Origin of the sequence: Hymenobacter rigui (genome assembly GCF_003944715.1) — a bacterium.
GTDB classification, from domain to species: domain Bacteria; phylum Bacteroidota; class Bacteroidia; order Cytophagales; family Hymenobacteraceae; genus Hymenobacter; species Hymenobacter rigui.
Genome location: NZ_RWIT01000001.1, coordinates 169,440 through 283,387 on the forward strand (window position 1 = coordinate 169,440; position 113,948 = coordinate 283,387).

Here is a 113,948-nt window from a genome sequence, read left to right on the forward strand (position 1 = left end):
GACAGTACCGTGGCCGTGTACAACCTTACCAGCAAGCAGGGCAAAGCCTACCGCAACGGCCGGGATATTTCGGCCACGCCCGACGGGCAGAAGCTGCTGGGTAAGATGTATCCCGTGTGGGTAAATAACTCGTGGTGGCTGCTGATGCCCTTTAAGCTGAAGGATTCCGGCGTCACGCTCACCTACAAAGGCACCGGCAAGCTGATGGATGGCACGCCTGCCGAGGTACTGAACATGACCTTCAAAAACGTGGGCGTGACCCCGGACAACAAGTACGAGGTGTACGTCAACCCGAAAACCAACCTGATGGAGGAGTGGGCGTATTTCCCTAAGGCGACAGACGCGCAGCCCGCCTTCCGTCGCCGTTGGGCCGGGTATCAGCAGTACAACGGCATCCTGCTGGCCGCTGACCGCACCGATGGTAAAGACGGCCGCAAGCTGGGCCACATTTCGGCTTTCAGCAATGTGCCGGCCGGCGTTATGCAAGCGCCCAAACCCATAGAAAAGCTGTAGCCTGTTGCCACCGGTCAGGCCGACACCAAAAGGACCTTCCCACGCCAGCGCAAATCGTTCTGTCGGGGGAAGGTCCTTGCCGGTTTCAGGAGCAGGGTGACGATTCGGCCGCTAGCCTTTCGCCAGCTCCCAGCGCAGGGTTTCGATAGGGGCCTCGCGCAGTTCCTGAGCCAATTCGGCGTCGTTGCTGAATTGTAGCTGGTGCAGCACCGATGCCTCCACGCTCACCCCAAACTGCGGCTCCGCAAATGGCCAGGGCTGCACCTGCACGGGGCCGTCCTCGGTGGGGCGCAGCACGTGGTGGGTGCGGCCGTCGGGGCCGTGGTAGATTTCCAGAGCGCGGCCCATTTCGGGCAGCTCGCGGCGGCAGAGAATGAGGCTGAGCCGGTCGCACCAGTGGAGCAAAGTATAGGCCTGCTCGGCTTCGGCTTTTTTGATTTTCAACTCCCGCCGCCACCGTTGCTGAGAGGCCCGCTGCTCATCCAGAAACGCATCAATTTCCGCCTTCTGCCCCCGCAAACTCTCATAGAGCGTACTCAGGTGCAGACTGGTGAGCAGACTGCGCCAACGGCCCTGGAAGCGCGCCGCGTGCATCAGACGGGTGGCTTGCTCCAGCGAGAATTCCTTCATGGTGAAGTTGGCCGGAGCCCCGGCGGGCGTGAGGCCGTAGTGCCCGGTCCAGTCGGCCTGCTCGTCGTCGTGCTGGGCGGCGGCGGCCAGCAGGCCTACCCACTGGTCGGTGGGCAGAAACGGGGGCCACTGGTGCAGCAGCTGAGCCGCCAGCAGCGCGTGGGCCTGCTGGTAGATAATCTGCCAGCCGGCGGGCGTGTGGTTGACAATCATTTTGGGGCAGTGAGGTTCGCTAAGAGGAACGCACTAGCGCCACGCAGGTTTTCGACATCGGCAAGTAACCAAAACGCCCCACCGGATGAGGTGAGGCGTCAAAGAAAAGGTTAACAAGCAGTCTACTTCAGTACCACCGCTTCCTTCAGGTGCAGCAGCATGTCGTCGGTCATCTTGTCCAGCGTGAACTGGGGCTGCCAGTTCCAGTCGTGGCGGGCTTTGCTGTCATCGATGCTGGCGGGCCAGGAGTCGGCAATCTGCTGGCGCTGGTCAGGCTGGTAGGTTACCTGGAAATCGGGGTAGTGGCGTTGGATGCTGGCCGTAATTTCCTTCGGGCTGAAGCTCATGGCCCCCAGGTTGTAGCTGCTGCGCACTTTGATGTTCTCGGCCGGGGCGTGCATCAGGTCCAGCGTGGCCTTCAGCGCGTCGGGCATGTACATCATGGGCAGGTAGGTGTCTTCTTTCAGGAAGCACTCGTAATTCTCGCCGGCCACGGCTTTGTGGTAGATGTCCACGGCGTAATCGGTGGTGCCGCCGCCGGGCAGGCTCTTGTAGCCGATGAGGCCCGGGTAGCGCAAGCTACGCACATCCAGGCCGTGCTTGCGGAAGTACCACTCGCACCACTGCTCCCCGGCCAGCTTGCTGATGCCGTACACCGTGTTGGGGTTCATGATGGTGAGCTGGGGCGTGTTGTCGCGCGGGGTATCGGGCCCGAATACGGCAATGCTGCTGGGCCAGTATACCTGCTTTACGCCCAGATCCACGGCCGCATCCAGCACGTGAAACAGGCCGTCCATGTTCAACTGCCAGCCAAACTTGGGATTCTTCTCAGCCGTGGCCGACAGTAGTGCCGCCAAGTGATACACCTGCTTGGGCTTGTACTGGCGAATAACTTCTTCCAGGCGGTTTTTATCCAGCACATCCAGCTGCTCGAAGGGGCCGGCCTGCGCGGTTTCAGCATCTTTGGGGGCGCGCACGTCGGCGGCTACTACATTGGATGCCCCATACAACTGGCGCAGCTCGTGGGTAAGCTCCAGGCCCAGCTGTCCGCCGGCGCCAATAACGAGGATGGTGTCGCCGGGGGTAGCGGCGGAGGTGCTGGATGTAGCCATTCGGGAGGGTGGTGAAGAGAAATGGGTGGTAGAGGAATGCAAAGATACGGGGCCGACGGGCTTTCGGTAGTCAGGTAGGATGAAGCACAAACACAACGGCCTCGGTATCTTTGGGCTCTACTCTGTGTCATCTACCCCGCGAGGCTATGCGCTACTGGTTTCTCCTGTTATTGAGTGTTCTACCATTACTAAACGGTAGGGTCATTGCCCAATCTTCAACCGCCCGGCCCATGTACCGCAACCTGGTAATGGAAGGCGGCGGCATCCGGGGAGTGGCGTATGGCGGGGCGCTGGAGGAGCTGGAGCAGCAGGGCGTGCTGGCGGGCCTGCAGCGGGTGGGCGGCACCTCGGCCGGAGCCATTCAGGCGGCGCTGCTGGCCGTGGGGTTTTCGCCCCGGGAGATTATCGAGGTAGTGAATAACACGCCCATCCAGCGCTTCAACGACGGGCGGTTTATGTTTATCGGGGGCAGCCACCGCCTCACCAAGCAGTTTGGCTGGTACCGCGGCGACGCCCTCACCGAGCACATGCGGCAACTGGTAGCCCGCAAAACCAATAAGCCCGACCTCACGCTGCTGGAGCTGCACCAGCTGGCTCAGCAGCAGCCCGGCCGCTTCCTGGACCTGTACACCACCGGCACCAACCTCACCCAGCAGCGCATCCAGGTATTCAGCTACGAAACCAGCCCCACCATGCGCGTGGCCGATGCCGTGCGCATCAGCATGAGCATTCCGCTCTACTTCCGGGCCGTGCTGCTCGATGCCCGCGGTAACGTCATCCACGGTAAGCCCCAAAAGGGCCAGCCCGTGCAGGTGCTGGTTGATGGAGGCCTGCTGGCCAACTACCCCGTGGAGCTGTTCGACCACCCGCGCTACCTGCCGGCCCAGCTTTCGGCCTCCACCAAGCCCGATGCCGAGGGCCGCGTGTATAACCCCGAAACCCTGGGCCTGCGCCTGGATAGGGCCGAGCAGATTGCCTGTGATACGCTGCCCACCGGCCGCCAGCAGCTGGCTCCCTACGATATCAACGGTTTCGGCAGCTACATAGCGGCGCTGTACAACCTCACCGAGGAAACCCTCAACCCCACCCGCGCCCAGGACTGGGCCCGCACCATCAGCATCAATACCGAAGGCTTCGCCCCCAAAATCAAGCGCATGCCCGACGCCGACAAGCAGCGCCTGATGGCCAGCGGCCGAAAGGGTGTACAGGCGTTTTTCGGGCGGTGACCCCACCCCCGGCCCCTCTCCCGGAGGGGAGGGGCTGGGGGTGGGGTGAAACGGTTTACCTTTGCCTGACCTCCCACTCACCAAGTCACTCATTCATCATCTCACCGCATGTACACCACCCTTCAGCCCGACCTCGAAAAGCAGCTTCAGGAAATCAAAGATGCCGGCCTTTACAAAAAGGAGCGGGTGATTACCTCGCCCCAGGGCGCCGAAATTGAAACCGCCGAGGCGGGTGAGGTGCTGAACTTCTGCGCCAACAACTACCTGGGCCTGTCGTCGCACCCCGAGGTGATTAAAGCGGCCAAAGAAGCCATTGATACGCACGGCTACGGCATGTCGTCGGTGCGCTTCATCTGCGGCACCCAGGATATCCACAAGCAGTTGGAAGCCAAGCTGGCTGAGTTTTTGGGTACCGAGGACACCATCCTGTACGCGGCGGCTTTTGATGCCAACGGCGGCGTATTCGAGCCCCTGTTCAACGAGCAGGACGCCATTATTTCGGATGCTCTGAACCACGCCTCCATTATTGATGGTGTGCGCCTGTGCAAAGCCCAGCGCTACCGCTACGAGCACAACAACATGGAGGACCTGGAAAAGCAGCTCCAGGACGCCGTAGCCAAAGGGACCCGTCACCGTATCATCGTAACGGACGGCTCGTTCTCAATGGACGGCACCATTGCCCAGCTCGATAAAATCTGTGACCTGGCCGACAAGTACGAGGCGCTGGTGATGATTGACGAGTGCCACTCGATGGGCTTCCTGGGCAAAACCGGCCGGGGCACCCACGAGTACCGCAACGTGCTGGGCCGCGTGGATATCATCACCGGCACGCTGGGCAAAGCCCTGGGCGGGGCTATGGGCGGCTTCACCTCGGGCCGCAAGGAAATTATTGATATGCTGCGTCAGCGCAGCCGGCCCTATCTGTTCAGCAATACCCTGGCACCCGCCATTGTGGGGGCCAGCCTGCGCGTGCTGGAGCTGCTCACCGAAAGCACCCAGCTCCGCGACCAGCTGGAGGAAAACACGAAATACTTCCGCGAGAAGATGACGGCCGCCGGCTTCGACATCAAGCCCGGGGAGCACCCCATCGTGCCCGTTATGCTCTACGATGCCAAGCTGAGCCAGGAGTTTGCGGCCCGCATGCTGGAAAAGGGCATCTACGTGGTGGGTTTCTACTTCCCCGTAGTGCCCAAGGGTCAGGCCCGCATCCGGGTGCAGCTCTCAGCCGCCCATACCCGTGCTCATCTGGACAAAGCCATTGCCGCCTTCATTGAGGTAGGTAAGGAGCTGGAAGTGCTGAAGTAATTGCCCCCGTCCAGACGGAGTAAATCTAGTTCTGCCTGAGCTCAATAAAGCGTCATGCGCTCTGTCGGTTTGTCGGCAGAGCGCATGACGCTTTACGCGTAGATAAAGGAATTATTTATTGCCGGTAAAACTGTACCGAACAATGCAGATGCCGGTTTCGGCTTTGGGGGCCAGATTAACCTTACCAGTCAATTTGCCATTCGCATTAATTGTAAAAACTACTTGCCTTGCTGGTTCAGTATCGGTGCCAGACGAAAATCGGTTGAAATAAAACTGGCCATCCTTAAGGTTTCCTTTTAGATCAACCATGCCCGGTACAGATAAGGTGTATACTTCCTTCTCCTGAGAAATAGTCCAAACCTGTTTCTCCGGTTTGCCTGTTGGGAATTCCTGGATGCCCGATGGTCCACTGCAATAATTCTCAGTGCTGACAAGTGTAATCTGCCATTTGCCAACTATATCGGAGGTTGGCTTTGATTGAGAAAAACTGCTAATCACGCAGAATAGAATTGGCACCAGAGAGAGAATAACCCTTTTTATCATGGGAGTAAAGATAGTTCTTGTCGGGTTCCTTACGCCGCCACCTCCGCTGCCGGGCTGGCCGACGCCGCCGGTTTGGGAGCCATATCGAACAGGAACTCGTTGAGGCGGGCGCGCAGGTCGGCGGGGGCCAGGTTGCGGAATACCTCCCCGCCGCGCACCAGGGAAATCTGGCTGGTTTCCTCGCTCACTACCAGCACCACGGCGTCGGTTACCTCCGTGAGGCCGATGGCGGCACGGTGGCGCAGACCCAGGGCGGCCGGTACGTCGGGATTTTCGCTGACGGGCAGAATGCAGCGCGCCGCCTTAATGCGGCCGTTGCTGATGATGACGGCCCCATCGTGCAAAGGGCTGGTTTTGTTGAAGATGCTCATCAGCAGGCGCTTGCTCACGGTGGCGTCGAGCAGGTCGCCAGAGTCGGCGAAGAACTTCAGGTCGGAGGCCATGCTGAAGGCAATGAGGGCCCCGGTTTGCTTGCTGGCCAGGCTTTTGGCGGCCTCAATGAACGGGGTAATGTTCATGCGCTCCGGTTGGGTGTCGCGCCGCCACGAGAACATGCGCAGCCGGTTGCTGAAGCTGGTAGCCTTGCCCACGTTCAGCAGAAACCGTCGGATTTCCTGCTGAAACAGAATGATGCCCGCCAGCACGCCCACGCTCATAAACTGCCCCAGAATGCTGGTGAGTAGTTCCATGCCGGCCGCCTTCACCACCAGGTAGAAGAGGTACAACGACATGAAGCCCAGAAACACCTTTAGCGCCACACTTCCCGTCAGCAGCTTGTAGAGCTGATAGAACAATACCGTGACCAGCAGCACGTCCACGACGTCTACCCAGCCAATGCGCAGGAAGCCGATGCCGAAGGAGCCTATCACGGGGAAAGATTTGGGAAAGTGTTGAGTACCAACTGAATGGTTTGGGTTGCCTCCGCTACATCGTGTACGCGCAGCAGCCGGGCACCGTTGAGTACCGCCAGGGTGTTGACGCTGACCGTACCCGCCAGGGCTGCATCGGGGGTGAGGCCGAGCGGTTTGTACACCATGCTTTTGCGCGACAGGCCCGCCAGAATAGGCAAGCCCAGCACGTGCAACTCCCGTAGTCGGCGCAGCAGCTCGTGGCCCTGGGCGGGCGTTTTGGCAAACCCAAACCCGGGGTCCAGCACCACATCCGTTACGCCGTGCTGGCGCAGCTCGGCCAGCTTGTCGCGGAAGTAGCGCACCAGCTCCAGCACCAGGTCGCCCTCGTATTGGGTGAGTTGGGTCATGGTCTGGGGCGTGCCGCGCATGTGCATCAGAATGTAGGGCACGCCCAGGCGGCCGGCCGTGGGTAGCATGTCGGCATCCAACTGGCCCCCGCTCACGTCGTTCAGGATGTCGGCCCCGGCGGCTACGGCCTCAGCCGCCACCTCGGCCCGGAAGGTATCCACGGAAATAAACGCCTCCGGAAACGCCCGGCGCACGGCGGCCACGGCGGGCAGCAGGCGGCGCTTTTCCTCCTCCGGACTGATATCCTCGGCCCCGGGGCGGGTGGAGTAGCCGCCCAAATCCAGTACGGCGGCCCCGGCTTGCAGCATCTGCTCGGCCCGGCGCAGCAGGTCGTCCTCGGCGGCCACGCGGCTGTCCTGGTAGAAGGAATCGGGCGTCAGGTTGAGGATGCCCATCACCTGCGGACGGCGCAAATCCAGCACCCGGCCGCCGGGGCAGCGCAGCGTCAGCCTCGGGGAAAAGCACGTATCTTGCGGGGCCTGGAACATGGATTTTTGGGTAGTTTTTACGCTGTCATCCTTCGTCCTCGATTGATACGCGACATGCTTAGGATGGCAGGCCATAAAGGCGAATAGCAACAAAATAGCCGCAAAAACTTGGAGAATCAAACTCAGCTTGAATATGACCGGGTGCTGACCCGGTGCCGGACGCTGTTTCTGGCTAAAACCCACGACTATGGCACGGCTTGGCGAATTTTGCGGCTGCCCAGCGTTACGGACCAGATTTACATTAAAGCCCAGCGCATCCGCAGCATTCAGGAGAAGGGCACGCAGCTGGTAGCCGATGGGGTGGAGGAGGAGTTTGTGGCCATCATCAACTACTGCCTCATTGCCCTGATGCAGCTGCGCCTGCCCGCCGATGCCCCCCTGGACCTGGACCCCGCCGCCGTGGCCCGCGCCTACGACGAGGAAACCGAGGCCAACCGCCAGCTGCTCTTCGCCAAAAACCACGACTACGGCGAGGCGTGGCGGCAGATGCGCATTGAGAGCATCACGGACATCATTCTGATGAAGCTGCACCGCACCAAGCAGATTGAGGACCTGGGCGGTCTGACCCGCGTATCGGAAGGCGTGGACGCCAACTACCGGGACATGCTGAACTACGCCGTGTTTGTGCTGATTAAAATGGGCTACGGGGAGCAGCAGTAACCTGCCGTCCTGTGCCTGCTGAGGACCTTATCACTGTGGGGCAACTGTTTCGGCAATGGTGAGTATTATTTCCACGTGATAAAGTCCTGCACAAGCTCCCAATGACCAGTACCTTTAGCTCTCAAGCGCCAAGCGCCCCTGTTCCCAAGCCTCCCTTTATGAAACAACTGACCCGCATCTGCTGGCTGCTGCTGGGCACTGTGTTTATCTTCTCGGGCCTCGTGAAGCTGAATGACCCTATTGGCACGGCCCTGAAGCTGGAAGAATACTTTGAAGTATTTGCCAAGGATTTCGGCTCGTTCTTCACCTTCTTCATTCCGCATTCCCGCACGCTGAGCATCTTCCTGAGCTCCCTGGAAGTGGTACTGGGTGTGGCCCTGCTGCTGCGCTGGATGCTGCGCCAGACGCTGTGGGTACTGCTGGGGCTGCTGGTATTTTTCGGGTTCCTGACGTTTTACTCGGCCGCCTTCAATAAGGTAACCGACTGCGGCTGCTTCGGCGACTTCCTCAAGCTCACACCCTGGGTTTCGTTTGCCAAGGACACGTTCCTGCTGGGCCTGTGGCTGGTGGTGTTCCTGAACCAGCGCTACCTGCGCCGTGTGTTTGCCAAAGGCACTACGGGTGTCATGTACATTACCCTCGCCTCGGCCGTGGCGGTGGGCGTGGGCGTGAGGGCGCTGGGCCACTTGCCCTACTTCGATTTCCTGCCTTATAAAATCGGGAACAACATTCCGCAGCTGATGAAGCCCCGGGAGCAGGCCAAGTACCAGTACGTGATGGAGCGCAACGGCGAAACCAAAACCTTCACGGAATACCCCACCGACTCCACCTGGAAGTACAAGAGCATGGAGGTACTGAATCCCGAGGCCAGCAAGCCTGTCATCACCGACTTCTCCATCTTCGACGCCGAGCAGCAGAATCATACCGACGAGGTACTGAAGGGCAACAAGCTGCTGCTCATCATCCAGAACGTGCAGGACGCCGACCGGGACCGGTTCAAGGACATCAACAAGCTGATGGAAGCCACGGCCAAGTCGCGTAAGCAGATTCAGCCGCTCATCATCACCAGCAGCAGCCCTCAGGAGTTCGATGCCTTCCGCCACGACGTGAACCTGCCCGGCACTTACTACTTCGCCGATGCCACGGTGCTCAAATCCATGATTCGCTCCAACCCCGGCTTTATTCTGCTGCAGGATGGCGTGGTGAAAGGCAAGTACCACTACCACGACATCCCCGACGCCAGCAAGCTGGAAGACCTTTTATAGTGCTTAGTTATTAGTGCCTGGTGCTTAGGCTGGTTAATCAGAATCCAAACACCAAGCACTAATATCTAAGCACCAAGCACTAACAAATGATTGGTTTTATTCTGACCCGGTTGTGGCAGGGCGTACTGGTGCTGCTGGGCGTAGCCCTCACCGTGTTTTTCCTGTTTCAGGTGCTGCCCGGCGACCCGGTGGCCCTGCTGGCCGGCCAACGCTCCGACGCCGCCACCCGCGCCGCCATTGCGCAGGACCTGGGCCTCGACCAGCCCCTGCCCGTGCAGCTGCTGGGGTACCTCAATGATGTGTCGCCGGTGGGCGTGCACCCGCGCGACTCGGCGGGCGTGGCCAAGTACGGCGGCGTGCAGTTGCTGCCGTTGGGCGCGGAGAAGGCGCTGGTGCTGAAAACGCCCTACCTGCGCCGTTCTTTCCAAAGCAATAAAGAAGTGCTGAGCATCCTGCTCGACCACTTTACTGGCACCATGTGGCTGGCTTTGGCGGCTATGCTGCTGGCGGCAGTGGTTGGTATTGGGCTGGGCGTGGTAGCAGCCCTGCGTCCCCATTCCTGGCTGGATCGGGTGCTGGTGTCTACCTCGGTGCTGGGTATTTCGGTGCCATCGTTTGTGGCAGCTATTCTCATTGCCATTACGTTCGGGTTCTACTGGAGCCGCTGGACGGGCCTGAACCTCACCGGGCAGCTCTTCGAAACCGACCCTTTCACCGGCCGCCACCTGGTGCTAAAAAATCTGCTGCTGCCGGCCATTGCTCTGGGCGTGCGGCCCCTGGCGGTTATTGTGCAGCTCACCCGCTCCTCCATGCTCGATGTGATGAGCCAGGACTACATCCGCACGGCCCGGGCCAAGGGGCTTTCGGGCTACCGCATGGTGGTGGGGCATGCTCTTAAAAATGCCCTGAACCCGGTTATTACGGCCGTATCGGGCTGGCTGGCTTCGCTGATGGCGGGTGCTTTCTTTATTGAGTACATCTTCAACTGGAAAGGCCTAGGAACCGTAACGCTCCGTGCCGTGGAAAACCTCGATTTTCCGGTGGTCATGGGGGCCACTATTTTCATTGCGGCACTGTTTGTAGTGGTGAACATCGTGGTAGATGTCCTCTACGCCGTGTTCGACCCCCGCGTGAAGCTGGGGTAACTTCACTTTCCTCACATTTCACACCATGCGCCTTTACCTGATTGGCATGCCCGGCGCGGGCAAAACTACCCTGGGTCGGGCGCTGGCCGTAGCATATCAGCTGCCATTTCTGGATCTGGATGAGGAAATTGTGCGTCGGGAGCAGCGGAGCGTGTCGGAGATATTCGCTCAGGACGGGGAGGAGTATTTTCGGCAGCGGGAGGCTGATGTGCTACGCAGCCTCATTGCTGAACACCCGCAGATAGTACTGGCCACCGGTGGCGGCACGCCCTGCTTCCACCATAACCTGGAGTTGCTGCTCGAAACCGGCTTGGCGCTGTATCTGGCGGTGCCGATAGAAGAGCTGGTGCGCCGGCTGTTGGCCGTGGCCGCCACGCGCCCTCTGTTGGCCTCTTTGCCCGATGCCGCCGGCCTGGAAACCCGCTTGCGTGAAACCTTGGCGGCCCGGCAGCAGTTTTATGAACGTGCACCGCTGCGCTGCACGGCCCCTACCTGCTCCGTAGATGCTGTGCAACAACTGCTGGCCCGCTACTCCGCCACGGCATAATAACCTGAGTGAGTGGCCCGGCATTTGCGCAAGCATGCGTATTTTTGCGCCTTCATCATTCCTGTATTGGTATGAATACCACTTCCGAAGCTCCGGAAACCGTTGCTCCCGTTACGCCCGCCAAACCCGCCGAAGCTATTAAGCCCAAGCACAAAGGCTCGGCCCGCCTGTTTGAGAATCCGGTACTGGAGCGCCTGACCCATACGCACATTGCCGGTCCGCTCACCATTTTTTTCGCCGTAGCGGCCGTAAGCCTATACTATAGCCTCAGTCAGGGCCTGCTCACGGGGCTGTCGGCCTTCGGGCTGTTTCTGGGAGGCTGGTTCCTGTTCACGCTGGCTGAGTACCTGATGCACCGCTTCCTGTACCACATGAAGACGGATACGCCCGGTAAGGCCAAATTTCAGTACACCATGCACGGCGTACACCATGAGTTTCCGAAGGATAAGACCCGCCTGGCCATGCCCCCCATCCTGACGGTGTTCGTGGCTTCCCTGCTGTTCTTCATATTCCGGTTCACGTTCGGCAATGCCGGCTTTGGTATCCTGGCGGGGTTCGTGTTTGGCTATGCGCTGTACCTGTTTGTGCATTATGCCATTCACATGTATTCGCCCCCGAAAAACTTCCTGAAATTCTGGTGGCATCATCATGCGCAACACCACTACCGGCAGGATGAAATTGCCTTTGGCGTGAGCACCACCCTCTGGGACCACATTGTGGGTACTATGCCTAAGAACAAGAAGTAGCAACCGACAAAAGCTCATCAGCCACAGCGCCCCGCCCACAATAGTGTGAGCGGGGCGCTGTGGCATACGGGTCGCTAAGCAGACATAGAAACGGCTAACGGGGTGCTGGCAGAAAAATATTGGGTGTGAGTTCTCAGGTAGCGAAGGGAATACCTACCTTGCGCGGTAAAGCAAGTTAGTAAGACGGTGTGTACAAGTGTATTGACGCGTTTTGATGCACACGTGTACCTGCCCTGGAACTTAGCACTCTCCGATTACCGGTAACCCTCGATTTTCTTACCTACTCTTCCCTATGAACAAACTTTACCTTGTTGCTCTCGGCTTGCTGCTGGGAACTTCGGTCGCGCAGGCCCAATACGTTTTCACGGATACTAACCTGGGGCCGTACACGCAGGATTTCAATACGCTGACTGGCAACCAGACCTTCACGAATGGCACAACGCTACCGGGCGTATACGCCACCTTCACGTTTGATACCGCGCCTACGGTTGAACAGGCAGCCTCTGCGTTCGGGCCTATTCCAGCCAACGACGGTAGCAACACCGCAGCCTTCTGGTATCACTTCGGCTATGCTGGCAGCACCGATCGGGCGCTGGGAGGTATTGCTTCCACCACCGTTGCCAACGGTATCGGCTACATTGGTATTCGGCTGAAAAACAGCAGCTCGAAGGTTATCAAGAACCTGGAAGTGCAGTACGCCATGGAGCAATGGTACAACTCCGGAAACAACGGCGCTGCCATGGTGAAATTCCACTACCAGCGGTCTGCCAGTGCCATAACGTCAAATATCACCGGAACCTGGACGCCGCTGACGACGCTGGACGTGCAGGCTCCTTCAACCACTACCGTTATTGCGCCGCGTGACGGCAATTCCTCCACCAACCGGCGGGTAATGAAAGCTACGCTGCAGGATATTAACCTGGCGGTAGGTGAAGAGATTATGCTACGGTGGTCGTACACGTTCAATACCGGCACCAATGGCAACGGGCTAAGTATGGATGATGTGGTCATTTCTCCCCAGACGAACGTATTTTACTCTGCCACCAGCGGGGATTTGGACAAAAACAACAGCTGGGGTACTTCCACCGATGGTTCCGGAACCAGGCCCTCGGATTTCACCTCCGCAAACCAGACGTTTTATGTACAGGGCACTGCCACCGCCAACCGTGTACAGCAGGGCAATGCCTGGATTGTAAGTGGCGCCAACTCCAAAATTATAGTGGGTAACGGCGTTACGCCTTCCCGCCTGCTGATTGATAATTCCAACAAAACAGTTGAAGGTATAATTGAGGTAGCCGCCGGCTCAACACTGGAAATTCAGCGCACGGACCTGAAGAATGTTAAACTGGGTTACCTGGACCCCACCAGCACGGTCATCTTCAGCGGTAATGGCCTGGCGCACACCATTCCGGCCACCAGCTACGGCAACCTAACGCTGGCCGATGGCGGCGCTAAAACGCTGGGAGGCGCAGTGCTGGTAAGTGGGCAGGTTAACCTGAACTCTAATACCAATCTTACTCTGGGTAATTACGATGCCACCATTCTGCGGGGCGGCGGGCTGAGCAATTACGGCAGCTCTGCCTTTGTGGTTACGAATGGTACCGGCCGCCTGCGCCAGGCCGTGCAGAACAGTGGCGTTGATGTGGTATACCCCGTGGGTAGCTCAGCCACCAGCTACACGCCTGCTTACCTGCAACAGCCCAATAGTACTACTGCCCGCAACGAGGATGTGTTCGGAGTACGCGTGCAGAACGGCATCTATAGCCGCTACGATGCCAATGACAACGCGCAGGGCACGGCCATATCGGCTAGCCAGGGCGTAGATAAAACCTGGCTGATAAGTGAGGAGGTGAAAGGTAATGCCAACGTGACGATGGGCCTGCAATGGAATACTGCCGATGAAGCTACTGGCTCTCCCGCCTTCGACCGCACCAAAGCCTACGTGGGGCACTATCTCACCTCACCACAACCGTATTTCGACCGGGTCGCTGCGACGGCCGCTACGGCGGGCTCTATTACCGGCAGCTACCGCATGAGCCGCTCCGGCATTACCAGCTTCTCGCCCTTCGTAGTTTCTTCCCGCAATGGCGGGCCGCTACCGGTGCAGCTGGTAAGCTTCTCGGCGCAACGGAGCGGCACGGGCGTAGTGAGTAGCTGGGAAACGGCTCAGGAACTTAATAACCGTCACTTCGTGGTAGAGCGCAGCCGCACCGGCCAGGATTTTGAGGCCATTGGTACGGTAGCCGGCCACGGTACCAGCAACAATGCCCACCGCTACCAGTACACGGATACACAGGCTCCCGCCGCCGTAACCTATTACCGGCTGCGGCAGGTGGATACCGACGGAGCGGAGGCGTTTTCAGCGGTGGTGGCAGTAAATGGTACGGGAGAGGCCGCGCTGGCCTGGGTACAGCCCAACCCCGGAACCGGCCTCTATCAGCTGGTAGTTCAGCAACCGGGCAGTGTGATACAGGCCGAGGTGCTCAGCGTGATAGGCTCCCGCGTGCAAACTGTGGGGGCCGATGGCCGCATCGACCTGCAGCAGCAGCCTAGCGGTATATACCTAGTACGCTACCGCACGGCACAGGGCCCCAAAACGCTTCGCCTACTCAAGGAATAACCGCATTCCGGTACTAATACAAAACGGCCCCGCACCAGTTGGTGAGGGGCCGTTTTGTATTATGAGGGGTAGCTTGTACGTGCCAGATTACGGACGGCGGAAGCGGCTTACAACAAACCAGATTAGCAGTACTATCAGGAACACACCTACAATGCCCGTCCAGGCACCGGCTTTAAAAACAGTGGCAATGGCGTCGCAGCTGCTTAGGCTGAAGGTGAGCAGAACCAGCAAGGCAGCAATAGTTGGGAAGCGGAAGGTGTTCATGGCGGAGAGAGTAAAAACGGTGGGCCGGACTATCCGGGGGATGCTGTTGTGTACTCTGCTTCCCTGTAAAAGGTTGATGCCATCATCTCAGGCCTGTTCAGCCAGCTATTCCGCACTGGCTAACCAGAGGTGCAACTATTCAACCAAGGCCCACCGCTTTGCCCGGTAGGTGGTTATGGGATGTCAGAAGGGAGAAATGTCCATTCCCAGTTGAAGCAGAAGAGGGGCGGTATACTCCGATCTTCCTTTTACGTGGTAACTCGCCGTAAGCATGCCACAATTTCACGCTGAATTTAGTTGCACCGGCAACTGGCAACAGAAGTTTTTTGTACAAAGAATCAGAAAAATCTCCGGCTACAGGAGCACCTATTGAACAGCGTTCCGCCAACTGCACTACAGAAAAAGAAAAACCCTACGACAAGCTGATAGTCAGCTCGTCGTAGGGTTTCTTAGCGCTCCCTCCTGGGCTCGAACCAGGGACCCTCTGATTAACAGTCAGATGCTCTAACCGGCTGAGCTAAGGAAGCGGTTATGGCGGCGGTGTTTTGCCGTTGCTGGTGCAATATTAGGGCAAACTTTCGGAAGCTGCAAACATGTGTTTTGAAATTTTTTTAACAATTTCTCTAGTTCGTGATTGTCAAAGTGTTGCCGGAAAGATAAGCGGCATATTGGCGAAGCGGCCGGGTAGCGGGGCCACTTTGTGGCTGCCCCTGTAGGCTGAACTGGGAATTGCAACAGGGGTCGTACAGGCGCAGAAATGGGTCAATCTTCACCCGGGCACAGGTATCGAGAGGTTGGTAGGGGCAATTCCGCTCGAAAGCCAAGTAGGAGCTGGCATTCTGCCGGACTACTATAATGCCTCGCACGCCGCCCTTGATATACACCGCGCCATTGTCGAAGCGCAGGTTGCTGTTCTGTTGATCAGTCAAGAACAGCACCTCATTCACCGCGGCCAACGGAATCTGCGGTTGGGTATCGTTGGTTGATGAGCAGGCGCTGACAACGAGCGTAGCACCCCCCAAAACAAGTAACCAGAGTCCGATACGAGAAAAGAATAAGCCCATTGCAGCAGAAGAGTAAGGTAAATGGGAAACGAACTGCACGTGCAGAAAGTGCGCGAGGAGTTACCACAATATGCTAAGCAGGCCGCTTTCCAGAACGGGATTCTGAAGAGCGGCCTGCTTAGTTACGTAACTCAGGGGTTTACTGTACGCCTTCGAACTGACGCAGGAAGCGGGTATCGTTTTCGGTGAAGAGACGCAGGTCCTTGATCTGGTACTTGAGCATGGTGATGCGCTCAATACCCATGCCCCAGGCGTAGCCCGAGTACCGTTCCGGGTCGATGCCGGATTGCTCCAGCACGGCGGGGTCTACCATGCCGCAACCCCCGATTTCAACCCAGCCGGTGCCTTTGCAGATGTTGCAGCCCTTGCCTTTGCAGATCAGGCAGGTAATGTCAATTTCGGCAGAGGGCTCGGTGAAGGGAAAGAACGACGGACGAAACCGCACCTGCATATCGTTGCCGAACAGCTCCTGTACAAAGTAATACACCGTCTGTTTGAGGTCGGCGAAGCTCACGTTTTCATCCACGAACAGGGCTTCAACCTGATGAAACATCATGTGGGCGCGGGCCGAAATGGCTTCGTTGCGGTACACGCGGCCCGGCATAATGCTCCGGATGGGCGGCTGCTGCGACTTCATCACCCGCACCTGCACGGGGCTGGTGTGCGTGCGCAGCACCCACTCGGCCTCGCCCGGCTCCCGGCGCACGAAAAACGTGTCCTGCATGTCGCGGGCGGGGTGGTTTTCGGGGAAGTTGAGGGCGGTGAAGTTGTGCCAGTCGTCCTCGATTTCGGGTCCTTCGGCCACGTTAAACCCGATACGGGCCAGAATCCGCACAATTTCCTCGCGCACCAGGCTCAGCGGGTGACGGGTGCCCAGGGCCTGTGGCACGGTGGGCAGGGTGTAGTCGAAGGTGGGGTCGGCGGGGGCGTTGGCGCTGGCGGCCTCCAGTTCCTGCTGGCGCTCCTCGAAACGGGCCTGCGCCAGCTGCTTGAGCTGATTGAGCTCCTGCCCTACGGCGCGACGCTCTTCCTGCGGTACCGTTTTGAGCTGGTCGAAGAGGTCGGCCAGTTGGCCTTTGCGGCCGGTGTAGGCAATACGAAACTGGTCGAGCTGTTCGGCCGTGGTGAGGTCGTAGGCGGCAATTTCTGCCCGCACGCGGGCAATAGTATCCTGCATCATACCACAAAGGTAGGCCGATTACGGATTGTTGATAAATGATTACGCACGGCAGAGTATTTCGGGAGTGAAAAACACGGTTTCCGGCAGTTGTTGAGTGGTTTATATCCGCGGCAACGGGCCGTTAAGAAAATTGGTACGGTTGCTGCAATGGACGAGAACAGAAGCGGCATACAGCACTGTACGTGGGGCGCCACCCGTCAGTAATTCCCGGCAATCAGCCGGGTCGCCGCGGGCTCAGTATCCACTTTTCGACCTGCCTTCCGATGAAACGGTTTCTCTTCGCCGCAGCTGTTGCTGCCGCCTTCTTCAGTGCGCCCCAGGCTCAGGCCCAGACGATCAAAAAAGCCGCCCCTAAAAAAGCGGTAAACACCAGTGTAGCCCCTGCCAGCCGGCCTGCCGATGCTGACTGGGGTTGGGGTGATAATGCGCCCGCCGAGCCGGTTTCGGGCTGGGATGTACCCGGTGCCGAAACGCCGGTGGCTACTACCGCTGATACTGCTGTTGACCCCATGATGCAGTCCTCGGGGGTGCTGGTAGCGCCGGGCATGAGTTCCTCGCCCTACCGGGGCACCAGCACCGACTACAATGGCCGACCCGTGGCAAAAGCAAAATCCAAACGTCCGCGCTCCGTGGAAGTAGCCCAGGATGACCCCATGATGCAGTCGTCGGGCGTAATGCTGGCCCCCGGCATGAACACCGCACCTTACCGTACTGTGAGCACTGACTACAATGGCCGCCCGCTACGCAAACCAGCGGCCACTGCTACTGTAGCCGCCCAATCAGCGTCAGACAACACCACCGTAGCGTCTGGTTGGTAAGCGGCGTCAGTTGAAGAAATAAAATAACTGCCCGTCCGGTACAGCCGTGGCCGGGCAGTTGTCGTATGTAGCAGAAGCAAGGTCGTATGGTTGAACCACTTAGCGCATCTGCTCATGAAAACCCGTTTATTTATACTGGTGTTGCCCGCGCTGCTCTGGCTTGGTGCTGCGGATGCGGCCCGGCAAACCAAACCTGCGGCTCGCACCAAGGCTGCCTACCATAGTACCAGCAACCCGCGCACAAAGGCTCGTGCCGGAGCCTATGCGCGCCACGACCGGAGCAACCGCCGCGACGAGGAAAACCTGAGGCTGGCACCCGGTCTGCGGCTCAATATGCCCAGTCCTCCCACCACCGATTATATGGGCCGGCCGCTGAAGAAAAAACCTGCCAAAACTACCAGCGCCACTACCATGTCGGCGAGTGATGCGGCAAGTGCCGGTAAAACGGCGCGTCGGCCGTAAAAATGCAATAAAAAAGCCGGTGCCGACGTTACGCATTCTGGGCCTGTAACTAGCAGATTATGTTTGGGTTGCCTGATTCGACGGCGCAGGGGGAACTTACTGACTGTGGCTGCGTTTGGGCAAAAAGTATTGCGGGGGTTTTAGGCCCGCGCGGGGTGCCGTACCTTTGCGGTAAGAAGCTGCTTATTATTCTGTTCCAATGACTCGACAAATCCTCCCGCTGCTGCTCCTGGGTGGCGTACTGATAGCTGCTCCTGCGGCAGCACAGAAGAAAAAGGCCGATGATGGCTGGGGCTCATCGGACGGCTGGGGTGCCCCGGCTGCCAAGCCTGCAGCCAAAAAGGCCACTACCACTGCTACCAAAGCTGCAGCCCCCAAAACGGCCGTAGCTCCCACTACTGCGCCAACTGCTCCTGCCGCAGCCCCTGCCGCCGCTCCCGCTGGTGGTGAGTGGGGTGCCAGTGGCGCTGCCGCCGGCGGTGGTGCCGCCGCTGCATCTGCGCCAGTTGCGCAGGAACAGCCCATCGGAGCCAGTCTGGCTCCTGGTTTCACGGCCGCGCCTTCGCGCCGGGTAACCACTGACTACCGTGGCCGCCCGTTGGCACCGTACATCCGGCGCTCGGTGCGAGCTTCCGACCCAGTGCCGCCAACTCCGGCACCTGCTCCCATTGTGGCACCTGAGCCCGAGCCCGCCCCGGTGGCCGCTGAGCCGGTAGCCGCTCCGAAAGCCTCCGGTGCCGCCGGTGCTTCGGCTGGCACGAAGGCTGGCGGGGCTACGGCTACCAAAAAAGCAACGGCTGCTCCGGTAAAGAAAGCCGCGCCTAAGAAAACAGCCGATGATGGCTGGGGCAGCGGCGGCAGCGGCTGGTAAGTTTTCCTCCGCGCTTCTTGACGCTTAGTTATAAGAAAGCCCGTCCGGTATTCCGGACGGGCTTTTCTGTGTTTTATGTGGTCTTGCTGTTACGCTGGTTCCACTTCGGCGACTACAGATTCCGTTACGGGTTCCGCCCGATAATACAGGGTGCTGCAGTTGGTTGGGCGCAGAATATCCTGAGCTGCGGCCAGCACCTGCGCGGGCGTTACGGCCTGCACCTTAGCACTTTCCTGATTCACCAGGTTGGCGTCGCCGAGGAGTTTGCTGAAGGCCAGGTTCATGGCCCGGTTCAGCAGTTCAATCTCGCTGAACACGATGCTGACTTCAGCCTGATTCTTCACTTTCTCCAGTTCCTCCGCCGGAATTTCGGTGGTGCTGATGTCGGCCAATACGGCCTCAACGGCGGCATCGGCCTCTTCCAGCGTTACGCCCGCGTTCAGCTTGCCGCTGACCACCAGCAGACCCGGCTCGAACGACCCCATCACGGAAGCCGACAGCGAGTTGAACAACGGCCGCTCCTTCACCAACTGCTGGTAGAGGCGGCTCGATTTGCCCCGGCCTAGCACGTCCGACAGCAAATCGGCGGCATGGTAGGCGGCTTCGCCCCGGCCGGGCATGTGGTACACTTTGTAGAGGGCCGACATGGGTACGTCGGCTGTTACTTCGAGGCGGCGGGCTTCCTGCTGGCGGGGCTCCGGCGTGAGGTTCCGCTCGTAGCGGGTGCCACCGGGAATGGGGCCGAACCACTTCTCGGCCAGCCGTTGGGCTTCAGCTACGGTCACGTCGCCGGCCACTACCAGAATGGCGTTGGCGGGCGAGTAGTGCTTGCTGAAAAAGTCGCGCACCTGCTGCATAGTGGCGTCTTCAATATGCGCTACCTCCTTGCCGATGGTGGCCCACTGGTAGGGGTGGTGCTGGTAGGCCAAAGGGCGCAGCTTCAGCCACACGTCGCCGTAGGGCTGGTTCAGGTAGTTCTGCTTGAACTCCTCTACCACCACCTTGCGCTGCACTTCCAGCCCGTTCTCGGAGAAGGCCAGGTTCAGCATCCGATCCGATTCCAGCCAGAAACCCGTTTCCAGGTTGGCCGCCGGTAGGGTGAGGTAATAATTGGTGATGTCGGGGGAGGTGAAGGCATTGTTCTCGCCGCCCACCAGCTGCAGCGGCTCGTCGTAGCTCGGGATGTTCACGGAGCCCGAAAACATCAGGTGCTCGAACAGGTGGGCAAAGCCGGTGTGGGCCGGGTCTTCGTCGCGCGAGCCTACGTTATAAAGCACATTGAGCACCGCCATGGGCGTGCTGTGGTCTTCGTGCACAATGCAGCGCAGGCCATTGGCAAGTGTGAATTCTTCGAAGTGAATCATGCGGGGAAAATCGGGAAGGGAACGGCCGAACGGGTCGGCAAAGTACACAACCGGCCGCCTAAAACAGAAGTTTCCGGCCACCGGCAGCCGCTATACGCAGGCCCGGCTACAAGGTGGCCCGCACGCCCACCAGAAACGTGCGCGCCACCGGATACGCCCCAGCATCCAAGCCGGCCTGTTGGTTGTCGGAGCCGGCGGAGCTGACGTTGGGGTCGTAGCCCCAGTACTTGGAGAGCACCAGCAGGTTCAGGCCGCTGGTCCAGAGTTGCACGTTGCGAGCTTCCTTCTCCCATACCCGGTAGCTGACGGTGAGGGCCGATAGCCGCACGTGGTTGCCCGACTGCAGCGTATAGCTGCTGAATACCGGCAGATTGGTACCGGCCACCGGCACCTCGGTTGCGGTATTGGCGGGCGTCCAGCGGCTGAGTACCCGGCTGGACGAGTTGGTGAAGCCACCGGTGGCATCCAGCGCCTGCAAAGACGTGTTGTACACCTGGTACCCGAACATGCCATCGGCCTGCAGCTGGGCCTCAAACCGGCCCAGCGTGAGTTGCTGACTGAAGCTTAGTAGCTGCCGGGGCAGGCCGCTACCCAACGGCTGCTGATCCAGGAAATTAAACTGGCCGTCTCCATTTACATCCTGATAGCGCAGGTTGCCGGTGGCGTCGAGGCCCTGATTCCGAAGCCCGTAAAAGGTGCCTATCGGCTGTCCGTCGAGGGTGCGGTGGTAGGGAGAGGAGTAGAAGATGGTTGTATTCGACTCGTACCGGTTGCGGTTGAGTGCGGCGGCCAGCTGGCTGCTGCCTTGCAGCTTACCGGCCTGCCAGCTGCTCCGGGCGGTAAGCTCCAGGCCCCGGTTGCGCAGGTAAGTATCCTGGGTGGTGCCTGCGGCGGGCAGGGTGCTGCTGGGCACGTAAAAGGTGCTGGTGGTGCGGCGGGCATAGGCCTGCGCCGTGAGGGTAAGATGATTGTTGAACAAATCCGCCTCTACCCCCGCATCCAACTGCTGCGTCAGCTCGGGCAGAAATATGGGTAGCGTCTGGCCCACTCCCGCCCCAGTCGGGACGGGCAGTTGCAGGAAATTACGCCCCTGGTTGCCCGCTCCTGAGGTGCGGCCCCAGCCTACCCACGCATCCAGCCGGGCCGGAGCCGTGTTCCAGAAGTTTTCTTTGGCGGCATGCCACAGCACCTGGGCGCCGGGCAGCCAGCTCCATCGGTCCTGTGAGGTAAAGGTGCTCGACCCGTCGCGGCGCAGGGAGCCGCGCACCTGATACCGCTCATCAAACGTGTAGCCCGCCGTGAGCTGGTAGAAGTTCAGTTGGTATTGCTCCCGGCTGCCGTTGCCCCCCATGCCCCCCGCGCCTGGTGTGTAGGTAGCTTGCTCGGCGGTGGTGTTGCGGTCCTGGCGCTGGGCTTCCAGCGAGGCCGTGACGGCGTGCCGCTCGCCCCCGAAGCTGTGAGCGTAGCGCAGGGCCGGGTTCAGAAACAACTGACGATAGGTGAGCGTAAGGTTGCCGTTTTCGCCGGCCGGCATGGTGGCGAAAGCCGGCTGGTAGGAGCGGCTGCGCAGGGTAGCCTGTTCCAGACTGCCGCGTACATCCAGCGTCAGCCCAGGCGTCAATTCGTAGCGCACGCCCAGCTGAGCCAGTAGCCGCTGCTGCGCCGGGGCCTGGTAACTCTGCCGGGCCAGGTCGAGGGGGTTCACGTAGTAGCCGGGCCGGGGATTATCCGTCGTGGACTGCGTGGGCGGCGTGAGTAAGGCGTTTGGCAGCGCGTAATAGGCCGGAATCCGTTGCTCCGTTTGGGCGAAGCTGCCGGTGGCCTCCAGGTGCAGATGCTGGCTGAGTTGCTGGTTGAGGGCGGCGCGGGCGGCGTAGCGGCGCAGCCGTGAGGTCAGCACCACGCCCTGCTGGTTCAGGTAGTCGGCGGCCGCGTAGTAGCGGGTGGTGGCCGTGCCGCCTGAGAGGCCCAGGTGGTGTTCCTGCACGGCGGCCGTGCGCAGCAGCTCATCCTGCCAGTCGGTGCCTTTGCCGAAAGCAGCCAGCTGAGCTGGCGTGTAAGGGACCGGCTGGTTCCGGCGCTCCGCCACCTCGTTGCGCAAAGCGCCATACTCCTGCGCGTCCAGCAGCTCGTAGCGGTTCCGGGCCTGCTGCACTCCGCCGTAGCCGGTGTAGCGCAGGCGCGGCTTGCCGGTGTTGCCCCGCTTAGTGGTGATGCGGATGACCCCATTAAGGCCCTGGGAGCCGTACAGGGCGGTTTCGTAGGCCCCTTTCAGCACCTCTACGCTGGTAATATCCTCACTGGGGATGCTCATCAGTGGGTTGTTGTCCAGCTCCTGCACCTCAGCCGGTACCAGTGCGCCCAGCATATTGGTGGTGTTTACCCGGAACGTATTCTGAAACACCGGCACTCCATCCACCACGTACAGTGGCTGCGCGTTGCTGGCCAAACTGGCCGCCCCCCGGATCCGCACCGCCACCTGTGCCCCCGGGGCCCCCGAATACGGCGTGGCCTGCACCCCGGCTACCTGGCGGAGCTGCTCTTGGAGGGGGAGTAAGGGCGTGAAATAGTAAGGTTTAATAGGAACACCAGCAATTGAGCAGCTTAATATTCCTGACAGTATTGGGTAATTAATAGATGGCAGACTGTCCGGTTGTACCGCCACTCCCACCCGGTGCAGGATTAGGGTATCGGGCTGTTGGGCCAAGGCGGGGATAGATAGCGGCAGCAACAGGCCGAGGGAGTAGAGTCGAATCATGCGGATTAGGATAGGGGAGGGAATCGGGCCCCGAAGATAGATGCCGCGTGCCTGCCGATTCCACAAACCGGCGGCTATAATTTCCCATCCGGCCCAAACCCGTACTTTTGGCCCCACCCACCAAACTCAGCCACTTCCCGATGCACTTCGACCGCAAGGACTACTCGAACGACACCCTGCTCCACCTCTACCAGCACCTGCTCAAGCCGCGCATGATTGAGGAGAAAATGCTTATTCTGCTCCGCCAGGGCAAAGTGAGCAAGTGGTTTTCGGGCATCGGGCAGGAGGCTATTTCGGTGGGCAGCACCCTGGCTCTGGATGCCGACGAGTACATTCTGCCCCTGCACCGCAACCTGGGCGTGTTCACGGGCCGCAACGTGCCCCTCGACCGGCTGTTTGCACAGTGGCAGGGCAAAACCCACGGCTTCAGCAAGGGCCGGGATAGGTCGTTCCACTTCGGCACCAACGAGCACCACATCGTGGGCATGATTTCGCACCTGGGGCCGCAGCTGGCCGTGGCCGGCGGCATTGCCTTGGCCGATACGCTGGAGGACCGCCCCAAAGTAACTGTCACTTACAGCGGCGACGGCGGCGCTTCGGAGGGCGACTTTCACGAGGCCCTGAACGTGGCGGCCGTGTGGCAGCTGCCGGTCATCTTCATCATTGAAAACAACGGCTACGGCCTCAGCACGCCCAGCAACGAGCAGTTCCGCTTCCGCTACTTCGTGGACAAAGGCCCCGCCTACGGCATGGAAGCCGTGCAGGTAGATGGCAACAACGTGCTGGAAGTGTACGACACCGTGCGCCGCCTGGCCGAGGACCTGCGCCAGAACCCCCGCCCCGTGCTGCTGGAGGCCCTCACCTTCCGCATGCGCGGCCATGAGGAAGCCAGCGGCACCAAGTACGTGCCCCAGGAGCTGTTTGAGCAGTGGGCCCAGAAAGACCCGGTGGAGAACTACGAGAAGTGGCTCCTGCAGGAAGGGATTCTGGACGAAGAAGCCCGCATGCGCTTCCGCGAAACCATCAAGCGCGAAATCGAAGAAGGCCTGCGCCTGGCCGACGCCGAGCCCATGCCCACCGCCAGCCTGGAGCAGGAAGTCGGCGACATGTACCGCAGTTTTGTGCCTAGTGATGAGTGCTTAGTGCTTAGTCCGAACGACCTAAGCACCAAGCATCAGGCACTAAGCACTACCGACAAACGCTACGTCGATGCCATTTCCGACGGGCTGCGCCAGAGCATGGAGCGCTACCCCGACCTGGTTCTCATGGGTCAGGATATTGCCGAGTACGGCGGCGTGTTCAAGATTACCGATGGCTTCGTGGCGCAGTTCGGTAAGGGTCGGGTGCGCAACACGCCCCTCTGCGAATCGGCCATTGTAGGTGCGGGCCTGGGCCTGAGCATCAAGGGTAAGAAAGCCATGGTAGAAATGCAGTTTGCCGATTTCGTGACCTGCGGCTTCAACCAGATTGTGAACAACCTGGCCAAGAGCCACTACCGCTGGGGCCAGAACGCCGACGTGGTGGTGCGCATGCCCACCGGCGCCGGTACCGCCGCCGGCCCGTTCCACTCGCAAAGCAACGAGGCCTGGTTTACCCATACGCCCGGCCTGAAAGTGGTATTCCCCAGCAACCCCGTGGATGCCAAAGGCCTGCTCTGCGCCGCCTTTGAGGATCCCAACCCGGTGATGTACTTCGAGCATAAGCTGCTCTACCGCAGCATCTCCGCCCCCGTGCCCGATGCCTACTACACCACGCCCATCGGGAAAGCTGCGCTGGTGCGGGAAGGACAGGAAATGAGCATTATCACCTACGGCGCGGGCGTACACTGGGCGTTGGCCGCCGTGCAGGAGCTGGGCGTGGATGCTGATATTCTGGACCTGCGCACCCTGCTGCCCTGGGATGAGGACGCCGTGCGCCAAACGGTGGAGAAAAACGGCCGCGTGATTCTGCTGCACGAAGACACCCTCACCGGCGGCCTGGCCGGCGAAATCGGGGCCTGGATTGCCGAGCACTGCTTCCGCAGCCTCGATGCGCCCATTCTGCGCGTAGCCTCCCTGGATACGGCCGTGCCCTTTGCGCCCTCGCTGGAAAAGCAGTTCCTGCCCCAGCAGCGCCTGCGTGAAGCCATTGAAAAGTTGCGCAGCTACTAACGCAGCGCGCAGCTCCGCTCCGCGCACGAGCCAAAGGCGAGTATCCTGGTACTGCTCTATTCGCGCAACTCTACTTTCGCTTGTGCGCGAAGCGGAGTTGCGCGCTATCAGCTTACTGGCTTCTGTTCCGTAATTTGCCAGCTGTAACTGCTGCTCAGCCGAATTCCCATTACATGAAACTCTCCGGTCTTTTTCGCCACCTGCCTTTGCTGCTGGTAGCGGCCGTGCTGCTGCTGGCCATGCCGGCCTGCCATAGCTACCGGATTCCGAACCCTCAGGGCCCACCGCAGCCGAAAGTGAAAAAGGCCAAAAATTCCGACAACGAATCAGCCGACGGACGGGCGCTGGACGTAGAGAAGGAAGCCGTGAAAACGCAGAAAAACAGCTACGATAAGAACGGTTTGCTTAAGAAGCCCAAAATGGAGCGCCGCCGCCTCAAGCATAAAGTAGGACAGCGGAAAATCCTGGGGATTACGCTGCCGTTTTAAACTGTTTGGCCGTTATGCGGTCTGTTATCTGTTCTCCCGTCTCCCACCGTTTTACCCCGTATCTTCCTATGCGCTACCTGTTATTCAGTCTGCTGCTGGCGTTGGCCGCTACTCCCGCGTGGGCCCAGCTGGAAGCTACCAGTCCGGCCCAACAGCGGGCGGCCAACCGCAAGGCCCTGCGGGATGCTGAGAAATTCAATGCCAAGTACAAGGATTCGCACCTGACTGTGACTAAAGCCGAGCTGAAGCATCAGGGCGGCGGCAAGCAGGAAGTGCTGGCACCTCCACCCGGTCAGGCCAGTTACCGCTTCGACCGGGACGGCACGCCCCGCGTAAGCGAACCATCCCGCATCAATTTGCGTCTGCGGAAGAAGCGCGACGCCGCTGGCGCGCAATAAATTTCACCGAACTCCTCTCATATATGGCACCCTGGCAACCCCTCACCCAATCGGAGCAACTCAACGATATCGTCCGCGAATCGTTCGAGCAGCCGGTTATCATTTTCAAGCATAGTACCACCTGTTCCATCAGCGCCATGGCCAAAGGCAAGGTGGAGCGGCAGTGGGCTGATGCCGGCCTCGAAAACGCCAAAATCTATTACCTGGATTTGCTGCGCTTCCGGCCCATTTCTCAGGAAATAGCCCAGAAATTCAGCGTACACCACGAGTCGCCGCAGCTGTTGCTCATCCAGAACGGCGAATGCACCCTCGACTCCTCGCACATGGCTATTAAGCTCAGTGAGGTGAAGGAAGTTATCGGCGCGTAATTAGTTGTCGGTTGCTGGTTGTTAGTTGTCTGGCTGTTTTACTAAGCACTAACAACTGACAACCAGCAACTGACAACTAGCTAAGCACTATACTCAAACCGAACTTCCTGCCGGATTTCCGGGTTCAGGCTAAGCGCTACCGGGCAGGTTCGGGCGGCGTTTTCGAGGATAGTTCGCTCTTTCTCCGGGAGGGCAGCGGGCATCCGGAACGTCACATCAATCTGCCCGATGCGGCGCGGTTCCGCCAGCATGTGTTTGGTTACATCCCAGCTTACGCCCTGCAGATCTACGCCGTGTCGCTCCGCCACAATGCCCATAATGGTCATCATGCAGGAGCCCAGCGCGGCGCTAACCAGGTCGGTAGGAGAGAAGGCCTCACCCCGGCCGTGGTTGTCCACGGGGGCATCGGTGAGGATGGTATTGCCGGAGGCCACGTGGGTGGCTTCGGTGCGCAGATGGCCGGCGTAGCAGGCGGTGGCTGTACTCATAAACGTGTCGAAATTAGAACCAGGGTATGCGGGTAAATTTACGTACTTTCGATAGGGTTGGCGGCCGGAAGCTGCTGAGCCGGCGTTTTCTCCACTGCCTTTCTATTCCGTTTAAACCCGTGCGTACTTCGCTTGTTTTCGGCAGCAGCCTGCTATTGGCCACGGCGGGCATAGTTTCCCATGCCCAGGCTCAGCAAACCCAAACGCTGGCTTCCAGCACCGATGAGCCTTCCTACCGCAAGGAGTTTGTGTACGGAGTCAACTTCAACACGCGGGGTGGCCTGATAGGGGGCGCTACCGTGCGCTCTACCCGCCTGCTTAACCAGGACTGGGCCCGGTTCTGGAGCCTTGATCTGGTAGAAGTGAAGCATCCCAAGGAGCAGAAAATTCCGACTAACTACGGTGGGGTAATTGTGTACGGCAAAAGCAACTACCTGTTTGTGGTGCGTCCATCCGTAGGGGTACAGCGGGTAATTTTTCGCAAAGCTCCCGACTCCGGGGTGCAGGTGAACGGGCTGCTGAGTGCCGGCCCTTCCATTGGCCTGGTGATGCCGTATTACATCAGCTACGATTACTCCGACCGGACTTCCAACCCTAACGCGCCGGCCACCGATATCCGGAATGAGCAGTACGACCCCATGATCCATCGGAACCTGGGTGCCATTGTGGACCGCGCGCCGCTGTTTTCCGGGGTAGGTGAAACCAATATTCAGGTAGGAGCCCACATCCGGGGGGCACTCAGCTTCGAGTATGGCCGTTACCGCGACGCCGTAGCCGGCGTGGAGGTAGGAGCTATGGTGGAAGCCTATACCAAAGCGCCGCCCATTATTCGGGTAGCGGGTGTGTCAGACGAGTCGCTGAACGACCGGTTTATGCCTTCCGTGTACCTCACGGTGTACATAGGAACCCGTAACTAACTACATTCTTTCTTATAGAAAAGCAGGAACGCCTGAACAGACTTTTCGTCGTTCGGGCGTTCCTGCTTTCGAGTGTAGCAGGTAGGTTACCGGGGCATGAATACCCGTGGAAACCTCTGGCCGGTTGGAATTGTCTTACCAATAGAATTTTCCCCCACGCATTCCCCTTACCTTTGCAGCATGGATGAACTGTTGCTGACTCTGCCCATCATTCAGCCCGAAGCGGCGGCCCCAGCGGCCCCCGCCAAACCGCGCAAGCCTGATTGGCTGCGCGTGAAGCTGCCCGTGGGACCTGCCTACGCCAATGTCCGCCGCTTGGTGGATGAACATAAGCTGCATACCATTTGTGAAAGCGGCAACTGCCCCAACATGGGGGAGTGCTGGGGTGCTGGTACGGCTACCTTCATGATTCTGGGTAACGTGTGCACGCGCTCCTGCTCATTCTGCGCCGTGGCCACTGGCCGCCCCAATGAGTACGACCTGGATGAGCCCCGCCGTGTAGCCGAAGCCATTCAGCTGATGGGGGTGAAGCACGCGGTAATTACCAGCGTAAACCGCGACGAGCTAAAGGACCGGGGTGCCAGCGTGTGGTATGAAACTGTGGTGCAAACCAAGCAGCTCAGCCCCAGCACCACCATCGAAACCCTGATTCCGGACGTGAAAGCCAACTGGGCCGCGCTGGATACCATGATTGCCGGTGGCCAGGAAGTAGTATCGCACAACATGGAAACGGTGGGCAGCCTCTACCGCCTCGTGCGCCCTCAGGCCAAGTACGACCGGAGCCTGGAGCAGATCCGGCGGACCAAGGAAGCCGGCAAGCGCACCAAATCGGGTATTATGCTGGGTCTGGGTGAAACCAAGGAGGAGATGTACAAGGCCATGGATGACCTCGTAGCCAACGGCCTTGATATTCTGACCCTCGGCCAGTACCTGCAGCCTACCAAGCGCCACATCGAAGTAGCGGAGTTCATTCACCCCGACCTCTTCGCACATTACAAAGAAGAAGGCCTGCGCCGTGGCCTGAAGTACGTGGAAAGCGGCCCGCTGGTACGTTCCAGCTACCACGCCGAGCGTCACGTAAACGTGCCGATTTAATCGGTTGCCCATATCTGGGTTTCAACAAAAAGCCCGCTTCCATGGAAGCGGGCTTTTTGATTGTAGTATACTGGCCGCAAACTGCTGCAACTGCCCAATGCTTAGCGCCGGGCCTGCTCAGCGCCAGGAGGGTAGTTGCCCAAAATGCTGGTGACAATGCGCTGCACCTCAGCTTCTGAAATGGTTTGCTGATCTACCTGCGCCTGGCCTTGGCCACGCCATGCCAGCTCTTTACGCTGTACGTCCACGAAATCCAGGATTACCGTGCCGGCTTTGTAATCGACTACGCCTTGATTGAAGCCGCGGTTGTACCATCCGTAGCTGTAGTAAGGGTAGCCAAACGGGCCGTAGGGTGAGCCGGTGGCGCGCTGTTTATCCTCCACGCGGGCACTATAAGCTACATATAGGTCCGGATTCTTCTCAGAATACGTCAGCCCTTTTTGGGCTAGTTGCTGCTCTACGGCGGTTCGGATACGCTTGTCCAGAAACGATTCGTAGCCTTTAGCCGGGCCGCCCTCCGTATCAACAGTTTGTTTTGGGTACCATGCCCAGGTTTTGTAGGCGCGGAAATTCACAGAATGATCAAAATCGGCGGTTACCCCCACCCGGGAGGTAGTTGCGCAGCTGCTGGCACCCAGCAGCACACCCAGGGTCAGGAGTGAAACTGCCACCGGACGGGTCAGAAAACGAAAAATGCGGTTCATATAGGCAGAGTATCAGGGTGAAGAGGCCGCTCATTCATACGTAGTAGTATGTGAGCGGTGCTCCGATTATTTAAACACATCCACTTATACGCTCGTTCCCGCTTTCGAACAGCCGTACAGAATAAATCCTACCAGAATGTAATCCCGCAAATTCTTTTTGATCTTAAAATATCCCTATCTTTTGCAGAGAATAAAATTCCTGCGTTTTGTATATATGAAAAAAATTCTACTCGGTATTGGCAGCCTAGCCGTGTTGGCATCCTGTAGCGCTTCCAAGGACGAATCCCGTTCTAACCGCACCTCCACAACTCCCGTGGCCCACAATACAGTGGTAGAGTGTGTCCTCTATGATGGCATGACCAAAGAATCGCAGCAGCTCACAACAGTAAGCTCCGGCAATGAAGTGCAGGTAATGGATACCGTGGATGCTTACTTCCTGAAAGTGCGTGTAACGGCTGCCGGTAAAACTCAGAATGGCTACATGTATCGTACCTGCTTTGGCAAACGGTAGAGCGTAGTGCCTGGTGCTTAGTTGTTAGTGCTTAGTATCAGGTAGCGCGAAAACGTACCAAAAAAAGCCCCGCCGTAACCACGGCGGGGCTTTTTCATACATTCTAAGCTCTAGTACGACGGGCCTTTATCGGTGGGAACCAGCTGCTCCTCGGCGTCCACATACTGCTCGATGGGCGTGCAGGCGCAGATGAGGTTCCGGTCGCCGTAGGCCGAGTCGATGCGGGATACGGTGGGCCAGAACTTGTAGGCGCGGGCGTACTCAGTGGGATACACGGCCTGCTCGCGGGTGTAAGGGCGGGTCCACTCGTGCGTGAGAACCGTGGCGGCGGTGTGGGGCGCGTGCTTGAGCACGTTCTCCTTAGCGTCGGCACGGCCGGCTTCTACCTCGGCAATTTCCTTGCGGATGCTCACCATGGCCTCGATGAAGCGGTCCAACTCTTCCTTGCTCTCCGACTCGGTGGGCTCGATCATGAGCGTGCCGGCTACCGGGAACGACACGGTGGGGGCGTGGAAGCCGTAGTCCATCAGGCGCTTGGCAATGTCCTCTACTTCAATACCGGCTTTCTTGAAGTGGCGGCATTCCAGAATCATCTCGTGGGCGCAGCGGCCGTTGGAGCCGGTGTACAGCACGGGATAGTGCTCCTCCAGCTTTGCCTTGAGGTAGTTGGCATTCAGGATGGCAATGCGCGTGGCCTGGGTCAGCCCTTCGCCGCCCATCATGCTGATGTAGGCGTAGCTGATGGGCAGAATGCTGGCCGAGCCCCAGGGGGCCGCCGAAACTGCGCCGCTGGTGCGGCCATCGGCGTCCACCACCACGTGGCCGGGCAGGTAAGGAGCCAGGTCGGCTACTACACCGATGGGGCCTACGCCGGGTCCGCCGCCGCCGTGGGGGATGCAGAAGGTTTTGTGCAGGTTCAGGTGGCACACGTCGGCTCCGATGGTAGCGGGCGAGGTGAGGCCTACCTGGGCGTTCATGTTGGCACCGTCCATGTACACACGGCCGCCGTGGTTATGGATGGTCTGGCAGATGTCGATGATGGTTTCCTCGTACACACCGTGGGTGCTGGGGTAGGTTACCATCAGGCAGCTCAGCTTGTTAGCGTACTGCGCGGCTTTGGCCTTCAGGTCCTCCACGTCGATGTTGCCTTCCTCGGTGCTTTTCACCACTACTACCGTCATGCCGGCCATAACGGCCGAGGCGGGGTTGGTGCCGTGGGCCGAAGCCGGAATCAGGGCCACGTTGCGGTGCTGGTCGCCGCGGGCATCGTGGTAGCCTTTGATGGCCAGCAGGCCGGCGTACTCGCCCTGGGCACCCGAGTTGGGCTGCAGCGAAACGGCATCGAAGCCGGTTACCTCGCACAGCCAAGCTTCCAGGTTCTTGAAAATCTCGGCGTAGCCCTGGGCCTGCTCACGCGGGGCGAAGGGGTGCAGACCGCCAATTTCCGGCCAGGTCACCGGAATCATCTCGGCGGTGGCATTCAGCTTCATGGTGCACGAGCCCAGCGAAATCATGGAGTGAGCCAGGCTCAGGTCCTTGTTTTCGAGCTGCTTCATGTAGCGCAGCATCTCGTGCTCCGAGTGGTGCGAGTTGAAGATGGGGTGCGTGAGGTACTCGCTCTTGCGGATGAGGGCGTCGGGCCAGGTTACTTCTACCTCTTCGGGCTGGGCTACCTGGCGCACGTCGCGGCCCAGCACTTTGCTGAACACGGCCACGATGTCCTGCACGTCCTCGGCTTCGGTGTTCTGGTGCAGGCTGATGCCCACGCGGGCCGAGCCGTGCTCCTCAAAATAGCGGAAGTTGATGCCAGCAGCTTCGGCCTCCTTGCGGATGGCGTTCTGCAGTTCCTGGCTTTCCAGCTTGATATCGAGGGTGTCGAAGTAGAACTGGTTGCGCTGGTCGAGACCCAGGGCGTGCAACTCCATTTCCAGGGTGCGGGCCAGGGCGTGAATGTTGCTGGCAATCTGCTTGAGCCGATTCGGGCCGTGGTACACGGCGTACATGCCGGCCAGCACGCTCAGCAGTACCTGTGCGGTGCAGATGTTGCTGGTAGCTTTTTCGCGGCGGATGTGCTGCTCGCGGGTCTGCAGGGCCATGCGGTAGGCCTTATTGCCGGCCGCGTCAATGCTCTGACCGATGATACGGCCGGGAATCACGCGCTTGAAGGCGTCTTTGGTAGCCAGGAAACCGGCGTGCGGCCCGCCGTAGCCCATCGGCACGCCGAAACGCTGGGAGTTACCTACTACGGCATCGGCCCCCATTTCGCCGGGAGGCGTGAGTAGGGTCAGGGACAGCAAGTCGGCCGCCACGGTCACGAACAGGTTGTTGTCGTGGGCCTTGCTGATGAAGTCGGTGTAGTCGTACACGGCGCCGTCGGCGGCGGGGTATTGCAGCAGGGCCCCGAACAGGGTGTCGTCGGTGAGGTCGAAGGTGCGGTGGTCCCCGATAACTACCTCAATACCCAGGGGCTCGGCGCGGGTGCGCACCACGTCGATGGTCTGGGGCAGTACCTGCTCCGAGATGAAGTAGCGGTTGGCGTTTTTCTTCTTGCTGAGCGAATGGAACATGTGCAGCGTTTCGGCGGCGGCAGTTCCTTCATCGAGCAGGGAGGCGTTGGCAATTTCCAGGCCCGTGAGGTCAATTATCATCGTCTGATAATTGATCAGGGCTTCGAGGCGGCCCTGGGCAATTTCGGCCTGGTAGGGCGTGTAGGCCGTGTACCAGCCCGGATTTTCCAGGATGTTGCGCTGAATGACGGCCGGCAGCTGGGTGTCGTGGTAGCCCAGGCCGATGTAGTTCTTGAACAGCTTATTCTGGCTGGCAATGCCTTTGAACTTCGCCAAAAAAGCCCGCTCCGTGAGGGCAGCGGGCAGGTTCAGCGGCTTTTTCAGGCGGATGGCGGCCGGCACGGTTTCGTCGATGAGCTGGTCAATCGACTCCACGCCGATAACGCGCAGCATCTCGGCTACGGCAGCTTCGTCGGGGCCGTTGTGACGGTCCACAAACACATCGGCGGGCTTGGTCTTCAGCAACATAAAGAGAAGGGTGAGGGTGGCAATGCAAGCGGCCCCAACGGAGCCCCTACAAAGGTAGCGCGAAAAGGCTTCACCCTTAAACCGATAAGTGGGCAAATGTTTAGCCCGGCGGCTGCAAAGTGGGACTCAACAATTTTCCGCAGATTTAGCCCCCGAAACCCACCCGTTCCCACCGCATGCGCCCTGTTACCATTGGCCTGATCCGAGAAGGCAAAACTCCGCCCGATAAACGCGTTCCGCTCACCCCCAAAAAATGCACCGAGGCCGAAGCCCGTTTCCCCGGCCTGAAAATAGTAGCCCAGGAAAGCCCCATCCGCTGCTTCTCCGACCAGGAATACCGCAACCTGGGCTTGGAAGTGCGCCCCGGCGTGTCGGATTGTGACATTCTGATGGGGGTGAAGGAAGTGCCCGTGGCGCAGCTCATTCCCAACAAAACCTACCTGTTCTTCTCGCACACCGTGAAAAAACAGCCCGCCAACCGGGAACTGCTGCGGCAGGTGCTGGCCAAGAATATTACCCTGATTGACTACGAGCTGCTCACCAACGAAAACGGGGAGCGAATTGTAGCCTTCGGGCGCTGGGCCGGTATTGTGGGGGCCTACAACGGTTTGCTCACCTACGGCCGCAAGCATGGCCTCTACGAGCTGAAGCCGGCCTATGAGTGCGTGGATATGGAGGATATGCAGGAGGAGTTCTTCAAGGTAAAGCGCCTGCCCCCCATCAAAATTGCCGTAACCGGTACCGGCCGCGTGGGGCAGGGTGCGGTAGAAGTGCTGGACATGATGGGCATCCGGCGGGTGAGCGTGTACGATTACCTCTACCACGACTTCACCGAGCCCGTGTACTGCCAGCTGCGCAGCTCCGACTACAACCGCCGCCGCGACGGTCGGGTGTGGGATACGCCTGATTTTCACCGCAACCCCCACGAGTACGAAAGCACTTTTCAGAACTTTCTGCCCGTAACCAATCTGCTCATTGCCTGCGCCTACTGGCATCCGCAGGGCCCCCGGCTGTTCTCGGAGCACGACACCCGCCGCTCCCATTTTCGCCTCGATACCATTGCCGATGTGACCTGCGACGTGGACGGCTCCATCCCGACCACCAAGCGCAGCAGCACCATTCAGGAACCGGCCTTCGACTACAACCCCACCACCAGCGAGCTGGAACCCGCCTACTCCCGGCCCGATAACATCACCATCATGGCCGTGGACAACCTGCCCTGCGAGCTGCCGCGCAACGCCAGCCGGGACTTCGGCCGCCAGCTGATTGATAACGTACTGCCCCACCTGCTGCACGAGGGCGGCGACGCGGTGATTGAGCGAGCCACCATTGCCCGCAATGGCCAACTCACCGAGCGGTACCAATACCTGCAAGATTACGTGGCGTAGGCTTTTAGTTGTCAGCTGCTGAGTACGGCTGTACAGAAAATCCCCGGTGAAGTGACTCTTCATATTTCAGAAGACTCACTTCGCCGGGGATTCTTACTTTGGCAGGTGCTGTCTTTTTTTACTGACAACAAACAACTGACAACTAAATCCGACGCAGTACGGGGTATTTAGCCTGCACCAGCATGTAAAGACCGTAGGCCATCAGGCCCAAAGCCACGATGCCCAGCACGAGCGGACCCATGGAGGCCAGCAGGTCGAATGCCTCATCGGTACTGCCCACCGCGGCCGCGCGCGACTGACGGCCGGCCTGCACGAAGAAGTAGCCGATGATGGCCATCACCACGCCGCGAGCGGTGTAGCCGAGCTGACCCAGCCGGTAGACCGTATTCTGCTGACCGCCCGGAATATCGGAGCCATTCACATCCTTATGAAACTTGCCCGAATACGCCTTGTATACCTGATAAATGCCGCCCCCGATAATGGCCACGCCTACCAGCATAATCAGCCACTCGCCGCCGGGCCAGCCCAGTACGCGGGCCGTGAGGGTTTGCTGGGTATTGCCGCCTGCAGAAGCTGAACCATTCATGGCCAGCTTGGCAGCGTACCAGGCCAGACTGGCGTAGAGCAGGCCGCTGGCTGCGAAGCCAATGCGGCGCCCGACGCCTTTAGCGTCGCCACCCTTGCCTTCCGTGTCCACAATAGCCTGCGTGAAGCGCCACACGATGTAGCCCAGTAGCCCGAAGGCCACCAGACCCAGTAGCACCGTCCCGCCGGGCAAACTCTGCAGCGTGAGTACCGCCTGTTTTTTATCGGCAGTCTGACCACCCTGTTGGCCAGCGGCAGCTAGGAGGGCCAGTACGCCCATCAACAGATACACGGTGCCTTTGGCGGCAAACCCGAAACGGGCCAGCGTCCGGATGCCGGAAGACGGTGAAGTGGGCAGCGCAGCCTGCGCGGTGGATAAAACCGACATAGGGATGAGTTGAAAAGTGGGTGTGTAGCTCCTGCATACGCAAGTCCGCTATTAAAGTCGGGCACGGTGGCCCCCCAATAGCCCCGGTGGGTAGTATAGGCGGGCCCCTTGGCGTAGCAACTCCCGGTTCTCAGGCAGGTTCAGCGTAAGCAGCGGCTTGCCTCGAGCTACCGCGCTGTGTACCAACTGCTCCAGATTGCCACCTGGACGTACGTAAGGAAGAAAAATCCGGTCCGCAATATCCGCAATCAGCAGGTTCCGGATAAGGGCTGTTTCTTGGGTAACGGTGGTTACTTCCTGGTCGAAGGGAGTAACAAACAATAGCCGGCCCATCTGAATATCCCGCTCATATTCAAGTGAGATGGACGGCTGAATGCCCCGGCCCAGTACGTACACAATTGGTTGCTGCACATCACGGCGCAAAAACCGGAAAATGCTTTGCTCCAGCTGAGAATGAAACCCCGATAACACGCAGTACCCAAGCTGCCGCTGTTCCATGGCCCAGAGGTACGCTAGCCGCTCAATGCTGTGCGGATACTCCCGGGAGCAGAAAAACGCAGTTTTGGGTATCCGCAGCAGGGCGGTATTGCCTAAGGTGCGCAGTTCTTCCAGCGGGGTTTGCATAGCTATGCAATGTAGGTAAATACATAAATAATATTAAATAGTTACTATTATTTATGTTTGTATGAAAATAAAATGGCCCAATACCCTCAAGGTATTGGGCCATTATCAGGCAGTATTCCGGTAAACGGACAGTCGCCTAGAAGGTGCGGTGGAACCAGTTTTTGATGTCATCAATGGTTTCGCCGGTTTTCTGCTGCAGGCGGCCAAACCACTCGTCTTGCTGGCCTTCTTCGTAGCTCAGGTCATCGTCGGTGAGGTTGCCCCACTTCTGCTTAGCCTGACCTTTGATTTCGTTCCAGTTGCCCCGAGCGCGCAGCTCAGTCGAGTCGTTGATGCCGTTGTTATTAGCGTCCATGGTGGGTAGGGTTTTGGATGAGTTGGTAAGGCGTTTACGGTGGCATTAATCGGAAAGTTGCTGACCTTGTTGCGGTGCCCGGTGGGCAATCTGCGGCAAAGTATCCGGCCACCTTCAAACTGTGCAGGCCATTCAGTATCATTGGCTTTTAATGCTAGCATAGTGTATGCACCCGAATGGATGATTTAAGAACTACCCTTAGTACGTTTTCCGCCGATGACCGCAAGGACTTCCGGCAGTTTATCCAGCGGCAGCGCCGTAAGCAGAAGGGCCGCATGGATGTGCGCCTCTGCGACCTGCTGCTGCATCAGAAAGAATACTCCACCGACGAGCTGCTGGCCCGCCTGTATCCGGAGGAGCCTAACGCGGTGGCATACTACGCGCTGCGCAAGCGCCTCATGCGCCACCTCACCGATTTTCTGCTACTGCGCCAGCGCCAGCAGGACCCCACGGCGGCTTCCTCGGTGCGGGGGCTGCTCACCCTGGCGCAGTATCTGTTTGAGGTGGGCGTGGGCCGCCTGGCCTGGAACATGCTGCGCAAGGCCGAAAAGCTGGCCCAGCAAAACGAGCAATACGAGCTGCTGAACACGGTATATAACCTGCAGATTGCCCAAGCCGGCAGCAAGCATGCCGATGCGCTGCCGGACATTATTCGCCGGCGAAACCTCAACAAAAAAGCCGCCGACGAAGAGGAGCGCGCCAACATTGCCGACAGCCTCATCCGGCAGCGGCTGCGCGAGGCCCGCGTGAAGGGCCGCGCCGGCGAGTCGTTTGATGGGATTTTGCAGGAAGTGCTGCGCGAGTACGATTTGCAGGAAGCCTTTGCCCGGCGGCCGGCCCTGTTGTACCGGCTTATGTCGCTGGCCCGGGCGGCCATGCTGGTGCGCCGCGACTACCTCACGTTTGCCCCCTTCGTGATGCGCTGCTACCACCTCATGGAAAAGCGCCACGGCTTCCAGCCCGCCCACCGCGAGGCGCAACTGGGGCTGTTGTACATGATTGCTCACGCCCTGTACCGCACCCGCCGCTTTCAGGAATCGGTGCAGTACCTGGAGCGGCTGCAGGTGCTGCTGGACGAAGGAACCCGGCTGCGCGGGGCGGCATTCCGCCTGCGCTATACCTTTCTGCTGGCCGCCAACTACGCCTTCCTGCGCCGCAATGCCGACAGCATCCGGCTGCTGGAAGAGGTGCTCAAAACCACTCTGCCGCCCCGGGAGCTGCTCACGGCCCGGCTGGGGCTGGGCTTTCATTACTTTGCCGAAGGTCAGTTTCAGAAGGCCAACCAGGTACTGCTGGCCATTGGCCGCACCGACCATTGGTGCGAGCAGGAAATGGGTGTGGAGTGGGTGCTCAACCGTAACATGGGCGAGATGCTGATTCAGCTGGAGCTCGGCAACCATGACCTGGCCCAGAACCGCCTGCGGGCCATTGAGCGCCTCATCAAGGAGCGGTTCGGGAATGATGGGGGCGGCTACGCGGCGGTGCTGGGCTACCTGCAGCTGGTGCGCGACATTATTGAGGACCCGCAGGTGGTGAAGTCAGCGGAGTTTGCGGCCCGGGCCACCCGGCTGCCGGCCTTCGTGCCTTTGGAGCAGGAGGATCTGCAGGCCCTGAGTTTCTACAGCTGGCTCTACGCCCGCGTGCAGGGCCGCCCTTACTATACGGTGCTGCTGGAACTGGCCGGGGCCACCGAACAGCCCCCCGCGAAAGTAACGGCCTGAAAAAAGCCCGAACCAGTGCTGGTTCGGGCTTATACTTGGTAGCCATAGCCGGCCAATGGCCGGTAGCTACTTAGTTTTTCAGCTCAGCTTTAGCGTCGCCGGCGGCTTTCTCGGTAGCAGCCGCAGCGTTGGCGGCAGCTTCTTTGGTTTCAGCAGCCGCTTTGTCGGTGGCAGCTTCGGTTTTGGCAGCTGCTTTGTCAGCGGTGTTTTCGATGGCCTGACCAGCATTTTCAGCAGCAGCTTCGGTCGTGTTGGCAGCGTTGTTGGCTTCGGCGGCAGCGGCGTCGCCGGCGTTTTCAGCAGCGGCCTCGGTGTTGGCAGCAGCGGCGTCGGCATTTTCTTTGCCCTCCTGGGTGCAGGAAGCAGCGGAGAACGTAACAGCGGCGGCAACGAACAGGGATTTGAAGATGGCTTTCATGGAAATTCAGCGAATAGAAGTGAGGTATGATCCGACGCCTCCGCGTCGTTCAGAGGTTAATAAGGCGAGCAGGCAGAAGGTAACCCGCGCCGGATTCCGGAATTTTGTGCGGGCCCGGCTACGGAACTTCCGCCCTGGTTGCGCGTATGGCTTCTGCCGCTACTTTTCGTTTGTTTTCCCCTCCCGCATGCTCAAATCTGCCAGTCTGCTGCTGCTGTTTCTTCTGATTAGCTACTACTCCTCGGCCCAGGCCAATGATGGGTTTCAGCGCCGCGACGGAAACATGTATGTGGTGCGCAACGGCGAAATCAAGCCCATGCCCCACGATGTGCATCTGCCCAACGGCCGCTTAGTTACCCGCGACGGATTTATTGTGCAGCGAGACGGCAGCCGCACCGAGCTGCGCGACGGGCAGGGGTGCACTGTTCTGGGCGAAGCTACTACCATCAGTCGGGCCGGTAACGGCCGTCTGCAGCTGGCTGGTCCGGTTTCGGCGGCCCCAGCCGGTAGCCAGGTCGTGATAGTGCCGGCCCAGAGCTGGCAGGGCTGGCTGCGCGGCCGGGGGAAGGGGCACGGCAAACACAAGGGCCGCAAAAAACACTGAGGCCGGTAGGAGGCGTTTTCCGGCTTACTCCTTTACTTCCTCCCCGCTGCGGTCGATGGAGAAGCTGCGGCCGTTCTGGACTACCCGGGCCCGGCCCTGCGCATCAAAATCGGTAGCGCTGGTGTAGCGCCCGAATGGGGCAGTTCCCGTTGTCGTGTCAGCCAGGTAGTCGGGCTGAATAAACGTGAAGCGGCCGGCCGTTTTTACGCGGGCCAGATCCTGCTGAAACGAATAGGCCTCCTGAAAAATAACGGGTTGCGCAGGTTCCTCCGGTCCATTGATGTAGTGCCAGCCGCGGTGGTCGAGCACGGCCGCCCAGCCCTCCGAAAAGTCGCGGGCGGCATAGTAGTAGGCTCCAAACTCTTCCCCATCCTTAGTCAGAAAGGTGTACAGCCCACCTATTTTGGCGCGGGCGTAGTCCTGCTCGTACGGATACAAGGCATCGTAGGCGGGCGGTACCACTTCGGTGCCATCGGTCTGCACAAAGCCAAACACCCCATCCCGCTCCACCACGGCCCGTCCTTCCCGAAACTCCCCGATGCTGGCGTAGCGTGCGGGCAGCAGCGTGTCGCCGTTGGCCGCCAGCAGCCCCACTTGGCCCCGCTGGGTGAAGCTTACCGCCTCATCGGTTCCGCTACTGAGCCAGAGCACTACCAGCAGCACGGCTACCGCGCCGGCCGCATAGCCGGCCCATTTGGGCAGCGCCTGGGCATACGGCAGCGAAGCGCGCAGTCGGCTAAGGCGTCGCCGCACTACCGGTAGCCAGCGGTTCCAGCCGGCTACGCCGTACGCAACGGCACTGGCCGGCCGGCCAAACTGGCTTTTACGGTTCTGCGCCGGCCCATCCGCTGCCGACGTGGTTGCAGCGGCTACGGCAGGGGGCGGTGTAGCCGGAGTGGCCGATGCAGCCGGAGGTGTAGTAGTGCCTGCCGTCGGTGGGGAAGTTGCCGATGCGGGAGCCGCCGGATGAACGGGGGCGGCAGCCAGGCGCTCAATCAGGTTTTCCAGCTGTTGAATTTTCTGCCCCAGCTCCGTATTCCGGCTTTCCAGCTCCTGGCGGTAGGTAGCCATGGATGTTTCCAGCGCAGCCTTTTCCCGTTTCTCAGCGGCCAGCTGAGCCTGCAGATCAGGGGCTTCGGGGGCTACCGGAGCCGTCTGGAGCTGCTGCTGTAACCGGGTAATGCGCTGTTCCCGCTCGGCTTCCCGGTGGGCCAGCGCACTGAGTTGCTGCTGCATGTCCTGCTGCAGCTGGGCGCGCAGGTCTTCCAGCGCCTGCTTCTCCTGGTTGCGGGCATCCAGGTCAATTTCATAGCCCGAAGAACCCCGGTCCAACTGGTCCAGGTCTTCGGCCCCGAGCCAGCGCCAGAGCTGCCCGGCCTTTTGCCGGAATAGATTACCAGTAGTCGGCGCAGCGTCTTTCGCGTCAGAATCAGCCTCCGCATCCGAGGAGGGCAGTTGCAGGTCTGCTGTCAGCTGCTCCAGCTCTGCCGGGGTGAGGTCGATTTCCGGAGTAGCCAGCAGAGCCAGGCGGCGTGTAAACCGGCTGGGGTCGGGGAGCAGATGGAACATGGATGCTGAGGGCACGGCCGCCATACAGGTTTCTACCTCCGGCCCAAACCGAACCACGTCGCCGAACAGCACCAGGCCGCTGATAAACTGAAGGTTAGCGGCCTCCGGCGGCAACTGCTCCGTCAGCCAGTCGGCCAAGGCCGCCCGCTGCTGCTCAAATCGGGTGAAGGGCGTAGCATGGTGGCCCGGTATTTCCAGCGCTGCTCCATCCAGCATCCAGGGCCCCGTACGCAGGTCTGTCAGATGCAGGATTCCGCCCTGGGGCAGCAGCTGCACCAGCGTAAGGCTGCGCGGCCGCAGAATCACGGCGTCCAGCGGGTCGTCGTTGGTGGTTAGCGTCAGGTTACCCAGCAGTACGGTGTAAGGGGCATCCGGCTCAGCGGCCAGGGCCGCCTTCACTGCCTCAAACTGCTGCTGACGGGTGGGAGAAGAAAAAGGAGCGGCAAGATAGGTGTGTAGCATAAACAGGCGGCCCGGGCCGCAACTTTCCGGCCATTTTAGGCCATCGGGGTTGTACGGGCAGCGACGGCACAGGATATGCCAACTTTTCTGAACCCGGACAAGTATAGCCGTTTACGCTCAGCCGTAAACTTACTTTCGTCACTCTTGCTTTTCCAGGCTATGGATTCTACCGCCTCCACCCCGCAGTCAACTCCCACCCCCACAATACCGCTGGACGTAACTGACCGGCAAAATTCGGCTCTGCTCGAAGATACCCTGAACCTGCTCAATGCCGGCGCGCCCGATAAATCCGGACAGCATGGCATAACTGAAATTGAGCGTTGGGCCGAGGTACTGCGCGCTTCCGAGCGACCCGGCCTGGCCAAAATCATTCAGGAGCTGGGCACGCTGCAGGCTCAACTGACGGCCTCCGACACGCAGGCCCACGACCTGGCCGAAACGCTAGCTTCATTAGGTAATGAAACCTCCAAAGTAGCCGAAGAAACTATTGGCGACTATGGTGCGCCGCTGGCTCAACTGGGCAAGCTGCTCATTAAACTCGGCTCGTCGTTGTCACGCTAGGCCCTGCGCCTACACCATAATAAACGCCTACCGCCCGGCCTACACAGTGTAGGCCGGGCGGTAGGCGTTCAGGCCAAAACAATTGGCGGGCCGGGTAGTATTCAGTCTTCGGTTTTGGACGGGGTGGTGTGCTGCCACCCCGCGCAAGCCGTACTTTTGCCGCCTACGCGTTTTCTTTTGCTATGTCTGAATTCCAGCCGCTCGCCCCGCTTGCTCTCTACGACCCGTTCGAAAACATGCGCTTCAGCATGCAGAGCTGTTTTCTGTGCGGTACGCCCACCACGCCGCCCCACGACACCGTACCGGTGTTTGCCGAGTGGCTGATGAGCCGCTACCAGTTGCACGAGCGGCAGATCAAGCTACTGGATATGAGCATTGTGGCCTACAAGGACTTGCGCATTGCCTGCTGCCCCATCTGCCGCACCCACCACGTGGAGCCGTTGGAGGCCCGGGTGGAGCTGGCCTCCCGCGAAGGCACGCGCGGCTTCCGCCAGCTAGACGAGCAAACGCTGTTTCTGTGGCTGGGCAAGATGTTTTACGGCGTGCTAGTTACGGAGCTGCTCAATGAGCTGGACCCGCTAGCCAAGCCCCAGTACCCGCTAGCTGAAAACGCTCAGCTGCTGCGCCGGTTCCAGGCCTTCTATCAGCCCTTCCAGGCCCTGCGGGTGCCCATGGAGTTTGAGGATTTCGTGGCCGGCTCCGTGTTCGTGCTGGAAACCGACCCCGCCCAGGACGATATGCCCTTCGAGTACGACGACGACCTGAGCACCATTGCCTTCAGCATCAAGCTCAACGAAACTGTACTGGTGGCCTGTCTGGTGGATAATGGCATCATCCGCCAGGCCATGGGCCGCGTGTACCAGGATGCCTACCGGCCCCTGCACCCAGTGCAGGTAGCCGAGTTCAAGGCCCGGGTATATTACGCCGCCTACCTGCTCAACGTAGTGCCCGACTACTACCCCCGCCCGGTGAAGCCCGGCGACGTGGAAGTCATCATGGATACGCTCATCGACGACGTGACCGGGGATATTTTCAATCCCTGGGAGAACAGCGCCTACGGGCAGTCGTTGCTGGAAATGTGGAAACGGTGGCAGATTCCGCTGACGGAAATCCTGCGTGACCCGGCGCATCCGCTCACCTTCCTGTACGATGCGGATGGGCAGCCCCGGCACCTGCTACAGTACCCGGAAGCCTAGAAGCCGGAAGCAAAAGCGTAAGTGAGAGAAAGAAAAGCCGCTGATTAGCTGGCTTCCCAGGTGGGTTCGGGGGCCAGCTTGCTGAGCCGGATGCCCGTCCAGCGGCCTTCGAGGCCCTGCTGGCATTCCCGTTTGTTCACCAGCACATCCACGCAGTGGTGGTGGCGGCGGTTCATGGTATCGTGGATGATATAGACGCCATCCAATGCGTCGGAAATACCGCTTACCCGGACTTTGTCGCCGAAGCGGAACGGGCCGCCCCATTTGTCCAGCATGTCACGGGAAACGGCCAGCCAGCGGGTTTTGCTGGAGTGGCGGGCCGGAATGATGGAGCCGTCGGCGGTTTCCATCGGGTTGTCATCGGTCTGACCCACTTCGGGCCAGTAAGTCGTAGCCGTTACACGGTATGATAAAGTCAAAGGTGCCTTTTTTACGGGCATTACCGGCAACGCAACGCTTACCGGACGGGGGCTCAGGCTAGCCACGGTGGAAGGCAGGGCCAGAGCAGGGACAGAAATAGTGCGGGGGGGGAAGAGGAAGGTCAGTAGGAATAACGCAATGGACATGACGTTTGGGTTCGTGGACTCTCGCTTATTGTCCGGAGAGAATGGACAGCCGGCCCGACTCGGCTAGTGGGATAGAGCGCCATCTGCGTTAGCAGACTTTTGAGGCTCTTTTAGGTATAGTCAGCGGCGAAAAAGGCCGAAAACAGACGTGTGAAGCAAGAAATGATGGCTAAATATAGATAAATTATATAATTAATTGCACTAATAAAATGATGTCATTTTCGAGGGGTCAAAGGTACAGCTTTTTTTTAAATCAGGTTTTTACACGTTTGCTAAATTTTTTAGTCAATAAATAGCTGATTCTAGATATAGTCTGGCCGCTTACGCAGGTTACCCCTCGAAGGTTTGAGGGCATGCCTGGCCGGCTGGAAACCCGGTCCGCCGGCCGCCGTAAGCACAGGAGCCTCGCCCGCAGAGGTCGGTCTTGCTGCTCACGCTTACTCCAACCAACATTCCTATGAAACGTTTTTCCTGGTCCCCCGCGGCCGGTTTGCTGGCGGCCGCTCTGTTCACGCAGGCCTGCTCCTCGCCCTCCACGCCCGCTACCGATGCCAGCGGCACCACCGCTGCTACTGATTCCACGCAGACGGCTGCGCCCGTCGCGCCGGCCAATTCGCCGCTGCAGGTGGTGGCCCAGTTCCGGGAGCCGCAGATGGTGGGCGTAGCCGTGCTGCCCGATGGCCGCGTGTTTGCCGACTTCCCCCGCTGGGACAACAACCCCGTGATGCCCATTGCGGAAGTAGCGCCCGATGGCTCCATCAAGCCCTATCCCGATGCCAACTGGTGCACCTGGAACGAAACCCTGCGCAACGAGCCCCAGAAGCACTGGATCTGCCCCCAGAGCGTGTATGCCGATAAAACTGGTATGCTGTGGGTAGTGGACCCCGCCTCGCCCGGCCTGCGGGCCACGGTGCCCGGCGGCCCCAAACTGGTGAAGATTGACCCCAAAACCGACAAGGTGGTGCAGACCATCAGCTTCCCCGAAAGCGTGGCTCCGCGCAAATCCTACCTCAACGACGTGCGCGTGGATACCCAGAACCAGTTCGCCTATCTCACCGACTCGGGCCTGGGTAGCCTGGTGGTGGTGGACCTGCGCACGGGCCGGGGCCGGCGGGTGCTCAGCGGCCACCCCTCCATGCTGGCCGATACTACCCTCAATATCAAGGCCGATGGCAAGGAACTGATTGACCCCAGCGGCAACAGTGCCCGCATCAACTCTGATGGTATTGCCCTGAGTGCCGACCGGCAGTACCTCTACTGGAAGCCTCTGACCAGCTACAACCTGTACCGCATTAAAACCGAGGCCCTGCGCAACTCCGCCCTCACCGATGCCCAGTTAGCCGGTCAGATTGAGGACCTGGGCAAGGTGCCCGCCTGCGACGGGATGGAAATCGACGCCCAGAACAACCTGTACCTGACGGCCTTCGAGGACCACTCCATCAAGCGCCGCACGCCGGCCGGCAAAATCGAAACGGTGGTGCAGGATCCGCGCCTGGAGTGGCCCGATACGTTTGCCTTCTCCGGCGACGGTAAAACGCTGTACGTGACCACCTCGGCCATCCACAAAACCGCCACCTGGAACAAGGGCATCGGCCAGCAGGACCAGCCCTACTACATCTTCAAAATGGCATTGAAGTAGCACCACAAGCAGTAGCGCGAACTTTGTAGTTTGCGTCCCCGCGCCGTAACAACGGTAGTCGTTCGGGGGCGCGAACTGCAAAGTTCGCGCTACTGCTTCGCCGAAAGCCGTTTCTGTTCAACGGGAGCGGCTTTTGTATTTATTTGATAGATTGGACATCGGTACCTGTGCAAGAAACGCAGGCGCAATTATCTGATTGATTAGAAGGTTTATTCGTACATGCGCATATCAGTTTTTACTTCCTGATCAGGCTATTTACCTTTACCCCCTGACACCACCAGCTCCCACCGCATGGACGCCAACTCTTATATCGCCAACGCCCACGGCGACTACCTCGACAACCTGTACCAGTCTTACAAGGCCGACCCGCAGTCGGTGGATGCGAGCTGGCAGAAATTCTTTGAAGGCTTCGACTTCGCCCAGCAGTACCCCGAAGGTGGTATCCCGCAGGCCGATGGCGAAGGCGTGCTGACCACCTCGGCCAGCACCAACCAGGCCGGCGCCGTCCGGGCCGTGGATATGGTAGCGGCCGACAAGGAAACGCAGGTGCGCAACCTCATTCACGCCTACCGCAGCCGCGGCCACCTGGTAGCCAAAACCAACCCGGTGCGCGAGCGGAAGGACCGGAAGGCCCGCCTCAATATTGCCGATTTCGGCCTGAGCGACGCCGACCTTGATACCAAGTTCAAGAACGGCGAAGTGCTGGGCCTGGGCTCAGGAGCCACGCTGCGCGAGATTGTGGCCGCTTTGCAGAAGGTGTACACCCGCACCATCGGCTTCGAGTACATGTACATCCGCGACCCGCAGGTGCTCGACTGGTTCCGCGAGAAAGTGGAGAAGGACTCGCTGAGCTTCAACCCCAGCATCGACTACAAAAAGCGCATTCTCAGCAAGCTGAACGAGGCCGTAGTATTCGAGAACTTCCTGCACACGAAGTTCCTGGGCCAGAAGCGCTTCTCGCTGGAAGGCGGCGAAACCACCATCCCGGCCCTCGACGCTATTATTAATAAATCGGCCGAGCTGGGGGTGAAGGAAGTGATGATTGGCATGGCCCACCGCGGCCGCCTGAACGTGCTGGCCAACATCATGGGCAAAACTTACGAGCAGATCTTCTCGGAATTCGAGGGAACGGCCGTACCGGACCTGACCATGGGCGACGGCGACGTGAAGTACCACATGGGCTACTCGTCGGAAGTGGAAACCAGCGGCGGCCAGAAGGTGAACCTGAAGCTGGCTCCCAACCCCTCCCACCTGGAGGCGGTGAACCCGGTGGTGGAAGGCTTCGTGCGCGCCAAGATTGAGCACCAGTACGGCGGCGACTACCACCAGATTCTGCCCATCCTCATCCACGGCGACGCGGCGCTGGCTGGCCAGGGCATCGGCTACGAGGTAACGCAGATGTCGCAGTTGGAAGGCTACAAGACGGGCGGTACCATCCACTTCGTGATTAACAACCAAGTGGGCTTCACCACCGATTTTGAGGACGCCCGTTCTTCAATTTACAGCACCGACTTGGCGAAGATTATTGACGCGCCGGTGCTGCACGTGAACGGCGACGACCCCGAGGCCGTGGTGTTTGCCGTGCGCCTCGCCACCGAGTACCGCCAGCAGTTCCACGCCGATATCTTCATTGATATGGTGTGCTACCGCCGCCACGGCCACAACGAGTCGGACGAGCCCAAGTTCACCCAGCCCACGCTCTACAACCTCATCAGCAAGCACCAGAACCCCCGCGAGGTGTACAACGCCATGCTGGTGCAGCGCGGCGACGTGGACGCGCAGCTGGCCCAGCAAATGGACAAGGAGTTCCGCGACACCCTGCAGGCCCGCCTGGATATGGTGAAGCAGAAGCCGCTGCCCTACAACTACCAGGCCCTCGAAAACGAGTGGCGCAGCCTGCGCCGCAGCAAGCCCGAGGACTTCGAAAAGTCGCCGGAAACGGGCATCAGCGAGGAAGTGGTGGCCAAAGTAGGCAAGGCCCTGACCACGCTGCCTGAAGGCTTCCGCCCCCTGAAGCAGATTGAAAAGCTGATGGAGGAGCGTAAGAAGATGTTCTTCGAGACGCGCATGCTGAACTGGGCCGCCGGCGAGCTGCTGGCTTACGGCTCCCTGCTCGACGAGAAGCACATTGTGCGCGTAAGCGGCCAGGACGTGCAGCGCGGCACGTTCTCGCACCGCCACGCCGTGTTGCACGACGCCGAAACGTCGGCCCCGTACAACTCGCTCAACTACATCGGCGAAGGCCAGGAGAAGCTGAGCATCTACAACTCGCTGTTGAGCGAGTACGCGGTGCTGGGCTTCGAATTCGGCTACGCCATGGCCAACCCCACGGCCCTGGTCATCTGGGAAGCCCAGTTCGGCGACTTCGCCAACGGTGCTCAGACCATGATTGACCAGTTCATCGTGAGCAGCGAAAGCAAGTGGCAGCGCATGAACGGCGTGGTGCTGCAGCTGCCCCACGGCTACGAAGGCCAGGGCCCTGAGCACTCCAACGCCCGCCCCGAGCGGTTCCTGCAGCTGGCCGCCGAAAACAACATCATCGTGGCCAACATGACCACGCCGGCCAACTTCTTCCACGCGCTGCGCCGTCAGCTGACCTGGGAGTTCCGCAAGCCGCTGGTGGTGATGTCGCCCAAGTCGATGCTGCGCCACCCGCTGTGCGTGTCGCCGGTGGAAGAGTTCACCTCCGGCCACTTCCGCGAGGTGCTCGGCGATGTGTACGCCGACGCCAAGAAGGTGAAGCGCGTGCTGCTGTGCTCGGGCAAAGTGTACTTTGACCTGCTGGACGAGCAGCAGCAGTCGGGCCGCACCGACGTGGCCATTGTGCGCCTGGAGCAGCTGCACCCCTTCCCCAAGAAGCAACTCGACGCCGAGCTGGCCAAGTACCCCAAAGCCAAGGTGTACTGGGTGCAGGAAGAGCCTGAGAACATGGGCTACTGGAACTACCTGCTGCGCTTCATGCGCCGCGAGCTGGAAGACGTGATTTCGCGCAAGCCCTCGGCCTCGCCGGCTACCGGTTACAACAAGGTGCACGTGAAGGAGCAGAAGGACCTCGTGGCCCGCGCCTTCGACAAGCCCAAGGAAGCCGTGGCCGACGACAACATCAAAGCCACCGCCGAAGTAGCCAAGAAGCAGGACTAGTCCTGGGTCATTCCGAGCAGCGCGAGGAATCTGAGTGAAAACGGACAACGGCTTCACCCAGATTCCTCCTGCGTCGGAATGACAACTTCCCCGACATTCCCCACCGAAACCCTTCAAAACTCCCACTTATGGGTCTGGAAATTAAAATCCCCGCCGTCGGCGAGTCTATCACCGAAGTAACCATTGCCAAGTGGCTGAAAGCCGACGGTGACACCGTGAAGCGCGACGAGATTCTGGCCGAGCTGGAATCCGACAAAGCCACGTTCGAGCTGCCCGCCGAGGCCGACGGCGTGCTGAAAATCCGCGTTGCCGAGGGCGAAACCATCGGCATAGGCACCACCATTGCCGAAATCGACGGTGCAGGTGCGGCTGCCGCGCCGGCTGCTGCGGCTCCGGCTGCCAGCGCCCCCGCCGCCCCCGCTGCCGATCCGGTAAGCCAGGGCGAGCAGAACCCCACTGCCAGCGACCAGGCCGGCTACGGTGGCCAGCCTGCCGGCGGTGCTGCCGCTCAGGCTGCTGCTCCCGCCAGCAACGGCGGCGGTGCTACCGTGGAAATGACGATTCCGGCCGTGGGCGAATCCATCACGGAAGTGACGGTGGCCAAGTGGCTGAAAGAGGACGGGGCCCAGGTACAGCGCGACGAAATCATTGCCGAGTTGGAATCGGACAAGGCCACGTTTGAGCTGCCCGCCGAAGGCACCGGCATCCTGCGCCACGCCGCTAAGGAAGGCGAAACTATCGGTATCGGTGCTACCATTGCCCGCATCGAAGGCGGCAGCGGTGCTGCTGCTCCGGCTTCGGCTCCCGCGGCTGCTCCGGCTGCTGCCCAGGCTGCTCCGGCCGCCGCTGCTCCGGCGGCTTCGGCAACCACCAGCTACGCTACCGGCACGCCTTCGCCGGCGGCCGGCAAAATCCTCGGTGAGAAAGGCATCAGTCCCGCCGACGTGCAAGGCTCGGGCCGCGACGGCCGCATCACGAAAGAAGATGCCCAGAACGCCCAGGCCAAGCCTGCTGCTCCGGCTCCGGCCGCAGCTCCCGCTGCCGCCAAACCGGCTGCGGCTCCGCAGGCGGCTCCGGCTGCCAGCGGCAACCGCAATGTGCGCCGTGAGCGGATGAGCAACCTGCGCAAGACGGTTGCCCGCCGCCTGGTGTCGGTGAAGAACGAAACGGCCATGCTCACCACCTTCAACGAGGTGAACATGCAGCCCATCATGGACCTGCGCAACAAGTTCAAGGACAAGTTCAAGGAGAAGCACAGCGTGGGCCTCGGCTTCATGTCGTTCTTCACCAAGGCCGTGTGCGTGGCCCTGAAAGAGTGGCCCGCCGTGAATGCCCAGATTGATGGCACCGACATCGTATACAACGACTTCTGCGACATCAGCATTGCCGTATCTGCCCCGAAAGGGCTGGTGGTACCGGTGATTCGCAACGCTGAGGAGCTGTCGTTTGATGGCATTGAGAAGGAAATCGTGCGCCTCGCCACGCTGGCCCGCGACAACAAGCTCACCATCGAGCAGATGACCGGCGGTACGTTCACCATCACCAACGGCGGCGTGTTCGGCTCCATGATGAGCACCCCAATCATCAACGCCCCGCAGTCGGCCATCCTGGGCATGCACAACATCGTGCAGCGCCCGATTGCCGAAAACGGCCAGGTGGTGATTCGCCCCATGATGTACCTCGCCCTGAGCTACGACCACCGCATCATCGACGGCCGCGAGTCGGTGTCGTTCCTGGTGCGCGTGAAAGAGCTGCTCGAAGACCCGACCCGCCTGCTGCTGGGCGTGTAATTGCGGAATTCTGACTACACGTTTGCCGTCTTTTTTACGTGTGCTTGCACCGTAAAAAAGACGGCAAACGTGTGTTTGGGCTATCTATTTCTCACAAGTATGTACGATCTGACAGAACTGCAGCAACACTTGCAGAAGAACTGGCAAGTGGAAGCCCAGCCGGTGTTATGGCAAAGTGGGCCTACCGAGAAGCTGGATGCCGCTTTCCGAGTGCTGGAATTTCCGCCCGGTCCAGTGCATGCTATGTGGATATACTCAACTCTCGGTATGTCTTTAAACCGGCCGGAGGACCTTGTTGAACTGCACATATTTTCCGACAAGCAGGACGCCACGTTGGTAGAATTGCTGACAGTTGTAGCCTCCTATCATCGTAACGGTTTACCGTTAGGCTTGCACCATACCGTGAACTTTGGCCGACCTTGGCAGGATAACTCTGCTGCTTCGTTCGGCTTCGTTTCGCTGCCTTATTTGGATGGGGAAGGATTGGAAGTGTTCGAATGGGAGGGTAAACACCTGCATAACCTTTGGCTGATTCCGATAACGGAAGAAGAAAGGGACTATAAAATCAATAATGGGTGGGATGCGCTGGAAGAAGCATTCGAAACTAGGCAGCTGCAATACACTAATCCGTATAGGCCTGATTGCGTGTAAAATAAAAAGCCCCCCGGATTCTGGTCCGGGGGGCTTTTTGGTATGGGTGGATGGGTGAATGTGTGAGGAGAACGGGTGGGAATTGGGGGTGGGTGAAACGGGTTAAAGCTAGGCGCCGATGGAGTTAGAGGCCAGCGTAGCTACCTGGTGCATTGCTTTTTCGGCGTTGGAGCCGGAAAATTTCTCTTGGACCGTGCTGGTCAATACTTCCGTCCAGCGCTTGAGGCACTTGGAGGGTAGGGCCGAGTGCAGGGGAATCAGCTCGCCTTCCTGGTACCGGGTGGTGCCCAGCAGGGCGCTGCTCCAGTAATCGTAAAGCGAGGTGAGGTGGCGGGGCCAGTGCACCTGCGCTACGGCCTGACAAACGGGAGCGAGCAGCTCGTCGTTTTTGGCTTTACTGAACGCCGTATCCACCAGCGTCATAATGTCGCCTTCGGTGCGCAGATCGGGGAGGGAAGTCAAGGTAGCCATACGGAGGAGGGTAGGACGAGTGGATACGTAGCGAATTTACGCAGGTTTCGGAATTTTCGCGAACCAGCGAAAAATCTTTTTACGCGTTACCCAATCAGGTTGAGGGAAGAGATGGGGCTTGTACGAGCCCAAAACCTCAAAGGATACCTCGTAAGCGGCTTTTTTTAGAGAATGTGGAAAGGATTTCGGGCCTGGGAAATTCGGTGCTCAAACACGGCCGCAATGGTACCGGCGCGGTAAATAGCTTCGTCCGCCACAGGTCCCTGATACTGAGCTTCCACGGTTTCGACGAACAGCTGAAGCCAGCGGCGGAAGTGGCGGCCATCAATGGGAAGGGCAAGGTGCTTGGGGAATGGCCGGCCCCGGTAACGGCCGGTGTTCAGCAGCAGGCCGCTCCAGAAATCATACATCGTGCTCAGGTGCTGAGCCCAGCGCCCCTGCACTACCCGCTCGAAAATGGGGCCCAGCAATTCGTCCTGCTGCACCCGGTGGTAGAAGGAATCTACCAGTTGACTTACATCTTCCTCAGCTTGAATATCGGGCAGGGTCGGAGCAACAGAATCAGCCATACAGTCTACGTTTCAATGCTTTATAAAAGTACGGCGTTAAGTGCGGCTTGGACATGATAAACGTCAGGTGACGGTGCTACTTCCGGGTGCGCCCGCCCAGCACTACGCAGGCTACTGCCAGCACAATCAGGGCCGCGCCGCCCAGCATCTGCGGATTGGGTACCTCATGCAGAAAGAGCCAGCCCAGCACTACCGCTACTACCGGGTTTACAAAGGCGTAGGTGCCCGCCAGTGAGGGCTCTACCACCCGCAGCAGCCAGATATAGGCCGTAAATCCCACAATGCTGCCGAACGTGACGAGGTAGGCATACGCCAGCCAGGAGGTGCTGGTAACCTGCCCCAGATCAAACCCGGCGGCTTCTCCTTTCAGCAGGCTTACTACCAGCATAGCCGCCCCGCCGCACAGCATCTGCATGCCTCCCGAAAGGAACGGTGAAGGGGCGGGCTGTTTCTTTTTGGAATACAGGGACCCAATGGCCCATACCAGCGCCGCCAGCAGCACCAGCCCGATGCCCAGGCTTTCGTGCCCCGGCCTGGCTACGTGTCCGGCGCCCGGCGTGCGGGCCAGCAGGTACACACCCCCGAGGCCGGCCGCCAGCCCGGCCGCTACCAGCAGCCGGGGCCGGGGGCTGATGCCGCTGGCCCAGCCCAGCACGGCCAGAAACATCGGCACCGTGGCCACGAGCAAGGCTGCGAGGCCCGTGGGAATGTACTGCTCGCCCAGGGTCACACCGCCGTTGCCAAAGCCCAGCAGGCACACGCCAATGATACAAGCCGTCAGCCACCCTTGGCGGGAGGGTGGTGGTTCGCCGCGCCACCGCATAAAGCCATACAGCAGCGCCCCGGCCAGGGTATAGCGGCTGCCGGCCATCAGCAGGGGCGGAATGGAGTCGATGGCGAAGCGGATACCCAGGTAGGTGGAGCCCCAGATGATGTACACGGCGGCGAAGGCCAGCAGCAGCGAGGCCCGGGAAGGAGAGGAGGAGGCAGACATGCTACAAACCTACGCCACATTGCTTCGTCCGGCGGTGGTGGCGCCTTCCGTGGCAACAGATTCCGTCACAGGAAATCCGGCTGCCAGTGCAGCGTTTCGCGTAGGCTGCCGTTCTTTGCCTTGTACCCTACCCGCGTATTACCGTGCGTATTTTCCTGACTGCTCTTTTCGCCAGCGTGCTAACCAGCGCCCAGGCCCAGTTGCTGCAACCCAAAGCTGCCTTCACCCGCGCCGACTCCCTGCGCGGCTACCAGTCGGCACTGCGCACCTGCTACGACCTGAACTATTACCACCTCGACGTGCAGGTGGATCCTGCCCGCAAAGCCCTTAAAGGCTCCAACGAGTTCCGCTTTACGGCCACCCAGGACTTCAGCCGCCTGCAGTTCGATCTGTTTGCTAACCTGCAGGTGGATAAGGTGGAGTACCAGGGCAAGCCGCTGCCCTTCACCCGGGAGGCCAATGCCGTGTTCGTCACGTTTCCGGCTCCCGTCAGCAAAGGCAGCAGGGCGGCCTTCACCGTGTTCTACAGCGGGCAGCCCACCGAGGCCAAGCAGGCTCCCTGGGACGGCGGGCTGGTGTTCACCCAGGATGCCAAAGGTAAGCCCTGGATAGCCTCGGCCTGCCAGGGTGTGGGGGCCAGCATCTGGTGGCCCTGCAAAGATCAGCAGGCCGACGAAGTGGATTCCATGCTCATCAGCGTAACGGTTCCCAAAGGCCTCAAAGACGTATCCAACGGCCGCCTGCGCCGCACCACCACGCTGAAGGGAGGGGCTACCCGCTTCGATTGGGCAGTTTCCAACCCTATCAACAACTATGATGTGGCCCTGAACGTGGGCGACTACCAGCATTTCAGTGGCGGTACCTACGCCGGCGAGAGTGGCCCGCTCACGCTGGACTATTGGGTACTGCCCGAAAACTTGGCCAAGGCCAAAACGCAGTTTGCCGCCAACGTGCCGCCCATGCTCAAAAGTATGGAAAGCTGGTTTGGGCCGTACCCCTTCTATAAGGATGGCTACAAGCTGGTAGATGCGCCCCACCTGGGTATGGAGCACCAGAGCGCCGTAGCCTACGGCAACAAGTACCAGAATGGCTACCTGGGCCGCGACCGGTCGGGCACGGGCTGGGGTGATAAGTGGGACTTCATCATCATTCACGAAAGCGGCCACGAGTGGTTTGGCAACAGCCTCACCAGCCAGGATATTGCCGATATGTGGATTCACGAGTCATTTACCACCTACTCCGAAGCCCTGTTCGTGGAAAGCCAGTTTGGCAAGGAGGCCGGCCAGCAGTACATCCACGGGCAGCGCCGCAACATCCGCAACGATTCGCCTATCATTGGCACCTACGGCGTAAACCGGGAAGGCTCGTCTGATATGTACGACAAGGGCAGCAACCTGCTCAACATGATCCGGACGGCCTACGTGCCCGATGATGCCCGGTGGCGGGAGCTGTTGCGGGGGCTCAACAAGCAGTTTTTTCACCAGACCATTACCACTGAGCAGGTCATCGGCTATTTCAACCAGCAGTTGGGCCAGAACCTTACGCCGGTGTTCAACCAGTACCTGCGCCACGCCGGGCTGCCGGTGCTGGAGGTGCGCTTTCCAAAGGCAGGCCCGCCCCAGGCCCGCTGGATTGCCGCCGAGCCTGACTTTGCGTTGCCCGTGCGGGTACGCACCCGGGGCGGTAGTTACCAGTTAATGCCCGTCGGTACCACATTTCAACCACTGGCAGTTCCCAATTTGAAACGGGATAATCTGGAGGTTGATACCGAAAATTATTACGTAGGAACGCTGCTGGAATAGTTGTGATATAAATTGTCTTATTCTGTTATTCATCCTTCCGTCTTTGGGAAAACGGAAGGATGATTTTTTTTATATAGTAAAAGCTTGATAATGGAATCATTTGCTTGGTAAACGTGTAAATTCGGCTGTATGTAGATTTTGAAGAAGATTTCGGAGCTGCATTTCTGCCTTCTACGCGTTATGCATTAGGCTGTAGCATCGGAATTGAGTGATTGGTTGAATAGTGTTTTTTATAAGAAAAAAGACATTGGTTTTTAATATCGGGTCTTTTTCACCGAGAGTAAAGCGCGTATGGTAGTTCCCTCCGTTCCTCTTTCCTGTCAGGTCTGTCCGCACGTTGCGCGGTCCTTGCTGGGAGCCTGTCAGCACGCCGAAATAGATCTGATAGCCGGCGGCAAGATGCACCAGTCGTACCGCAAAGGGCAGGTGATTTTTCAGCAGGGCAGCCGCGCTATGGGCCTGTACTGCGTGTTTCAGGGTAAGGTGAAAATTTCCAAGCTCAGCGCCGACGGTAAGGAGCAGATTATCCGGCTTGCCCGGGAAGGAGATGTGCTGTGCTACCGCTCCCTGATGATGGGCCAGTTCTGCACCACCGCCGCTACTGCCCTCACCGACTGCATAGTGTGCTTGATTCCGCGCCCCGATTTTTTCAGCTTGCTCGAACAGAACCCGCAGTTTTCCCACTCCCTGCTGCGCCTGATGGCCCGCAACCTCGGCGACGCTGAGGCCCGGCTGCTGCATACGGCCTATAAACCCGTGCGCGAGCGGCTGGCCGAAGCCCTGTTGCTGCTGGACCAGGCGTTCCGGCCCGCCACCGATGAGCCGTTCAGCATCCCCGTATCCCGCGACGACCTGGCCGCCCTTACCGGCACTACCAAAGAAACCGCCAGCCGCCTGCTCTCCGAGTTCCGCGACGAAGGATTGGTGCTCACGCAGGGCAGCCGCATTATGGTGCTGGAACGGGAGAAAATCAGCGAGCTGGCCAGTATGTACGATTAAAATAGTGCAATCAGGCAACCGGCTGCGGCTGGTTGTGCGTATGTCCCCGGGTAGCCTTTGCTGCCCGGGGATTTTGCTTTCTGTCGGATTGTGTGTAAGCTTGTTGAAATAGTATTATAAATATCCCAGAATGGTTTCCCAGCTCGGTAATGATGGGAAAACTTTAATTACAATCATTTTTCCGGTTGATGCGAATCATTTCACAGCAGGGGTAAATGTGGGAATTTTGTTGAGCAAGTTAGCCGCGTTCAGGTGATTACGCTGATGTTTTATCAGGTGGGCATCTTTTGAGCTTCCAGGTAAATTGCCAAAATGAGTATAGCAGGTCAACGCGTGGACCCGCCGGATTCAGAAGGCCACTTGGTAGCACGAACAGGCTGACTTTTCACTTCCACACATTTCAATTTCCCCCCCCTGTTATCATGGCTTACTCTACGAACAACGCTGCTGGTAAAGTAGTACAAGAAATCATCAACGACCTGCCCAGCCTGGTGGCCGTAGCCGTGGTGGACACCACCTCCGGCATGAGCCTGGCTTCGCACACCAACTCGCCCAGCATCAACCCCGATACGGCTGCGGCTTATAACACCGAGGTGGTAAAGCAGAAGCAGAAGGCTATGGCCGCCCTTAAGCTCACGGGTGAGGTAATTGAGGATATTCTGATTACGCTGTCCAACCAGATTCATCTGCTGAAAATTACCGAAAACAACAAGTTCATCTACTTGGTGGTGAACTCGCGGGATACCAACTTGGCCATTGCCCGGGAAGTGCTGCGCAGCCACGCTTCCGCTCTGAACTAAGGGAACGGCCGCGACTCCCGTTGCCGGGGCAGCCCCACCCCTGGTGGCTGCCCCGGCCGAGTCGGGCTCGGGCTCCCTGGCCTGAGCAGCCGGTCCGCCGGCCACACCAACCGGCTCCGCCGGGAGCGAGCGGCTTGTATGCAACGCTTTTGGTGGCCTCTTCTATGCAGATTCCTTTTCTGAGTCAACTCCAGACGCTTACCGGGCCCACCGTCAACAAAATTGTGGGCGCTGGTCCGGCCGGCCCGGCCCGCATGGCTGCCGAGCGGTGGCTGCAGCACGTGCTGCACGGATTGCCGGAGCTGCTGGCTGCGGCCGTAGGCGAAATTTCCTCCGGCCAGCTGCTGGCTTCCTATACCACGGCCCGGGAGTTCAATCCGGCCAAAATCATTGGGTTTAATGCCGAGGTAATCCGGCAGCAGCGGCAGGCCATGCAGGCCCTGCGCCTGCCCCCCGAAGAGCAGCTCACAGAGCTGCTGATTACCCTGCGGACCCAACTGCATTTGCTGCGGCTGCTTCCTGATGGCCAACGCTTTCTGTATGTGGCCGTGGATTGCCGTGATACCAACTTAGGCATTGCCCGGGAGGTGATGCGCACCTGCGAAACCTAAACAACCTGAGGAAGTAGCGGTGGCACTCATTCTCAGGCAGTTTTTTTTCTCACCTCTTACCAACTACTGCTTGCAATGAAACTTACTGCTTCTCCCTTCAACCCTACTACCGGCGAGCTGCTGCCGGTGTACCGCGACGCCTACCTGCGGGGCGACCTGAGCAAAGCCTCCGCTAAAGCCGTGGAAGCCTACCTGCACCGCGACGCCGACAAGGCCCATGAAACCCTTACGCGCTGGGAGCACCTGCGCGCCGCCGAAGAGCCGCAAACGGCCCCCACCTGGGTGCAGAAGCAGTTGCTCTATATCCGGACGGAGCCGGTGCGCTTCCGCCGCCGGGCTACGGGGCTGGTTGCCTCAGCCGTACTGGTGGGCACCATGGTGTTTGCCGGCACCCGCCTGCCCTCCGAGCGCACGCCCGTAAACGATGGCACGCCCACCGAGCTGACGCCCGTAGTGGCCGATGCCGGCACTATCACCGAAGCCAACGCCCTAGCCAGCACCGAGGCCAGCAGCTCCCGCGCCATGCTCACGGTGCGGGGCCGCATTCTGGATGAGAACGGCAAGCCCCTGGTGGGCGCTACCGTACTGCAGCCCGGCACGTACCGCGGCACCTCTACCAACGCCCAGGGCGAATACGCGCTGCAGGTACCGGTTGGTACCGCCGCCCTGCAATACGGCTACGCCGGCTACCAGGAAGCCGAGCTGGGCGTGAAAAGCACCGGCCACGCCGACGTTACGCTGCAGCCCCGCGCCAAAGCAAAGCGCCACTGGTGGCAATTCTAACACCCGCATTTCCGGAGTCGGGTGGGGCAGGAGTGCCTGCCTGCTCGGCTCCGGACATGGGTGCTCCGGCAGCGGAGGTAGTGTAGTCGTTCGTTTTTTTCTCTCGCGTGAAACCAAAGTCGTATCGTAAGAAAGGTACCCGGCAGCCCGCCCTGCACAAGCGCCGGCAGGCGCTAACCCGGCAGGCTACGGAACTGATTGATCAGTTCAGGGCCGAGCTGCCGCTGCTGCTGGGCGTAACGGTGATTGACGTAGCCTCGGGCAGCAGCCTAGCGGCGCACTCCGCCAGTGCCGCGCTGGATCTGCCGGCCGCCGCCCGGTTTCAGGTGGGGCTGGTGCAGCGCAAGCACGAGGCCCTGGCGGCCCTGCGGCTGCCCGATCAGCAGCTGGAGGATGTGCTCATCACCCTGTCCAGCCAGCTGCACCTGCTGCGGCTTACGCGCACCGGCGAGCAGCTGATTGCGCTGGTCGTGGATGCGCAAACCACTAATCTGGCGCTGGCGCGGGATATTCTTCGCACGCTGGCCGAGCAGCTGGAAACGGCGCCGGCTCTGCGCGCGGCCTAACGCGAAGTGCTGCTGCAACGCCGCCTGGATAGCTGCAGGGGAGCCGTTCGGGCGGCCCGGAAGTGAGGCGGCGCTTCGCTCTTTCCTCAGGGCCACCGCCCATCGGAAACTCAGACAGAAAGAGCCGACGCTTGTCCGGCTCTGATTCCCGGAGCTACCGGCCCGTAACGGTGGCTCCTATGGCGTTACTCTGTCGTGCTAACGGCTCCTCTGCTGGTTTTTGCCGGTGGGGGAGCCGTTTGGCGTGTGAGGGAATGTGGATAGGAGAATAGGTAATCTGGGTTGCGAACTAGAGCTAGTTCCCCTCCTTGGAAAGGAGGGGCTAGGGGTGGTTGATACTCGTTGCACGGTTTTTAGATCTAATACTAGTACCTGTTCTGACGCGAGGTCAACCACCCCTAACCCCTCCTTTCCAAGGAGGGGAACTAGCTCTAGTTCGCAGCTTGGGTTGAAAGTATGCACCTTTCGCCTGTATGGATGTCCAGCCAACACAACTGCACAATTTCCCGGCTTCCCAATTTCCCCTTCCGTACCTTCGCGCACAGTTGATTTCCACCGAATTCACCTTCGCATGAACCAATACGACGTTACCGTTATCGGCTCCGGCCCCGGCGGTTATGTAGCGGCCATCCGCTGCGCCCAGCTCGGCCTCAAAACGGCCCTTATCGAGAAATACGACACCCTGGGCGGCACCTGCCTCAACGTGGGCTGCATTCCCAGCAAGGCTTTGCTCGACTCGACGGAGCACTACCATAACGCCGCGCACACCTTCAAGGAGCACGGCATTGAGTTGAGCGACCTGCAGATCAACATGAACCAGCTCATCGACCGCAAAAACGGAGTGGTGAAGGCCAATACCGACGGGATTCAGTTCCTGATGAAGAAAAACAAAATCGACGTCATCCACGGCGTTGGTTCGTTTGTCGATAAGAACCACATCAGCATTGCGCCCACGGCCGGCGGCGAAGCCCAGCAGATTGAGACGAAAAACGTCATCATTGCTACCGGCTCCAAGCCCACCGTGCTGCCCTTCATCCAGCAGGACAAGCAGCGTATCATCACCAGCACCGAGGCCCTGAACATCCGCGAAGTGCCCAAGCACATGATTGTGATTGGCGGCGGCGTTATCGGGCTGGAAATGGCCTCGGTGTACGCCCGCCTCGGCGCGAAAGTGTCGGTGGTGGAGTTCATGGATTCGCTCATCCCGACCATGGACCGGGGCCTGGGCAAGGAGCTCAAGCGCATCCTGGGCAAAATCGGCATCGAGTTTTTCCTGAGCCACAAGGTAACCGGCGCCACCCGCGAGGGTGATACCGTGACAGTAACCGCCACCAATCCCAAGGGCGAGGAAGTGAAGTTTGAGGGCGACTACTGCCTGGTGGCCGTGGGCCGCGTGCCCTACACCGCGGGCCTGAACCTGGAAGCCGCCGGCGTGCAGATGGAGGAGCGCGGCCGCATTAAGGTGGATGAGCACCTGCAAACCTCGGTGCCCGGCATCTACGCCATTGGCGACGTGATTCGGGGGGCTATGCTGGCCCACAAGGCCGAGGAAGAAGGCGTGTTTGTGGCCGAAACCATTGCCGGCCAGAAGCCCCACATCAACTACCTGCTCATTCCCGGCGTGGTGTACACCTGGCCGGAAGTGGCGGGAGTGGGCTATACCGAGGAGCAGCTGAAGGAGCAGGGCAAAGCCTACAAAACCGGCTCGTTCCCGTTCCGCGCCTCGGGCCGCGCCCGCGCCTCCATGGACCTTGACGGCTTCGTGAAAGTGCTGGCCGACAAGGAAACCGACGAAATCCTGGGCGTGCACATGATTGGTCCCCGCATCGCCGACCTCATTGCCGAAGCCGTAACGGCCATGGAGTTCCGCGCCTCCGCCGAGGACGTAGCCCGCATGAGCCACGCCCACCCCACCTACGCCGAAGCCATGAAGGAAGCCTGTTTGGCAGCTACGGAGAACCGGGCGATTCACATGTAATTCCGGCGCTTACGCTAGAAACCAAAGCGGCTGCAGCTCTCAGGAGTTGCAGCCGCTTTTTCGGTATTGAGGGGGTGTGGCCAGCTACCACAAACCTAGGAAACCTTTCTTCTTGGCCACGTTGGGACGGGCTACGTCTATCACGTCGGAAATGCCGGCTTCATCGAACTTGTCGAGCAGCGCATCGACGCCCTTGTTCATTTTTAGCTCCATCTCTTCCTTGTAAATGGGGTACAGACAGTAGAAGTGGATGGTCTTTTCGTCCGTCACGCGCAGTTCCCGGAACTCCTCCGGTAAGCTGATAGAAGGCAATAGCAGCATGCAGCCCAGTTTTGTATCAGCGGCATAAGGCTCGGCTTGTTCCCCGTTCGGGATGGTGTGGCCGGACCCCAGCCACGTATGGTATTCGTGCGGAAAACGGGCTATAAACTTCATCCAGCCAATGGGCCAGTAGGCTTCGTCCGTTGGGGTAGAGTCTGCCTGCCCAACGTCTGACAGGGGCCAGGTACTGGGAAGGAGAATGCAGAGCTCTGCGTACGCTGGGCTCTCTGCATCGGCGGGCACGGTCATGGGCAGGTCGCTCATGCCGGACGTAACCAGCGTGTAAAAGGGAAAATCCTTGGTGGGAGCCACGATATGCACGTCTAGGTGCACTTTGTCCGAGATAAGCTCGTGAAAAACCCCGGTAACAGGGCCCACGTGCTGTTCGATGTGCCTCGAAATAGCCTCAATGGATTCCTCGTCGCCAGATGCCAGGCTGAACGGTTCGGGTTCTACATTTTCGTAACGGTAAATGGGGGCCCCGGAAGACGAATTCTCCGGTTCGATTTCCTGCTCTGACATAATGGGTAGCGTAAAGTGAAAAGAGAAGAAAGGAAAGCACGTTGCCCGGTTGCTGGTAGCACGATGCCCGGGAAGGATAAGTGTAAAGAAGTAGGGCGGTTAATCAGGTCTTCTGCACCAGCTTAAACCCTTCTTTCGTCACTTGGTACTGCTGGCCCTGGATGGTGATGGTTTCGCCTTCCAGTAGCTTGCTCAGGTTCTCAATGTCGCCCTCGATGGTGTGGAGGCTGAAGCCGTGCTTGCGGGCCAGGGCGAGGTACTTGGGGTTGATGTAGTCGCGGACGCCGCAGAGGATGATGCGCACGTGGGCGGTGGTGTTTTTGAGCAGCCTGGCGTCGCGGGGGAAGGTGTAGTTGTCGGCAATGAGGATAAGCTCGGCCGAGTCGGGGGCGGCGGCCAGCTGCTGGGCGTAGAGCAGGGCTTCGGCGTCGTTTTCGGGCGCGTCGCCGCCGCCGCCGGCCTTCATGGTTTCAATGAGCTTGTTCTTGATGGCCTCGTAGCTATCCGTTTTCACGTGGTAGAGGCCGCCGGTTTTGCCCAGGCGCTTTTCTTTGTCGGGCTGGTCGTTGCCGTCGTTGAAGAACACGAAGGTTTTTTCGTCTTCGAGGGCGCTGAGCTGCAACCAAGCCAGCAAATCGTAGGTGTAGGGAAACATGCTGCCGGTTACGTCGGTCACCACCACTTCCTTGCTCCACTCGGGGTGGCGCTGCAGCACCCGGCTCACCACGCCTGCATCGGGCGGCAGGGCCAGCTCGGGGGCGGCGGTGTCGGCGGCGGCCAGCAGCTCGCCTTTTTTGGTGATGCGCGCCTCGCAGTAGTCTTCCTTGTGCTGCTTGTTCTTGTGCTTCAGAAACACCCGGTACAGCCGGGCCGCCGAGTCGGGCAGAGCAAAGTGGGTGAAGCCCATATCGGCGGGGCCCAGCAGCTGCAGCGGCCCAATGGGCAGCCGGATGGCCCCGGTAGCCAGAAACGGAAACATCTTGCGGTCGATGGGGAAGCCGGAGGTGAAGGTCACGCTTTTGCGGATGGCCTCCTCCAGCTCGGCCACGCACACGGGGTGGGCGGTGGGCAGCACCTTCACCTTCTGCACGGTGCCGCGGGCGTCCACCGTCAGTTGAAACTTCACCAGCTGCGCTTCCCGCTCAGGGCATTTGTAGAGGCGGCGCAGGCTGCGGGCCATCTGGCGGTTGGTGTAGCGGGAGCCGGGCAGGTTGCAGGCCACTTTTTTACCGGGAGCCTTTTTGCCGGCTTTAGGACGCTTCTTTTCCAGCACGCGCAACTTGCGGGTGAGGCTGTCGAGGTCGGCGCGCATGGTGGCGGCGGTGGCGTGCCGGGCCACGTACACCACAAACCCGTGGAAAAACGGCTGGCACTCGGCGGGGCTATTGCAGCCAGTCTGCTCTACCAGCGTCCACGTTACCGACTCATCCTGCAACAGCCCCGGCACAGCAGCGGCCAGGTTGCGGATGCGGCTGAGGTTGAGCTGGCGCTGGTTGAAGTCGGGGTTGAGGCGGAAGGCCGTGTACACCAGATCCACCCGCACAATGTGCCGCTCCCGCAGGCGCAGGGCCGCCACATCGGCCCCCGAAAAAGTGGATGGCAGCTGCAGGGCTTCCAGCTCGGGCAGAGGCTGGTAGCGGGCGGTGCGGTAGGCGTTCAGCTGGTCGTAGAAAGCGTCGAGGTCGGCCGCGGCGAGTGGGCTGGTCTGGGCGCGGGTAGTAACGGATAGCAGGAGCAGCAGAAAGCCGCAGAGAAAAGCCCGAATCAATACAGTAAGCATAGAATAAACGGATAAGCGCAATGAGGCGCAACATACAGATTTACCGCCAGCATGCCCGCACCTTCGGCAGTGGCGCTGAGTTGCGTTGTGTTACGACCGGTTATAGATGTTTACTCATAAAAAAAGCCTCCAACTGCTTCTAGAGCAGCTGAAGGCTTTTATGCTATCCGGAAACGTTTAGTAAGCCAATACTGCCTCCCCGGCTTTGGGGTCCGGGCCGTACTGGTTTTCGCCGCGGGTACCTTCGGTTACCAGCAGTACCAGCAGCCAGATACCACCTACCAGGGGCAGGAAAGTAATCAGCAGCCACCAGCCGCTCTTATTAATGTCGTGCAGGCGCCGAACTGCTACGGCTAAGCTCGGAATCAGCATAGCCAGTGTATATAGGCCATAAATTGCACCGTAGCCAATACCATCCATGGCGGTGCCCAGCACATTATCCAGCACAATAGCAGCTACGGCGAAGATGAGGTTGAACAACACGAACATCCAGTATTCCTTGCGGCGGGCGCGGCCGCGGAACAGCGCGTAGTTCTTCAATACGTGTAAAAAGTAATTCATGCGTACTAGTGTGGTGGTTGGGAAAGGTCCTACTCGTCAGGCTTTTCGGATACGCCCCGTTTGTATAGTGGTTGCTGGACTCCACCCGGCGGCGGCCAAACACAGGGCGCAACCGGGCGGCAATATATAGGTTCTGATATGGGTAGCAATAGGCCCCTGAGGGTTTTGCCACGGCTGGAATGGCCCAACAAAAAAAGCGCCATCTACTGCGGGAGTAGCTGGCGCTTTGCGTATACAAGGCTGTATGCGGAAGGCTATACGGCGGCGGCTAGTTTAACACCCACCGCGCTGGGGCCTTTCTGGCCCATTTCCACCTCAAACGTCACTTTGTCGTTTTCCTTGAGCGGAGCTGAAGTCTGCACCTGGTTTACGTGCACAAACACACTCTCGCCGGTAGCCTGGTCCTTGATAAAGCCGTAGCCCTTCGATTCGTTGAAGAACGTAACGGTGCCTTTGCGGATCGGGTCTTCATCCGACTCAACGACGCGCGCTGCGCCCAGCTGAATATCTTCCAGCTTAATTTCCTGCTTCTTCTTCTTCGGATCGGGAGGAGTGGAGGAGATGTTGCCATCCTCATCCACGTAGGCGAGCATCTCATCGAGGCCCTGGCCTTTCTTGGCATTAGCCTGGCGTTCTTCCTTCTTTTCCTCTTTGTCCTGCCGCTTTTTCAGACGCTTCTTTTCATTTTCCCTCTTGCCGAAGGTGGCTTGTGATCTACCCATATGTGGTAATGACGTCTTTAGGTAATGGCCGTTCTAACCCAGAAGGCCTTGAAATGGTAAAAAAGAGTATCACTTCAGTACAATCTTCAGCAGAAGAAAGTTCCTGTGGTGAGCAGGGCAGCTATTACACATAACTGCCCCAGTATTGCTGTGTGGCAGCGGGCTTTCTCACGCACAACACGAGGAGTACAAAGCCGCTGCAACAGGCTGCATACAAGCCGGACCGAGGAAAAACACGGCGTGCCCTACCGCTGAACAACGGGCTGCCATGAGCTGCTGAGGGAACAGGGCAGTAAAGGTACCTTTTAATTTCGGCAAAAAATATCTGGTTGCCGCTGCCGCCCAAAGCCGTGCCGGTATTTACCAGCTGCTACCGGCCCCACCGCCCCCCGAGGAGCCGCCGCTGCTGCTGGACCAGGAGCTGCCCGACGACGAGGAGGAACTGCCGGAAGAGCTGCCGGAGGAAGTAGACAGGCGGGCAATGGTGTATTTCTCTTTCTGCTCGTGGTTGCAGAAGTAGCAGCGGTGTACGTGCCAGCCCCAGCCCTCCGAGGAGGTAGTAGCGGAGCGCATTACCTGATCCGGCTTAGGTTGGAGGGTGCGGTGGTGGCACTCGGGGCAGGGCAGCACATCGGTGCTGAGGTTCTGGTAGTCGAGGGTGAAGTGATGCTGGCACCGGGGGCACTCCCACACGTCGTAGTCCACGGATTTTACGTGCTCCTCGGCCGCCTGGTACAGCTCCAGCTTCTCGTCGTCGGCTTGCTCGCTGAGGCGGTGCATGGGCGTGGTACAGCTGGGGCAGGCGTAAGGGGCTTCGCGCAGTTTCTGCAGCTGGCGGCGGTAGCGGGCCCAGTAGAAGGCCAGCCCCAGCGGAAACAGCCAAGCCGTGAAGCCCAGGTTATGATGGGCCTGGTGAAGAAATATGTACTGCTCGTGCCGGGTTTTGGTCGCGTACGTAGTGCGCAATTCCCGTTTGACGCCCCTCAGGTACAGATGCGTGTACAGCAGCGGGAAGCCGTAGCACAGAGCCAGCAACACACTTGCCGGGAGCGGCCAGTTAGTAAAGACAACGAGGATACCGTACGCCGGCACAATGCCCAGGCTTAGCCATAGAATCCAGCGCGGAGCCGGTACGGCGGGTTTCTGCACCAACAGTGCAACGGTGGCCGTCAGCCACAACATGACCAGCATCCAGGCAGCTACCACGGTTAAACCGCTCCAGCTGTTGTCCACAAAGTTCTCCACTACCACCACTGGCTCCGGGGCAGTTTCGGGAGCGGCCTGCAGAGCCGCAGGGGCGGCGGCAGAATCGGCGGGGGCGAGAGCGGCGGAGCTGGTACCGAGCTGGCGGATGAGGGCCGCCACACCCTGGCGCACGGCTTCATCGTAGCGCTGCTCGCGCAGCAGGGGCACCATATATTGCTGCTGAATGCGGAAGCAGATTACGTCGGGCAGGTCGGCTTCGAGGCCATAGCCGGTTTCCATTTCCACCCGCCGCTGATCAAGTACCAGCAGAAGCAAGAGGCCGTTGTTCTGGTCTTTGTCGCCGATTTTCCAACGGCGGAATAAGGCTGTGGCGGCCGTTTTGGGGGTTTCTTCGCCAATGCTGCGTACGGCCACCACATCAATGTGCGCCCGGCCACTCTGATCGAGGGCCTGCAGGGTGACGTTGAGGTCCTGCACCGTGGTTGGGGCCAGCAGGCTGTCGGGGTTGCTGACGTAGGTTTCGCCCAGCGTTTTGGGGTCCGGAATTCGGGTAAGGTAGTCGGGCTGGGCGGCTGGGGTATCGGGCGAGGAGCAGGCGGACAGTAGGAGCAGGCCGGCAGTCAGCCAGAGGAGCAGAAGGCGGAAAGGCATACAGGCAGCAAGGGTTGGCGGCGGCTAATGTAGCAGCCCCGGCGGTTTTCCGGTGGGGCTGGCCGGGCCGGCTATTCGCTCACTGCCTGCATGGGTTCATCGTATTCGTCCGCGGCTATCAGCTCCGGCACCTCGCGCACCTCGCCGGGCTGCATATCACTGAGCCAGATATCGGCCACGCGCACCCGCACCAGCCGCAGGGTAGGGTAGCCGGCGGCAGCCGTCATCTTGCGCACCTGCCGGAACTTGCCCTCCGTTACAATAATGCTGACCCAGCTGGTGGGCCCGTGCCGCTCGTCGCGGATTTTGCGGCCCCGGGCCGGCAGATCGGGGGCGTGCTCTAGGCGGCGCACCCGGGCCGGCAGCGTCTGGTAAAGTACGCTGCGGTGAGCAATTTCGAGGCCTTCCTGCAGTTGCCGAATGGCTTCGTCGGTGGGCACGCCATCTACCTGGGCGTAGTATTCCTTCTCCACATCTTTGCGGCGGATTCGCTCACTTACCCGGCCATCGGTGGTGAGCAGCAGCAGGCCTTCACTGTGCTCATCCAGCCGGCCCACGGCCATGGTGTTGGCCGGAAAATCGTGCAGCTCGCCCAGAAACTTCTTTTTCCGTGCTTCCCGGGTGTTGTTGCTCATGAACTGGCTGAGGTAGCCAAAGGGTTTGTACAGCAGAAAGTGGCGGTGCTCGGTCATAGGCCCGCAAAGGTACCCGGTTGCGGGCAGCAGCAATGGCTGGCCTGCCGGCTCCCCAGGTATGTCGGCGCCATGGGTACTGGGGCTCTGAACAGACAAAAGGCTCCGCAGAGCGTTCTGCGGAGCCTTTCTGAAGAAATAACCGCCCTTACCGCATCAGGCGGGGCTTGCCTTTGTAATGCACGTCGCTGGAGCCGGAGGCGTGGCTTTGCAGCTCTTCCGTCACGGCCACGTAGGCATCGGAAGCACCGCTGGCCTGCACATCGGCGATGCGGCTCTGCAGCTCGTAGCCTTTGTAGTCGCTGCTGCCGCTGATGTGAATCTGCTGCCGTTCGGCGCGGCCGGAGAGGCGCAGGTCGCTGGCCCCGGAGGCCGTAGCCGTCAGGGTTTTTACGTTCAGGTTCATCGTCACGTCGGAGGCACCGCTGGCCTGAATGGTGAAGTTATCGGCGGTGAAAGGGGTGGTGCTCTTTACATCAGAAGCACCACTGACGGAAACACCCGTGAGCGTGGGGCAGGTGATGTACACGGTAACTTTCTTGTTGGACAGCAGGTTGGACAGGCCTTTGTCGCGGTACAGTACCAGCGTATTGCCCTGCACCTCGGTCCGCACGTGCTCCAGTACCGTGGGTTCGGCATCTATTTTCACTTCCGTAGCCGGGCCCTGTTTCAGCACAACATCAATGGCACCGCTGGCTTTTACTTGCTCAAAGCTGCCGACGCTGCGCACCTGTTGGGCCAGGGCCGTAAATGTAGCGGTGCCACTCAGCAGGGCGGTTACAGCCAGTACAGATACTATCCGGAACGTTTTCATGGGATGCGAACAAAAAGGTGGAACAGGTGACGTATGCCAGGGTAGATGGATGCGCGGCGGAAAGCGTTGCCTGCGGGTTGCGGTTTTTTGTGTCTGGCCCCGCCGTAACCCCCGCGCAAGCCCCGCCGTATCAGCCCCAATTATAGCCGCGCGCCTATATGCAGCCAGCGGCTTTCATCTCACCTGACTTTCAACATGAATAAGTCCTTGCTTTTCCTTTCCGCGGCAGCCAGCCTGGCCGTGGCTTCCTGCACCCAGGATAAACCCGCCGCCGTGGACGCCGCCACCACTCCTGCCGCCGATACGGCCGTGGTAGTGAATGATGGCACCATGACCACCGATACCGCCGCTTACCGCACCGAAGCCGACCGCCTCGCCGCCCGCATTGCCGACGACCTGAAGCTGACCGACACCGTGGTAGTAACCCAGGTAACCAAAACCTACTACACCCGGGGCCGCCGCCTCAACGAGGTAAATACCCGCTACGCCACCGATACCACCGGCCGTTACGCCGCCCTGCGCCAAGTAAATGATGAAACCGACGGGCAGGTAAAAACCTACGTAACGGAGCCCCAGTACAACATCTACGCCTCCAACCGCGGCACCTATTACGATGGCACCCCGTACACCACCACAGTAGTAACCACCCGCGAAACCACGCCCGCGCGCCGTGGTCCGGCCATTGTGAAGTACGACAAGAAGAAAAACGGCGAAACCAAGATTGAGTACGCCAACGGTAAAACCGTGAAAATTGACAAAGACGGCGACACGAAGGTGGAGTACCCCAACGGTACCAAAGTGAAGCGCGACGCCGACGACGGACAGGTGAAAGTGAAGAAGTAAGCTTTCGGACTATTGCCGCTTACCACAACGGCCCCACCCGGATTGTCCGGGTGGGGCCGTTTGGCGTTTTTAGGGCTGCCGGCTATTGGCGCGTAAACAGGAAGTGGTTGGCGCCCTGGTGCAGCATAAAGGTGCGGGCCGCCGCATCGAACTCCATAGTGAGGCCGGCGGCATCGTACACGAATGTGGTTCGGGACTTGGCGGTGAGCGGGAAGGCGCTTTGGCCGGTTGCCTGCGCCATAAGCGTGGTGCCATTGGCCGTTACGTTGATTTTGAGCGGCATCTGGGTACTGGCGTAGTTACCAACCAGGGCAGTCAAATCTGCTGCCTCAATCTTTGGGGCGTTGAAATCGGGAAGGCGGTACGGCTTGTTGAAGTAGATGGACAGCGTGCCAACCAGCAAGTCGCTGAGGGTGTAGTCAGGGCTGCTGCCGTTGCCGCAGTAGGCCACTGTGAGCTTGTCGGCGGGGAAGTAGGTGAGGGCCGAGCGGTACCCATCAATGCTGCCGAAGTGCCCGTAGCTCTGCTGGTTGCCAAACGGCACGATGCGCATGCCCACGCCGTAGCCGTCCTGCATCACCTGCATCTGCTGCAGGGTGGCCGGCTTCACCAGCTTGCCCGCAAACAGGCCTTCCAGAAAGCGGGTGAGGTCGGCGGGGGTGGAGGTAATGGCACCCGCACCGCCCGGAATACTCATATCGGTTTCCCGCTGGATTTGCCAGGTAGCACCATCCCATACAAACGAGGCGGCTTCGTGCTGCTGGCTGTTGAGGCGGCCCCCGTAATAAGTGTTTTTCAGGCCCAGCTTACCCGTAATGCGCTTCTGCAATGCCTGGGCGTAGGGCTGTCGGGTTACTTTCTCTACCACGTAGCCCAGCAGCACATAGTTGGAGTTGTTGTAATCATACCTGGCACCGGGCTCAAACTCCACCGGCCGGGCCCGAATGAGGGCCAGCAGCTCGGCCTGGGTTTTGGGCTGCGTCATGTACTGCACATACGCCGGGTCCCGGGTGAAGTCGCCCAACCCGCTGCGGTGGTGCAGCAACTGATCCACGGTGATGGTGGAGGCGTTGGGCAGGTCCGGAAACCACGTGGCAATGGGCGCATTCAGCTTCAGCTTACCTTCCTCCACCAGCTGCATAATTATGGTAGCCGTGAAGGTTTTGCTGATGCTGCCGATGCGGTAGCGGGTGGCCGTGGTGGCGGGCACGTTGGGCTGCTCCGGACCAATGGCGCGGCTGTACACTACCTGTCCGTTCTGTGTGAGCTGCAGGCTGCCGGCCAGCTTGTGTTTCGCATCCAGCACCGTGAGCAGGCTGTCGAGCTTGGCTTTGTTGAAGGAGGAGGGCAGCGCAGTCTGGGCCGTGACGGTGCCAGCCCATAGCAAAGGCAGCGCCAGTAAGGAAATAGAAGCACGCAGCATACTTGACAGAGAATAGAGGGAAGGTGGAAATAGTGAGGTAAAGGACAGCTTATTTCCTGAAATACGCCAGCAGCTCGCTGCGGTAGGAGTTGCCGATGGGAATGAGCGTATTATCCAGCAGCAGCACGTTATCGGGCTGCAGCATGCGGATGTGGGCAGCGGCCACAATAAAGGAGCGGTGCACCCGCAGAAACGCCGGCCCCAGCACCTCCACCATTTCCTTCATGGTGTGGTGCAGCAGGTAGGTTTTGGTGGCCGTGGTAATCTTCACGTAGTCCTTGCAGCCTTCCACGTACACAATGTCGCGGTGCGGAACCTTCAGCAGACCCTGCCGCTCTTTTACCAGCAGGTATTTCTCGGTGGCAGCATCGGCAGGTGGCACGGGCTGGACGGCGGGCAGGCGGGCAATGGCTTTCATAAACCGCTCGTAGCTGAACGGCTTCAGCAAATAATCCAGCACGTCCAGCTCGTAGCCCTCGTAGGCATACTCGCGGTAAGCGGTGGTCAGCACGGTTTTGGGTGGGTGCGTGAGGCTTTTCAGAAAGTTGAGCCCCGTAACAAGGGGCATTTCAATATCCAGAAACAGCAGATCCACGGGGTGCTGGGCCAGGTGCTCGTAGGCTTCCATGGCGTTGCGGCACTTGCCCGTGAGCGTGAGGCCCGGCGTCTGGCCAATAAACTGGGTAAGCACCTGGTGCGCCAGGGGCTCATCGTCCACAATAAGGCACCGGACGGGCGCGGGGGTAGTAGTCATAGCAGTGAGAATAATGGGGATGATAAGGATTATTGCTGATTACAGGTGCAGCGTCAGCTCGGCCCGGTAGCGGCCGTTGTGCTCGGTAAGGTGTAGCTCGTAGGCGTCGGGGTAGTACAGCTCCAGGCGCTGGCGGATATTCTGCAGCCCGATGCCTCCGCTGCGCCGGGGCGAGGCGGCCGGCGCTTCGGGCAGCATGTCATTTTCGATGAGGAAGTGCAGCCGGCCCAGGGCGGCGGTAAGCGTGGCCTGCACCGAGGCATCATCGGAGAAGTGGTGGCGGCCGTGCTTGAAGCTGTTTTCCACCAGCGGCAGCAGCAGCAGGGGCGGTACCTGCACGCCGGCCGTATCGCCAATGGCCGTGAAGGCTACCCGCGCCCCGGCATATTTGCGCTGCTCCAGCTCAAAGTAGTTTTTCAGGAACTCAATTTCCTCCGGCAGCGGAATCCGGGCCTTGCCGCTGTCATAGAGTACGTAGCGCATCAGCTCCGAAAGCAGCAGAATAAAGCGCGGCGTTTCGGGTGAGCCGGCCAGGCTGAGGCCGTAAATGCTGTTGAGGGTGTTGAACAGAAAGTGCGGCTGGAGTTGGGCTTTCAGCTGCTCCATCTGCAGAGCCAGGTGGTCTTTTTCGAGATGGCGGCGGCGGTATTCCTGCTCAAACGCCACCCGCATAAACGCCACGCAGCTGAAGGCCAGCAAATCGGTGAACAGCAGGCTGAGGTAGGGCTGGGCGCGCGTGAGTAGCCGGCCCGCTGCTTCCAAATAGTAGGCGTGGTAAAAATCAGCTAATTGAGGCGGACTAGCGACGCGCTGAAAGGCTCCGCTGGCCAGCAGCATATTCAGCTTGATGCCCCACCACAGGTACAGCACCGAGCCCAGCCCTAGCAGCAGGTAGCGCCGGCGCCGCAGCAGGGCCGGCACCAGCAGCCGGTAATACGGAATGATGTAGAGCGTGGCCGCCACCGCAAACAGGATAAGCTGCGGATGCGGAAAATTGGCGTGCAATGCCTGACCGGGCTGCACGGTGGGCTCCATAAACCCATTGTACTTATACATGCCCACGTACAGCACCCACACCAAGCCCTCAAACACAAGCGGAAACCGACTGGGTCGGTCGGTGGGAGTTAGGGTGCGGCGGAACAATTGCATGGGGGCAAGTTGGCAGATTTTCCGGCCCCCCGGCTTATATCGAGGTTCGGAATTCGACCAATGGGGGTGTTTTTTTCGACCAAAAAGCTGGGGTGTCCACTTCGTCGCTTCGGGGCCCGCAGTGGTCTAAAAAAGCTTCATTTCACCGATTAAGGCACATTCCTTTGTGTCGTTGCCAGTCGCTGAACGGCCGGCTTCGTCTCCCGCCTCGCTTTGCCCGCTATGAAAACGCTCTTTCGCTCCCTGGTCACTGCCACTCTCCTTGCCGCCCCTGCGCTTACGGCCTCGGCCCAGGCACCCAGCTCCGCTGCCCCGGCTACTGCCGCCGATACGGCCCGCATCCTGCTCAACCCGACCCTTATCAACGCCGTGAATACACAGAGCTTCGAGCAGTTCCGCGAAACCGTACGGCCGCTGGTGGCGCGAATGGCGGGGAAGAAAGTAGTGGCCCTGGGCGAAGGCACGCACGGTACGGCCGAGTTCTACAAGCTGCGCTTCTGGCTGACGCGCATCCTGATGGAGGAGCACGGCTTCACGCAGGTGGCCCTGGAAAACACCTATGGCGGGGCCTTGCGGGTCGATGCAGCCCTGCACCAGCGTCCGGCTCCGGCCCTGAAGCCTCTGATGCAGAAGCACCTGCTCAGCATCTGGCAAAACCAGGAAACTGCCGAAATGCTCACCTGGATGCAGGCCTACAACCGTCAGCACCGCCGCCAGCAGGTCAGCCTTACCGGCATTGATGCCATGTTCGGCTCCGATGATGCCCTGCTCGTGCAGGAAGGCCTGAGCAAACAGAATCCCGCGCTGCGCCCGCACATTGAGCAGCTCCTGAAAAGCACCGCCTTTCAGGATGCTATGTGGCTGCAGATGAACAGCAGCTCCTTTAAATTCGACCGCAAAGCGTGGCTGAGCAACGGTCTGGCCGGTTACGATGCTGCCGAGCAGCTCCTCAAAGCCCTGCCCACCGCCCGCCTGCCCCGCGCCACGCGCGAAACCCTGGACCTGACCCTGCAAAACAGCCGCATGGTGTTCGACTACCCATACCAGGTGAAGTTCCACAAGCGCGAATCCTCCCGCGACAGTCTGTTTGCGGCCATGACGCAGCTGCTGGTGCGCCAGCCGGGCAGCAAAGTCGTCGTCTGGTCGCATGATGCGCACCTGTCGCGCCAGTCCATGGACCCCACCGACAACAACGGCGGCGGCACCGGAGCCTTCCTGGAGCGTATGTTCCCCGGCCAGTATTTCGTGCTGGCCACGTCCACCGCTTACGGCACGTTTGCCGCCACTCCGCAGGCCTTTGTGTCGCCGGTTAGCCCGATGGCCGCGTATCCGCTGCCCGCACCCAAAGCCGGCTCCTGGGAAATTTCACTGGCCCAGGTAAGTAGTCCGGCCTTTTTCTTCAATACGCACCAGTTGGGCCCGCAGGATGCGCAGCGCCCCCAGCGCCTAGTTGGCCAGACGCCGACCAGCACGGAGCAATACGGTAACTACCAACTCAGTAAAGCCTATGATGCGCTGCTGTTCCTGCGCACCACTACGGCCGCTACTCCTTTGTAATCTGCTATATCAGGTGCCCATACAAGGTGTCAATGCAAGGTGGCAATCCGCTGCTATTTTACTTCTATCCGAAAAGCCTCCGGGGTGCCACACCCCGGAGGCTTTTTATGTTTCGGGCTGCTACATAAACCAGTTCAGCGCACTATCCCGTAACCGCGCAGCTCCGCGTCAATCCGGCGGTTCCAGCGTTCCTGGGCTGCGGCATCGGTGCCGCCGTGGGTTTCCTGGTCGTACTGGTCCTGCAGGTGGTTCATTTCGGTGAAGGACTTGAGGTATTGCAGCTGCAGAATGCTGTTGTAGTCTTCCACCGTCAGGCTGTCGGGGCTGGCTTTGCGCCGGAACCGTTCCACCACCAGCCGCACCAGATCGAAGTGGCGCTGCTCGTGGTTGAGGTTGTAGGCCGTGCGCTGGTCGGGCGCCACCCAGGAGGAACTGCGCACCACAAATACCTTCAGCCATAGCTCCAGCTCTATGGTCCCATTCACTACCCGGGGGCGGCCCTGGTACGCAAAGCCCGGAAACACGGCCGCTGCGTACCGCCCTTTAGGACGCGGCTGACCAGTAAAGTCGGTCCAGCTCAGAGGGCGGGCCGGGTCGTAGAAGAGCGTGTCGGCTTCAGTTTGGCGGGTTTCGTAGCGGAAACTAGGACGCACGGCCGTAGCCAGGCGCGCATCCTGCCGCACTCCTTGTTCCAGCCATTGCTGCAGGTAGCGGAAGCCGCCCAGCAGGTTTTGCTGCAGCGCCGTTTCTACTACCGTCCGGTCGGTCAGAGGCCGCTGGTAGCGGGCCCCGCTCCGGTACTCCGTGAGCGTAACGGTCCGGCCCTCGACGTTTTGCCAGTCGAAGGCCAGACGAACGGTAAGCTGGCCCGCCGCCTGTCGGTTGGCGGCCGGGACTTCCTGCACCCGGCATTCCAGCACCCGTATAGTAACGCGGTAGCGCGCCGCCGTTGGCTGGGGCAGACTGCGCGCCGCAAATTGCTGCAGAGCGGTTTCCGTGCCGCCCTGCAGATCCACCGGCTGTACCGTAGCGGCCGTGGAAGTCAGCAGCCAGGCCAAGGGCGGGCGGCCCGGCCGCTCATCCCGCACGGCCGCCACGGCAAACAGCGGCCGGGCTACCGGAAACGGCGCGGGCTGCAGCACCAGCGGCTTTTGCGGCCCCCATAGGTTTAGCCACGATACAAACAGCGTAAATAAGAAAGCAAGCATCTACCGTAGCAGACACTTGCTTTCCGTTGCTTGTTCCGGAGTTGGGGTAATGAGAGGCTACTTCAGTGGCTACTTCCCAATTCGCTGGCGGCGGTATTCAGTGGGGCTCTGGCCGGTGAATTTGCGGAAGGTTTTGTTGAAGTGCGACAGGTTGTTGAACCCGCAGGAGTAGCACACCTCGGTCACGGCCAGGTCATCGTCGAGCAGCAGGCGGCAGGCCTGGCCCACCCGGTATTCCTGCAGAAAATCGGTGAGGGTGTGGCGGGTCATCTTCTTGAAGTAGCGGCAGAACGCCGGCACCGAGAGATACGCCACATCGGCCACTTCCTGCACCGACAGCGTAGCGCGCTGGTAGTTCTGCTCCACAAAATGATATACCCGGCTCAGGCGCTGCTGCTCCTTGCCGCTCAAGCCCTGCCCACCCGTACCGGCGTGCAGCGGCTGAATATCGGTGGTAGGAGCCTGGGCCAGCTCCTGCAGCACCTGCAACAGCAGCATCAGCCGCATAAACGGCGGGGCCGTGAGCAGCCGCCGCAGCGTGGGCCCCACGGCCGTGCGGGTGCTTCCGCCAAACGACAGCCCTTCGTGGGAGCGGGCCAGCAGGTGCCGGATGGCCGCCAGCTCGGGCCGGTCCCAGAAATCGGTGCCCAGAAAGTCGCCGCGCAGCTGCACCACTATTTCCTCGAACGGCGTGCCTACCGGCTGCCCGTAGCTGAAGGTGAGGTGCGGCAGGTCGGGGCCGATGAGCACCAGCTCACCATCCTCGAAACGGGAAATATGCTGGCCGATGTGACGGCGGCCGTGCCCGTTCGGAATATAGACCAGCTCATACTCAGGATGGTAGTGCCAGAGCAGCTCAGCCTTGCTGACTTCGGTGTAGTGCAGGAGCGTAAACGAGCTGTCAACCGTTGGATGAATGGGCTCAAATTGTAATTTCACGGCGCGGTAATGCCTCAGTGGCTTGGTGGGAACGTGAAGTTAATACATTTGGTCAATAAGGCACCAAAAATAGCCAACTGGGTAGTGGTTTTCTGCGTATTTCAACCTGACCTTTGACATACTGAAACACACTGCTCAGATGAAAACGCTCCACACCTACCTACTGGCCCTAACGATGTTAGCCCTGTTGGTGGTAGGTTCGCGCTTTGCCCAGGCCCGGCCCACATCAGCCTCGCCCGAAACGGTAGAATTGCGCAGCACCCGGCTGGCCCGGTATTTAGCTGGTTCGCTGCAGCTGTCCAAACAGCAGCAGAAAGCCGTGGAGCGCAGCACCCGGCAGTATTTTCAGCAGCTTGCCGCACTGGGCGAAACCTCGGAGCGTCCCGGTCTGGTAGCTACTGCTACTGAAGGCCGTATGCTGCCAAGCCCGGCGGCTTTGCAGGCCGAGCAAGCGTATCAACAAACCCTGGCCCGCATTTTTACTCCCGGTCAGTATAACGCATATAGCTGGCTTACCCGCCAGCCCGGTACCGGCCAATAGGTCGTTTTCCGGAACAGACATCCAGCGGCTTTGGGTGGGAATTTTAGCCGCTGGCCGTTTCCTGGGTGCTTTTGGCACGTAGTAAACGCAAAAGAGGTTGAGGCTGTGGGAGCTTCAGCCTCTTTTTTTTGTTCCGGCACGTATGATAGGGCGCGTCTCCCGCCCATTTCCTCTATACTAGGGGTTCCAAGCTGTACCTTATGCGTCTTTTTCTGTTTGGCTGTCTGATGCTGTTTGCCCTGAGGGTGCAGGCACAGCAGCCCGATACGGCCCGCGCGGCCCGTCAGATCGACTTATCCAACGTGGACGTGGCCCCGGCCGCCGTCGATATTTCGGGCTGGCTGCTTCTGGACAAGGATATTCAAACCGAGCTGGAGGGGGCGGTGTACAACATCTATAACTTCAAGCACGATAAGGCCGAGCGGCAGTTTCGCAGTTTGCGCCGCCGCTACCCCAACCATCCCATGTCGTATTTTCTGCTGGGTCTGACGACGTGGTGGAAAATCATGCCCAGCAACATCACCAACGAGCAGTACGACAAGGTATTTCTGGCCTACATGGACACGGCCATTACTAAAGGCGAAGCCCTGTACAAAGCCGATAAGAAAAACTACGAAGCCTGCTTTTTCCTGTCGGCGGCCTATGGGTTTTCGGCCCGCCTGAACGCGGAGCGGCACAACTGGAGCAAGGCCACCTTTGCCAGCAAGCACGCGCTTGATTATCTGGAAAAGAGCCGGGAAGCCAATGGCCTGAGCCCGGAGTTTCTGTTCGGGCAGGCGCTTATCAATTACTACGCTCCCTGGATTTCGGAGAATTACCCGCTGCTGAAGCCGGTGCTGCTGTTCTTCCCGAAGGGTAACAAGCAACTGGGGCTAAGTCAGCTGCGCAGCGTGGCGGCCAACGGGTTTTACACGGCCCCGGAGTCGAAGGTATTTCTGATGAAAATCCTGCAGAACCAGGAAAACAAGCCCGCTGAAGCGCTGCCGCTGGCCCAGGCTATGGCCAACATGTACCCTGATAATGGCTACCTGCAGCGCTTCTATGCCCTGATGAGCTATCAGGTGGGCGACTTACGCGAGTGTGAGCGGGTAAGCCGGGATATTCTGGACAAGATTAACCGGGGCCTCCCCGGCTATGAGGGCATCAGCGGCCGTTACGCCACCTTTTTCCTGGGCAGCCTGATGCAGAACCAGTATAAGGACCTGGATAAGGCGAAGGAGTATTATCAGCGGTGCGTGGTATTTGCTGAAAGTACCAACGATACCAAGCAGGGATTCTACCTGTATGCGCTGCTCAACCTGGCGCGCATCTCCGACAAGCAGAAAATGCCGGCTGATGCCGCCCGGTACTATAAGGAAGTACAGCAGAAGGCGGAGCGCAAGTCGGAGGCGTACAATGAGGCGCAGACCTATCTCAAAAAGCAGAAGAAGCGGTAGTCCCAGATTGAAAACAGGCAATAGTTAGCAGAGAGAATCAGCCGGTTGACGGTGTGGGGGGGAGGGTTTCGTCGGGTAGTGCAGTGTCCAGGCAATTTCAGGCAATCCAGTCTGCTCTGCAGCACGCGTATCTTATGTAAAGCCGCTCTGATTTTCACACGCATGTTGCACTCGTACTGTCATGGGTACTGCCTTAGCTCCTCGACTGGTTTTTCGATACAATACCCGGTTAAGTCTGCTGCGCCTGTGGCGCGGCGAAATGCACCACGCAACGCAGCTGGTTGAGGTGCTGGATACTCTGCTGCGGGCCATTCAGCGTCGCCAGGCCCGGCAGTTACTGCTGAACATACAGCAGCTACCACTTCTTGATCAGGCAATGCAGGAGTGGCTGCAAACCAGCTGGCTGCCCCGACTGCGCCGTTCGGGCATTCACCGGCTGGCACTGCTGCTGCCGGACGATATATATAACCGGATGGTAATTGAGGGGCTGCTATGGGCCTCTACCCACCAAGTTCTGCCTTACGAGGTGCAGTATTTTTCGGAGTTGGCGGCAGCCCTCGATTGGGTATCTGATGCTGAAATGCCAACCACGGAAACCGATTGGTTGGACTGGTGGCATTTGCCGGCGTTGTTGCGGCTGCGTCGTAAAAAGCGCCGCTGCAATTGCCGGCGCTAGGCGGTTGGTGTGCCGATACGCCATAGCATCAGCACACCAACCGCTTGGTGCGGGTAGCCGGGTTATTGCCGCTCGTGGAAAACAGTATCAATGGCCAAACCGGCCGCCAAGAGTAGCGCGCTGGATGCAGCCTGCTGCTCGCCCATATCATTAATGGAAATCAGGTAGTTGTCGGCAGTAGTGAACAACTCCCGGCCCAGGCCGGCCCATTTCTTGGTGACTACCCCTATTTCCTGGCCCGATGCCGCCAGAAACTTGAAATCCCAGCTTTTCCAGCTGCCTTTTACTTCGGCAATCTGCTCATTCTGGGTATTGAACACATAGAATCCGCCATTGAGCGTGAACAGCTTGCTCTTGAAGTAGCCGATGCGCTGATCCTGCGCATCCACGATGTGCACCTTGGAGCGCAGAAACGTCCAGCCCCGCTCAATGCGCAGTACCGGTTCCGATTCCGGCTGTTCCCGAACCGCAATGGTAACCGGGAGCATCTGCTTTTTAATCAGCAGCCGCAGCCATACCGCCCACGAGGGGGTAGCCTCAGTAGCGTACCCAATCTGTTGCTGGGTTTCAGGGTCGAGGATATCGTAGGTGTCTTTGAGCTTGAACACGCCCGCGTGTTCCCGGATAAAATATGTGCGCCGGTTGAGCATAATGAGAGATGAAGGGAGAGTGAAAAAAGAGTAGCTGCAAGCTACAGTTTCACCTCCTGCTGATCAACCCACCCACCTGCCGTCCGGGTAGCCTGCCCGACGTGCGGCAGGGCTATGGCCGCTGGCCCAGGGCTGTGGTGGGCCGGCGGCGGCCGGCTTCGCGCAGCAGTTTCTGGGTATGCTCCAGCAGCGCAACATCGCCCACCGGGCCGTGGGCCGGCACCACTACCCGCGCCCGATGGTAGCGCGCGGCTACGGTGCGCAGGCTGGCAGGCCACTGCTTCAGCGTAGCGGTTTCGAAACTGCCCAGTGAGGTAGCGGCCTGCTCCCGCACCAGCTCGCCGCCGTACAGCACCTTGCGCCTGGGCAGCCAGGCCACCACGTTATCGGGGGCAAAGCCGGCCCCCGGGAAAAACAGCTCCAGCCGCGTGCGGCCCGCCCGAATAATGGTGTAGGGCTTGAGGGCGGCGGTTGGGGTAGCGGTGAGCGGGTGTGAGGCATGCCAGCGGCGGGCGGTAGGGCCGCTGCTGTATATGCGTACTTTCTGCTGCCGCAGTACATCCAACGCCTCGGGCGTAGCTGCACCGGCCTGCGTGAGTACTACCAGCCGCACGCGCTGGTGCAGGCTGTCGGTGGCCCAGCGGAGCAGTTGGGTCGTTTGGTCGGCGCTCCAGGCACCATCAATTAGCACCAGTCCTTTGGCAGTCCTCACCAGCAATCCATTGGCCGCCAGCGGGGCACCAGTACCGGGGGCGCGGTAATGCATAGTAGGCACAAATATATCGGGGGCAACCGGTCGGACGCGCAGGCGTGGCAGGGCCGGAAGTGGGACTGCCTGCGCAGGTGGCGGCAGCAGAGAAATCAGGGAAAACAGCCAGCAAACAACTCCCAGCCGCAACCGGCCGGGCAAAACGGGAACTCGCATCATGCACGTATCAAACAAAACAAGTTCCCCTAACGCCGTTACCTCCCGGAAAAGTGCCTGGGCTAACGCGGAGTCCGGTCCAGAATCTGCTGCACGTGGTGCTCCATATGTACAGCGTAATCTTCAATAAGCCAGCCCAGCGTAACGGAATAGCCGTTTTCGAACTCACAGCGGTACTGATGCGCCTCGGCCGGAATGCGGGAAATTAACCGCATCAGCTGCTGGTTATAGGTAGTCCAGAGGGCCAGCAGGTTGGCGGCCGGGGTATGCTGATAGTCGGCGCACCGCACCCAGTCTTCCTGATCATACGGTACAATTACCAGGGGCTCCGGCCGCGTGAGGGCCAGTACGAAGCGGCGGTGGTTGTTGGCGGCTGAGTCGATGAGGTGCCCCAGCACTTCCTGGCGCGACCAGCGCCCCGGAGCCGTTGGTACGGTTAACTCTTCCACCGAAAGAGCGGGCAATTCTTCGTTCAGCAGGTTCAGGAGTTCCTGCAAACGACGACAGACCTGGTGCATAGCGTATAATAAGCAGCCTGTTCCGGGGGGATACGCCCGTATTTCCCTTGAACAAGTGTGCAAAGATGGCGTTATGCCGTTGGAACCTGGCGGGTGTTCGTTACTTTTTATCCGCTTTTCTTCTCATTTCGCCCTCTGCCTGCCCATGAGTACTTCTGCGTCTTCTGTTTCTTCTACCACGCAGCGTCCTGTTGCGGAGCTGTTTGCCCGGCAGCAGGGCCGGGCTGATGCGTTGCGCCACGAGGGCATCGAAAGCCGGGCAACCCGCCTGCGCAAGCTGGGAGCCTGGATTACTGACAACCGGGCCGCTATTCAGCAGGCGCTGTACGCCGATTTTCGTAAGCCTGCCGCCGAAACGGATGTAACCGAAATCTGGTCGTCGCAGACGGAGCTGAAGCACACCTTGCGCAACCTGAAGCAGTGGGCGGCCCCGCGCAAAGTGGGCACTCCGCTGGCGTTGGTGGGCACGCGCGGCTGGGTGCAGGCCGAGCCCAAAGGTGTCTGCCTGATTATTGCGCCTTGGAATTACCCGTTTTACCTGGCCATTGACCCGCTGATTTCGGCCCTGGCGGCCGGTAACTGCGTTATCATTAAGCCCTCAGAAATGACCCCCACCGTGGCGGCGCTCCTGAGCCGGATGTGCCGGGAACTGTTTGACCCGGCCGAGGTGACGGTGGTGGAAGGCGACAAAGACGTGGCCACCGAACTGCTGGCCCTGCCCTTCGACCATATTTTCTTTACGGGCAGCCCGCAGGTAGGCAAAGTGGTGATGCGCGCTGCTGCCGAGCACCTTACCAGCGTTACGCTGGAGCTGGGCGGCAAAAGCCCCGCCGTGGTAGATGATACCGCCGACCTGCGCGACGCTGCCGAGAAGATTGTGTGGGGCAAGGGCATCAATGCCGGCCAGACCTGCGTGGCCCCCGACTACGTGCTGGTGCACGAGCAGGTGCGCGACCAGCTGGTGGAGGAAATTCGGCAGGTAATCAGCCGGTTCTACTCGCCCGACGGGCAGCCGGTGGCCGCGTCCGGCTCGTTTGCGCGCATTGTGAATGACGGGCACTTCCAGCGCCTGTCGGGCCTGCTGGATGACGCGCGTCAGCAGGGTGCCACGGTGGCCGTGGGGGGCGCCACTGATGCCGGGCAACGGTTTCTGGAGCCGACCGTGCTGCTGGATGTGGCCCCGGAAAGCCGCGTGATGCAGGAGGAAATATTCGGGCCGCTGCTGCCCATCCGCACCTTCCGCACGCTGATGCAGGCCGTGGATGAGGTAAACTCGCGCCCCCGGCCGCTGGCTTTGTATGTATTCACGCAGAGTCAGGAAAACCAGCGCTATCTGCTGCAGCACATCCCCGCCGGCGGTGCCTGCGTCAACGAAACCATCCTGCACCTGGGCCACCCTGATTTGCCGTTCGGGGGCTTCGGCAACAGTGGCCTGGGTCGGGCCCACGGCCACGCAGGCTTTATGGCCTTTAGCAACGAAAAATCGGTGCTACGGCAGCGGGTGGGCCGCACCAGCCTCAAGCCCATCTACCCTCCCTACACGCCGCAGGTGAAGAAGATGATTAACTGGCTGGTAAAGTGGTTGTAGGAAATGAATGGAAAGGAAGGAATAGAGCGTCATGCTTCGGCTGCGCTCTGCATGACAGCCATTTGTTCATTTATCCATTCGTATGCATGACGAGTAATTCGCAGAAAATGACGAACTTTTAGGGCCGGACTTTGGGTCGGCGCTGTTTCCGTTCGTTGCTCCGTTTTCCCACCCGTTATGCAGTTCACCGAAGCGCAACGCGCTACACTGCGCGCCCTCGCCGATACGTTTATTCCCAGTCTGCCCGCCCCGGCTGATTCCCCGGATGCCGCTTACTGGGCCCGGCGCGGCTCAGAGGGCGTTGATCTTGAAAAGCTGGCGGCGGCCATAGCAGCCCAGCCCGCCGGCGCGCAGCGGGAGTTTCTGCAGTTACTGAAGCTGCTGGATTCGTCGGCGCTGGGTATGACGTGGTTTGGACCGTTGCGGCCGTTTGTGCGGCTGGAACCGGAGCAGCGCGAAAAGCTGCTGCAAAGCTGGGCGGCGTCTAACGTGCCGCAGCTGCGCAAAGGCGTGCAGGCGTTGCGCAAGCTCTGCATGTTTCTGTACTATGGCGGCTCCACGCCCGAGCAGGGAGAGTTTGTGTGGGAGCACATCGGCTACCCCGGCCCGCAGATGGTGGATGAGCCGGTAGCCGCTACCCGCCCCATTCAGCTGCTGCACCCCACCCAGGATGGTACCCGCTACGACTGCGACGTGCTGGTAATTGGCAGCGGTGCCGGTGGGGGAGTGGTAGCCGGGGAGCTGGCGGCGGCCGGCTACGAGGTGCTGGTGCTGGAGAAAGGTCCCTACTTCCACGGCTCCGATTTCACCCAGCGGGAGGTGGATATGCTGGGAGCCCTGTACGATGCGCGCGGTACCCTCAGCACGCAGGATGGCAGCATTGGGCTGCTGGCCGGCTCCTGCCTGGGGGGCGGCACCACCGTCAACTGGGCCGGCTCCTTCCGCACCCCCGATTATGTGCTGCAGGAATGGGCCCGCGAGCATCAGGCCCCGCATTTTGTAGCAGCTTCGTTTCGGGAAAGCATGGATGCCGTAAGCCGGGTGCTCAGCGTGAACATTGAGCACACCCGCCACAACGGGCAAAATCAGGCGCTGCTGGATGGCTCGCAGCGGCTGGGGCAGGAGGTAAAGCTGATTCCGCGCAATGAGCGGCACCAGAGCAGCTCGGAGCAGCAGTTTCAGGGCCTGGGCTACAGCTGTTTCGGCGACCGGTACGGCGTCAAGCAAGGTACGCTGAACACCTATCTGCAAACGGCGTTTGAGCACGGGGCCCGCATTCTGTGCAATACGCACGTGGAGCGCGTAACCATAGCCCAGGGCCAGGCTACCGGCGCCGAAGCCGTGTACACGGCCCCCGATGGCCGGCCGCTGCGCCTGACGGTGCGGGCCCGGCGGGTAGTGGTGGCCGGAGGCTCGGTACAGACACCGGCGCTGTTGTTGCGCAGCGGCGTGCAGCATCCGCACCTGGGCCGCCACCTGCATCTGCATCCTACGGTGGTAGTGTCGGGGCTGTACCAGCAGCGCATGGACCCCTGGCACGGGCCGATGATGTCGGTGGTGAATGATGGCTTTACGATGCTGGATGGCACCAATTTCGGCGCGAAGCTGGAAACGCCGCCGGCGCATCCGGGCCTGATGAGCATGGTACTGCCCTGGCGCTCAGGACGGCAGCACAAGGAGCTGATGCGGCAGGCCGCGCATATCGGGTCCTTCATTGTGCTGACCCGGGACCGGGACGGCGGCATTGTGACGATAGACCGCCACGGTGCGCCCCTCATCGACTACACTCTCAGCGACTTTGACCGTAGCCACCTGCTGCAGGGCGTACAGGCGGCGGCCAACATCCATGTGGCGGCCGGGGCACACACCGTGCTGCTGCCGCATGGTACACTGCCAGTGCTGCGCGCCGAAAATGGCCGGGCCCTCAACCCGGAAGTACTCAGCAGCCTGCCGCACCTGAGCTGGAAGGCCAACCAGTTTGGCCTGTACAGCGCCCACCAGATGAGCTCCTGCCGGATGGGCGGTGATGCGGCTACTCACCCCACCAGTCCCACCGGGGAGTTATATGCGGTGCGCAACCTGTTTGTGGCTGATGCCTCGGCGTTTCCGGCGTGCAGCGGCGTAAACCCCATGCTCACCATTATGGCGCTGGCGCATCACACGGCTCAGCACCTGAAAGCCAGTCTGCCCGCTTCGGTGGCAGCAGTTGCGGCGTTATAGAGGCCCACGGGTGGGAAAAATGTACCCGTTGGCCGGGTTTTCGCGTAGGCATCAGCACACGCCTTTCTCCACACCTTATGTACTCCTTTCGCCTCCCGTTGGTCGTGCTGCTGGCTACCAGCCTGCTGGCCGGTTGTGCCCGCCGCAACAAAGACAAAAGCCCCACGGCTACCTCTACCACCACTGCGGCTCCGGTGGTAGCGCCTACCGCCGCCCGCGACCTGACCGATGTGCTGACGGAAGAGCTGAACCTGACCACCGAGCAGCGCACAAAAGTACGGGCTGTATTCACCAGTACTACCGAGCAGGCCAATGCCGCCAAGCAGCGCCTGGGCAGCAACCGCCCGGCCCTGCTGACCGAGCTCAAGCGTATCAACGCCTCTTCAGACCAGGAGCTGAAAGGAATCCTGACGCCTGCGCAGTATCAGCAGCTCAAAACCAAGCAGCGCCAGGTGCAGGCCCAGATGCAGGCCCGCCGGGCCCAATAGTTGGGATACAACTGCTGGTTGGCGTAACTTTTCAAGCTGGTTGAGCACGCCAGGCAACTCTTTCAGTATAAGTGCCATCTGAACCCACAAGCCCCGCCGAAAGACGGTGGGGCTTGTGGGCTTTTATTTTCAGATGTACCATGAAAACCTGTGTACTTGCGCTGCTCCTCAGCCTGCCTGCCGCTGGCTGGGCCCAGACTTCTTCTTCCCCAACGGGGCTGGCCCAGCGCCTGAACCAGCTGATGCGCGACCCCAAGGAACCGGAAACGGAGGTGCGGGTAGTGCTTTCAGATTGTCATTTCACCCAGATAATCCGGAAGTACCGCACCAGGCCGGCTGAAGGTGCTACCTCCATTCAGGTAAGCCACGAGAAAAACGGCGGCGAGTGGGCCGTGAAGTCCAATGACAAAGTGGAGTTTGAGCTGAAGCTGGGTTCCGACTGGAACCAGGTAACGGCGCTGACCTACGCGCCGGCCACCCGCGAGAAAACCGGCGAGAAATACTACGAGCTGAAAATCAAGCGGGAGCGGAAGGAGAAGGATAGCTCCAACAACACCACGTTTGAGCTGCCGCTCTACACCACTGATGAGGCCGTGGTGCAGAGCCTGGTGCGGCAGCTGGAGCAGGTGCGGCGCAACTGCGGCGGCCGCTAATTCGGGCGGTCCGCAAACCTCTGCTACCCCCCGCCGTTTGTAGCCTACACCTTCATCTTCGGTTTATGGCTTCAAAAGTGTACACGCTGCGATTCAACCCCAAGCTCAGCCGCAATGCCGAAGGCGATGATGTGCGCGACGGGCTGTCGGCGGCCGTGCTGACCGGAGAAAACCTGTGGCTCTGCTGCGACGAATCGACTACTCTGGAACGGTTGCGCCGCACCGGACCGCGCACCTTCGGGAAGCACTGCCAGTATGCCCTGGCTGACCTAGTGAGCCTGCCCGATAAGGTGACCGAGGAAATAGATCTGGAAGGAATGGGCGAGGCTGAAAACTACCTGTGGGTAATTGGCTCGCACAGCATCAAGCGCCGCAATGCCAAGCCCGAAACCGCTACCATAGCCAAGCAGATTAAGCGGCTGGCTAAAGTGGAAACGGCCCCCAACCGGTGCCTGCTGGCTCGGATTCCGCTGGTAATTAACGCAGAATCCGGTGACTACGAGCTGCACAAAACGGCCCCGCACCCCACAGCAGAGGGTCAGAAGCTTCGGGCCGCGCAATTGCGCAGCCGCAAAACCGGCACCAATGAGCTGCTGGATGTACTGACCAGGGATGAGCACATCGGCCCCACCTTGCGCGTACCGGCCAAGGACAATGGGTTTGATATTGAAGGGCTGGCGGCCTCTCCTGATGGCCGGCTGTTTCTGGGGCTGCGCGGACCGGTGCTGCACGGCTGGGCCATTATTCTGGAAATCAGGCCTGAGGATTATGCCAAAGGTGAGTTGCGGCTGGGGCAGATGGAAGGCGGAGGCCATCCGCTTTACAAAAAGCATTTCCTGGATCTGCGCGGCATGGGCATCCGCGAAATCCGGCAGCAGGGCACCGACTTGTTTATTCTGGCCGGTCCTACCATGGACCTGGACGGCACTATTGCCGTGTACCGCTGGCGCAACGGGCTGTTTCAGGCCCACGACAGCCTGACGCCGGCTGAGCAACTGGAGCGCCTGCTGGATGTACCCCATTTGCCTCACCTCGACCGGGCTGAGGGGATGGCGCTGCTCAGTGAGCGGGAAATGCTGATGGTGTTCGATAAACCGGCCCCCGCCCGCAAGCCCCGGCCCCACACAATTCTGGCCAACGCCTACACCTTGCCTGATGGCCCCAGCAAGGGCTAAACCGGCCAATCGGGAACAAACCTGCACCTTTGCCCCCGTTCCATCTGCCTTACACCCATGGCTACTCAACTGGTAAAAACTCCCGAAACCCTGCACCGCATCCGGTTTCAGGACTGTGATATGCTGGGCCACCTCAACAATGCCCGTTACCTCGATTATTTTCTGAATGCCCGCGAAGAGCACACCATTCAGCACTACGCCCTTAACCTGGGGGAGCTGGCCCGGGAGGCAAAGTCGGCGTGGGTGATTACTAAGCACTGCATAGCCTATCTGCGTCCGGCCAACCACGCCGAGCAGGTCCTCATCCGCACGCAGCTCATCCACTTCGATAACTCCAACCTGGTAGTGGAAATGCTGATGCTGAGCGAAGATGGCCTGCGGCTGAAAGCCGTGCTGTGGTCAGAAATGGCCTTCGTGAAAGTACCCGGCGGCACCCGCACCGAGCATCCCGACGAGTTGATGGATATGCTGGAGCAGCTAGATGTGGAAGCAGTGGACTACGACCCCGACGGATTTGATGAACGAGTAAAACGCCTGCGTAAGGAATTGAAGCGCGAGCGGCACGAATAGGGCCAAGCCCGGCAAAAGGCCAAAATCCTGCTCCAACCGTCAGGCCATCGGGCCGTTAAAGAAAAGCCGGCAGCACACGTGCGCTGCCGGTTTTTTAGCACGAACTCAATTCCATTTAACCACCCGAACCCATGAGCATTTTTGGCAGTGATGACCTGAAAGGCAAGAAAATAGCCATTGTAGCCACCGACGGCTTTGAGCAGTCGGAGTTGGAAAAACCCAAGAAGTACCTGGAAGGTGAAGGCGCCGAAACCCACGTTATTTCCCTGAAAAGCGGCTCCATTAAGGGCTGGGACGAAAAGGACTGGGGCGACAAGGTGGATGTGGACAAGGTAATCGGCGACGTGAAAGTGGCTGACTACGATGCCCTGGTGCTGCCCGGCGGCCAAATGAACCCCGACGTATTGCGCACCAAACCCGAAGTAGTAAGCTTTATCGGCGAGTTTGTGCGTTCCGGCAAACCTGTAGCTGCCATTTGCCACGGCCCCTGGACGCTGATTGAGGCCGATGCCGTCCGCGGCAAAAAGCTCACCAGCTGGCCCAGCCTGCAAACCGACGTAAAAAACGCCGGTGGCCATTGGGTAGATGAAACTGTGGTGGTTGATGGCAACATCATCACCAGCCGCAACCCGCAGGATATTCCGAACTTCAACGAGAAGATCAAAGAAGCCCTGGTAGGTAAAAAATAAGTCCTAGTTAGCTTTGATGAGCTTTCTTTGGCAGAAACGCCCCACTGGCCTGACGTTGCCGGCGGGGCGTTTTTTTGTGCGCCTATTGGTTCAGAGCCAGTAGTTGAGCAGCGTACTGGTGGTAGAGCAGGTAAAACCCCGCATCACACAAAGTCAAAAAAGCCCCCTGTAGCAACACGGAGCGTCCGTAGCCCTCCATCTGCTCCGGGCGGGCGGCTTTGGGCGCGCGGGTCCGAAGCCAATACCCAATTGCTATATATATCAGGTCAAGACCGGCATTCAGGAGCAGAATATGCTCGAAGCGCTGCTGGGCGGCTATGCTTTCAGGGAGGCTGAGGCCGGCCACGTGCTGCGGGTTGGCGCTTAGGATACCCCACACCGCCAGCAGTGCATTCACCACATTCCAGCCCACGTTCATCAGGTGAAAATGATGCGCCACCGTGCGCGCATCGGTGCGGGCCACATAGTAACCGCTTACCAGCAGATTCAGTAGCGCCCAGGTACCCAGCACAGCCATGCCTCGTTCGACCAGCAGCTCGCGGGCATGGTTAATCAGGTCCAGTTCAGGAGTGGCAGGCATACAAGGAAATGTAATCGACTACAAAAAAAGGAAGCTCCGGGGAGCTTCCTTTTTTACTTATCTGAACAGGTAGTGCGGCAAATTAGTTGGCAATGCCCAAGCCCACATACACCTGGAACATACCGTTCTTGATGTTGTTGATGGACTGCGCCGCCGTGCTGGAGGGGTTCTTGATGATATCGGCAAAGCCGGCGGTGTAACGGCCACCCACGCGGGCGGGTCCTACGCGGGCTTCTACGCCGGCGGCCAGGCCGTAGTCGAAGCTGCTGTAGCTGTAGCCATAGGTGTTATTCTCGTCAGCAATTTTCCGCTCTTTGCTGCCTTCCTTCACTTTGGTGAGCAGCGAAACCTGCGGACCCACGTGCAGGCTTACGTTGTCGAGAAAGTTGTACACCAGCAGCACCGGTACCTGCACGTAATCGAGGCGGGTAGTATAGGAGCCGGTTTGGGTGGTGTTGGCCGGGTTGCTGGCTTTGAAGCCCTGGCGGCTGTACAGCACTTCGGGCTGAATGGAAAATTTGTCGTTGAAGCCAAACTGGGCATATACCCCGGCGTGGAACGTGTTGTAGATGGCCTCGTTGCCGTAGTTTTTCTTATCGTCGCCCCGGAAGTTGGAGGCCGTAAAGCCGCCTTTGATACCGAAACCGTTGTTGCGGGAATCGGTGGTGCCGGTGCCGTAATCAGCCGAAGAAGGAGTGCCGCTGGGGCCGTTCGTCTGGGCCATGGCCGTTACGCTCAGTGCGCAGCCAGCCAGCAAGAGTGCGAGTTGTTTCATGGATGTGGTAGCGGTGGTTCAGGGATAGAAAGGAGCCGTTTCGGGGAGTTGGAGCAGCATCCGTATGCCGCTATACTTGCCCGCGCTCAGAAGGTTACAGCACCAACCTGGGTAATATCATAATCTTACACCCTGGTAAGAGCTACAATCCCTGCTGATCGGTTATCTTTGGCTCTTTACGGCCGCCGCCAGATGGTTTTGTCAGGGGTGTTAGCTCAGTTGGTTCAGAGCACTACCTCGACAAGGTAGGGGTCATCAGTTCGAGCCTGATACGCCCCACCAGCAAAACCGCCCGAATCCGAAAATAACCGCCCTGTCCGGCGGTTATTTTTGTATCCGGTCCACCCGTACCGCCTACGCTGCGTAGGTTTACGGCGTATGCTTGCTATTGCCTGGGCCCCGCTGTATGCCCACCCGCTGCCCGATAACCACCGCTTCCCCATGCTCAAGTACGAGCTATTGCCCGAGCAGCTGCTGCGGGAGGGCGTGGTACCAGAAGAAGCCTTTTTTCGGCCCGCACCGCCACCCGACGAGGAAATCCTGCGGGTGCATGAGGCGGACTATTACCACCGTCTGCTTGCCGGTCAGCTAACCCGTCACGAGGAGCGGGCCACCGGTTTCCCGTGGAGCCCGGAGCTGATTACGCGCGAAACCACCATTCTGGGCGGCACGCTGGAGTGTGCGCGCCGTGCCCTGACCGGCGGCGTGGCTCTGAACATTGCCGGCGGCACCCACCACGCGTTCCGAAACCGGGGCGAAGGATTCTGTCTGCTCAATGATCAGGCGGCCGCTGCGGCCTATCTGCTGGCGCACCCCGGGCTGGGCGTGCGCCGGGTGCTGATTGTGGATCTGGATGTGCACCAGGGCAACGGTACGGCGGCCATTTTCGAGCAGGAACCGCGGGTGTTTACCTTCAGCATGCACGGGGCCCGCAACTATCCGCACCGCAAAGAAACCTCTGACCTGGACCTGCCGCTGCCCGACGGCACCGACGATGCCACGTATCTGGCCTTGCTACGCGCTACGCTGCCCCGCCTGCTGGACGAGCAACAGCCGGATTTCGTGTTTTACCTAAGTGGGGTGGATGTGCTGGCCACCGATAAGCTGGGCCACCTGAGCCTGACGCCGGAAGGCTGCCGCCAGCGCGACGCCTACGTACTGGAACTGTGCCACCGCCACCAGCTGCCCGTGGTAGTGTGCATGGGCGGGGGCTACTCCCCACGCATTGCCGACATCGTAAACGCCCATGCCGCCACCTTCCGCATAGCTGCCGATTTGTGGGGGTAGGGTGGGATGGAGAGCGGTGAAATGAGGAGTGGTGAACGGGTGAGTATGCTATTCACCCCGTGCAAGTGACGCAGTCAGAACAATAAACTCACCCGTTCACCATCTCACTATTTCACCATGAGCACCTGCCACCGGAAGGCCCAGCGCCAGCGCAGCTGATATTGCCGGATGCCGGAGCGGTGCAACAGCAGCTGCCAGTCGGGGCGGGTGAAAGCGCGGGCTACCGACAGCGGCGCATCGTGCCGCACGAGCCGGGAGCCGCCCAGTAGTCGGGTGAGCCACCGGATGCTGTAGTAGGCCAGCGGGTGGCGGTGCAAATCATTCACGATGACAGCCATTCCGGCCTGCTGGTGCCACTGTGCCAGCATCGGAGCTAGCTGTTCATCGGGAAAGTGGTGACAGAACAGACTGGCCGTGAGGATATCGAAAGGCTGCTGCCGGAACTCCGGCGAGAAAATATCGGCCTGCTGGAAGCTGATTTCCGGGTGCTGCCGGCTTTTGCTGGCGGCATACTGCAGCATGAAGGCATTGGCATCCACACCGGTTAGCTCCACCGCTACGCCCCGGTGGCGGGCCCACCGGGCAATCTGCCGCAGCGTATCCCCGCCGCCACTGCCCAGGTCGGCTATCCGCAGGGGGCGGCCTTTCGGAAATTGGGGCTGAAGCCGCGCCAGCGCATTGAGCACCGGCGCGTAGCCCCCCAGCCAGGTGTTAATTGTCTCCAGCTCGTCCAGGTTCTGCCGCAGCTCCTCCGAGGCCAGCGTCAGGTCATCCATCAACTCCTGCTGGGTGGCGCGGGCACTGAAATCGGGCATGAGAAGGTAATGTGCAGAATGAGGTGAATGTGGAGATGCGTGAAATGCTCAGGAGGTTACGACGGCCTCATTCTGCACGTTTAACTCATTTACCTCATCCGCTCCGTAAGCTACGGTCAGCAGCATGGCCTCCAGCGTGAGGCCGGGGCCAAAGGCAAAGCTGAGTACCGGCGCGCCGGTATCGGCAGGAGTGAGGGTGCGGAGCAGGTCGCGCAGCACGTACAGCACCGTCGCCGACGACATATTACCGTAGTTGCGCAGCACCTCGTAGGCAAAGCGGTTATCGTGAGCGGTGAGGCCCAGGGCCTGCTCAATGGACTCCAGAATCTTGCGGCCCCCCGGATGAATGGCAAACGCCCGGATATCGGCCAGCTGCACCGGCAAATCGGCCAACAGGCGCTGCGTAAGATGCCCAATGCCCTGCTGAATCATGCGCGGCACATAGGAGGAAAGCGTCATCTCAAACCCGAAGTTATTGATGTGCCAGGCCATATCGGCGTGCCCGTCGGGCTCCAGGTCACAGTGAAACGCAGTCAGCGCCAGACTAGGACCGGTAACGGCCGGCTGGGCCTGTACCAGCGCCGCCGCCGCGCCATCCCCGAACAGGGCGTTGGAAACCAGGTGGTCGTCTTCGTGGCTTTTCTGGAAGTGCAGCGTACATAGCTCCGTGCATACCAGCAGTACACGTGCATCGGGCGTGGCTTGGCAGAAAGCATTGGCCAGCTTCAGCCCATTCACGGCCGCATAGCACCCCATGAAGTTCACGCAGGTGCGCTGCACATGGCCCGGCAGCCCCAGCGCCGCTACCAACTCAATATCCAGTCCGGGCGCGTACATGCCGGTACAGCTCACCGTAATCAGGTGCGTGATGGAGCTGAGCTCTACCTCCGGCAACTGGCGCATACAGTCCTGTACGGCCTGCACCGACAGCGGCAGCGCGTGCCGGCGGTAGGCGGCCATGCGCTGGCCCACGCCCGGAAACGGCTCAAGGCCGGGCGTATTCGGGAAGAACTCATACTCGCCGTTCGGGCGGCCGTAGTCCGGCAGCACCGTATAGCGGTGCTCAATGCCCGATACCCGGTACAAGGCCCGCAGTCTGCGCGTACCGGCCTCGTCCAGCTCCAGGGCGCTGGCCATGAAATCGGCAATCTGCAATTGAGGGATACGGTGGGGCGGGTTGGCGGTGCCGATGGCACACAGGTAGCTACTCATCAGGGGCAGTTTACGTAAAAAAGCCAGTGCTGGGGTTACAGGTTTTCGGGATTGATTTCAGCCGCCGGTTGCCGGGTACGGGCCCGGGGCTAAAACGGCTGCCCATGCGTGCGCCGGATCAATTGCCGCACGGCGGCCGGCCACAGCCGCAGGCCGTTCACTACCAACTCGCTCAGCAGCGGCTGGCCAAACAGGCGCTGCACGGCGCGCCCGGTACGCAGGCGGCCCCCGAAGTACTGATGCCAGTCGGAGGAATACGCTTTTTCCAGGGCCGGGCGGGTAATGCGGTGCTGCAGAAACTCGTGGGTATGTGCGGCGGCCAGGCTGGCCCCGTGAATGGCCATAGCCATACCGTTGCCGCACAGGGGCGTAATCAGGCCGGCGGCATCCCCGCACAACAGCACGTGGTCTTCGAGGCAGGTTTTGGGGGCAAAGGAAATTTCGTTAATAACCTCCGGCTGCGGATACAGAACTTCGGCCGTTTCCAGAATGTGCCGCAGCCGTGGGTTATGGGCCAGTACCTGCGCCTCCAATTGTGGAATGGTACCGTGCGTCTTCAGGTTTTGGCGAGTGGTGAGGTAGCAGAAACAGTATTTATCGTCCTCAATAGCCGAAATGCCCGCGTAGCCATCGGCAAAGTTATGCAGCTCAATCAGGTCACGCGGCATGCTGGAGTAGCGCAGATGATACTTCACCCCCAGGTACGGGGAGCGTTGCGTGAAGAACGGCCGGGCAAACTGGCGGTCCAGGGCACTCCGCTTACCGTAGGCCCCCAGCACTACCCGCGCTGTAAGCGTTGTGCCATCGGCCAGCACCACCTGGTGCTCGTTGCGGGCCGCGTCGAAGGTAACCTGCGTGGCGGTGGTTTGCTGCCGTATTTCCACGCCGGACTGTATGGCCCGCTGGTACAGGAAATAATCCAATGCGTACCGACTCACCCCGAAACCGCCTAGCGGCAGCTCACTGGTCAGGCGCCGGCCGGCCGGGGAGCTTACCTGCAGGCGGGTTATGCGGGCCGGGCCCAGAGCTGCAGGGTCGGCATTCAATCGGTGCAGGTAGGGCAGCACTTCATTGGAAATGTACTCGCCACACACCCGATGGAACGGATACCGCTGCCGCTCCACCACCGTTACTGCATAACCGCGCTGCCGCAAATCAAGTGCGGCGCACAACCCGCCCAGGCCTCCGCCAATAATGACAACGTCCAACTTATTTTATCGGCTAAATCGGTGAAAACGAAGAGAAAATGATTTCTTTTATCGAAGATGAATTATATTCCGCTGGCTAACTCGTTTACCATCGTATTTTTGCAAACCCTAACCCGCTGTCCGCCGTTATTCCATATTCCGACCGGGCATATTTCCCACCCGCTTAACGTATTCTATGATGCAACGCTTACGCATTTTTTCTTTATTACTATTGCTGACCACCGGCCTGCATGGCAGTCCGCGGCCGGCTGTGGCACAGGCTGCTACACCCCGCCCGGCGGTTGCGGTCCGGCCCGCCAGTGAAGAGCGCGCCCTACTGGTGTATCCAAATCCCAGCACCGGTATTGTACACATTGCCATCAATGGATTTGAGGGTCGAAAAATTGAGTTGCGCGTTCTGAACGTAATTGGTACGGTAATGTACCGCGAAACGCTGACGGAACTCAATGACCGATATACCCGCACACTGGATTTGAGCAAATTTGCCAACGGCCTGTATTATGTGCGGCTCGAATCAGATAATACCAGCGAAATGCGGAAGCTGGTAATTCGCTAGGTTTCTCTCAATGCATTTTCTTTAGAAGAAAATGCTCCAGGGCTGCTCTTTTTTTTATGCTGTAGAAAGCTGGCGAAAAAAAACGCCTCCCGGTCGGGGAGGCGTTTTCTGCCTGATGGCAGCGGGATTAACGGTTATTTCGCACCCGTACCGGTACGGGCTGGAGTGTATTTTTCAGGTTACGTACCGTGTCAAGCGTGAGCAGGGCAGTAGCCAGAGCAATTCCGAAGAAGATCAACAGCGTCATACGAAAAAGGAATTAAGAAAACGAAACAGTTCTGCAACGTGGTTCGGTACCAGTAAAGTACATCCGCGCAGGTGCTGTACACTCCTATAACCCCAGGAGTACGGCCGAAGTTGCAGTATAATTATGTGCTTTTCAGTAGTTGCTGTATTACGTACCGGGCATCGGCAGCGGCACCTCCCATCAGGGCCGAGCGGCGGTTGCGCTGCCAGGGCAACCCCAGAAACGCCAGACCCGGTACAGGGCTCAGCCCCCGGTTTTGTGCCGGCTCACCGGCTGCCGTAAGCGCCCCCGGAACCTGCAGCCACCCGTAGTCCGGCGCGTACCCCGTGGCCCACACTACCGCATCCAGCGAAGGGGTGTCGGCTAACTGCCCCCGTAGGCTGGTCGGACCGGTTACCTGTAGGGCCCGGCCAATGAACTGCACGTTGGGCAGCCGGCGCAGGTGTTGCAGATCCTGCCGTACTACCGGCTCCGGCTGGCTGCGCATGAAGCGGCCCAGCCACTTGTCCCGACCAGCTTCCAGCATGCCCGTCGTCAGCAGTAGCAGCCACATGGCCGTATTATTGGGGGCGGCCGGGGTTTTCTCATCGAAAGCCAGCACCACCGGCCGGCCGGTAGCGGCAACATCGGCGGCAATCTGTAGGGCTGAATTACCGCTGCCCACTACCGCTACCGGCCCCGTACCCGGCAACTGCCGAGGGTGCTGATACTGGCTGCTATGGAGCTGTTGTAGCGCCGGATGCAGGGTGGCAGCAAAATCCGGAATTTTGGGTGCAGTGTACGGCCCGGTGCACACCAGTATCCGCCGGGCGCTGTATTGCCGACCGTCGGCAGTGTGCACCAAGTAGCCGCCGGGCGCAGGCTCTACCAGCGTAACGCGCTGATTATGCTCGATGGAAAACTTAAAATGGTGGGCGTAGTGCGCCAGATACCGGGCGGCCTCCTGTGCCGTGGGGTAGCGTGAGGCTGCACCCGGCCAGGGCAGCCCCGGCAGATTGCTGGCCCAGGCCGGCGAATACAGCCGTAACGAAGAATACCGCGTGGCCCAGATGTGCCCCACGGTGGGCCGCTCATCCAGCACCAGGCACGCTACGCCCCGCTGCTGCAGATAATAGGCCGCCGCCAAGCCGGACTGGCCCGCCCCAATGATAAGCGTGTCCGTAATTCGGGGGCCGGAGCCGGGTGCGCCGTCAGAAATCATGGTGCATATTACAACGACGCCGGGCAGTGAGCCACCTCATTACGTCGGAAATTCTTCCCGCAGTTGCCCGATTACCGCGTCGGCAATCTGGCGGACCTGGCGGACGAGGCTTTCCAGAGCAGTCCAGTCGGTGGTTTCAGGGGCGTAGGCCGCTGTTTCCAACTCCCGCAGCACCGGCCGCAGTGCCTGTACCTGCAGGCCGTCAATGGAGCTTTTCAGATGATGGGCGGCAGCTCCCAGCGGTTCCAGCTGCCGGGCGGCGAGATGCTGCTCCATTTCGGCTACTACCGGGGGGGTAGTGGTGATGAACAGGTTTGTAAGTCGCTGAATAAAGGCCGTATCATTATTGGTAATGCGCCGCAGGTTTTCCAGGTCATACAGCGGCTCTGAGGAGGGGGTAAAAGCCACTGGTTCCGCGGTTTGCGCAGTCTGGTCGGCAGCCAGAGCCGGATTGGCCTCCAAGTGCAGCAACTCCGCAATAGTCCGAAACAGCGTCTCTTCCCGAAAGGGCTTCGACAGGTACGCGTCCAGACCAGCCTGTCGGTAGCGTTCTGCCTCGCCCTGCATAGCGTGGGCCGTAAGGGCCACCACCGGAGTAGCTGCCCGAGTAGCATTGGGGTGCTGGCGCAGGAGGTGGGTGGTAGCCACGCCGTCCATGCCGGGCATCTGAATATCCATCAGAATAACATCGTAGGAATGCTGCCGGAAGAGTAGCAGGGCCTCCGCGCCCGAGGAAGCTGTATCCACCTCCATACCCCAGCCCTTCAGCATTACCTGCACCAGCAACTGGTTAACAGGATTATCTTCCGTGAGCAACACGCGGCGGCCTTTCAACTGCTGATAGTTGGGCGCTGGCTGAGCGGGTTCTACCGCCGGGGGCTGTGCCTCAACGAAAGGCAGCGTGAAGCGGAACGTGCTGCCATGGTGCAAGCGGCTTTCGGCGGTAAGCGTCCCGCCAAGCAGCTCTACCAGCCCCCGCGAAATGCTGAGGCCCAGCCCGGAGCCGCCGTATTCGCGGGCGGTGCTGGCGGAGGCCTGCGTAAAGGGCTCGAAAAGCTGCTGAAGCTGCCCGGCCGAAATACCGATGCCGGTGTCCATCACTGAAAACTGGTACTGAAGCGGCTCCGTGGGCAGACTCACCTGCCGGCACACGAGCAATATCTGCCCTTTGTCCGTGAACTTGATGGCGTTGCTGAGCAAGTTCAGCAGTACCTGCCGGAGCCGGTATGGGTCGCCCATCACCCAGGTGGGGCCCGGCTCCAGTGGCAGTTGCAGCCGCAGCGTAATACCCTTCTCGGTTGCCTTGGGTAGCAGGGCCTGGCAGCAGGCCTTCAGTACTTCCTGCAGCTCAAACGGGACGGTATCTACCCGTACCCGGCCCGCGCCCAGCTGGGCCATATCCAGAATGTCGTTGATGACAACCAGCAGGTTTTCGGCCGAGTGACGGATGTGATGCAGATACTGGTGCTGCTCCTGGCTCAGGGAAGTTTTGCTGAGCAGCTCCGCCAGGCCCATAATACCGTTCATGGGCGTACGGATTTCGTGGCTCATGTTGGTGAGGAAAGTTTGCCGGGCCTGAGCATTCTGCTCGGCTATTTCCTTGGCCTGTTGCAGGGCCTGCTCGGTTTGCTTCAGCTCGGTAATATCATTATCGACTCCCAGCACCTGCACCGTTCCATCGGCCAGTACGAACGGGCGTTTTACCGTTCGGAACCAGCGTAGCTGGCCCTGCGCATCCGTAAATGTATCTTCCAGGTCCACTTCCTGCTGGGTGCGCAGCACTTCCTCATCCTGCTCGACATGACGCTTCAGGTCCGGGAAGTTCTGCAGTAGTTGCGTCACTGGAGTCTGCAGCAGGGCTTCGTTAGACAGGCTATAGAGATGCGCAGTGGCTTGGTTGGCCAGAATGTAATTGCCGTCCCCGTCCTTGAGGTAAATCAGGTTAGGAACCGTATCAATTACCTGCCGGAACAAGCGGTTCTGCTCGGCTAGACGGCGGTTGGCCGAGCGGCGCTGTTCATCAGCAATTTTCCAGCGGGTAATATCTTCCGCTGAGCCCACAATCTGCGTCACATTGCCATGCTCATCCCGGGCAAAGGGTGTATTGCTGATGCGCAGCCACCGGATGGAGCCGTTCCGGTGGTACAGAAAGTACTCTAGGTGCAGAATTTCGCTGTCGGTGCAGCGGGCCACTTCTTCGAAATGCTGCTGCAGGCGGCGGGCTTCCTGTGGTGGCATCAGGCTGTTGATCATACTGCTACCCATGCGCTGCAGTTCTGCCTCACTATAGCCCAGCATCGTTTCCACGAAACGGTTGCAATAGATATTGGCCTGCTTCGCTACATCATAAATATAAATCAGATTGGGTGTGGTATTGGTCACACGCTCCACAAACAGGCGGCTCTGGCGGAGCTGCTCTTCGGTTTCGCGCCGCTCAGATACATCGGCTGCCGAGCCCACCAGCTGCCACACCCGGCCGTTGGGCAGGCGGGTAAAGCAGGTGCTTTTCAGGCTCAACCACCGCCACGAGCCATTTCGGTGTCGGAAGCGGTATTCGGAGGTCAGGACCTCTGCATCCTGCATAAGGTGCCGGTCGCTGGTTTTGGCCTCAGAAATCAGCAGATCATCAGGGTGTATCAGTTGACGGACCATATCAGGCCCCATACCTAGTACTTCCTCAACTGAATATCCCAGTATGGTTTCTACCTGTTTGTTGCAATACTGCAGCGAGGTGGTGTGCAGGTCGTAAATAAATACGATGTTGGGTACCGTATCATTAATGCGGGTAGTAAATAACTGATTGCGCAACAAGTCGGCTTCGGCGCGCCGCCGCTCGGTAATGGTGGTCAGGTAGAGGTTGGCTTCCTGTTCAACGGGCAGCGGGGCAATCGTCCAGAGGTAAAACTCACTGCCGAGAGGCTGCTCCACTGTGCGCGGCTCCCCGCTGGCCAGGGCTGCCCGTATCTCCTGCTGAATCCGATGGCGGCAGGCCTCTTCATTGGGGTGCGTGAAGGCGGCCAGTACCGGTGCTGCCGCCGGGTTGGCATATAGCGCCTCGGCCTGTTGGTTGAACCGAATGGTCGGCTGCGGACTTTGCTCCGTCAGTTGGCTAAGCTCCTGTACCCGTCGCTGAGCCAGTTGCTGCTGCGTTACGTCCTCATAGCTCCAGATGTGGAGTACAGTCACGCCGTTCTGCACTACCGGCAGATAATCCTGCTGCACAATCCGTCCGTCGCGCAGCCGTAGCAGCAGGCCGCTGCTGCGTTCCTGCGCGGCTACTATCCGGGTATTCTGTTGCCGCACCGTATCTGCCTCTTCCAGAATTACGCAGCTGGTATGCAGGTTTCCGGAGCGCTGGCCCATGTAGTCGGCCGGTAACCCGGGCAGGTGGAACAGGTCACACATTCGCTGATTGATGAGCGTAATGACGTGGTCCTGGTTTTCTGCCAGAATAGCCGTTGTCATGGTTTGCAGCAGAGCGCTGGCTTGGGCAGTCGATGCCTGCGAGCGGGCCCGCAGTTCCGCCAGTTGCTGCTGAGCCTCGGCACAGGCAGTCTGCGCGGTATGCCACGAGCGTTGGGCATGGCGCAACTGGCGGCCCCAGTGGCGCTGACTGATAGAACTCATAGCCTATTGTAATGATGAAGCCTACGATGCGCAACCGGCTATAACTGCCCAGCAGGGAAAAGCCTGAGGGCCGCTGCGCCTTCTGCGCATACAGGGCGTTACCGGATACGGATTTCGTTGTTCTGAACCATACGATAAATAGTAGACTTCCCGATTTGCAGTTTGGCTGCTACCTGCAAAATATTTCCATTATGTGCATCCAGGTAGCGCTGCACAATGGCGGCCGTCTGGGTGCGCAACGATTCATTGCCTATCAGGGGTGTTTCATTCTGGCCGGCTTGCGGATGGCGCAATGGTAAGTCCTGGGGGTGTATCTGGTCGTTTTCGGCCAGTACAGCGGCCAGCTCCACCACCGCTTTCAGCTCACGAACATTGCCGGGGAAGTTGTAGTGCAACAGCTTCTGTCGGGCGGCTTCCGAAATGGAACAGGTGACCATGCTGTTCTGGGTGCAGAACTCGTGCAGGAACGCGTCGGCCAGCAGGAGCACATCCTGGCCCCGCTCACGCAGGGGAGGCAGAAGAATAGGCAGACCCAGCAGGCGGTAGTACAAATCCTCCCGGAAGCGACCTTCCTTCACTTCCTGACCCAAGTCGCGGTGGGTGGCCACCATCAGGCGGGCGTCAAACGGAACGCGCGTATTGCTGCCCACCCGTACTACTTCCCGCTCCTGCAGCACGCGGAGCAGCTTAGCTTGCAGACTCAGGTCCAGCTCCGAAATTTCGTCCAGAAAGAGTGTACCCTTATGGGCTTCCTCAAAACGGCCGATGCGCTTGCTCACGGCACCGGTAAAAGCGCCTTTCTCGTGGCCGAACAGCTCACTTTCAAGCAACTCACGTGGAATAGCCGCCACATTCACGGCTACAAAGGCTGCGTCGCGCCGCTCCGAGCGAAAATGGATGGCTTTGGCTACCAACTCTTTCCCCGTGCCGGTTTCGCCGCTGATAGAAACGGTGATGTTGGTGCGGGCTGCCTTATCAATAAGGCTATAGAGATGCTGAATCTGGGGGCTGTTTCCCAGAATAGCCCGCTCGGGGGTGTATTTCTGGCCAATCTGCTCTTTCAGGCGGGTATTTTCCTGGCGTAGGGCCAGTTGCTTACGAATGTTGTTGACGGAGTTCCACAGGCGGTCAGCCGTTTCTTCATCCTTCACCAGGTAATCGTAGGCTCCCTGGCGCAGCAAACCAATAGCTGTCCGAACATCTTCCTGACCCGAAATGGCAATAACGGCTACATCGGGGAGCCGCTCCTGAATCTGCTGCAATACTTGGTCACCCTTACCATCGGGCAGTGAGTAATCGAGAGTAATGATGTCGGGTTTTTCGGAAAGATGACTTAAGCAGGCCTGGGCAGTGGTGAAGCGGCGAATGGTGAAATCGGGATTCTGAGCCAGTTTGTATTCCAACAGTTCGCCGTACCAGGCGTTGTCTTCAACAATGAAAATGGTAATAGGTATTGAGATACTCATAGCTCGAGACAAAAAAGGAAAGGACGGAAAGCAGAACAGTAGAAAAAACGGCGTAGAGGGGAGTTGAGTTGTGTTTTTTGTTTTTGGGAAAACAGGTGGCTGTGCGAGTATAGGGGGCTTTTCGCTTGGATACTAGTGTTTCTCTATTTAGGAACAATTGTTTCGTATTGAGACAATATATAGAATTCATATTTAAGGTAAGTATCTGTTTTTCAAATAGTTAATGATGAATAATAAGAATGGCTACTTTCTTGCCATACACGTCATTGGTAGTCAATGAGTTGCTGTTGGTTTCCCTCTTTTATTACTTGTACATGAGTCATTTCTACGTATTAACGCCACGGCGTTTGGTTTCTGCCCTTTTAGTGGCTTTGTGTGCCTGCACGCAGGCGCTGGCCCAAGGCACTACACCACCTATTTATTCCAACTCTGGGATATCCGGGGCTACGCCCATTCGGGAGTGCAACACTATCCTGAACATCACCACCTGTTTTGGTTCCGTATCCAATCCTGAGTACGCCACCGACGCCGATTTTAACACGGCGGCCACGCTCAATGTACCCGCCAGCACGCTGTTGACGCAAACCCTAAAGTTGCGCATGGACATGGACGGCCTCGTGCCAGTTGGGCACCGGGCAGGCATTGTAGTAGCCCGCGAGGGTGGGCTGCTGAATCTTCTGGGGGTGGACCTGGTTTCGGCTATCAAAATCCGGACGTACCTAAGCAGCAATGGTGGCGCTTCGCAATTGCAGGAAACCAAGGTGGTTGATGCTAACGTGGCCGCGGCGCTGCTGGGCTCTGCCTCCACGGCCCCCATGCCACTGGAGTTTACGGCCAGCCGGCCCTTCGACCAGATTGAGATTGAAGCGGCTTCTTTGGTTTCGCTGGGCTACCAGCTGAAAGTGTTCTATGCGTACGGCATCGGCTCAAACCGTATCACCACGGCCAACGGTTACGTGTCGCGCTTTGCTACGCCCACGGCCGCTAACTATAGTACCACTGCTACAGACAATGGTATTACGGTATGCGTGAACTCCAACGTGAGCAACCCTGCCAATGCCGTTGATACTGACCTGACTAACTATGCCACCATGGGTGCGTTGGCAGACCTGAGCTGCCCCACCTCGCTACAGACGCAGCTGGAAGGCACGGCACCGGCCGGATACTACGCCGGCTTCGTGCTGGGCAGCCGTGGGCTGCTGGATGCTTCACTGCTCTCAGGGCTGCGCCTGACTACTTATCTGGGCAATACTGTGCAGGAGACGGGTACCGGAGCGGGCCTGCTCAGCCTGAGCCTGCTGCCCTCGGGGCAGTATAATATCCATATGGCTACTACCAAGCCATTTGATCGGGTGGAAATCCGGCGGGTAAGCCTGCTGGGCGTATTGGATAATCTGCAGGTATACTACGGCTTCGGGGTTGAGCCCCGCGTTTTCCGCGACCTGACCCCGCGCCTGTCAAGCTTCGCCAGTACGGCCGGCAACTATCAGGTCAACGGCAGCAGTCTGGCCTGCGTGAACTGCGCCATCAACAACCCCGACCTGGCCGTTGACCAGAACCTGACCGGTAATTATGCTTCCAAGAACTCCCTGCTGGCAGTAGGCGGCAGCACCCGCCTGAAAATGCGGCTGAACGGTGCCGGTATCGGTGGTAACCGCGCCGGGGTAGTGCTGGGCCTGGCTACCGGCCTCATTGATGCACAGCTGCTCACCAACATCCGGGTGAAAACCTATGCCGGTGCCGACGGCTCGGAGCTGGCCGAAACCATTACCGACCCCTCGCTGATTTCGCTGGAGCTGCTGGCCGATGGCAAGCAGGAAATTTCCTTCCGCACTACCCGCAGCTTTGAGTGGGTAGAGCTGGAACTGACCAACGGTATTTCGGCACTGAACGACGCCCGTATTTATTACGCCTTTGCGGATGATGCCCCCAGCGGGTTCCCCACTACCATTACAGTACCGGTTTCGTCGCCGGTAACCCTGACGTATCTGCGCGCTACCAACAGCGACGGGGCTATTGATGTCAGCTGGCAGACCAGTGCCGAAGCCAACAGCAGCCACTTTATTGTGGAGCGGGCGTTGTCGGCTTCGGGCAGCTTTCAGGCGCTGGGCCGCGTGAATGCGGCAGGCAACTCCAACACCAACCGCCAGTACCTCTTCCGTGACTTCGACGGTATTTCGCAGAGTGCCCCGACGCTCTACTACCGCCTGCGCATTGTGGATCTGAACGGGCAGGAGTCGTACTCGCAGGTAGCCTCCGTATCGGTACGGCCGCCGGTAGTCATCTTCAATGTATATCCGAACCCGGCCTCTTCCTCGCAACAAGTACGCATGCAACTGCCCGCCGACAAAATGGGCACGAAATACCAAGTGGCCGTGTACGACCAGATGGGTAACGAAGTGAGCCGCGAAACGGTGAGCAATGCCCGGGCCTATATCCCGGCGTCGCGCCTGCAGCCGGGCCTGTATCAGGTAACGCTTATTAATAAAGCAGGCCAACGCCTCGGCACTAAACGACTCGTAGTACAGCCATAACCTTTATCTATTCTATAGCTATCCACCCAACTAGTTGTATTATTTGTTGAATGAACTCCCCGCTGTTGCAGGTCAGCGGGGAGTTCTGCGTTTATGCGGATAGGTGGTTTATACTACTTGATATACAGAACAGGCAATGGCGTGCTGATATACCGAAAATAGAATATGCGACAGCAAGGACGCAGAAGAAGTGCTGGAAGAGGGGTAGTATCTAAAGTGCCAAATTCCAAAAAGATATGCGTAAATGTTTAATAGAAATTCTCATTTTGGGCCGTTGTCTCATCTTTGGAAAATGATAATATTCTGATAACATTCATCCCGAAGCTAACCGACATTTTTGCGGCTGAAATCTCATTCTCCTCTTTCCTGCTTTCCAACCAAACACCTCTCTTCAACCACCATGCAGCGTACCCTTGTTCGTATTCTGAGTCTGGCCATGGTAGCCAGTGTCGTTGTGTCCTGCTCCAAAGATGCTGTCGCTCCGGCCACCAGCCCCAGCGCCTCCTCCCAAAGTGCCGATGCCACCGCCACGCGCGACGGTAACATGGCCCTGGGCAACCCCAGCGGTGCTACCACCAGCACTACCAACTACACCAACTACCTCATGAACAAAACGCAATACTCCATGTCGTATCACCGCGACCGGGGTATTCCGAACTGGGTAAGCTGGCATTTGAGCAGCGCCTGGCTGGGCAGCACTGCCCGTCAGGATAACTTTTCGGCCGATGCCACGCTGCCTTCGGGTTGGTACCGCGCAGGAAGCACTAGCTACAGCGGCTCGGGCTTCGACCGGGGCCATAACTGCCCCTCGGCCGACCGTACCGGCTCCGTAGCAGATAACTCCGCTACTTTTCTGATGACCAATATGATGCCGCAGGCGCCCAACAACAACCAGCGTACGTGGGCCAGCTTGGAAAACTACTGCCGTACCCTGGTAGATGCCGGTAACGAGCTGTACATCATCTGCGGCAGCTACGGCAAAGGCGGCACGGGCTCCAATGGGTACGCTGCCACCATCGATGCCGGCCGCATAACGGTGCCAGCCCGGTGCTGGAAGGTAATTGTGGTACTGCCCGTTGGTACCGGCGACGCAGCCCGCGTAACCACCAGCACCCGCGTTATTGCCATTGATACGCCCAACGACAACTCCCTCAGCACTACCTGGGGCACTTATCGCACCACGGTAAACGCCATTGAAGCTGCTACTGGCTACGACCTGTTGTCTGCCGTATCCTCGTCGGTGCAAACAACCATTGAAGCTAAAGTGGATAACGGCCCCACCAGCTGATACTAACCCTTGGGCAGACTCATACAAAAGCCCGACCTACTGGTCGGGCTTTTGTATACATGGGTACTTATGCGAAGACGGTTAGCGGGCCCTTTCGGGCGTTCATCGACCATAAACAAGCCCTCACTTTAAATTTCTGTTACTTAGTCTAATAAGTACCAGTGGTCAGACAAAACCCTGTAGGTTTGTACTGAGTGAAGAGTGTCGCTGTACTGGTGAGGGAGTAAAGAAGCCGCGCTGCAACGCGGCTTCTTCCTTTAAGAGGCTTTGGGGGAGGTTCTTAAAGTTTTCATAATGTGTTCGTAACGCGGAGCTAATAGCAGTTTGCGAAGTTTGATGCTGAGGACAAAGCCGCAGTAAGTCCGGCTCTGCCAGTGGGATATGGACCAGTTATCAAATTCGTTTCCGCTATTCAGCAATGGTGCCGGGCGCTACAAACGCCCGTTGCTGCAGCCGCTGTGGCAGTGGGTAGCACAACTGCGGGAACTGCAGCACCTATATGAGCGGCATTGCCATCTTTCCGGTCGGGAGTTTGTTGCTCAGCTGCTACGGGATTTGCACATTACCATAGAGTATGATGCCGCTGAGCTGCGGCGCGTGCCGGTGCAGGGCGCATTCATAGCCGTGGCCAACCACCCGTGCGGTATGCTGGATGGACTGGTGTTGCTGCACGTACTAAGCGAGGTGCGGCCGGAGTTTGTGCTGGTGGCCAATGAGCTGTTGGCTCCGTTACTGACGAATCTACCAGAGCAGCTGGCGTTGGTCAGCACGGAGAAACAGGATGCGGGTCGTAATTCCGGCCAGGTGCGGCAGATATTGCGGTACCTGCACAATGATGTCCCGGTGGGCCTGTTTCCGGCCGGGGAGGTAGCCCATCAGTTTACCCCGTTTCGGCCGCCGCTGGACCCTGCCTGGAACCCAACGGCGGGGCGTTTGCTGGAGGTGGCGCGGGTACCCGTGCTGCCGGTGTGGCTAAGCGGACGGAACAGTGTTTCCTTCAATGTGCTGGGATTATTGCATCCGTTTCTGCGAACGGCACGCTTGCCGGCTGAGCTGCTCAATAAGCGCGGGCAAACGGTACAAGTGCGTATCGGCAAACTGGTGCCAGCTACTGAGCTGGCAGCCATGCCGGCGCCGGAGCGGCTCTCATACCTGCGGGCCCGGGTATATGCCCTCGATGCCAGCCTTGCTGCTGGGGCCCGGACAGGATTGCCGTCGTTACCCCCCGCCACGCTGGCACCGGAAACGCAGGCCGATGCGCTGGAAGCGGATATCAATGCCCTGCGGCCAAGCCGCTGCTTAGTACGCTTTCAGCACTGGGAGGTATATGTGGCCAAAAAAGCTGAACTGCCGCACGTACTGCCGGAAATAGGCCGCCTACGGGAGCTTACTTTCAGAGGGGCTGGTGAAGGTACCAACCAGGCTTCCGACCTGGACCAGTACGATGACTATTACCGACATTTGTTCCTGTATGACCGGGCCAGCCGCCGCATTGTGGGAGCGTACCGGATCGGGCGGGGGCGTAGTATTGTGCGCGAGCTGGGCAAGCGTGGCTTCTATCTGCATTCGCTGTTTCGGATGCGGAAAGAGCTGGTACCGCTGCTGCGCGAGTCGCTGGAGCTGGGGCGCTCCTTTGTGCGGGCTGAATATCAGAAGCAGCCTCTGCCACTGGGGTTGCTCTGGGCCGGTATTGCCGAGTACATTGCCCGGCATCCGGAGTACCGCTACCTCATTGGCCCCGTGAGCATCAGCAATCGGTTCTCGGCCCTGTCGAAAGAAGTGATGGTAACCTACCTGCAGCAGCATTTCTCGGATGCTTCTTTGGCGGCGCTGGTGCGGCCCCGAAAGCAGTTTCGCTACCGGCCACTGCCCGGCTGCTCTTCGGCAGCGGTGCTCCAGGCGGGGCTGCATAACCTGCATGATCTGAACCGCCTGATTACGGAACTGGAGCCGGGCGGAAGCGGCCTGCCAGTGCTGTTGCGGCAATATCTGCGGCAAAATGCCCGTATCATCGGGTTTAACCTCGACCCCGGCTTCAACAACACACTGGATGGTTTTATGGTGCTGGATGCCCGTGAGCTACCGGCCCGCACTCACGACCTGTTGACGCGCTACACCCCGGAAGTTGAGTAGTACATTTCCCGTTATCATTAAAAGGCCCGGCAGCATTGCGCTGTCGGGCCTTTCAATGATAACGGGAAAGCTGTGCGAAACTTAGTTTTCGCCTGCCAAGCCCACATTGCCTTCAGCCGGCTGGCTGTTCATGTAGGATCGGAACGACATGGCTGCCTCGCTGGCCATAGAGTTGGCCTGGGCTGTAATCCGCCGGTCATTGCGCGTTTTGTCATTGTTGCGCTCTGCCTGCAGCAGTGTCCGGTATTCATCAAAGGCAACCAGTTGGGAAGGCTGCTTAGGGTCGGCTACCACCTGGAACGAGCCTACCGTGTAGGTGTAGCTGTTGTCGGTGGCCTGAAAAACAAAATCGAAGAGCACCGTTACGGGCTGGTCCTTGCCTTTACTGTCCAACTGCTTCACGGTGCCAGTGCCGGTAACCCGAATAGTGCTGGCTGCCTCCGTTGCCTTCAGGTTGGAAATAGGTTTATAGGAGAACTTGTTCTGTGCCCAGTCGAGGGCCCTGTTGTAAAGCATTACCCGGCCGGCACCTTCAGCCGGTACCCGTTCGGTATATTCAACGGGAGCAGGAACCGAGGTTTGGGCCCACACTTCTGGTGCTAGTGCCATCATCCCACTCACAAGCAAACCTAGTAGCACTTTTTTCATAGCAGAAGAAGAAAGGAAGAGAAAAAACGACGAAAACACCCAGAGAAACAAAGGTAACACGAGAGCAGATGCTTGTATAAAAATAAGTCTATTATGAATATGTTAAGACTTCGGGCTCGAATTTATTTCCAGGAATCAAAAAGAGAATAGGCGACTGGGCTGGCCGCGGGATGAATTTTATCCGTGTTCCACGGAATTCATACACTATAATAGTGCAAGTAGTTCAAATGTTTTGCATATTTCTAATAATGCAAATTTTTGAATGTATATGAATAAATGGTTATGGCGAATGCCGACAAACATTGTATACAAGTGTGTATTGAAAATGCGACATCTTGATCATATATGGAGCGTGTTGATAAACAGATATATGCATGCTAATTGAACGGCAACTAGTAGGGCGATGAAAAACAGGTACGTAACATTTTGGTAACATAAAGGTAATCTTGGCTCTCTTGCGTGGTATATTCGAAGTGGTACTTTTGCAACGTGCTTCACTTCAATCAACATGGCCTGATGGAGCGCGGAACCCTCTACAAAGGTGTTCTGCGAGATGATCGGAAGACCGTTTTTCCCGTTGATCCCTGCGCTTCTATTGGTTTTACCGCTCCCGCCGCTCCGGTTTTCCGAAGCGGTTTTTTTGTGCCCGGGCAGGTCTGCCGGAATCGGTATCTGCCTAGAGATTTTCATGACAGCTAACCCGTAATTGACGACTAATAGCTCAAAACTCAGAATGATACTGAATACCCGTTACCCACCCAACAGCGGCAACGGGGCGGGGTGGTGCAAGGAAGCGGGGTGATAGAAATCAGGGGGGATTCTGACACGTATGTCGGTCCGCGAATTGCCCACTCCGCATGTTCGGGAAATTTATAGCAGCAGGGAGGTTTCTATGAAACTAACTTGCACAACATCACCTGATTTCCCGCCGGCTGGCCTCTTGGATAGGGACAGAGCCAGCAGGAAATCATAGTTTTTTAGAACCTATGCAACTCGGACAACTCACTCTGCACAACCCGGTATGTCTGTCGGCCGCGGCCTGGCAGCTAGATGGAACGGGCTACGAGCGGCTGGGCGCCATCTTCACTCGCACCGTGACCATGGAGCCCAAGCCCGGGCTTTACGAGGAAGGTATCTGGCAGGTAAACGAGCAGACGCTGCTCAACGCCACCCACATGCGCACCGAAAGCGCCGAGATTCTGGTGCAGGAGCACTTGCCCGCGCTGTGCCGCTTCGGGGTGCCGGTGTTTGTGAGCATCACGGCCCCGGGCATTCCCGGTTTCCGCAAAATTGCCCGCTTCCTGGCCCGTGAGGTGGGCCACCTGATTGCCGGCGTGGAGGTCTACATTGCCCAGCCCGATACCGAGAAAGGGGAGGAGCTGACGGCCCGCTTCGTGCGCGAGGCCACCCAGGCCGTGCGCAACGAGCTGCCGCCCCAGGCTGCTGTGGTGGTGAAGCTGCCGCCCTGGCCCGAGCACATCCGCAGTCTGGCCCTGGGGGCCCAGGAGGGCGGGGCCACCGCCCTGGCTGCCACCAACCTGCTCAAAGCCCTGCACCTGCCCGACGACGCCACCGCCGCGCCCGTGGTAGGCGGCCTCTCGGGCGAGGCCCTGCGCCCCGTGGCCCTGCGCTGCGTGTGGGAACTGGCCCACGATGAACGGATTACGCTGCCCATCTTCGGAACGGGCGGCATATTCACGGCCAGCCACGTGACGGACTACCTGCGCTGCGGGGCCTCGGCCGTGCAGATTGCCAGCGGCGAGTGGCTGGAGCCCGGCCTCTCGGCCCGCCTGGCGGCCGAGTGTCAGTTTACTGTGCAGAATGTGAATACTGTGGAAAACGTATAGGGACTTAGTGCGCTCCGTGTGGACCGGTTCTGAACGCCGGATTCGCTCTACTTCCCATATTTCCTCCATCCTGCACATTTCGCACATTCTCTAAATTTTCCACATCCCACCCGCCCATGCAAACCCTCCTGAACCGAGTACAAGCCGCCCACACGCTGCTCTGCGTGGGGCTCGACCCCGTGGGCGACGATGCCCAGGTAGCCCGCCGGCTGGCCGAGGTGATTGACCAGACCAGCGAATACGCCGCGGCTTTCAAGCCCAACCTGGCCTTCTTCCTGAGCCGGGAAAACGGGGTGCAGCTGCTGCGCGAAACCGTGCAGCGCGTGCCGGATGGCATTCCGGTGATTCTGGACGGGAAGTTCGGCGACATTGCCAACACCGCCGACCACTACGCCCGCTTCGCCTACGACGTGATTGGGGCTGACGGCGTGACGGTGAACCCCTACATGGGCGACGACGCCATTGTGCCCTTCGCCCGGCCCGGCAAGCTGGTGTTTGCGCTGGCTAAAACCTCCAACAAGCCCGCTCACTCGCTGCAGGACGTGGCCCTCACCCGCGGCGGCACGCTGGCCGACTGCGCCGCCCGCGTAGCCCGGCAGCTCGATGAGCAGCACGGCGGCATTGGGCTGGTGGTAGGTGCTACCAACTCCGAAGCCGTGGCCCGCCTGCGCGTCCTCTGCCCCGACCAATGGTTCCTGGTGCCCGGCGTAGGTGCCCAGGGCGGCGACCTGGCCGCCACGCTACGCGCCGGCCTGCGCCCCGATGGCACCGGCCTGCTCATCAACACCTCCCGCGCCCTGTGGCAGGCCGAAAATGCCGCCGCTGCCGCCCGGGAACTGGTGGAGCAGATGAATCAGCTGCGGCCGGTGACGGCGTAATTCTGAACGTCATTCCGAGCTTGCGAGGAATCTCGCGTGCTGACGTTGCCACAGCAATTGTCGTGCTGAGCTTGTCGAAGCATCCCTACCGCTTCGTGTAACGGCCCATACGAAGGGTAGAGATGCTTCGGCAAGCTCAGCATGACGTGCTGAATTGTCCTTTTTTCCCATATCACAATAGAGTACCTCCCTTGACTTCCCCCCAGACCACCGACCTCACCCCCGAAACCCTGGAGCAGCAGCTGTTGCAGGAAGATGCGCTGCTGCGCGGGCACTTCCGGCTGTCGTCGGGCCTGCATTCGGATACCTACGTGCAGTGCGCCCGGTTCCTGCGCCGCCCCGACTTGGCCGCGCCGGCCGCGGCCGAGCTGGCCCGCCGGATTCAGGAGGCCGGCTTGCAGCCCGATGTGGTAGTGGGCCCGGCCATGGGCGGCGTGGTGATTGGCTACGAGATGGCCCGGCAGCTGGGCGTGCCCGGCATTTTCACAGAGCGCGACGATGCGGGCCAGATGACCCTGCGGCGCGGCTTTACCATCGAGCCCGGCCAGAAAATTATCATTGCCGAGGACGTGGTGACTACCGGCAAGAGCACCAACGAGGTAGCGCGGGTACTGACGAGCCTGGGCGCAAAAGTTTTGGCCGTGGCCAGTTTAATTGACCGCACCAGTGGGAAAGCTGACCTTTCTTTTCCGAACTTTGCCCTGCTGCCGGTCACGGCGGCTACCTACGCACCCGATGAGTGCCCGCTGTGCCGGGCAAACATTCCGGTGGTGAAACCGGGCAGTCGGCCCGATAAAGCGTTTTCTTAAACCTACCGACGGCGGCAACCGGCCCCGCGGCAAGGCATTTTCGGCGTACCCCGGGCGGGTATGCTTCCTCACGATGGCAATTTCGCCAGGCGTGGGAAACCCGAAAAATAGACAAACCTCCCTCTTTTGGAATCTCCCCAAAGAACCATCCAGCTGCTGCTTAAGCCCGGCCAACACGACGGCGAGGGCCAGCGCGTAGCCGAAGCGGCCCAGCGCCACCTCGGCCTGCACACCGGCCGCGTGCAAAGCACCGCCCTCTACACGGTGCGCTACCCCCTCACCGACCAGCAGCTGCGCGACTTCGCTACCCACTGCCTCCAGGACCCGGTGCTGCACGAGGTAGCCCTCGACGAGTTCCGCCACGGCGCCCACTACCAGAGCTACATCCTCGTGGCCAAGCTGCCCGGCGTCACCGACGACGAAGGTATTTCGGCCCAGAACGCCCTCGGCGACTTCCTCAACGAGCCGCTCGACACCCATACCCAGCACATCTTCTCGAAACGGCTTTACTTCCTCGAAGAAGCCCTGCCCGAAAGTAGTCTGCGCCAGCTCGCGCAAGAGCTGCTGGGCAACAAGCTCATCAACCGCTTCGAAGTCGGCCCCATTGCCCAGATCCGCGACTACACGCCGCGGCCGGGCGGTGGGGCCGAATCCGTTACGGAGACGGTGGGGCTGGTGGGCCTCTCGGATGAGGCGCTGCTGAAGCTGTCGAAAGATAACCTCTACGCCCTGAACCTGGAGGAAATGCGCGCCGTGCGCGACCATTACACCAGCATCCGGGAAGAGCGCCAGGCTGCCGGCCTGCCCCAGGACCCGACGGACTGCGAGCTGGAAATCATTGCCCAGACGTGGTCGGAGCACTGCAAGCACAAGGAGTTTTCGGCCCTGATCAAGTACAAGGATGCCGACACAGGCGAGGAGTTCGAAGTAGATTCCCTGTTCAAAACCTATATCAAAGACGCCACCGCCGAGGTGGACCGCCAGCTGCGCGCCAACGGCAACGACTGGCTGATTAAGGTGTTTTCGGACAACGCCGGGGCCGTGCGCATTAACCCCGAGTCGTTGTTTGTGTGGAAGGTGGAAACGCACAACTCACCCTCAGCCATTGACCCCTACGGCGGGGCCATTACCGGCATTCTGGGCAACAACCGCGACCCGCTGGCGACCGGCATCGGGGGCGCGCGGCTCCTGTTCAACACCAACGTGCTGTGCTTCGGCAACCCCGAGTTCAACGGCACCCTGCTGAGCAACCAGTTGCACCCGCGCCGCATTTTTGAGGGTGTGCGCAAGGGCATCGAGGATGGTGGCAATAAGTCGGGCGTGCCCACCGTGAACGGCAGCATCGTGTTTGATGACCGGTACGCCGGCAAGCCGCTGGTGTACTGCGGCACCGGGGCCGTGATGCCCATGCAGCTGGCCGGCCTCGATTCGTGGGAGAAGAAGATTGACCCGCAGGACCGCATCATCATGGCCGGCGGCCGGGTGGGCAAAGACGGTATCCACGGTGCTACGTTCAGCAGCATTGAGCTGGATGAAACCTCGCCCGCCACGGCCGTGCAGATTGGCTCGCCCATCACCCAGAAGCTGGCCATGGATTTCCTGTTGCTGGCCACGCGCCGCGGCCTCATCAAGTGCAGCACCGACAACGGCGCGGGCGGCCTCTCGTCAAGCATCGGCGAGCTGGCCACCATCAGCGGCGGGGCCGTGGTGGAGCTGGAGCGCGTGCCGCTGAAGTACCCCGGCCTGCGGCCCTGGGAAATCTTCGTGTCGGAGTCGCAGGAGCGGTTTTCGCTGGCCGTGGAGCCCGCCAAGCTGGACGAGCTGCTGGTCCTGGGCCGGGAAATGGAAGTGGAGCTGACCGACATCGGCTACTTCACCGCCGACGGCTACCTCGACGTGCGCTTCGCCGGCGAGCCGGTGGCCCACCTGGATATGCACTTCCTGCACGACGGCGTGCCGCGTAAAGTGCTGGAAGCCGAGTGGAGCAAGCCCACGGCGCAGGAACCCGCGCTGGCCCCTGCCACCGACTACACCGACGCACTGACCCGCCTGCTGGGCAGCCTCAACATCTGTTCCCGCGAGTCGGTGATCCGGCAGTACGACCACGAGGTGAAGGGCCGCACCATCATCAAGCCCCTGATGGGCGCTACCGGCCAGGCTCCGCAGGATGCGGCCGTGGTGCGCTTCAACTTCGAGAGCTGGGAAGGAGTGGCCGTGAGCAACGGCATTCTGCCCCGCTTCGGTGATTTGGACGCCTACCACATGTCCGCCGGCGCGTTCGATGAGGCCGTGCGCCAGATTGTGGCCGTGGGCGGCAAGCTGCCCAACCTGAGCTACGGCGACGGCAACTTTTGGTCGGTGAACGACAACTTCTGCGTGCCCGATTCTGTGTACGACCCTGTGGGCAACCCCGATGGCAAGCACAAGCTGGCCAAGCTAGTACGCATGTGCCAGGCCCTGCGCGACGCCACGGCGGCCTACTGCATCCCGCTCACCTCGGGCAAGGACTCGATGAAGAACGACTTCAAGGCTGATGGTGTGAAGATTTCGGTGCCGCCCACGGTGCTGTACTCCATGACGGCCAAGCTGGACGACGTGCGCCGCACCATCACCTCCGACTTCAAGCAGGCCGAAGACGTGGTGTACCTGCTGGGCGAAACCTACGACGAGCTGGGCGGCTCGGAGTTCTACCACCTTTTCGGTGAGCTGGGCGCGAACGTGCCCCAGGTGCGCTTCGAGCAGGCCAAAGCCCTGTATATTCTCATGGGCGAAGCCAACGACCAAGGCCTGATTCAGAGCTGCCACGACCTGTCGGACGGCGGGTTGGCGGTGGCGCTGGCCGAGGCCACGTTTGGCCACGGCTTCGGGGCCGAGGTAGAGCTACCGAAAGGCCTGCCGGTGCACGTGCAGCTGTTTTCGGAGTCGCACTCCCGGTTTGTGGCCACGGTGGCTCCCGAGGACGTGGTGGCCTTTGAGCAGCACTTCGGCGGGCGCGCCACACGCCTGGGCTGGGTAACGCAGAACGGGCAGCTGACGGTGCGGCAGGCGGGTAAAACCGTTATTTCGGCCAGCACGGCGGCGTTGCGCCACGAGTGGACCAACGGTCCGGTAAACCGCATTATCGGCTT

The 113,948-nt window shown here is 59.6% G+C and carries 102 protein-coding genes and 2 tRNA genes (2 of these 104 cut by a window edge); 57 read left to right on the plus strand and 47 right to left on the minus strand.

Features of this window, described 5'->3' with window-relative positions; genetic code table 11:
- Window positions 1-513, plus strand: partial view of a DUF6503 family protein gene (locus tag EI291_RS00685; protein WP_125417345.1) — the 3' portion only. The gene continues 300 nt to the left of window position 1, outside the view; the window shows 513 of its 813 coding nt (coding positions 301-813); its start codon lies off the left edge, out of view; the stop codon is at window positions 511-513.
- A gap of 111 nt (window positions 514-624) precedes the next feature.
- Here the strand turns inward: EI291_RS00685 and EI291_RS00690 are convergent, their stop codons facing one another.
- The gene (locus EI291_RS00690) at window positions 625-1,356 is read right to left on the minus strand and encodes a DUF3891 family protein (RefSeq protein ID WP_125417346.1); all 732 of its coding nucleotides are present in this window, start codon (window positions 1,354-1,356) and stop codon (window positions 625-627) included.
- A 122-nt stretch (window positions 1,357-1,478) separates the two neighbouring features.
- Window positions 1,479-2,468, minus strand: coding sequence for an NAD-dependent epimerase/dehydratase family protein (locus tag EI291_RS00695; RefSeq protein WP_125417347.1), 990 nt, complete (start codon window positions 2,466-2,468; stop codon window positions 1,479-1,481).
- A gap of 230 nt (window positions 2,469-2,698) precedes the next feature.
- Here EI291_RS00695 and EI291_RS00700 point away from each other — a divergent pair, with 230 nt between their 5' ends.
- Window positions 2,699-3,694, plus strand: a complete 996-nt coding sequence (locus EI291_RS00700) for a patatin-like phospholipase family protein (protein ID WP_170172443.1) — start codon at window positions 2,699-2,701, stop codon at window positions 3,692-3,694.
- A 108-nt stretch (window positions 3,695-3,802) separates the two neighbouring features.
- Entirely contained in the window at window positions 3,803-4,999 is a 1,197-nt protein-coding gene (kbl, locus tag EI291_RS00705) for a glycine C-acetyltransferase (RefSeq protein WP_125417349.1), read from the plus strand.
- Window positions 5,000-5,110: 111 nt separating this feature from the next.
- Here the strand turns inward: kbl and EI291_RS00710 are convergent, their stop codons facing one another.
- From EI291_RS00710 to folP, 3 genes are read right to left on the minus strand one after another with little or no spacing between them, the layout of a single operon-like run.
- Entirely contained in the window at window positions 5,111-5,542 is a 432-nt protein-coding gene (locus EI291_RS00710) for a hypothetical protein (RefSeq protein ID WP_125417350.1), read from the minus strand.
- A 29-nt stretch (window positions 5,543-5,571) separates the two neighbouring features.
- Window positions 5,572-6,411 carry a diadenylate cyclase CdaA gene (cdaA, locus tag EI291_RS00715; RefSeq protein WP_125417351.1) on the minus strand — a complete coding sequence of 280 codons (840 nt, stop codon included), beginning with the start codon at window positions 6,409-6,411 and terminating at the stop codon, window positions 5,572-5,574.
- Window positions 6,408-7,289 carry a dihydropteroate synthase gene (gene folP / locus EI291_RS00720; RefSeq protein WP_125417352.1) on the minus strand — a complete coding sequence of 294 codons (882 nt, stop codon included), beginning with the start codon at window positions 7,287-7,289 and terminating at the stop codon, window positions 6,408-6,410. Before folP ends, cdaA begins: the two co-directional genes overlap by 4 nt.
- Window positions 7,290-7,397: 108 nt before the next feature.
- Between folP and EI291_RS00725 the strand changes: the two genes are divergently transcribed.
- The 6 genes from EI291_RS00725 (at window position 7,398) to EI291_RS00750 (ending at window position 14,272) form a co-directional block, all read left to right on the plus strand.
- Window positions 7,398-7,949 (plus strand): DUF1599 domain-containing protein, encoded by a 552-nt coding sequence (locus EI291_RS00725; protein WP_125417353.1) that lies wholly within the window; start codon window positions 7,398-7,400, stop codon window positions 7,947-7,949.
- 158 nt (window positions 7,950-8,107) lie between these two features.
- Window positions 8,108-9,214, plus strand: coding sequence for a BT_3928 family protein (locus EI291_RS00730; protein WP_125417354.1), 1,107 nt, complete (start codon window positions 8,108-8,110; stop codon window positions 9,212-9,214).
- A gap of 86 nt (window positions 9,215-9,300) precedes the next feature.
- Complete coding sequence (locus EI291_RS00735; RefSeq protein ID WP_125417355.1) at window positions 9,301-10,359, plus strand: ABC transporter permease; 1,059 nt, start codon at window positions 9,301-9,303, stop codon at window positions 10,357-10,359.
- A gap of 25 nt (window positions 10,360-10,384) precedes the next feature.
- Window positions 10,385-10,906, plus strand: a complete 522-nt coding sequence (locus EI291_RS00740; protein WP_125417356.1) for a shikimate kinase — start codon at window positions 10,385-10,387, stop codon at window positions 10,904-10,906.
- A gap of 71 nt (window positions 10,907-10,977) precedes the next feature.
- On the plus strand, window positions 10,978-11,652 hold the full coding sequence (locus tag EI291_RS00745; protein ID WP_125417357.1) for a sterol desaturase family protein: 675 nt from the start codon (window positions 10,978-10,980) through the stop codon (window positions 11,650-11,652).
- Between the two features lie 292 nt (window positions 11,653-11,944).
- On the plus strand, window positions 11,945-14,272 hold the full coding sequence (locus EI291_RS00750) for a T9SS type A sorting domain-containing protein (RefSeq protein ID WP_125417358.1): 2,328 nt from the start codon (window positions 11,945-11,947) through the stop codon (window positions 14,270-14,272).
- An 87-nt stretch (window positions 14,273-14,359) separates the two neighbouring features.
- Here the strand turns inward: EI291_RS00750 and EI291_RS22700 are convergent, their stop codons facing one another.
- The 4 genes from EI291_RS22700 to pheS all read right to left on the minus strand — a co-directional run bounded on the left by EI291_RS22700 (window position 14,360) and on the right by pheS (window position 16,777).
- Window positions 14,360-14,536, minus strand: a complete 177-nt coding sequence (locus EI291_RS22700) for a hypothetical protein (protein WP_170172444.1) — start codon at window positions 14,534-14,536, stop codon at window positions 14,360-14,362.
- A 453-nt stretch (window positions 14,537-14,989) separates the two neighbouring features.
- Window positions 14,990-15,063, minus strand: a tRNA-Asn gene (locus EI291_RS00755).
- Window positions 15,064-15,159: 96 nt separating this feature from the next.
- Window positions 15,160-15,600 (minus strand): Rieske (2Fe-2S) protein, encoded by a 441-nt coding sequence (locus tag EI291_RS00760; protein WP_148103358.1) that lies wholly within the window; start codon window positions 15,598-15,600, stop codon window positions 15,160-15,162.
- A gap of 139 nt (window positions 15,601-15,739) precedes the next feature.
- Complete coding sequence (pheS, locus tag EI291_RS00765) at window positions 15,740-16,777, minus strand: phenylalanine--tRNA ligase subunit alpha (RefSeq protein ID WP_125418219.1); 1,038 nt, start codon at window positions 16,775-16,777, stop codon at window positions 15,740-15,742.
- Between the two features lie 266 nt (window positions 16,778-17,043).
- Between pheS and EI291_RS00770 the strand changes: the two genes are divergently transcribed.
- From EI291_RS00770 to EI291_RS00780, 3 genes are all read left to right on the plus strand, one after another.
- Complete coding sequence (locus tag EI291_RS00770) at window positions 17,044-17,598, plus strand: hypothetical protein (protein WP_125417360.1); 555 nt, start codon at window positions 17,044-17,046, stop codon at window positions 17,596-17,598.
- Window positions 17,599-17,712: 114 nt separating this feature from the next.
- Window positions 17,713-18,060 carry a hypothetical protein gene (locus tag EI291_RS00775; RefSeq protein ID WP_125417361.1) on the plus strand — a complete coding sequence of 116 codons (348 nt, stop codon included), beginning with the start codon at window positions 17,713-17,715 and terminating at the stop codon, window positions 18,058-18,060.
- 199 nt (window positions 18,061-18,259) lie between these two features.
- Complete coding sequence (locus EI291_RS00780; RefSeq protein WP_125417362.1) at window positions 18,260-18,931, plus strand: hypothetical protein; 672 nt, start codon at window positions 18,260-18,262, stop codon at window positions 18,929-18,931.
- 89 nt (window positions 18,932-19,020) lie between these two features.
- Here the strand turns inward: EI291_RS00780 and EI291_RS00785 are convergent, their stop codons facing one another.
- On the minus strand, window positions 19,021-20,295 hold the full coding sequence (locus EI291_RS00785; protein WP_125417363.1) for a M16 family metallopeptidase: 1,275 nt from the start codon (window positions 20,293-20,295) through the stop codon (window positions 19,021-19,023).
- A 106-nt stretch (window positions 20,296-20,401) separates the two neighbouring features.
- Window positions 20,402-23,053, minus strand: a complete 2,652-nt coding sequence (locus EI291_RS00790) for a SusC/RagA family TonB-linked outer membrane protein (RefSeq protein ID WP_125417364.1) — start codon at window positions 23,051-23,053, stop codon at window positions 20,402-20,404.
- Window positions 23,054-23,193: 140 nt separating this feature from the next.
- On the opposite strand from EI291_RS00790, the gene EI291_RS00795 reads away from it, so the two are divergent.
- The 4 genes from EI291_RS00795 (at window position 23,194) to ytxJ (ending at window position 26,457) form a co-directional block, all read left to right on the plus strand.
- Window positions 23,194-25,203: an alpha-ketoacid dehydrogenase subunit alpha/beta gene (locus EI291_RS00795; protein ID WP_125418221.1), complete on the plus strand. Its 2,010-nt coding sequence runs from the start codon at window positions 23,194-23,196 to the stop codon at window positions 25,201-25,203.
- 173 nt (window positions 25,204-25,376) lie between these two features.
- Window positions 25,377-25,691: a hypothetical protein gene (locus EI291_RS00800; RefSeq protein WP_125417365.1), complete on the plus strand. Its 315-nt coding sequence runs from the start codon at window positions 25,377-25,379 to the stop codon at window positions 25,689-25,691.
- A gap of 68 nt (window positions 25,692-25,759) precedes the next feature.
- The gene (locus EI291_RS00805; RefSeq protein ID WP_125417366.1) at window positions 25,760-26,089 is read left to right on the plus strand and encodes a hypothetical protein; all 330 of its coding nucleotides are present in this window, start codon (window positions 25,760-25,762) and stop codon (window positions 26,087-26,089) included.
- 23 nt (window positions 26,090-26,112) lie between these two features.
- Window positions 26,113-26,457, plus strand: a complete 345-nt coding sequence (gene ytxJ / locus EI291_RS00810; RefSeq protein ID WP_125417367.1) for a bacillithiol system redox-active protein YtxJ — start codon at window positions 26,113-26,115, stop codon at window positions 26,455-26,457.
- Window positions 26,458-26,537: 80 nt separating this feature from the next.
- On the opposite strand, the gene EI291_RS00815 is transcribed toward ytxJ, so the two are convergent.
- Entirely contained in the window at window positions 26,538-26,945 is a 408-nt protein-coding gene (locus EI291_RS00815) for an OsmC family protein (RefSeq protein ID WP_125417368.1), read from the minus strand.
- Between the two features lie 119 nt (window positions 26,946-27,064).
- Between EI291_RS00815 and EI291_RS00820 the strand changes: the two genes are divergently transcribed.
- Both EI291_RS00820 and lipA read left to right on the plus strand, forming a co-directional pair.
- On the plus strand, window positions 27,065-27,862 hold the full coding sequence (locus tag EI291_RS00820; RefSeq protein WP_125417369.1) for a hypothetical protein: 798 nt from the start codon (window positions 27,065-27,067) through the stop codon (window positions 27,860-27,862).
- 192 nt (window positions 27,863-28,054) lie between these two features.
- Window positions 28,055-28,957 carry a lipoyl synthase gene (lipA, locus tag EI291_RS00825; protein ID WP_394343370.1) on the plus strand — a complete coding sequence of 301 codons (903 nt, stop codon included), beginning with the start codon at window positions 28,055-28,057 and terminating at the stop codon, window positions 28,955-28,957.
- Between the two features lie 101 nt (window positions 28,958-29,058).
- Here lipA and EI291_RS00830 read toward each other — a convergent pair whose 3' ends face one another.
- Window positions 29,059-29,661 (minus strand): DUF4136 domain-containing protein, encoded by a 603-nt coding sequence (locus tag EI291_RS00830; protein WP_125417370.1) that lies wholly within the window; start codon window positions 29,659-29,661, stop codon window positions 29,059-29,061.
- 214 nt (window positions 29,662-29,875) lie between these two features.
- Here EI291_RS00830 and EI291_RS00835 point away from each other — a divergent pair, with 214 nt between their 5' ends.
- Entirely contained in the window at window positions 29,876-30,172 is a 297-nt protein-coding gene (locus EI291_RS00835) for a lipoprotein (RefSeq protein ID WP_125417371.1), read from the plus strand.
- 110 nt (window positions 30,173-30,282) lie between these two features.
- Here the strand turns inward: EI291_RS00835 and gcvP are convergent, their stop codons facing one another.
- The gene (gcvP, locus tag EI291_RS00840) at window positions 30,283-33,207 is read right to left on the minus strand and encodes an aminomethyl-transferring glycine dehydrogenase (RefSeq protein WP_125417372.1); all 2,925 of its coding nucleotides are present in this window, start codon (window positions 33,205-33,207) and stop codon (window positions 30,283-30,285) included.
- 176 nt (window positions 33,208-33,383) lie between these two features.
- Between gcvP and EI291_RS00845 the strand changes: the two genes are divergently transcribed.
- Window positions 33,384-34,595 (plus strand): NAD(P)-dependent oxidoreductase, encoded by a 1,212-nt coding sequence (locus EI291_RS00845; protein ID WP_125417373.1) that lies wholly within the window; start codon window positions 33,384-33,386, stop codon window positions 34,593-34,595.
- 142 nt (window positions 34,596-34,737) lie between these two features.
- On the opposite strand, the gene EI291_RS00850 is transcribed toward EI291_RS00845, so the two are convergent.
- The 3 genes from EI291_RS00850 to EI291_RS00860 form a co-directional block, all read right to left on the minus strand.
- Window positions 34,738-35,568 (minus strand): DUF1206 domain-containing protein, encoded by an 831-nt coding sequence (locus EI291_RS00850; protein WP_125417374.1) that lies wholly within the window; start codon window positions 35,566-35,568, stop codon window positions 34,738-34,740.
- A gap of 51 nt (window positions 35,569-35,619) precedes the next feature.
- Window positions 35,620-36,192 carry a DNA-binding protein gene (locus EI291_RS00855; protein WP_125417375.1) on the minus strand — a complete coding sequence of 191 codons (573 nt, stop codon included), beginning with the start codon at window positions 36,190-36,192 and terminating at the stop codon, window positions 35,620-35,622.
- 136 nt (window positions 36,193-36,328) lie between these two features.
- Window positions 36,329-36,547, minus strand: coding sequence for a CsbD family protein (locus EI291_RS00860; RefSeq protein ID WP_125417376.1), 219 nt, complete (start codon window positions 36,545-36,547; stop codon window positions 36,329-36,331).
- 176 nt (window positions 36,548-36,723) lie between these two features.
- On the opposite strand from EI291_RS00860, the gene EI291_RS00865 reads away from it, so the two are divergent.
- Window positions 36,724-38,268, plus strand: coding sequence for a hypothetical protein (locus EI291_RS00865; protein ID WP_125417377.1), 1,545 nt, complete (start codon window positions 36,724-36,726; stop codon window positions 38,266-38,268).
- 70 nt (window positions 38,269-38,338) lie between these two features.
- Here the strand turns inward: EI291_RS00865 and EI291_RS00870 are convergent, their stop codons facing one another.
- Entirely contained in the window at window positions 38,339-38,686 is a 348-nt protein-coding gene (locus EI291_RS00870; protein ID WP_125417378.1) for a hypothetical protein, read from the minus strand.
- A gap of 187 nt (window positions 38,687-38,873) precedes the next feature.
- Here EI291_RS00870 and EI291_RS00875 point away from each other — a divergent pair, with 187 nt between their 5' ends.
- The gene (locus EI291_RS00875) at window positions 38,874-39,290 is read left to right on the plus strand and encodes a DUF6799 domain-containing protein (protein ID WP_125417379.1); all 417 of its coding nucleotides are present in this window, start codon (window positions 38,874-38,876) and stop codon (window positions 39,288-39,290) included.
- Window positions 39,291-39,314: 24 nt separating this feature from the next.
- On the opposite strand, the gene EI291_RS00880 is transcribed toward EI291_RS00875, so the two are convergent.
- Window positions 39,315-41,321, minus strand: coding sequence for a WG repeat-containing protein (locus EI291_RS00880; RefSeq protein WP_125417380.1), 2,007 nt, complete (start codon window positions 41,319-41,321; stop codon window positions 39,315-39,317).
- Window positions 41,322-41,480: 159 nt separating this feature from the next.
- On the opposite strand from EI291_RS00880, the gene EI291_RS00885 reads away from it, so the two are divergent.
- Window positions 41,481-41,882: a hypothetical protein gene (locus EI291_RS00885; protein WP_125417381.1), complete on the plus strand. Its 402-nt coding sequence runs from the start codon at window positions 41,481-41,483 to the stop codon at window positions 41,880-41,882.
- 182 nt (window positions 41,883-42,064) lie between these two features.
- Entirely contained in the window at window positions 42,065-43,078 is a 1,014-nt protein-coding gene (locus tag EI291_RS00890) for a hypothetical protein (protein ID WP_125417382.1), read from the plus strand.
- 44 nt (window positions 43,079-43,122) lie between these two features.
- On the opposite strand, the gene EI291_RS00895 is transcribed toward EI291_RS00890, so the two are convergent.
- Complete coding sequence (locus tag EI291_RS00895) at window positions 43,123-43,644, minus strand: RlpA-like double-psi beta-barrel domain-containing protein (RefSeq protein ID WP_125417383.1); 522 nt, start codon at window positions 43,642-43,644, stop codon at window positions 43,123-43,125.
- Between the two features lie 457 nt (window positions 43,645-44,101).
- Here EI291_RS00895 and EI291_RS00900 point away from each other — a divergent pair, with 457 nt between their 5' ends.
- From EI291_RS00900 to EI291_RS00915, 4 genes are all read left to right on the plus strand, one after another.
- Complete coding sequence (locus EI291_RS00900) at window positions 44,102-45,283, plus strand: SMP-30/gluconolactonase/LRE family protein (protein ID WP_125417384.1); 1,182 nt, start codon at window positions 44,102-44,104, stop codon at window positions 45,281-45,283.
- Between the two features lie 291 nt (window positions 45,284-45,574).
- Window positions 45,575-48,424 carry a 2-oxoglutarate dehydrogenase E1 component gene (locus tag EI291_RS00905; protein WP_125417385.1) on the plus strand — a complete coding sequence of 950 codons (2,850 nt, stop codon included), beginning with the start codon at window positions 45,575-45,577 and terminating at the stop codon, window positions 48,422-48,424.
- Window positions 48,425-48,552: 128 nt separating this feature from the next.
- On the plus strand, window positions 48,553-50,214 hold the full coding sequence (odhB, locus tag EI291_RS00910) for a 2-oxoglutarate dehydrogenase complex dihydrolipoyllysine-residue succinyltransferase (RefSeq protein WP_125417386.1): 1,662 nt from the start codon (window positions 48,553-48,555) through the stop codon (window positions 50,212-50,214).
- 99 nt (window positions 50,215-50,313) lie between these two features.
- Window positions 50,314-50,865, plus strand: coding sequence for a suppressor of fused domain protein (locus EI291_RS00915; protein WP_125417387.1), 552 nt, complete (start codon window positions 50,314-50,316; stop codon window positions 50,863-50,865).
- 108 nt (window positions 50,866-50,973) lie between these two features.
- On the opposite strand, the gene EI291_RS00920 is transcribed toward EI291_RS00915, so the two are convergent.
- From EI291_RS00920 to EI291_RS00930, 3 genes are all read right to left on the minus strand, one after another.
- Window positions 50,974-51,336, minus strand: coding sequence for a group III truncated hemoglobin (locus EI291_RS00920; RefSeq protein WP_125417388.1), 363 nt, complete (start codon window positions 51,334-51,336; stop codon window positions 50,974-50,976).
- A gap of 164 nt (window positions 51,337-51,500) precedes the next feature.
- Window positions 51,501-51,905, minus strand: coding sequence for a group III truncated hemoglobin (locus EI291_RS00925; RefSeq protein WP_125417389.1), 405 nt, complete (start codon window positions 51,903-51,905; stop codon window positions 51,501-51,503).
- Between the two features lie 76 nt (window positions 51,906-51,981).
- Window positions 51,982-52,899 carry an EamA family transporter gene (locus EI291_RS00930; protein WP_125417390.1) on the minus strand — a complete coding sequence of 306 codons (918 nt, stop codon included), beginning with the start codon at window positions 52,897-52,899 and terminating at the stop codon, window positions 51,982-51,984.
- A 143-nt stretch (window positions 52,900-53,042) separates the two neighbouring features.
- Between EI291_RS00930 and EI291_RS00935 the strand changes: the two genes are divergently transcribed.
- The 7 genes from EI291_RS00935 to lpdA all read left to right on the plus strand — a co-directional run bounded on the left by EI291_RS00935 (window position 53,043) and on the right by lpdA (window position 60,438).
- On the plus strand, window positions 53,043-54,701 hold the full coding sequence (locus EI291_RS00935) for a M1 family metallopeptidase (RefSeq protein WP_125417391.1): 1,659 nt from the start codon (window positions 53,043-53,045) through the stop codon (window positions 54,699-54,701).
- A 399-nt stretch (window positions 54,702-55,100) separates the two neighbouring features.
- Window positions 55,101-55,700, plus strand: coding sequence for a Crp/Fnr family transcriptional regulator (locus EI291_RS00940; protein WP_170172445.1), 600 nt, complete (start codon window positions 55,101-55,103; stop codon window positions 55,698-55,700).
- A gap of 422 nt (window positions 55,701-56,122) precedes the next feature.
- Window positions 56,123-56,500, plus strand: a complete 378-nt coding sequence (locus EI291_RS00945) for a hypothetical protein (protein ID WP_125417393.1) — start codon at window positions 56,123-56,125, stop codon at window positions 56,498-56,500.
- 164 nt (window positions 56,501-56,664) lie between these two features.
- The gene (locus EI291_RS00950; RefSeq protein ID WP_125417394.1) at window positions 56,665-57,111 is read left to right on the plus strand and encodes a hypothetical protein; all 447 of its coding nucleotides are present in this window, start codon (window positions 56,665-56,667) and stop codon (window positions 57,109-57,111) included.
- Window positions 57,112-57,186: 75 nt separating this feature from the next.
- Complete coding sequence (locus tag EI291_RS00955; RefSeq protein ID WP_125417395.1) at window positions 57,187-57,894, plus strand: carboxypeptidase-like regulatory domain-containing protein; 708 nt, start codon at window positions 57,187-57,189, stop codon at window positions 57,892-57,894.
- A gap of 107 nt (window positions 57,895-58,001) precedes the next feature.
- A complete protein-coding gene (locus tag EI291_RS00960) occupies window positions 58,002-58,460 on the plus strand; it encodes a hypothetical protein (RefSeq protein ID WP_125417396.1) in 459 nt (152 codons plus the stop codon).
- 571 nt (window positions 58,461-59,031) lie between these two features.
- A complete protein-coding gene (lpdA, locus tag EI291_RS00965) occupies window positions 59,032-60,438 on the plus strand; it encodes a dihydrolipoyl dehydrogenase (RefSeq protein WP_125417397.1) in 1,407 nt (468 codons plus the stop codon).
- Between the two features lie 84 nt (window positions 60,439-60,522).
- On the opposite strand, the gene EI291_RS00970 is transcribed toward lpdA, so the two are convergent.
- The 7 genes from EI291_RS00970 to EI291_RS01000 all read right to left on the minus strand — a co-directional run bounded on the left by EI291_RS00970 (window position 60,523) and on the right by EI291_RS01000 (window position 67,707).
- Window positions 60,523-61,281, minus strand: a complete 759-nt coding sequence (locus EI291_RS00970; RefSeq protein ID WP_125417398.1) for a suppressor of fused domain protein — start codon at window positions 61,279-61,281, stop codon at window positions 60,523-60,525.
- Window positions 61,282-61,384: 103 nt separating this feature from the next.
- A complete protein-coding gene (locus EI291_RS00975) occupies window positions 61,385-63,061 on the minus strand; it encodes an energy transducer TonB (RefSeq protein WP_125417399.1) in 1,677 nt (558 codons plus the stop codon).
- Window positions 63,062-63,238: 177 nt separating this feature from the next.
- The gene (locus EI291_RS00980; protein ID WP_125417400.1) at window positions 63,239-63,622 is read right to left on the minus strand and encodes a DUF805 domain-containing protein; all 384 of its coding nucleotides are present in this window, start codon (window positions 63,620-63,622) and stop codon (window positions 63,239-63,241) included.
- Between the two features lie 254 nt (window positions 63,623-63,876).
- Window positions 63,877-64,344, minus strand: coding sequence for a cold-shock protein (locus tag EI291_RS00985; protein WP_125417401.1), 468 nt, complete (start codon window positions 64,342-64,344; stop codon window positions 63,877-63,879).
- A gap of 360 nt (window positions 64,345-64,704) precedes the next feature.
- Window positions 64,705-66,201 (minus strand): TPM domain-containing protein, encoded by a 1,497-nt coding sequence (locus EI291_RS22995; protein WP_125417402.1) that lies wholly within the window; start codon window positions 66,199-66,201, stop codon window positions 64,705-64,707.
- 71 nt (window positions 66,202-66,272) lie between these two features.
- Entirely contained in the window at window positions 66,273-66,893 is a 621-nt protein-coding gene (locus EI291_RS00995; protein ID WP_125417403.1) for a pseudouridine synthase, read from the minus strand.
- Between the two features lie 148 nt (window positions 66,894-67,041).
- A complete protein-coding gene (locus tag EI291_RS01000) occupies window positions 67,042-67,707 on the minus strand; it encodes a head GIN domain-containing protein (RefSeq protein ID WP_125417404.1) in 666 nt (221 codons plus the stop codon).
- Window positions 67,708-67,914: 207 nt separating this feature from the next.
- On the opposite strand from EI291_RS01000, the gene EI291_RS01005 reads away from it, so the two are divergent.
- Window positions 67,915-68,550, plus strand: coding sequence for a T-complex 10 C-terminal domain-containing protein (locus EI291_RS01005; protein WP_125417405.1), 636 nt, complete (start codon window positions 67,915-67,917; stop codon window positions 68,548-68,550).
- Between the two features lie 82 nt (window positions 68,551-68,632).
- Here EI291_RS01005 and EI291_RS01010 read toward each other — a convergent pair whose 3' ends face one another.
- The 3 genes from EI291_RS01010 to EI291_RS01020 are packed head-to-tail and all read right to left on the minus strand — an operon-like array spanning window position 68,633 to window position 71,876.
- The gene (locus EI291_RS01010; RefSeq protein ID WP_125417406.1) at window positions 68,633-69,973 is read right to left on the minus strand and encodes a serine hydrolase domain-containing protein; all 1,341 of its coding nucleotides are present in this window, start codon (window positions 69,971-69,973) and stop codon (window positions 68,633-68,635) included.
- A gap of 49 nt (window positions 69,974-70,022) precedes the next feature.
- A complete protein-coding gene (locus tag EI291_RS01015; protein WP_125417407.1) occupies window positions 70,023-70,727 on the minus strand; it encodes a LytR/AlgR family response regulator transcription factor in 705 nt (234 codons plus the stop codon).
- Window positions 70,728-70,766: 39 nt separating this feature from the next.
- Window positions 70,767-71,876, minus strand: a complete 1,110-nt coding sequence (locus EI291_RS01020) for a sensor histidine kinase (protein WP_125417408.1) — start codon at window positions 71,874-71,876, stop codon at window positions 70,767-70,769.
- 222 nt (window positions 71,877-72,098) lie between these two features.
- Between EI291_RS01020 and EI291_RS01025 the strand changes: the two genes are divergently transcribed.
- Window positions 72,099-73,433 (plus strand): erythromycin esterase family protein, encoded by a 1,335-nt coding sequence (locus EI291_RS01025; RefSeq protein WP_125417409.1) that lies wholly within the window; start codon window positions 72,099-72,101, stop codon window positions 73,431-73,433.
- A 134-nt stretch (window positions 73,434-73,567) separates the two neighbouring features.
- Here EI291_RS01025 and EI291_RS01030 read toward each other — a convergent pair whose 3' ends face one another.
- Window positions 73,568-74,641, minus strand: coding sequence for a hypothetical protein (locus EI291_RS01030; RefSeq protein WP_125417410.1), 1,074 nt, complete (start codon window positions 74,639-74,641; stop codon window positions 73,568-73,570).
- 69 nt (window positions 74,642-74,710) lie between these two features.
- Window positions 74,711-75,580: an AraC family transcriptional regulator gene (locus EI291_RS01035; RefSeq protein WP_125417411.1), complete on the minus strand. Its 870-nt coding sequence runs from the start codon at window positions 75,578-75,580 to the stop codon at window positions 74,711-74,713.
- Window positions 75,581-75,719: 139 nt separating this feature from the next.
- Between EI291_RS01035 and EI291_RS01040 the strand changes: the two genes are divergently transcribed.
- The 3 genes from EI291_RS01040 (at window position 75,720) to EI291_RS01050 (ending at window position 78,233) form a co-directional block, all read left to right on the plus strand.
- Complete coding sequence (locus EI291_RS01040; protein WP_125417412.1) at window positions 75,720-76,121, plus strand: hypothetical protein; 402 nt, start codon at window positions 75,720-75,722, stop codon at window positions 76,119-76,121.
- A gap of 200 nt (window positions 76,122-76,321) precedes the next feature.
- On the plus strand, window positions 76,322-77,557 hold the full coding sequence (locus EI291_RS01045) for a tetratricopeptide repeat protein (protein WP_125417413.1): 1,236 nt from the start codon (window positions 76,322-76,324) through the stop codon (window positions 77,555-77,557).
- A gap of 181 nt (window positions 77,558-77,738) precedes the next feature.
- Window positions 77,739-78,233, plus strand: coding sequence for a hypothetical protein (locus tag EI291_RS01050; RefSeq protein WP_125417414.1), 495 nt, complete (start codon window positions 77,739-77,741; stop codon window positions 78,231-78,233).
- A 62-nt stretch (window positions 78,234-78,295) separates the two neighbouring features.
- Here the strand turns inward: EI291_RS01050 and EI291_RS01055 are convergent, their stop codons facing one another.
- From EI291_RS01055 to EI291_RS01065, 3 genes are all read right to left on the minus strand, one after another.
- Window positions 78,296-78,883 (minus strand): phospholipid scramblase-related protein, encoded by a 588-nt coding sequence (locus EI291_RS01055; RefSeq protein ID WP_125417415.1) that lies wholly within the window; start codon window positions 78,881-78,883, stop codon window positions 78,296-78,298.
- A 112-nt stretch (window positions 78,884-78,995) separates the two neighbouring features.
- Window positions 78,996-79,649, minus strand: a complete 654-nt coding sequence (locus tag EI291_RS01060; RefSeq protein WP_125417416.1) for an MBL fold metallo-hydrolase — start codon at window positions 79,647-79,649, stop codon at window positions 78,996-78,998.
- A 221-nt stretch (window positions 79,650-79,870) separates the two neighbouring features.
- Complete coding sequence (locus EI291_RS01065) at window positions 79,871-80,326, minus strand: DinB family protein (RefSeq protein WP_125417417.1); 456 nt, start codon at window positions 80,324-80,326, stop codon at window positions 79,871-79,873.
- A 145-nt stretch (window positions 80,327-80,471) separates the two neighbouring features.
- Between EI291_RS01065 and EI291_RS01070 the strand changes: the two genes are divergently transcribed.
- The 7 genes from EI291_RS01070 to EI291_RS01100 all read left to right on the plus strand — a co-directional run bounded on the left by EI291_RS01070 (window position 80,472) and on the right by EI291_RS01100 (window position 87,709).
- Window positions 80,472-81,914 carry an aldehyde dehydrogenase family protein gene (locus EI291_RS01070; RefSeq protein WP_170172446.1) on the plus strand — a complete coding sequence of 481 codons (1,443 nt, stop codon included), beginning with the start codon at window positions 80,472-80,474 and terminating at the stop codon, window positions 81,912-81,914.
- A gap of 177 nt (window positions 81,915-82,091) precedes the next feature.
- A complete protein-coding gene (locus tag EI291_RS01075; protein ID WP_125417418.1) occupies window positions 82,092-84,134 on the plus strand; it encodes an FAD-dependent oxidoreductase in 2,043 nt (680 codons plus the stop codon).
- Window positions 84,135-84,211: 77 nt separating this feature from the next.
- Window positions 84,212-84,622 carry a hypothetical protein gene (locus EI291_RS01080; protein ID WP_125417419.1) on the plus strand — a complete coding sequence of 137 codons (411 nt, stop codon included), beginning with the start codon at window positions 84,212-84,214 and terminating at the stop codon, window positions 84,620-84,622.
- 140 nt (window positions 84,623-84,762) lie between these two features.
- The gene (locus tag EI291_RS01085; protein WP_125417420.1) at window positions 84,763-85,275 is read left to right on the plus strand and encodes a hypothetical protein; all 513 of its coding nucleotides are present in this window, start codon (window positions 84,763-84,765) and stop codon (window positions 85,273-85,275) included.
- A 65-nt stretch (window positions 85,276-85,340) separates the two neighbouring features.
- Window positions 85,341-86,450: a DUF3616 domain-containing protein gene (locus EI291_RS01090; protein WP_125417421.1), complete on the plus strand. Its 1,110-nt coding sequence runs from the start codon at window positions 85,341-85,343 to the stop codon at window positions 86,448-86,450.
- A gap of 57 nt (window positions 86,451-86,507) precedes the next feature.
- On the plus strand, window positions 86,508-87,020 hold the full coding sequence (locus tag EI291_RS01095; protein WP_125417422.1) for an acyl-CoA thioesterase: 513 nt from the start codon (window positions 86,508-86,510) through the stop codon (window positions 87,018-87,020).
- 131 nt (window positions 87,021-87,151) lie between these two features.
- A complete protein-coding gene (locus tag EI291_RS01100; RefSeq protein ID WP_125417423.1) occupies window positions 87,152-87,709 on the plus strand; it encodes a type 1 glutamine amidotransferase domain-containing protein in 558 nt (185 codons plus the stop codon).
- A gap of 82 nt (window positions 87,710-87,791) precedes the next feature.
- Here EI291_RS01100 and EI291_RS01105 read toward each other — a convergent pair whose 3' ends face one another.
- Complete coding sequence (locus EI291_RS01105; protein ID WP_125417424.1) at window positions 87,792-88,289, minus strand: DUF6992 family protein; 498 nt, start codon at window positions 88,287-88,289, stop codon at window positions 87,792-87,794.
- A gap of 82 nt (window positions 88,290-88,371) precedes the next feature.
- A complete protein-coding gene (locus EI291_RS01110) occupies window positions 88,372-89,064 on the minus strand; it encodes a porin family protein (protein ID WP_125417425.1) in 693 nt (230 codons plus the stop codon).
- A gap of 204 nt (window positions 89,065-89,268) precedes the next feature.
- On the opposite strand from EI291_RS01110, the gene EI291_RS01115 reads away from it, so the two are divergent.
- Window positions 89,269-89,346 (plus strand) — tRNA-Val (locus EI291_RS01115).
- A 96-nt stretch (window positions 89,347-89,442) separates the two neighbouring features.
- A complete protein-coding gene (locus EI291_RS01120) occupies window positions 89,443-90,351 on the plus strand; it encodes a histone deacetylase family protein (RefSeq protein ID WP_125417426.1) in 909 nt (302 codons plus the stop codon).
- 107 nt (window positions 90,352-90,458) lie between these two features.
- Here EI291_RS01120 and EI291_RS01125 read toward each other — a convergent pair whose 3' ends face one another.
- The 3 genes from EI291_RS01125 to EI291_RS01135 form a co-directional block, all read right to left on the minus strand.
- Window positions 90,459-91,166, minus strand: coding sequence for a methyltransferase domain-containing protein (locus EI291_RS01125; RefSeq protein WP_125417427.1), 708 nt, complete (start codon window positions 91,164-91,166; stop codon window positions 90,459-90,461).
- A gap of 48 nt (window positions 91,167-91,214) precedes the next feature.
- On the minus strand, window positions 91,215-92,378 hold the full coding sequence (locus tag EI291_RS01130; RefSeq protein WP_170172447.1) for a type III polyketide synthase: 1,164 nt from the start codon (window positions 92,376-92,378) through the stop codon (window positions 91,215-91,217).
- An 89-nt stretch (window positions 92,379-92,467) separates the two neighbouring features.
- Entirely contained in the window at window positions 92,468-93,586 is a 1,119-nt protein-coding gene (locus EI291_RS01135) for an NAD(P)/FAD-dependent oxidoreductase (RefSeq protein WP_125417428.1), read from the minus strand.
- A 175-nt stretch (window positions 93,587-93,761) separates the two neighbouring features.
- On the opposite strand from EI291_RS01135, the gene EI291_RS01140 reads away from it, so the two are divergent.
- Window positions 93,762-94,142, plus strand: a complete 381-nt coding sequence (locus EI291_RS01140) for a T9SS type A sorting domain-containing protein (RefSeq protein WP_125417429.1) — start codon at window positions 93,762-93,764, stop codon at window positions 94,140-94,142.
- A 368-nt stretch (window positions 94,143-94,510) separates the two neighbouring features.
- Here the strand turns inward: EI291_RS01140 and EI291_RS01145 are convergent, their stop codons facing one another.
- From EI291_RS01145 to EI291_RS01155, 3 genes are all read right to left on the minus strand, one after another.
- Complete coding sequence (locus EI291_RS01145) at window positions 94,511-95,590, minus strand: flavin-containing monooxygenase (protein ID WP_125417430.1); 1,080 nt, start codon at window positions 95,588-95,590, stop codon at window positions 94,511-94,513.
- A 39-nt stretch (window positions 95,591-95,629) separates the two neighbouring features.
- The gene (locus EI291_RS01150) at window positions 95,630-99,217 is read right to left on the minus strand and encodes a PAS domain S-box protein (RefSeq protein WP_125417431.1); all 3,588 of its coding nucleotides are present in this window, start codon (window positions 99,215-99,217) and stop codon (window positions 95,630-95,632) included.
- A gap of 98 nt (window positions 99,218-99,315) precedes the next feature.
- On the minus strand, window positions 99,316-100,683 hold the full coding sequence (locus EI291_RS01155; protein WP_125417432.1) for a sigma-54-dependent transcriptional regulator: 1,368 nt from the start codon (window positions 100,681-100,683) through the stop codon (window positions 99,316-99,318).
- A 347-nt stretch (window positions 100,684-101,030) separates the two neighbouring features.
- Between EI291_RS01155 and EI291_RS01160 the strand changes: the two genes are divergently transcribed.
- The 3 genes from EI291_RS01160 to EI291_RS01170 all read left to right on the plus strand — a co-directional run bounded on the left by EI291_RS01160 (window position 101,031) and on the right by EI291_RS01170 (window position 106,638).
- Entirely contained in the window at window positions 101,031-103,217 is a 2,187-nt protein-coding gene (locus EI291_RS01160) for a T9SS type A sorting domain-containing protein (RefSeq protein WP_170172448.1), read from the plus strand.
- A 400-nt stretch (window positions 103,218-103,617) separates the two neighbouring features.
- Window positions 103,618-104,505: a DNA/RNA non-specific endonuclease gene (locus EI291_RS01165; RefSeq protein WP_125417434.1), complete on the plus strand. Its 888-nt coding sequence runs from the start codon at window positions 103,618-103,620 to the stop codon at window positions 104,503-104,505.
- A 381-nt stretch (window positions 104,506-104,886) separates the two neighbouring features.
- On the plus strand, window positions 104,887-106,638 hold the full coding sequence (locus EI291_RS01170) for a lysophospholipid acyltransferase family protein (RefSeq protein ID WP_125417435.1): 1,752 nt from the start codon (window positions 104,887-104,889) through the stop codon (window positions 106,636-106,638).
- A gap of 81 nt (window positions 106,639-106,719) precedes the next feature.
- Here the strand turns inward: EI291_RS01170 and EI291_RS01175 are convergent, their stop codons facing one another.
- Complete coding sequence (locus EI291_RS01175; RefSeq protein WP_125417436.1) at window positions 106,720-107,286, minus strand: DUF4468 domain-containing protein; 567 nt, start codon at window positions 107,284-107,286, stop codon at window positions 106,720-106,722.
- Window positions 107,287-108,272: 986 nt separating this feature from the next.
- On the opposite strand from EI291_RS01175, the gene EI291_RS01180 reads away from it, so the two are divergent.
- From EI291_RS01180 to EI291_RS01195, 4 genes are all read left to right on the plus strand, one after another.
- The gene (locus EI291_RS01180; RefSeq protein WP_125417437.1) at window positions 108,273-109,133 is read left to right on the plus strand and encodes a dihydroorotate dehydrogenase; all 861 of its coding nucleotides are present in this window, start codon (window positions 108,273-108,275) and stop codon (window positions 109,131-109,133) included.
- Between the two features lie 116 nt (window positions 109,134-109,249).
- Window positions 109,250-110,011, plus strand: coding sequence for an orotidine-5'-phosphate decarboxylase (gene pyrF, locus EI291_RS01185; protein WP_125417438.1), 762 nt, complete (start codon window positions 109,250-109,252; stop codon window positions 110,009-110,011).
- A gap of 191 nt (window positions 110,012-110,202) precedes the next feature.
- Window positions 110,203-110,820 (plus strand): orotate phosphoribosyltransferase, encoded by a 618-nt coding sequence (gene pyrE / locus EI291_RS01190; protein WP_240635322.1) that lies wholly within the window; start codon window positions 110,203-110,205, stop codon window positions 110,818-110,820.
- A 126-nt stretch (window positions 110,821-110,946) separates the two neighbouring features.
- Window positions 110,947-113,948, plus strand: partial view of a phosphoribosylformylglycinamidine synthase subunit PurL gene (locus EI291_RS01195; RefSeq protein ID WP_125417440.1) — the 5' portion only. It continues 25 nt past the right edge of the window; 3,002 of the gene's 3,027 nt are visible here — the first part of the coding sequence; it begins with the start codon at window positions 110,947-110,949; its stop codon lies off the right edge, out of view.

Bases quoted from the DNA above. Each gene is read 5' to 3' on its own strand.
- EI291_RS00690 (WP_125417346.1), bottom strand. From the start codon at position 1,356: ATGATTGTCAACCACACGCCCGCCGGCTGGCAGATTATCTACCAGCAG.
- EI291_RS00695 (WP_125417347.1), bottom strand. From the start codon at position 2,468: ATGGCTACATCCAGCACCTCCGCCGCTACCCCCGGCGACACCATCCTC.
- EI291_RS00700 (WP_170172443.1), top strand. From the start codon at position 2,699: ATGTACCGCAACCTGGTAATGGAAGGCGGCGGCATCCGGGGAGTGGCG.
- kbl (WP_125417349.1), top strand. From the start codon at position 3,803: ATGTACACCACCCTTCAGCCCGACCTCGAAAAGCAGCTTCAGGAAATC.
- EI291_RS00710 (WP_125417350.1), bottom strand. From the start codon at position 5,542: ATGATAAAAAGGGTTATTCTCTCTCTGGTGCCAATTCTATTCTGCGTG.
- folP (WP_125417352.1), bottom strand. From the start codon at position 7,289: ATGTTCCAGGCCCCGCAAGATACGTGCTTTTCCCCGAGGCTGACGCTG.
- EI291_RS00730 (WP_125417354.1), top strand. From the start codon at position 8,108: ATGAAACAACTGACCCGCATCTGCTGGCTGCTGCTGGGCACTGTGTTT.
- EI291_RS00735 (WP_125417355.1), top strand. From the start codon at position 9,301: ATGATTGGTTTTATTCTGACCCGGTTGTGGCAGGGCGTACTGGTGCTG.
- EI291_RS00740 (WP_125417356.1), top strand. From the start codon at position 10,385: ATGCGCCTTTACCTGATTGGCATGCCCGGCGCGGGCAAAACTACCCTG.
- EI291_RS00745 (WP_125417357.1), top strand. From the start codon at position 10,978: ATGAATACCACTTCCGAAGCTCCGGAAACCGTTGCTCCCGTTACGCCC.
- EI291_RS00750 (WP_125417358.1), top strand. From the start codon at position 11,945: ATGAACAAACTTTACCTTGTTGCTCTCGGCTTGCTGCTGGGAACTTCG.
- EI291_RS22700 (WP_170172444.1), bottom strand. From the start codon at position 14,536: ATGAACACCTTCCGCTTCCCAACTATTGCTGCCTTGCTGGTTCTGCTC.
- EI291_RS00760 (WP_148103358.1), bottom strand. From the start codon at position 15,600: ATGGGCTTATTCTTTTCTCGTATCGGACTCTGGTTACTTGTTTTGGGG.
- pheS (WP_125418219.1), bottom strand. From the start codon at position 16,777: ATGCAGGATACTATTGCCCGCGTGCGGGCAGAAATTGCCGCCTACGAC.
- EI291_RS00770 (WP_125417360.1), top strand. From the start codon at position 17,044: ATGAAACGGTTTCTCTTCGCCGCAGCTGTTGCTGCCGCCTTCTTCAGT.
- EI291_RS00775 (WP_125417361.1), top strand. From the start codon at position 17,713: ATGAAAACCCGTTTATTTATACTGGTGTTGCCCGCGCTGCTCTGGCTT.
- EI291_RS00780 (WP_125417362.1), top strand. From the start codon at position 18,260: ATGACTCGACAAATCCTCCCGCTGCTGCTCCTGGGTGGCGTACTGATA.
- EI291_RS00785 (WP_125417363.1), bottom strand. From the start codon at position 20,295: ATGATTCACTTCGAAGAATTCACACTTGCCAATGGCCTGCGCTGCATT.
- EI291_RS00790 (WP_125417364.1), bottom strand. From the start codon at position 23,053: ATGATTCGACTCTACTCCCTCGGCCTGTTGCTGCCGCTATCTATCCCC.
- EI291_RS00795 (WP_125418221.1), top strand. From the start codon at position 23,194: ATGCACTTCGACCGCAAGGACTACTCGAACGACACCCTGCTCCACCTC.
- EI291_RS00800 (WP_125417365.1), top strand. From the start codon at position 25,377: ATGAAACTCTCCGGTCTTTTTCGCCACCTGCCTTTGCTGCTGGTAGCG.
- EI291_RS00805 (WP_125417366.1), top strand. From the start codon at position 25,760: ATGCGCTACCTGTTATTCAGTCTGCTGCTGGCGTTGGCCGCTACTCCC.
- ytxJ (WP_125417367.1), top strand. From the start codon at position 26,113: ATGGCACCCTGGCAACCCCTCACCCAATCGGAGCAACTCAACGATATC.
- EI291_RS00815 (WP_125417368.1), bottom strand. From the start codon at position 26,945: ATGAGTACAGCCACCGCCTGCTACGCCGGCCATCTGCGCACCGAAGCC.
- EI291_RS00830 (WP_125417370.1), bottom strand. From the start codon at position 29,661: ATGAACCGCATTTTTCGTTTTCTGACCCGTCCGGTGGCAGTTTCACTC.
- EI291_RS00835 (WP_125417371.1), top strand. From the start codon at position 29,876: ATGAAAAAAATTCTACTCGGTATTGGCAGCCTAGCCGTGTTGGCATCC.
- gcvP (WP_125417372.1), bottom strand. From the start codon at position 33,207: ATGTTGCTGAAGACCAAGCCCGCCGATGTGTTTGTGGACCGTCACAAC.
- EI291_RS00845 (WP_125417373.1), top strand. From the start codon at position 33,384: ATGCGCCCTGTTACCATTGGCCTGATCCGAGAAGGCAAAACTCCGCCC.
- EI291_RS00850 (WP_125417374.1), bottom strand. From the start codon at position 35,568: ATGTCGGTTTTATCCACCGCGCAGGCTGCGCTGCCCACTTCACCGTCT.
- EI291_RS00855 (WP_125417375.1), bottom strand. From the start codon at position 36,192: ATGCAAACCCCGCTGGAAGAACTGCGCACCTTAGGCAATACCGCCCTG.
- EI291_RS00860 (WP_125417376.1), bottom strand. From the start codon at position 36,547: ATGGACGCTAATAACAACGGCATCAACGACTCGACTGAGCTGCGCGCT.
- EI291_RS00865 (WP_125417377.1), top strand. From the start codon at position 36,724: ATGGATGATTTAAGAACTACCCTTAGTACGTTTTCCGCCGATGACCGC.
- EI291_RS00870 (WP_125417378.1), bottom strand. From the start codon at position 38,686: ATGAAAGCCATCTTCAAATCCCTGTTCGTTGCCGCCGCTGTTACGTTC.
- EI291_RS00875 (WP_125417379.1), top strand. From the start codon at position 38,874: ATGCTCAAATCTGCCAGTCTGCTGCTGCTGTTTCTTCTGATTAGCTAC.
- EI291_RS00880 (WP_125417380.1), bottom strand. From the start codon at position 41,321: ATGCTACACACCTATCTTGCCGCTCCTTTTTCTTCTCCCACCCGTCAG.
- EI291_RS00885 (WP_125417381.1), top strand. From the start codon at position 41,481: ATGGATTCTACCGCCTCCACCCCGCAGTCAACTCCCACCCCCACAATA.
- EI291_RS00890 (WP_125417382.1), top strand. From the start codon at position 42,065: ATGTCTGAATTCCAGCCGCTCGCCCCGCTTGCTCTCTACGACCCGTTC.
- EI291_RS00895 (WP_125417383.1), bottom strand. From the start codon at position 43,644: ATGTCCATTGCGTTATTCCTACTGACCTTCCTCTTCCCCCCCCGCACT.
- EI291_RS00900 (WP_125417384.1), top strand. From the start codon at position 44,102: ATGAAACGTTTTTCCTGGTCCCCCGCGGCCGGTTTGCTGGCGGCCGCT.
- EI291_RS00905 (WP_125417385.1), top strand. From the start codon at position 45,575: ATGGACGCCAACTCTTATATCGCCAACGCCCACGGCGACTACCTCGAC.
- odhB (WP_125417386.1), top strand. From the start codon at position 48,553: ATGGGTCTGGAAATTAAAATCCCCGCCGTCGGCGAGTCTATCACCGAA.
- EI291_RS00915 (WP_125417387.1), top strand. From the start codon at position 50,314: ATGTACGATCTGACAGAACTGCAGCAACACTTGCAGAAGAACTGGCAA.
- EI291_RS00920 (WP_125417388.1), bottom strand. From the start codon at position 51,336: ATGGCTACCTTGACTTCCCTCCCCGATCTGCGCACCGAAGGCGACATT.
- EI291_RS00925 (WP_125417389.1), bottom strand. From the start codon at position 51,905: ATGGCTGATTCTGTTGCTCCGACCCTGCCCGATATTCAAGCTGAGGAA.
- EI291_RS00930 (WP_125417390.1), bottom strand. From the start codon at position 52,899: ATGTCTGCCTCCTCCTCTCCTTCCCGGGCCTCGCTGCTGCTGGCCTTC.
- EI291_RS00940 (WP_170172445.1), top strand. From the start codon at position 55,101: ATGCACCAGTCGTACCGCAAAGGGCAGGTGATTTTTCAGCAGGGCAGC.
- EI291_RS00945 (WP_125417393.1), top strand. From the start codon at position 56,123: ATGGCTTACTCTACGAACAACGCTGCTGGTAAAGTAGTACAAGAAATC.
- EI291_RS00950 (WP_125417394.1), top strand. From the start codon at position 56,665: ATGCAGATTCCTTTTCTGAGTCAACTCCAGACGCTTACCGGGCCCACC.
- EI291_RS00955 (WP_125417395.1), top strand. From the start codon at position 57,187: ATGAAACTTACTGCTTCTCCCTTCAACCCTACTACCGGCGAGCTGCTG.
- lpdA (WP_125417397.1), top strand. From the start codon at position 59,032: ATGAACCAATACGACGTTACCGTTATCGGCTCCGGCCCCGGCGGTTAT.
- EI291_RS00970 (WP_125417398.1), bottom strand. From the start codon at position 61,281: ATGTCAGAGCAGGAAATCGAACCGGAGAATTCGTCTTCCGGGGCCCCC.
- EI291_RS00975 (WP_125417399.1), bottom strand. From the start codon at position 63,061: ATGCTTACTGTATTGATTCGGGCTTTTCTCTGCGGCTTTCTGCTGCTC.
- EI291_RS00980 (WP_125417400.1), bottom strand. From the start codon at position 63,622: ATGAATTACTTTTTACACGTATTGAAGAACTACGCGCTGTTCCGCGGC.
- EI291_RS00985 (WP_125417401.1), bottom strand. From the start codon at position 64,344: ATGGGTAGATCACAAGCCACCTTCGGCAAGAGGGAAAATGAAAAGAAG.
- EI291_RS22995 (WP_125417402.1), bottom strand. From the start codon at position 66,201: ATGCCTTTCCGCCTTCTGCTCCTCTGGCTGACTGCCGGCCTGCTCCTA.
- EI291_RS00995 (WP_125417403.1), bottom strand. From the start codon at position 66,893: ATGACCGAGCACCGCCACTTTCTGCTGTACAAACCCTTTGGCTACCTC.
- EI291_RS01000 (WP_125417404.1), bottom strand. From the start codon at position 67,707: ATGAAAACGTTCCGGATAGTATCTGTACTGGCTGTAACCGCCCTGCTG.
- EI291_RS01010 (WP_125417406.1), bottom strand. From the start codon at position 69,973: ATGCTGCGTGCTTCTATTTCCTTACTGGCGCTGCCTTTGCTATGGGCT.
- EI291_RS01015 (WP_125417407.1), bottom strand. From the start codon at position 70,727: ATGACTACTACCCCCGCGCCCGTCCGGTGCCTTATTGTGGACGATGAG.
- EI291_RS01020 (WP_125417408.1), bottom strand. From the start codon at position 71,876: ATGCAATTGTTCCGCCGCACCCTAACTCCCACCGACCGACCCAGTCGG.
- EI291_RS01025 (WP_125417409.1), top strand. From the start codon at position 72,099: ATGAAAACGCTCTTTCGCTCCCTGGTCACTGCCACTCTCCTTGCCGCC.
- EI291_RS01030 (WP_125417410.1), bottom strand. From the start codon at position 74,641: ATGCTTGCTTTCTTATTTACGCTGTTTGTATCGTGGCTAAACCTATGG.
- EI291_RS01040 (WP_125417412.1), top strand. From the start codon at position 75,720: ATGAAAACGCTCCACACCTACCTACTGGCCCTAACGATGTTAGCCCTG.
- EI291_RS01045 (WP_125417413.1), top strand. From the start codon at position 76,322: ATGCGTCTTTTTCTGTTTGGCTGTCTGATGCTGTTTGCCCTGAGGGTG.
- EI291_RS01050 (WP_125417414.1), top strand. From the start codon at position 77,739: ATGGGTACTGCCTTAGCTCCTCGACTGGTTTTTCGATACAATACCCGG.
- EI291_RS01055 (WP_125417415.1), bottom strand. From the start codon at position 78,883: ATGCTCAACCGGCGCACATATTTTATCCGGGAACACGCGGGCGTGTTC.
- EI291_RS01060 (WP_125417416.1), bottom strand. From the start codon at position 79,649: ATGCATTACCGCGCCCCCGGTACTGGTGCCCCGCTGGCGGCCAATGGA.
- EI291_RS01065 (WP_125417417.1), bottom strand. From the start codon at position 80,326: ATGCACCAGGTCTGTCGTCGTTTGCAGGAACTCCTGAACCTGCTGAAC.
- EI291_RS01070 (WP_170172446.1), top strand. From the start codon at position 80,472: ATGAGTACTTCTGCGTCTTCTGTTTCTTCTACCACGCAGCGTCCTGTT.
- EI291_RS01075 (WP_125417418.1), top strand. From the start codon at position 82,092: ATGCAGTTCACCGAAGCGCAACGCGCTACACTGCGCGCCCTCGCCGAT.
- EI291_RS01080 (WP_125417419.1), top strand. From the start codon at position 84,212: ATGTACTCCTTTCGCCTCCCGTTGGTCGTGCTGCTGGCTACCAGCCTG.
- EI291_RS01085 (WP_125417420.1), top strand. From the start codon at position 84,763: ATGAAAACCTGTGTACTTGCGCTGCTCCTCAGCCTGCCTGCCGCTGGC.
- EI291_RS01090 (WP_125417421.1), top strand. From the start codon at position 85,341: ATGGCTTCAAAAGTGTACACGCTGCGATTCAACCCCAAGCTCAGCCGC.
- EI291_RS01095 (WP_125417422.1), top strand. From the start codon at position 86,508: ATGGCTACTCAACTGGTAAAAACTCCCGAAACCCTGCACCGCATCCGG.
- EI291_RS01100 (WP_125417423.1), top strand. From the start codon at position 87,152: ATGAGCATTTTTGGCAGTGATGACCTGAAAGGCAAGAAAATAGCCATT.
- EI291_RS01105 (WP_125417424.1), bottom strand. From the start codon at position 88,289: ATGCCTGCCACTCCTGAACTGGACCTGATTAACCATGCCCGCGAGCTG.
- EI291_RS01110 (WP_125417425.1), bottom strand. From the start codon at position 89,064: ATGAAACAACTCGCACTCTTGCTGGCTGGCTGCGCACTGAGCGTAACG.
- EI291_RS01120 (WP_125417426.1), top strand. From the start codon at position 89,443: ATGCTTGCTATTGCCTGGGCCCCGCTGTATGCCCACCCGCTGCCCGAT.
- EI291_RS01125 (WP_125417427.1), bottom strand. From the start codon at position 91,166: ATGCCCGATTTCAGTGCCCGCGCCACCCAGCAGGAGTTGATGGATGAC.
- EI291_RS01130 (WP_170172447.1), bottom strand. From the start codon at position 92,378: ATGAGTAGCTACCTGTGTGCCATCGGCACCGCCAACCCGCCCCACCGT.
- EI291_RS01140 (WP_125417429.1), top strand. From the start codon at position 93,762: ATGATGCAACGCTTACGCATTTTTTCTTTATTACTATTGCTGACCACC.
- EI291_RS01145 (WP_125417430.1), bottom strand. From the start codon at position 95,590: ATGATTTCTGACGGCGCACCCGGCTCCGGCCCCCGAATTACGGACACG.
- EI291_RS01150 (WP_125417431.1), bottom strand. From the start codon at position 99,217: ATGAGTTCTATCAGTCAGCGCCACTGGGGCCGCCAGTTGCGCCATGCC.
- EI291_RS01155 (WP_125417432.1), bottom strand. From the start codon at position 100,683: ATGAGTATCTCAATACCTATTACCATTTTCATTGTTGAAGACAACGCC.
- EI291_RS01165 (WP_125417434.1), top strand. From the start codon at position 103,618: ATGCAGCGTACCCTTGTTCGTATTCTGAGTCTGGCCATGGTAGCCAGT.
- EI291_RS01170 (WP_125417435.1), top strand. From the start codon at position 104,887: ATGGACCAGTTATCAAATTCGTTTCCGCTATTCAGCAATGGTGCCGGG.
- EI291_RS01175 (WP_125417436.1), bottom strand. From the start codon at position 107,286: ATGAAAAAAGTGCTACTAGGTTTGCTTGTGAGTGGGATGATGGCACTA.
- EI291_RS01180 (WP_125417437.1), top strand. From the start codon at position 108,273: ATGCAACTCGGACAACTCACTCTGCACAACCCGGTATGTCTGTCGGCC.
- pyrF (WP_125417438.1), top strand. From the start codon at position 109,250: ATGCAAACCCTCCTGAACCGAGTACAAGCCGCCCACACGCTGCTCTGC.